The 95035-nt window shown below is 72.8% G+C and carries 84 protein-coding genes and 4 pseudogenes (1 of these 88 only partly in view); 32 read left to right on the top strand and 56 right to left on the bottom strand.

Features of this window, described 5'->3' with window-relative positions:
* Positions 1-154 precede the first annotated feature (154 nt).
* The 8 genes and pseudogenes from ACIBJE_RS23985 to ruvC form a co-directional block, all read right to left on the bottom strand.
* Positions 155-2437: pseudogene (locus ACIBJE_RS23985) on the bottom strand (RelA/SpoT family protein); the annotation flags it as partial.
* Between the two features lie 477 nt (positions 2438-2914).
* The gene (locus ACIBJE_RS23980; RefSeq protein ID WP_396751836.1) at positions 2915-3478 is read right to left on the bottom strand and encodes an adenine phosphoribosyltransferase; all 564 of its coding nucleotides are present in this window, start codon (positions 3476-3478) and stop codon (positions 2915-2917) included.
* 107 nt (positions 3479-3585) lie between these two features.
* Positions 3586-4773, bottom strand: a complete 1188-nt coding sequence (secF, locus tag ACIBJE_RS23975; protein WP_396751834.1) for a protein translocase subunit SecF — start codon at positions 4771-4773, stop codon at positions 3586-3588.
* A gap of 1 nt (position 4774) precedes the next feature.
* Complete coding sequence (secD, locus tag ACIBJE_RS23970) at positions 4775-6682, bottom strand: protein translocase subunit SecD (protein ID WP_396751831.1); 1908 nt, start codon at positions 6680-6682, stop codon at positions 4775-4777.
* 216 nt (positions 6683-6898) lie between these two features.
* On the bottom strand, positions 6899-7243 hold the full coding sequence (gene yajC / locus ACIBJE_RS23965; protein WP_396751829.1) for a preprotein translocase subunit YajC: 345 nt from the start codon (positions 7241-7243) through the stop codon (positions 6899-6901).
* A 136-nt stretch (positions 7244-7379) separates the two neighbouring features.
* On the bottom strand, positions 7380-8444 hold the full coding sequence (gene ruvB / locus ACIBJE_RS23960) for a Holliday junction branch migration DNA helicase RuvB (protein ID WP_396751827.1): 1065 nt from the start codon (positions 8442-8444) through the stop codon (positions 7380-7382).
* A gap of 70 nt (positions 8445-8514) precedes the next feature.
* Positions 8515-9117, bottom strand: coding sequence for a Holliday junction branch migration protein RuvA (ruvA, locus tag ACIBJE_RS23955; protein WP_396751826.1), 603 nt, complete (start codon positions 9115-9117; stop codon positions 8515-8517).
* The gene (ruvC, locus tag ACIBJE_RS23950) at positions 9114-9641 is read right to left on the bottom strand and encodes a crossover junction endodeoxyribonuclease RuvC (protein ID WP_396751824.1); all 528 of its coding nucleotides are present in this window, start codon (positions 9639-9641) and stop codon (positions 9114-9116) included. The genes ruvA and ruvC overlap by 4 nt, the downstream gene beginning before the upstream one ends.
* Positions 9642-9812: 171 nt before the next feature.
* Between ruvC and ACIBJE_RS23945 the strand changes: the two genes are divergently transcribed.
* Together ACIBJE_RS23945 and ACIBJE_RS23940 are read left to right on the top strand one after the other, a co-directional pair.
* Positions 9813-10595, top strand: a complete 783-nt coding sequence (locus tag ACIBJE_RS23945; RefSeq protein WP_396751822.1) for a 3-hydroxybutyrate dehydrogenase — start codon at positions 9813-9815, stop codon at positions 10593-10595.
* A 14-nt stretch (positions 10596-10609) separates the two neighbouring features.
* The gene (locus ACIBJE_RS23940) at positions 10610-12529 is read left to right on the top strand and encodes a helix-turn-helix domain-containing protein (RefSeq protein ID WP_396751819.1); all 1920 of its coding nucleotides are present in this window, start codon (positions 10610-10612) and stop codon (positions 12527-12529) included.
* A gap of 19 nt (positions 12530-12548) precedes the next feature.
* Here ACIBJE_RS23940 and ACIBJE_RS23935 read toward each other — a convergent pair whose 3' ends face one another.
* The 8 genes from ACIBJE_RS23935 to dnaE form a co-directional block, all read right to left on the bottom strand.
* Positions 12549-14231, bottom strand: a complete 1683-nt coding sequence (locus ACIBJE_RS23935) for an MFS transporter (RefSeq protein WP_396751817.1) — start codon at positions 14229-14231, stop codon at positions 12549-12551.
* A gap of 144 nt (positions 14232-14375) precedes the next feature.
* Positions 14376-15386 carry a branched-chain amino acid ABC transporter permease gene (locus ACIBJE_RS23930; protein WP_396751815.1) on the bottom strand — a complete coding sequence of 337 codons (1011 nt, stop codon included), beginning with the start codon at positions 15384-15386 and terminating at the stop codon, positions 14376-14378.
* Complete coding sequence (locus tag ACIBJE_RS23925; protein ID WP_396751813.1) at positions 15383-16264, bottom strand: branched-chain amino acid ABC transporter permease; 882 nt, start codon at positions 16262-16264, stop codon at positions 15383-15385. Before ACIBJE_RS23925 ends, ACIBJE_RS23930 begins: the two co-directional genes overlap by 4 nt.
* Positions 16265-16271: 7 nt before the next feature.
* On the bottom strand, positions 16272-17528 hold the full coding sequence (locus tag ACIBJE_RS23920) for an ABC transporter substrate-binding protein (protein WP_396751811.1): 1257 nt from the start codon (positions 17526-17528) through the stop codon (positions 16272-16274).
* Between the two features lie 33 nt (positions 17529-17561).
* Positions 17562-18254, bottom strand: coding sequence for an ABC transporter ATP-binding protein (locus ACIBJE_RS23915; protein WP_396751809.1), 693 nt, complete (start codon positions 18252-18254; stop codon positions 17562-17564).
* Positions 18241-19026: an ABC transporter ATP-binding protein gene (locus tag ACIBJE_RS23910; protein WP_396751807.1), complete on the bottom strand. Its 786-nt coding sequence runs from the start codon at positions 19024-19026 to the stop codon at positions 18241-18243. Before ACIBJE_RS23910 ends, ACIBJE_RS23915 begins: the two co-directional genes overlap by 14 nt.
* A gap of 223 nt (positions 19027-19249) precedes the next feature.
* On the bottom strand, positions 19250-20287 hold the full coding sequence (locus ACIBJE_RS23905; protein ID WP_396751806.1) for an aminotransferase class V-fold PLP-dependent enzyme: 1038 nt from the start codon (positions 20285-20287) through the stop codon (positions 19250-19252).
* A gap of 423 nt (positions 20288-20710) precedes the next feature.
* The gene (gene dnaE / locus ACIBJE_RS23900) at positions 20711-24241 is read right to left on the bottom strand and encodes a DNA polymerase III subunit alpha (RefSeq protein WP_396751804.1); all 3531 of its coding nucleotides are present in this window, start codon (positions 24239-24241) and stop codon (positions 20711-20713) included.
* Between the two features lie 219 nt (positions 24242-24460).
* On the opposite strand from dnaE, the gene ACIBJE_RS23895 reads away from it, so the two are divergent.
* Complete coding sequence (locus tag ACIBJE_RS23895; RefSeq protein ID WP_396751802.1) at positions 24461-25021, top strand: RNA polymerase sigma factor; 561 nt, start codon at positions 24461-24463, stop codon at positions 25019-25021.
* Positions 25018-25632, top strand: coding sequence for a hypothetical protein (locus tag ACIBJE_RS23890; RefSeq protein WP_396751800.1), 615 nt, complete (start codon positions 25018-25020; stop codon positions 25630-25632). The genes ACIBJE_RS23895 and ACIBJE_RS23890 overlap by 4 nt, the downstream gene beginning before the upstream one ends.
* A 4-nt stretch (positions 25633-25636) precedes the next feature.
* Here ACIBJE_RS23890 and ACIBJE_RS23885 read toward each other — a convergent pair whose 3' ends face one another.
* Positions 25637-27106, bottom strand: coding sequence for a serine/threonine-protein kinase (locus ACIBJE_RS23885; RefSeq protein WP_396751798.1), 1470 nt, complete (start codon positions 27104-27106; stop codon positions 25637-25639).
* A gap of 253 nt (positions 27107-27359) precedes the next feature.
* Between ACIBJE_RS23885 and ACIBJE_RS23880 the strand changes: the two genes are divergently transcribed.
* The 4 genes from ACIBJE_RS23880 (at position 27360) to ACIBJE_RS23865 (ending at position 30668) form a co-directional block, all read left to right on the top strand.
* Complete coding sequence (locus ACIBJE_RS23880) at positions 27360-27701, top strand: PadR family transcriptional regulator (RefSeq protein WP_396751796.1); 342 nt, start codon at positions 27360-27362, stop codon at positions 27699-27701.
* Positions 27698-28645 carry a permease prefix domain 1-containing protein gene (locus tag ACIBJE_RS23875; protein ID WP_396751794.1) on the top strand — a complete coding sequence of 316 codons (948 nt, stop codon included), beginning with the start codon at positions 27698-27700 and terminating at the stop codon, positions 28643-28645. The genes ACIBJE_RS23880 and ACIBJE_RS23875 overlap by 4 nt, the downstream gene beginning before the upstream one ends.
* 227 nt (positions 28646-28872) lie before the next feature.
* Positions 28873-29709, top strand: coding sequence for a nitroreductase/quinone reductase family protein (locus ACIBJE_RS23870; protein ID WP_396751792.1), 837 nt, complete (start codon positions 28873-28875; stop codon positions 29707-29709).
* A gap of 239 nt (positions 29710-29948) precedes the next feature.
* Entirely contained in the window at positions 29949-30668 is a 720-nt protein-coding gene (locus ACIBJE_RS23865) for a class I SAM-dependent methyltransferase (protein ID WP_396751790.1), read from the top strand.
* A gap of 34 nt (positions 30669-30702) precedes the next feature.
* Here the strand turns inward: ACIBJE_RS23865 and ACIBJE_RS23860 are convergent, their stop codons facing one another.
* Together ACIBJE_RS23860 and ACIBJE_RS23855 are read right to left on the bottom strand one after the other, a co-directional pair.
* Positions 30703-31269, bottom strand: coding sequence for a GNAT family N-acetyltransferase (locus tag ACIBJE_RS23860; protein ID WP_396751788.1), 567 nt, complete (start codon positions 31267-31269; stop codon positions 30703-30705).
* Positions 31270-31466: 197 nt separating this feature from the next.
* On the bottom strand, positions 31467-31661 hold the full coding sequence (locus ACIBJE_RS23855; RefSeq protein WP_396751786.1) for a helix-turn-helix transcriptional regulator: 195 nt from the start codon (positions 31659-31661) through the stop codon (positions 31467-31469).
* A gap of 407 nt (positions 31662-32068) precedes the next feature.
* On the opposite strand from ACIBJE_RS23855, the gene ACIBJE_RS23850 reads away from it, so the two are divergent.
* Positions 32069-32344, top strand: coding sequence for a hypothetical protein (locus ACIBJE_RS23850; RefSeq protein WP_396751784.1), 276 nt, complete (start codon positions 32069-32071; stop codon positions 32342-32344).
* Positions 32345-32873: 529 nt separating this feature from the next.
* Complete coding sequence (locus ACIBJE_RS23845; protein WP_396751858.1) at positions 32874-33002, top strand: hypothetical protein; 129 nt, start codon at positions 32874-32876, stop codon at positions 33000-33002.
* Positions 33003-33124: 122 nt separating this feature from the next.
* Here the strand turns inward: ACIBJE_RS23845 and ACIBJE_RS23840 are convergent, their stop codons facing one another.
* From ACIBJE_RS23840 to pgsA, 10 genes are all read right to left on the bottom strand, one after another.
* A complete protein-coding gene (locus tag ACIBJE_RS23840) occupies positions 33125-33421 on the bottom strand; it encodes a hypothetical protein (protein ID WP_145833289.1) in 297 nt (98 codons plus the stop codon).
* Entirely contained in the window at positions 33418-40272 is a 6855-nt protein-coding gene (locus tag ACIBJE_RS23835; RefSeq protein WP_396751782.1) for a polymorphic toxin-type HINT domain-containing protein, read from the bottom strand. The genes ACIBJE_RS23840 and ACIBJE_RS23835 overlap by 4 nt, the downstream gene beginning before the upstream one ends.
* 163 nt (positions 40273-40435) lie before the next feature.
* The gene (locus ACIBJE_RS23830) at positions 40436-40804 is read right to left on the bottom strand and encodes a LamG-like jellyroll fold domain-containing protein (RefSeq protein WP_396751780.1); all 369 of its coding nucleotides are present in this window, start codon (positions 40802-40804) and stop codon (positions 40436-40438) included.
* A 681-nt stretch (positions 40805-41485) separates the two neighbouring features.
* On the bottom strand, positions 41486-42235 hold the full coding sequence (locus ACIBJE_RS23825; RefSeq protein WP_088985015.1) for a YebC/PmpR family DNA-binding transcriptional regulator: 750 nt from the start codon (positions 42233-42235) through the stop codon (positions 41486-41488).
* A gap of 298 nt (positions 42236-42533) precedes the next feature.
* Complete coding sequence (pdxT, locus tag ACIBJE_RS23820; protein WP_396751778.1) at positions 42534-43139, bottom strand: pyridoxal 5'-phosphate synthase glutaminase subunit PdxT; 606 nt, start codon at positions 43137-43139, stop codon at positions 42534-42536.
* Between the two features lie 46 nt (positions 43140-43185).
* Positions 43186-44103: a pyridoxal 5'-phosphate synthase lyase subunit PdxS gene (gene pdxS, locus ACIBJE_RS23815; RefSeq protein WP_396751776.1), complete on the bottom strand. Its 918-nt coding sequence runs from the start codon at positions 44101-44103 to the stop codon at positions 43186-43188.
* Positions 44104-44252: 149 nt separating this feature from the next.
* Entirely contained in the window at positions 44253-44756 is a 504-nt protein-coding gene (locus ACIBJE_RS23810) for a hypothetical protein (RefSeq protein ID WP_396751774.1), read from the bottom strand.
* Between the two features lie 82 nt (positions 44757-44838).
* Positions 44839-45999 carry a glycosyltransferase family 4 protein gene (locus ACIBJE_RS23805; protein WP_396751772.1) on the bottom strand — a complete coding sequence of 387 codons (1161 nt, stop codon included), beginning with the start codon at positions 45997-45999 and terminating at the stop codon, positions 44839-44841.
* 103 nt (positions 46000-46102) lie between these two features.
* The gene (locus ACIBJE_RS23800; RefSeq protein WP_396751770.1) at positions 46103-47056 is read right to left on the bottom strand and encodes a phosphatidylinositol mannoside acyltransferase; all 954 of its coding nucleotides are present in this window, start codon (positions 47054-47056) and stop codon (positions 46103-46105) included.
* Positions 47057-47087: 31 nt separating this feature from the next.
* Complete coding sequence (gene pgsA / locus ACIBJE_RS23795; RefSeq protein ID WP_396751768.1) at positions 47088-47717, bottom strand: phosphatidylinositol phosphate synthase; 630 nt, start codon at positions 47715-47717, stop codon at positions 47088-47090.
* Between the two features lie 247 nt (positions 47718-47964).
* On the opposite strand from pgsA, the gene ACIBJE_RS23790 reads away from it, so the two are divergent.
* The gene (locus ACIBJE_RS23790) at positions 47965-50121 is read left to right on the top strand and encodes an elongation factor G-like protein EF-G2 (protein ID WP_396751766.1); all 2157 of its coding nucleotides are present in this window, start codon (positions 47965-47967) and stop codon (positions 50119-50121) included.
* Positions 50122-50155: 34 nt separating this feature from the next.
* Here the strand turns inward: ACIBJE_RS23790 and ACIBJE_RS23785 are convergent, their stop codons facing one another.
* Positions 50156-51214: an aldo/keto reductase gene (locus tag ACIBJE_RS23785; protein ID WP_396751763.1), complete on the bottom strand. Its 1059-nt coding sequence runs from the start codon at positions 51212-51214 to the stop codon at positions 50156-50158.
* Positions 51215-51333: 119 nt separating this feature from the next.
* A complete protein-coding gene (locus tag ACIBJE_RS23780) occupies positions 51334-51849 on the bottom strand; it encodes an HIT family protein (RefSeq protein ID WP_396751853.1) in 516 nt (171 codons plus the stop codon).
* Between the two features lie 241 nt (positions 51850-52090).
* Here ACIBJE_RS23780 and ACIBJE_RS23775 point away from each other — a divergent pair, with 241 nt between their 5' ends.
* Positions 52091-52843 (top strand): D-Ala-D-Ala carboxypeptidase family metallohydrolase, encoded by a 753-nt coding sequence (locus tag ACIBJE_RS23775; RefSeq protein ID WP_396751761.1) that lies wholly within the window; start codon positions 52091-52093, stop codon positions 52841-52843.
* 60 nt (positions 52844-52903) lie between these two features.
* Here the strand turns inward: ACIBJE_RS23775 and thrS are convergent, their stop codons facing one another.
* Both thrS and ACIBJE_RS23765 read right to left on the bottom strand, forming a co-directional pair.
* Positions 52904-54904 carry a threonine--tRNA ligase gene (gene thrS / locus ACIBJE_RS23770; RefSeq protein WP_396751758.1) on the bottom strand — a complete coding sequence of 667 codons (2001 nt, stop codon included), beginning with the start codon at positions 54902-54904 and terminating at the stop codon, positions 52904-52906.
* Positions 54905-55097: 193 nt separating this feature from the next.
* The gene (locus ACIBJE_RS23765) at positions 55098-56018 is read right to left on the bottom strand and encodes an ADP-ribosylglycohydrolase family protein (protein ID WP_396751756.1); all 921 of its coding nucleotides are present in this window, start codon (positions 56016-56018) and stop codon (positions 55098-55100) included.
* A gap of 73 nt (positions 56019-56091) precedes the next feature.
* Between ACIBJE_RS23765 and ACIBJE_RS23760 the strand changes: the two genes are divergently transcribed.
* Positions 56092-56781, top strand: coding sequence for a response regulator transcription factor (locus ACIBJE_RS23760; RefSeq protein ID WP_396751754.1), 690 nt, complete (start codon positions 56092-56094; stop codon positions 56779-56781).
* A gap of 20 nt (positions 56782-56801) precedes the next feature.
* Positions 56802-58205, top strand: a complete 1404-nt coding sequence (locus ACIBJE_RS23755) for an ATP-binding protein (protein WP_396751851.1) — start codon at positions 56802-56804, stop codon at positions 58203-58205.
* A 249-nt stretch (positions 58206-58454) separates the two neighbouring features.
* Here ACIBJE_RS23755 and ACIBJE_RS23750 read toward each other — a convergent pair whose 3' ends face one another.
* Together ACIBJE_RS23750 and ACIBJE_RS23745 are read right to left on the bottom strand one after the other, a co-directional pair.
* Positions 58455-59480 (bottom strand): adenosine deaminase, encoded by a 1026-nt coding sequence (locus ACIBJE_RS23750; RefSeq protein ID WP_396751753.1) that lies wholly within the window; start codon positions 59478-59480, stop codon positions 58455-58457.
* Positions 59477-60271, bottom strand: coding sequence for a trans-aconitate 2-methyltransferase (locus ACIBJE_RS23745; protein WP_396751751.1), 795 nt, complete (start codon positions 60269-60271; stop codon positions 59477-59479). Before ACIBJE_RS23745 ends, ACIBJE_RS23750 begins: the two co-directional genes overlap by 4 nt.
* Before the next feature lie 203 nt (positions 60272-60474).
* Here ACIBJE_RS23745 and ACIBJE_RS23740 point away from each other — a divergent pair, with 203 nt between their 5' ends.
* Complete coding sequence (locus ACIBJE_RS23740; RefSeq protein ID WP_396751749.1) at positions 60475-60672, top strand: hypothetical protein; 198 nt, start codon at positions 60475-60477, stop codon at positions 60670-60672.
* A 277-nt stretch (positions 60673-60949) separates the two neighbouring features.
* Here the strand turns inward: ACIBJE_RS23740 and ACIBJE_RS23735 are convergent, their stop codons facing one another.
* From ACIBJE_RS23735 to ACIBJE_RS23705, 7 genes and pseudogenes are all read right to left on the bottom strand, one after another.
* Positions 60950-61153 carry a cold-shock protein gene (locus ACIBJE_RS23735; protein ID WP_067306996.1) on the bottom strand — a complete coding sequence of 68 codons (204 nt, stop codon included), beginning with the start codon at positions 61151-61153 and terminating at the stop codon, positions 60950-60952.
* Positions 61154-61427: 274 nt separating this feature from the next.
* Positions 61428-61688 (bottom strand): DUF4235 domain-containing protein, encoded by a 261-nt coding sequence (locus ACIBJE_RS23730; protein WP_396751849.1) that lies wholly within the window; start codon positions 61686-61688, stop codon positions 61428-61430.
* Between the two features lie 221 nt (positions 61689-61909).
* Positions 61910-62125, bottom strand: a pseudogene (locus ACIBJE_RS23725) (DUF3618 domain-containing protein); the annotation flags it as partial.
* On the bottom strand, positions 62122-62556 hold the full coding sequence (locus ACIBJE_RS23720; RefSeq protein ID WP_396751747.1) for a phage holin family protein: 435 nt from the start codon (positions 62554-62556) through the stop codon (positions 62122-62124). The pseudogene ACIBJE_RS23725 and the gene ACIBJE_RS23720, both read right to left, overlap by 4 nt.
* 393 nt (positions 62557-62949) lie before the next feature.
* Positions 62950-64158: pseudogene (locus ACIBJE_RS23715) on the bottom strand (mechanosensitive ion channel family protein); the annotation flags it as partial.
* 82 nt (positions 64159-64240) lie between these two features.
* Entirely contained in the window at positions 64241-65062 is an 822-nt protein-coding gene (locus ACIBJE_RS23710) for a DUF1206 domain-containing protein (RefSeq protein WP_396751745.1), read from the bottom strand.
* Positions 65063-65144: 82 nt separating this feature from the next.
* On the bottom strand, positions 65145-65510 hold the full coding sequence (locus ACIBJE_RS23705) for a hypothetical protein (RefSeq protein WP_396751743.1): 366 nt from the start codon (positions 65508-65510) through the stop codon (positions 65145-65147).
* Between the two features lie 99 nt (positions 65511-65609).
* Here ACIBJE_RS23705 and ACIBJE_RS23700 point away from each other — a divergent pair, with 99 nt between their 5' ends.
* Together ACIBJE_RS23700 and ACIBJE_RS23695 are read left to right on the top strand one after the other, a co-directional pair.
* A complete protein-coding gene (locus ACIBJE_RS23700; protein ID WP_396751741.1) occupies positions 65610-66836 on the top strand; it encodes a cysteine desulfurase-like protein in 1227 nt (408 codons plus the stop codon).
* On the top strand, positions 66833-67129 hold the full coding sequence (locus ACIBJE_RS23695) for a GNAT family N-acetyltransferase (RefSeq protein ID WP_396751737.1): 297 nt from the start codon (positions 66833-66835) through the stop codon (positions 67127-67129). The genes ACIBJE_RS23700 and ACIBJE_RS23695 overlap by 4 nt, the downstream gene beginning before the upstream one ends.
* Before the next feature lie 138 nt (positions 67130-67267).
* On the opposite strand, the gene ACIBJE_RS23690 is transcribed toward ACIBJE_RS23695, so the two are convergent.
* Positions 67268-68755, bottom strand: coding sequence for a glycoside hydrolase family 3 protein (locus ACIBJE_RS23690; protein WP_396751734.1), 1488 nt, complete (start codon positions 68753-68755; stop codon positions 67268-67270).
* A gap of 172 nt (positions 68756-68927) precedes the next feature.
* On the opposite strand from ACIBJE_RS23690, the gene ACIBJE_RS23685 reads away from it, so the two are divergent.
* The 5 genes from ACIBJE_RS23685 to ACIBJE_RS23665 all read left to right on the top strand — a co-directional run bounded on the left by ACIBJE_RS23685 (position 68928) and on the right by ACIBJE_RS23665 (position 73779).
* The gene (locus ACIBJE_RS23685; RefSeq protein ID WP_396751856.1) at positions 68928-69053 is read left to right on the top strand and encodes a hypothetical protein; all 126 of its coding nucleotides are present in this window, start codon (positions 68928-68930) and stop codon (positions 69051-69053) included.
* Positions 69054-69217: 164 nt separating this feature from the next.
* Positions 69218-70168, top strand: coding sequence for a TIGR03557 family F420-dependent LLM class oxidoreductase (locus tag ACIBJE_RS23680; protein WP_396751732.1), 951 nt, complete (start codon positions 69218-69220; stop codon positions 70166-70168).
* 107 nt (positions 70169-70275) lie between these two features.
* The gene (locus ACIBJE_RS23675) at positions 70276-71913 is read left to right on the top strand and encodes a RecQ family ATP-dependent DNA helicase (protein WP_396751730.1); all 1638 of its coding nucleotides are present in this window, start codon (positions 70276-70278) and stop codon (positions 71911-71913) included.
* Positions 71914-71984: 71 nt separating this feature from the next.
* Entirely contained in the window at positions 71985-72488 is a 504-nt protein-coding gene (locus ACIBJE_RS23670) for a hypothetical protein (RefSeq protein ID WP_396751728.1), read from the top strand.
* Positions 72489-72735: 247 nt separating this feature from the next.
* Positions 72736-73779, top strand: coding sequence for a helix-turn-helix domain-containing protein (locus ACIBJE_RS23665; RefSeq protein WP_396751726.1), 1044 nt, complete (start codon positions 72736-72738; stop codon positions 73777-73779).
* Between the two features lie 200 nt (positions 73780-73979).
* Here ACIBJE_RS23665 and ACIBJE_RS23660 read toward each other — a convergent pair whose 3' ends face one another.
* From ACIBJE_RS23660 to ACIBJE_RS23625, 8 genes are read right to left on the bottom strand one after another with little or no spacing between them, the layout of a single operon-like run.
* Positions 73980-74963 carry a DNA topoisomerase IB gene (locus ACIBJE_RS23660; RefSeq protein ID WP_396751724.1) on the bottom strand — a complete coding sequence of 328 codons (984 nt, stop codon included), beginning with the start codon at positions 74961-74963 and terminating at the stop codon, positions 73980-73982.
* Positions 74944-75900 (bottom strand): glycosyltransferase family 9 protein, encoded by a 957-nt coding sequence (locus tag ACIBJE_RS23655; protein ID WP_396751723.1) that lies wholly within the window; start codon positions 75898-75900, stop codon positions 74944-74946. Before ACIBJE_RS23655 ends, ACIBJE_RS23660 begins: the two co-directional genes overlap by 20 nt.
* Complete coding sequence (locus ACIBJE_RS23650; RefSeq protein WP_396751721.1) at positions 75897-76598, bottom strand: SDR family oxidoreductase; 702 nt, start codon at positions 76596-76598, stop codon at positions 75897-75899. The genes ACIBJE_RS23655 and ACIBJE_RS23650 overlap by 4 nt, the downstream gene beginning before the upstream one ends.
* On the bottom strand, positions 76595-78127 hold the full coding sequence (locus ACIBJE_RS23645; protein ID WP_396751719.1) for a PfkB family carbohydrate kinase: 1533 nt from the start codon (positions 78125-78127) through the stop codon (positions 76595-76597). Before ACIBJE_RS23645 ends, ACIBJE_RS23650 begins: the two co-directional genes overlap by 4 nt.
* Entirely contained in the window at positions 78124-78825 is a 702-nt protein-coding gene (locus ACIBJE_RS23640; RefSeq protein WP_396751717.1) for an SIS domain-containing protein, read from the bottom strand. The genes ACIBJE_RS23645 and ACIBJE_RS23640 overlap by 4 nt, the downstream gene beginning before the upstream one ends.
* Entirely contained in the window at positions 78825-80042 is a 1218-nt protein-coding gene (locus tag ACIBJE_RS23635; RefSeq protein WP_396751715.1) for a glycosyltransferase, read from the bottom strand. Before ACIBJE_RS23635 ends, ACIBJE_RS23640 begins: the two co-directional genes overlap by 1 nt.
* Positions 80027-81001, bottom strand: a complete 975-nt coding sequence (locus ACIBJE_RS23630; protein WP_396751707.1) for a glycosyltransferase — start codon at positions 80999-81001, stop codon at positions 80027-80029. The genes ACIBJE_RS23635 and ACIBJE_RS23630 overlap by 16 nt, the downstream gene beginning before the upstream one ends.
* Positions 80998-82647 (bottom strand): HAD-IIIA family hydrolase, encoded by a 1650-nt coding sequence (locus ACIBJE_RS23625; RefSeq protein ID WP_396751705.1) that lies wholly within the window; start codon positions 82645-82647, stop codon positions 80998-81000. The genes ACIBJE_RS23630 and ACIBJE_RS23625 overlap by 4 nt, the downstream gene beginning before the upstream one ends.
* A gap of 243 nt (positions 82648-82890) precedes the next feature.
* Here ACIBJE_RS23625 and ACIBJE_RS23620 point away from each other — a divergent pair, with 243 nt between their 5' ends.
* From ACIBJE_RS23620 to ACIBJE_RS23610, 3 genes and pseudogenes are all read left to right on the top strand, one after another.
* Complete coding sequence (locus ACIBJE_RS23620; protein ID WP_396751703.1) at positions 82891-83319, top strand: SRPBCC family protein; 429 nt, start codon at positions 82891-82893, stop codon at positions 83317-83319.
* On the top strand, positions 83316-84317 hold the full coding sequence (locus tag ACIBJE_RS23615; protein ID WP_396751701.1) for an SDR family oxidoreductase: 1002 nt from the start codon (positions 83316-83318) through the stop codon (positions 84315-84317). The genes ACIBJE_RS23620 and ACIBJE_RS23615 overlap by 4 nt, the downstream gene beginning before the upstream one ends.
* Before the next feature lie 142 nt (positions 84318-84459).
* A pseudogene (locus tag ACIBJE_RS23610) lies at positions 84460-85218 on the top strand (polyprenol monophosphomannose synthase); the annotation flags it as partial.
* A 192-nt stretch (positions 85219-85410) separates the two neighbouring features.
* On the opposite strand, the gene ACIBJE_RS23605 reads toward ACIBJE_RS23610, so the two are convergent.
* Complete coding sequence (locus ACIBJE_RS23605) at positions 85411-87036, bottom strand: phytoene desaturase family protein (RefSeq protein ID WP_396751699.1); 1626 nt, start codon at positions 87034-87036, stop codon at positions 85411-85413.
* A gap of 83 nt (positions 87037-87119) precedes the next feature.
* Here ACIBJE_RS23605 and ACIBJE_RS23600 point away from each other — a divergent pair, with 83 nt between their 5' ends.
* Positions 87120-88553 carry an aldehyde dehydrogenase family protein gene (locus tag ACIBJE_RS23600; RefSeq protein ID WP_396751847.1) on the top strand — a complete coding sequence of 478 codons (1434 nt, stop codon included), beginning with the start codon at positions 87120-87122 and terminating at the stop codon, positions 88551-88553.
* A 29-nt stretch (positions 88554-88582) separates the two neighbouring features.
* Here the strand turns inward: ACIBJE_RS23600 and ACIBJE_RS23595 are convergent, their stop codons facing one another.
* Positions 88583-88984, bottom strand: coding sequence for a ChaB family protein (locus tag ACIBJE_RS23595; protein ID WP_145833315.1), 402 nt, complete (start codon positions 88982-88984; stop codon positions 88583-88585).
* Between the two features lie 197 nt (positions 88985-89181).
* On the opposite strand from ACIBJE_RS23595, the gene ACIBJE_RS23590 reads away from it, so the two are divergent.
* From ACIBJE_RS23590 to ACIBJE_RS23575, 4 genes are all read left to right on the top strand, one after another.
* Positions 89182-90168: a YihY/virulence factor BrkB family protein gene (locus ACIBJE_RS23590; RefSeq protein ID WP_396751696.1), complete on the top strand. Its 987-nt coding sequence runs from the start codon at positions 89182-89184 to the stop codon at positions 90166-90168.
* 88 nt (positions 90169-90256) lie between these two features.
* Positions 90257-90673 carry a DUF2795 domain-containing protein gene (locus tag ACIBJE_RS23585; protein WP_396751693.1) on the top strand — a complete coding sequence of 139 codons (417 nt, stop codon included), beginning with the start codon at positions 90257-90259 and terminating at the stop codon, positions 90671-90673.
* 52 nt (positions 90674-90725) lie between these two features.
* Complete coding sequence (locus ACIBJE_RS23580) at positions 90726-91187, top strand: SRPBCC family protein (RefSeq protein ID WP_396751691.1); 462 nt, start codon at positions 90726-90728, stop codon at positions 91185-91187.
* 202 nt (positions 91188-91389) lie between these two features.
* Complete coding sequence (locus ACIBJE_RS23575) at positions 91390-91653, top strand: hypothetical protein (protein WP_396751688.1); 264 nt, start codon at positions 91390-91392, stop codon at positions 91651-91653.
* A 181-nt stretch (positions 91654-91834) separates the two neighbouring features.
* Here the strand turns inward: ACIBJE_RS23575 and ACIBJE_RS23570 are convergent, their stop codons facing one another.
* Complete coding sequence (locus ACIBJE_RS23570) at positions 91835-93004, bottom strand: MFS transporter (RefSeq protein WP_396751686.1); 1170 nt, start codon at positions 93002-93004, stop codon at positions 91835-91837.
* Positions 93005-93161: 157 nt separating this feature from the next.
* On the opposite strand from ACIBJE_RS23570, the gene ACIBJE_RS23565 reads away from it, so the two are divergent.
* The gene (locus tag ACIBJE_RS23565; RefSeq protein WP_396751684.1) at positions 93162-93380 is read left to right on the top strand and encodes a hypothetical protein; all 219 of its coding nucleotides are present in this window, start codon (positions 93162-93164) and stop codon (positions 93378-93380) included.
* Between the two features lies 1 nt (position 93381).
* On the opposite strand, the gene ACIBJE_RS23560 is transcribed toward ACIBJE_RS23565, so the two are convergent.
* On the bottom strand, positions 93382-93831 hold the full coding sequence (locus tag ACIBJE_RS23560; RefSeq protein WP_396751681.1) for a hypothetical protein: 450 nt from the start codon (positions 93829-93831) through the stop codon (positions 93382-93384).
* Positions 93832-93983: 152 nt separating this feature from the next.
* Here ACIBJE_RS23560 and ACIBJE_RS23555 point away from each other — a divergent pair, with 152 nt between their 5' ends.
* A complete protein-coding gene (locus ACIBJE_RS23555) occupies positions 93984-94343 on the top strand; it encodes a DUF6401 family natural product biosynthesis protein (RefSeq protein WP_396751679.1) in 360 nt (119 codons plus the stop codon).
* Positions 94344-94446: 103 nt separating this feature from the next.
* Here ACIBJE_RS23555 and ACIBJE_RS23550 read toward each other — a convergent pair whose 3' ends face one another.
* Positions 94447-95035: the 3' portion of a hypothetical protein gene (locus tag ACIBJE_RS23550; protein ID WP_396751845.1), read on the bottom strand. It continues 260 nt past the right edge of the window; the window shows 589 of its 849 coding nt (coding positions 261-849); the start codon falls outside the window, past its right edge — the gene reads right to left on this strand; its stop codon occupies positions 94447-94449.

The following is a 95035-nucleotide window of genomic DNA, read 5'->3' as shown; positions in this document are numbered from 1 at the left end:
GCCCCGCCGGGGGGGGGTGGGCCTTCCCCCCGCGGGCCCCCCCCCCGGCCCGGGGTCGCCCCCCCCGGGCCCGCCCCCCGGGGGGGGGGGGGGCCGCCCCCCCCCCCGGCGGCCGGGCGCCGGGCCGAGGCGGCCGGGCGAGGACGATGTGGGGTCAGGCGCCCGAGGTGACCCGGTACGCGTCGAAGACGCCGTCGACCTTGCGGACGGCGGCCAGCAGGTGGCCGAGGTGCTTCGGGTCGGCCATCTCGAAGCTGAACCGGCTGACCGCCACCCGGTCCCGGGTGGTGGTGACGGTGGCGGAGAGGATGTTCACCCGCTCCTCGGAGAGCACCCGGGTCACGTCGGCGAGGAGTTTGTGCCGGTCGAGCGCCTCCACCTGGATGGCGACCAGGAACGTGGAGGCCGAGGTGAGCTTCCAGCTCACCTCCACCACGCGTTCCTCCTGCTCCTTGAGGTCCTCGGCGTTGGCGCAGTCGTCCCGGTGCACGCTCACGCCGCCGGAGCGGGTGACGAACCCGAAGACCGCGTCCGGTGGGACCGGGGTGCAGCAGCGGGCCAGTTTGATCCAGACGTCGCTGACGCCCCGGACCACCACGCCCGGGTCGTGGCTGGACGCGCGGCTGCGCGGCGGACGGGTCGCCACCGCCGTCTCGGCGATGTCCTCGACCGCGCCCTCCTCGCCGCCGTACGTGGCCATCAGCTTCTGCACCACGGACTGCGCGGAGACCTGACTGTCCCCCACCGCGGCGTAGAGCGAGGCCACGTCGGCCAGGTGCAGGTCCCGGGCGATGGTCATCAGCGCGTCCGAGGTGAGCATCCGCTGCAACGGCATGCCCTGCTTGCGCATCGCCTTGACGATCGAGTCCTTGCCGGCCTCGATCGCCTCCTCGCGCCGCTCTTTGTTGAAGTACTGCCGGATCTTCGTCCGCGCCCGGGGGCTCTTGACGAAGCCGAGCCAGTCCTGCGTCGGGCCGGCGGTGTCGGACTTCGAGGTGAAGATCTCGATCACGTCGCCGTTGGAGAGCGTCGATTCGAGGGGCACCAGCTTGCCGTTGACCCGCGCCCCGATGCACTTGTGCCCGACCACGGTGTGCACCGCGTACGCGAAGTCCACCGGCGTCGAGCCGGTCGGCAGCGGGATGACGTCCCCCTTCGGGGTGAAGACGTACACCTCCTGGCTGGACAGGTCGAAGCGCAGCGCGTCGAGGAACTCGCTCGGGTCGGCCGCCTCCCGCTGCCAGTCCAGCAGCTGACGCAGCCAGGTCATCTCGTCGATGTGCGCCGGCGGGCCGACGATCTGGGTGCCCTTGTGCTCCTTGTACTTCCAGTGCGCCGCGATGCCGAACTCGGCGGTGCGGTGCATGGCGTACGTGCGGATCTGCATCTCGACCGGCTTGCCGGTCGGCCCGATGACCGTCGTGTGCAACGACTGGTACATGTTGAACTTGGGCATCGCGATGTAGTCCTTGAACCGGCCCGGCACCGGCTGCCAGTTCGCGTGGATCACGCCCAGCGCGGCGTAGCAGTCCCGCACCGTGTCGACCAGGATCCGCACCCCGACCAGGTCGTAGATGTCGTTGAAGTCCCGGCCCCGCACGATCATCTTCTGGTAGATCGAGTACAGGTGCTTCGGCCGGCCGGTGGTCTCGGCCTTGATCTTCGCGACCTTGAGGTCGGCCTGCACCTTCTGGGTCACCTGGCGCAGCAGCGCCTCGCGCTGCGGCTGGTGCTCCCCGATCAGGCGGTTGATCTCCTCGAACCGCTTCGGGAAGAGCGTGCCGAAGGCCAGGTCCTCCAGCTCCCACTTGATGGTGTTCATACCCAACCGGTGGGCCAGCGGGGCCAGGATCTCCAGCGTCTCCTTGGCCTTCTGCTCCTGCTTGGGGCGGGGCAGGAAGGTGAGGGTACGCATGTTGTGCAGCCGGTCGGCGAGCTTGATGACCAGCACCCGGGGGTCCTTCGCCATGGCGACCACCATCTTGCGGATGGTCTCCGCCTTGGCGGCGTCGCCCAGCTTGACCTTGTCGAGCTTGGTGACCCCGTCGACCAGGAGCGCGACCTCGCCGCCGAAGTCGACCTTCATCTGGTCGAGGGTGTACTCGGTGTCCTCGATGGTGTCGTGCAGCAGCGCCGCCACCAGCGTGGTGGTGTCCATGCCGAGGTTGGCCAGGATGGTGGCGACCGCGAGCGGGTGGGTGATGTACGGGTCGCCGGACTTGCGGTACTGCCCGGAGTGCCAGCGGGCGGCCATGTCGAAGGCGCGCTGGAGCAGCCGGGCGTCGGCCTTGGGGTGGTTCTCCCGGTGGGTGGAGATCAGCGGCTCCAGCACCTCGCTGACCTGGGAGGTCTGCCAGGGCGCGTTGAACCGGGCCAGCCGGGCCCGGACCCGCCGGCCGGTGGGCGCGTTGGCCAGGGCGAACCCGCCGCCCGACGTGAGGTCGGACGGGTCGTCGGCCACCAGCGAACCCGCCAGGGGGGCCGTTCCGTCGCCGCCCAGCGGCACCGGCAGCCCGGCCCCGCCGGTGCCGGCCGGGGCACTGCCGTCGGGAAGCCGCGTCGGGCCGATCCCGGTCTGGTCGGTCGCCGAGCTGTCCGCGTCGCCTGTCGGATGCACCGTGCCCTCCACCGGAGGAACGACATCGTAGGACACCGGCCTCCTCACCCTTCGCCGGAAAGAGCCGACCGTAGCCGGTCGACCGGGTATGCCGCCGGCCGGGGCCGACGGTTCTGCTCTGCCCGCGCCACCGTCACCGGCCGGCGCTGCGGCCACCCGCCCGTCTCCGGGCGGGCGCCGTGCTGGTGCCACCGTCGGGTTACCCTCCGGTCAGCAAAGGGCAATGCTACCCGCCGGGGACCTGGTGTGCCGCTCCGCCGGACGGCCCGCGCCGGGTCCCGTCCGGCGGCCGTCGGATCAAACAGTCAGCAGGGCATGGACCGGACGCGGCGCCAGCCGCTGCCGGCCGCCGAGGAAGGCCAGTTCCATCAGGACGGTGAAGCCGGACACCGTGCCACCGGCCCGTTCCACCAGGTCGAGGGTGGCCCCGGCGGTGCCCCCGGTGGCGAGGACGTCGTCGACCACCAGAACGCGGTGTCCGGCGGTGAACGCGTCCTGGTGCACCTCCAGGGTCGCCTCGCCGTACTCCAGGGCGTACGAGGCCGCGTGGGTGGCCCGGGGCAGCTTCCCGGCCTTGCGCACCGGCACCACCCCGACACCGGTGGCGTACGCGATGGCGGCGGCGACCACGAACCCACGTGCCTCGATGCCGGCCACCACGTCGAAGGAGTCCCGCCCGTGGTGGGCCACGATCCCGTCGACGACCTCGCGGAAGACCGCACCGTCGGCGAAGAGCGGCATCAGGTCCTTGAACACGATCCCGGGCTTCGGGAAGTCCGGTACGTCGAGCACCCGACCGGCCACCAGTTCGGCGACGGCGGGACCGCTGTCCCCGCGTACCCCGGTGTGGGTCTGCGTCACGTTTGCCCCCTTCAACGACACGGCGTCCTTCAATGCTGCCCGCACAGCATGAAGGACGCCGTGACGTCACCAGTCGGCGGGTGGGGCGCTACGCCCCACCCGTCGGGTCAGCGGCGCTTGCCGCCGGGTCGGTTGCCCCCGCCGCCGGCGGGACGGCCGCCCCGCGCGCCGGTGGGCCGCTTGCCGGTCGGACGGGCGCCGACCTTCGGCGCCGCGCCGGCCAGCGCCGCGGCCTCCGGGTCGATCGGCTCGTCGCCGCCCTCGGTGGACTTCGGGGTCCCCTTCGGGGTGACCTCGCCCCGGGCGATCGCACCGCGCCGGGCCAGGATCCGCTTGTTGTGCGCCTGGATGCGGGGCTCCTGGTTCTTCAGCACCACCAGCAGCGGGGTGGCCACCAGGATCGAGGTCAGGAAGGCCACCGCCATACCGACGAAGAGCACCAGGCCGAGGTCCTTCAGGGTGCCCGCGCCGAGCAGGCCGGCACCGATGAAGAGCAGACCACCGACGGGCAGCAGCGCGACCACCGAGGTGTTCAGCGACCGCATCAGGCTCTGGTTGACCGCCAGGTTGGCGGCCTCGCCGTACGTCTGGTTGTTGTTGGCGGTGATCCCCCGGACGTTCTCCTGCACCTTGTCGAAGACGACCACGACGTCGTAGAGCGCGAAGCCGAGGATGGTGAGGAAGCCGATCACCGTCGAGGGGGTCACCTCGAAGCCGATCGCCGAGTAGATACCCGAGGTGAGCACCAGGTTGAGGAAGAGCGAGCCGACCGCGGCGGCGGCCATCCGCCACTCGAAGCGCAGGACCAGGTAGACCGTCACCAGCGCGACGAAGATGACCAGACCGAGGACGGCCCGCGAGGTCACCTGGCTGCCCCAGGCCGAGCTGACCCGGTTGGCGCTGATCTGGTCGGCGTTGAGCCCGAACTCCTCGGCCAGGGCGACCTTGACCGCCTCGGCTTCCTCGGCGCCCAGCTCCGAGGTGCGCATCTCGTAGAAGTTGCCGCTCGGACCACCGACCTCCTGTGCGGTGACCAGTTCGGCGCCACCGCCGGAGCTGGCGAGCACCTCCTCGGTGACCGTCTCGGCCCGCTCCAGGGTGCCGACGCTCGCCGGCACCTGGTAGGAGTTGCCGCCGCTGAACTCGATGCCGAGCTTGAAGCCGCTCACCAGGAAGCTGAGGATCGCGAGCAGGACGAGCGCTCCGGCCACGCCGAACCAGAGCTTGCGCCGACCGACGACGTCGAGACCGGCCTCGCCCCGGTACAGCCGGGTCGCCAGACCACTACGAGCCATCTCAGGCCTCCTTGACGCGCGGGTTGCGGGTGGTCGGCTGCTCGTCGCCCTTGGCCGGGAGCACCCGGCCCAGGCCACTGACCCGGGGCGACAGGAACGCCCGGGTCCGGGCGAACATCGTCATGATCGGGTGCCGGAAGAGGAAGACCACCACCAGGTCGAGAACCGTGGCCAGGCCCAGGGCGAAGGCGAAGCCCTTCACCGCGCCGACCGAGACGACGTAGAGCACCACGGCGGAGAGGATGGTGATCGCGTTCGCCGAGATGATCGTACGGCGGGCCCGGACCCAGGCGCGGGGTACGGCGCTGCGCGGACTGCGGCCCTCGCGGATCTCGTCCTTGAGCCGCTCGAAGTAGATGACGAACGAGTCCGCCGCCACGCCGAGCGAGACGATCATGCCGGCGATGCCGGCGAGGGTCAGGGTGAAGCCGATCTGCCGGCCCAGGAACACCAGCGCGCCGAAGACCAGCAGCGCCGACAGCACCAGGCTGAGGAAGATCACCGAGCCGAGCAGCCGGTAGTAGAAGAAGGCGTAGACGATGACCAGCAGCATGCCGATGCCGGCCGCGAGCAGACCCGCCCGCAGGTGGCTCTCGCCCAGGGTCGCGGAGACGTTCTGTGCCTCCTGCGGCTCGAAGGTCACCGGCAGGGCGCCGTAGCGGAGCTTGCTGGCCAGATCGCTGGCCGTGCTGTTGTTGAAGCTGCCGGTGATCTGCGAGTCACCGGTGAGCACACCCTGGATCTCTGGAGAGGAGATCACCCGGTTGTCGAGCACCACGGCGACCCGGCACTTGCCGTCCTGGCCGAGCGCGGTGGCGTCGCAGGCCTGGCCCGTGTTGTTGAAGGCCTCCCGGGTCAACGCGGTCCACTTCTCCTGCCCGGGGCCGGAGAAGTTGAGGCTGACCACCCACTGACCGGTCTGGTCGAGGGCCGGGTCGGCGTCCTCGACGTCGGTGCCCTCCACCTTGGCGATGTCCAGCAGGTACTTGGCGCCGGCCTCACAGGCCACCGCCTGCTGCTCCGGGTCGCTGATCGAGCCGGCCGGGCGGCCGTCGAGCTGCTCGCAGGTGATCGTCGGCACGTTGAACTGCACGGTCGCCGGGAGCACCGCGACCTCGCGCGGGGTGAGCGTGCCGAACGGCTTGAGCCGCTCGGCGAGCGCCGGGTCGGTGCTCACGTTGGCCGGGGCCTGGAGGCCGTTGGCGGCCTGCCACGCGGCGGCTCCGACCTTCTGCTCGACGGCCTTCCGCTGCTCCTCGACGCCCTGCGGCACCGGCGCGGCGCTGGCGCTCGGCGCGGCGGGGGCGCTGGCCGAGGCGCTCGGAGCCGGGCTGGCGCTGCCGGACGGGGCGGGTGCGCCACCGCCCTGCCCGCCGGTGCTCGGCGAGGCGGAGACCTGCGGCGCGGCGCTGCCCGACGGGGCGGGAGCGGCACTACCGGAGGGAGCCGGGGCAGGGCTGCCGGACGGGGCCGGGGTGGCCGGCGGCGGGGTGGCGGCGGCGCCGCTGCCGTCGGCGACCTTGAGCACCTTCCGGAACCGCAGCTCGGCCGCGGTGCCTACCTCGCTCAGGTCCCGGTTCTCACCGGGGAGCGAGATGACGATGTTCCGGTCGCCCTCGGTGACCACCTCGGCCTCGGCGACACCGAGCGCGTTGACCCGGTTGTCGATGATGGTGCGGGCCTCCTCGAGGCTCTCCGCGCTCGGCGGACCGCCGTCGACGCTGTTGGTCGCCTCCAGCGTGAGCCGGGTGCCGCCGACCAGGTCCAGCCCGAGCTTGGGCTCGAGCCGGTCCTTCCAGCCACCGCTGGCACCGCCCGCGAAGAACACCAAAAGATAGAGGACGACGAAGATGGCGCCGAGCACGGCGAGCTGCCGTCCCGGCCGCATCTGTCCCTGAGGTGGTGCCACGGCTGTCCTGTCTCCCTGCTGCGGTCGCGCCGCTGGTGGTCGGCGACGGGGGTCAGGCCGGTGATCCGGCCACACGTGTCGAGGGTGGACGTCGGCGCCGGCCCGGACGGGCACGACGTAGGCGGGGGGCCGTCGTCGCGTCCGTCCGGGTCGACACCGACGTCGACCTACTATCCACTTATTTCGATCCACGCGCTGCCCCGTGGGGCCCGCGGGTCACTCCTTGACGTCGGCGTCCTCGACGACCTGGTCGGTCGGCTCGCTCCGGTCGGCCTGGCTGACCACCCGGGCGATGGCCGGGCGGGCGTACCGGGTCTGGACACCCGGGGCGACCTCGAGCAGGACGGTGTCGTCGGCGACGCTGGTGACCGTGCCGTAGAGCCCGCCGATGGTGACCACCTCGTCACCAGGACCGAGGGCGGACTGCATCGCCTCGGCCTCCTTGCGGCGCTTCTGCTGGGGGCGGATCATCATGAAGTACATGACGCCGAAGAGCAGAGCGATCATCAGGATCGGCGTCAGACCGCCGGCTCCCCCACCGCCCTCTGCTGCGTAAAGCACGGTAAAGACCTTCCCATTGGCCACCGACCCGACGGGGGGCGCCGGAGCGGAGGCGTGTTCTCACGTCCTGTACAGACCGCGGCGAGTCTAATCCCTGCACCTGAGAACGCCGAACGCCGCACGGATCACGTTCACATCACGGCTGATCGGGCTCGACGGAGAAGAGATCGGGCACCGGAGGAGCACTGCCGCCAAATGTACCATTCGGTGGAGTTCGCCCCAGATGATGCCAGGCCGCCTCGGTCGCCACCCGGCCCCGGGGCGTCCGCGCCAGCAGGCCGGCCCGGACCAGGAACGGCTCGCAGACCTCCTCCACCGTGTCCGGCTGCTCGCCGACCGCCACGGCCAGGGTGGAGAGCCCGACCGGTCCGCCCCGGAACGAGTCGACCAGGGCGGTCAGCACCGCCCGGTCCAGCCGGTCCAGACCCAGCGCGTCCACGTCGTACACGGTCAGGGCGGCCCGGGCGGTCTCCAGGGTGACCACGCCGTCGGCCCGGACCTCGGCGAAGTCCCGCACCCGGCGCAGCAGCCGGTTGGCGATCCGGGGCGTGCCCCGGGAGCGCCCGGCGATCTCGGCCGCGCCGTCGTCCGTGATCGGCACCCCGAGGATGCGGGCCGAACGGTGCAGCAGAGTCTCCAGGTCGGCCGGGGAGTAGAAGTCGAGGTGCGCGACGAACCCGAAGCGGTCCCGCATCGGCCCGGTCAGCAGGCCGGACCGGGTGGTGGCGCCGACCAGGGTGAACGGCTCCACGTCGAGCGGGATGGCGGTCGCGCCGGGACCCTTGCCGACCACCACGTCGACCCGGAAGTCCTCCATGGCGCTGTAGAGCAGTTCCTCGGCCGGCCGGGCGATCCGGTGGATCTCGTCGATGAAGAGGACGTCGCCCTCGGCGAGGCTGGTCACGATCGCCGCCAGGTCCCCGGAACGCTCGATCGCCGGCCCGCTGGTCACCCGGATGCCCGAGCCCAACTCGGCGGCGACGATGTTGGCCAGGCTGGTCTTGCCCAGCCCGGGCGGCCCGGACAGCAGGATGTGGTCGGGCGGGGAGCCGCGCCGCATCGCCCCCTTGAGCAGCAGGTCGAGCTGGTCGCGGACGCGGTCCTGGGCGATGAACTCGTCGAGCCGCTTCGGCCGGACGCTCACCTCCAGGTCCCGCTCCGCGTCCTGCGCGTACGCCGAGACGAGGCCGCCGTCGGTCATGCCGTCTCCTCCCCGTGGCCCCGCCCGGGGATCACCGGCTCCGCCCCGGGCGTGCGGGCATCGACGCCGGTCACCTGGTCCGGCCCAGCAGTCGGATCGCCTGCTTGAGCAGGACCGGCACGGGCGGGGTCGGACCATCCACGGTCTCCGCCACGGCGGCCACCGCCTGGTCGGCCTGGCCCGCCGTCCAGCCCAGCCCGACCAGTGCCTGGCGGACCTGCTCGGGCCAGGCGCCACTGGTCACCCCGGCCGCGCCGTCGGGCCCGACGGCCACCGGGCCGATCCGGTCCCGCAGCTCCAGCACCAGGCGCTCGGCGCCCTTCTTGCCGATGCCCGGCACCCGGGTCAGCGCGGCGGTGTCGCCGTTGGCGATGGCCTTGCGCACCGCGTCCGGCGTGTGCACGGCCAGCACCGCCTGGGCCAGCCGGGGACCGACCCCACTGGCGGTCTGGAGCAGCTCGAACAACGCCTTGGCGTCGTCGTCGGCGAAGCCGTAGAGAGTCAGCGAGTCCTCCCGGACCACCAGGCTGGTGGCGAGCCGGGTCTCCTGGCCGACCCGCAGCTCGGCGAGGGTGCCGGGGGCGCACTGCACGGCCAGGCCGACCCCGCCGACCTCCACCACCGCGTGGTCGGGGCCGGTCGCGATCACCGTGCCGCGCACGCTGGCGATCATCGTGCTCCTCCTCGTCGTACCCGGTCGGCGGCGGCGGCCAGCTTCGAGCGGGTGCCGCCGCGCCAGATGTGGCAGATGGCCAGGGCGAGCGCATCGGCGGCGTCGGCCGGCTTCGGCGGCTCGGCCAGCCGCAGCAGGCGGGTCACCATGGCGGTCATCTGGGCCTTGTCCGCCGTTCCGGACCCGGTGATCGCGGCCTTCACCTCGCTCGGGGTGTACGTCTGCACGGGCAGGCCGGCCCGCGCGCCGGCGAGCACCGCGATCCCGCTGGCCTGGGCGGTGCCCATCACCGTGCGCACGTTGTGCTGGCTGAACACCCGTTCCACGGCGACGCTTCCCGGCCGGTGCTCGGCGACCAGCTCGGTCAGCGCCCGGTCGAGCAGCAGCAGCCGGCGCGGCAGCTCGTCGTCCGGGTCGGTCCGGACGACGTGGTACGCCACCAGCGTGCAGGGCCGCCCCGGCACGCCCTCGACCACGCCGACCCCGCACCGGGTCAGACCCGGGTCGACGCCCAGCACCCGCACGCCGCCTCCTCCCCGACCCACCGGCAGTACGTGTGTTCGACACCCTACTGCTCTGCTCCGACGCCCACCGCCGGGGACACGCCGGACACCTCCGGGGCCACATAGTCCGACATCGGAGTATGTGCGGGCCACCCATGTGCCGTCGGGCACATAGCTCGTAACTTCTGCGCCATGACGGCTGAACCCGTGGCATTCCCCCACGTAGTCCAGGTCGACCTCACCGGTCGTACCGCGCTGGTTACCGGTGGTGGTAGTGGTATCGGCCGGGCATGCGCGGTGCGGCTGGCCGCGGCCGGTGCGGCGGTTCAGGTGGTGGACCGCAACGTCGAGGCGGCCAAGGCGGTCGCCGCCGAGACGGGCGGCCGGGCCGAGTGCGTCGACCTGGCCGACCCGGAGGCGGTGGCCCGGCTGGACGCCGAGGTCGACATCGTGGTCAACAACGCCGGCCTCCAGTACGTGGCGCCGGTGGCCGAGTTCCCGGTCGAACGCTTCTCCCACCTGCACCGGGTGATGGTGGAGGCGCCGTTCGTGATCGTGCGCCGGGCCCTGCCGCACATGTACGCCCGGGGCTGGGGGCGGATCGTCAACATCTCCTCGGTGCACGGGCTGCGCGCCTCGCCGTACAAGTCGGCGTACGTCTCGGCCAAGCACGCCCTGGAGGGGTTGTCCAAGGTCGTCGCGCTGGAGGGAGCCTCGCACGGGGTCACCGCCAACTGCGTCAACCCGGCGTACGTGCGCACGCCCCTGGTGGAGAACCAGATCGCCGAGCAGGCGGCCCAGCACGGCATCGGCGAGGACGAGGTGATCGACAAGATCATGCTGGCCCGGGCGGCGATCAAGCGACTGATCGAGCCGGAGGAGGTCGCCGAACTGGTCGCCTACCTCTGCTCCCCACCGGCGTCGTTCATCACCGGATCTTCGATCGCCCTCGACGGGGGCTGGACGGCGAACTAGGGGTGACCAGCACAATGGCGCTCATGTCGTCGCCGATCGAGTTCCTGGAACTACTGGCCCGGGAGGCCGCGGCCGTCGAGTTCGAGGGACCGTTGGTCGCCGCGCGCTCGGCCGGTCTGTCCGCCGACAAGATCGCCGAGCTGGAGCAGGCGAAGGTGGTGGCGCTGCGGGTCCGCGCGCTGCTGGAACGCCGCCGCCGCCGCGAGACCGAGCTCTCCGGGCTCTACGACACCGCCAGCGACCTGGCCGGGCTGCGCGACTCCGACGACGTGCTACGGGCCATCGTGCACCGGGCCCGGACGCTGCTCGGCGCGGACGTCGCCTACATGACCCTCAACGACGACGACCGGGGCGACACGTACATGCGGGTCACCGACGGGTCGGTCTCCGCCCGGTTCCAGCGGCTGCGGCTGCCGATCGGCGCCGGGCTCGGCGGGCTGGTGGCCCAGTCCGGCACCCCCTACGTCACCGCCAACTACTCCGAGGACGAACGCTTCCACCACACCGGCGAGATCGACGCCGGGGTCCGCGAGGAGGGCCTGGTGGCGATCCTCGGCGTGCCGCTGCGCCTCGGGTCGACCTCGATCGGGGTGCTCTACGCGGCGAACCGTTCCGCCCGGCCGTTCGCCCGGGAGGAGGTCGCGCTGCTGGTCTCGCTCGCCGCGCACGCCGCGGTGGCCATCGACACCGCCCGGCTGCTCGCCGAGACCCGGGCGGCGTTGGCCGAGCTGTCGGCGGCGAACACCACCATCCGGGCGCACAGCGCCTCGGTGGAGCGGGCGGCGGCGGCGCACGACCGGATGACCGCGCTGGTGCTGCGCGGCGGTGGGGTGGAGGACGTCACGGCGGCGGTCACCGACGTGCTCGGCGGGGCGCTGCTGGCGATGGACGCCGAGGGGCGGCTGCTGGCCCGGGTCGGTGAGATCGACGAACCGGACCGCGCGGACGTGGTGGAGGCGGTGGCCGCGTCGCGTACCGAGGGCCGCAGTGTGCGGCGGGGCCGACTCTGGTACGCGGCGGTGGTCGCCGGGGCGGAGAATCTCGGTGCGCTGGTGCTGCGACCGGAAGACGAGCTGGTCGACGCCGACCAGCGCATCCTCGAACGGGCCGCCCTGGTCACCGCGCTGCTGCTGCTGTTCAGCCGGACCGTCGCCGAGGCGGAGGGCCGGGTCCGGGGCGAGCTGCTCGACGACCTGATCGCCCGACCGCTGGCCGACGCCGAGGCGCTGCGCAGTCGGGGCCGGCGACTCGGCGTCGACCTGGACGCCCCGCACGTGCTGGTGGCGGTCGGCGACGACGTGATCTCGTCCACCGGGTCGGCGCGGCAGCGGGTGGTCTCCTGGGCCACCACGTACGCCTCCACCCGCGGCGGGCTCGCCGCCGCGCGCGACGGCCGGGTGGTGCTGATGCTGCCCGGCCAGGACGCCGGTGCCGCGGCCCGGGCGGTGGCCCGGGACCTGTCCCGGGTGACCGGCCGGCCGGTCACCGCCGGGGCCAGCGGACCGGCACGCGGGCCGGCGTCGCTGGCCGCGACGTTCCGCGAGGCGGACCGCTGCCTGACCGCCCTCGGTGCGCTGGGCCGGACCGGCCAGGGGGCGAGCACCGCCGAGCTGGGATTCGTCGGGCTGCTCCTCGGCGCGGTCGGTGACCAGGGCGACCGGGACGTGGCCCGGTTCCTCACCGACACCGTCGGCCCGGTGGTCGACTACGACGCGCGGCGGGGCACCGCGCTGGTGAAGACGCTGGAGGCCTACTTCGGGGTCGGCGGCAGTCTGGCCCGCGCGGCGGAGCAGCTGCACGTGCACGTCAACACGGTCACCCAGCGGCTGGAACGGGTCGGGCAGCTGCTCGGCGCGGAGTGGCAGAAGCCGGACCGGGCCCTGGAGGTGCAACTGGCGCTGCGCCTGCACCGGCTGCGCGACCCGGACCGCTGAGGCCGGCCCACCAACGGGTTCAGACCGGCTCTCCGTTCTCCGTCACCGTGGCACGCGCCGCCTCGGCAGGCCCGGTCGCGCCGCTTCCCGTCACCGCGGCGCGTCCGGCCCCGGCCGGCTCGGCAGGCCCGGTCATGACCGGTTCGACCCGGACGGTCCCGGCCGGGTCGGGGTGTCCCGGGCCGGGGGCGGCGGGTCGGCCGGGCATCCAGCGCAGCACCGCCAGCAGCCCGAGACCGGCCACGGCGGCGGCGAGCAGCGCCACCACGTGCAGGGCGGCGACGAAGGCGCGGTCCGCCGTGGCCAGCAGGGCGACGGCGTCGGTCCCGAGCCGGGGCGCGACGCCGTACGCGCCGGCGAGGGAGCCCTCGGCCGTCTCCCGGACCCCGTCGGGCAGCGCCGTGGTGGCCGGCGCGACCCGGGCCCGGTAGACCGCGGCGAGCACCGCGCCGAGCACCGAGACCCCGAGGGCCGCGCCCACCTGCCGTACCGTGTTGCTGACCGCCGAGCCGACGCCGGCCTTCTCCCGGGGTAGCGCGGCCAGGACCGACTCGGTGGCCGGGGCGGTGATGTGCGCCATCCCGGCACCCTGGACCCCGAGCAGTACGGCGATCACCCAGGTCGGGGTGGCCGCGTCGACCAGGGCCCAGCCCGCCAGCGCGATCCCGACCAGGCCCAGCCCGCCGCCGCAGACCACCCGGGTGCCGTAGCGGCGGACCAGGGTGGCGCTGCGCGGGGCGAGGACGAGCTGCGCCAGGGCCAGCGGCAGGAAGAGCAGGCCGGTGTGCAGGGGTGAGTGGCCCCGGACCAGTTGCAGGTGGAACGCGCTGACGAACATCACCCCGGCACCGGCGAAGAAGACCAGGCCGACCAGGGCCACCGGGACGGCGAACCGGGGCACCCGGAAGAGCCGGACGTCCAGCGCGGGGTGGTCGGTGCGCCGCTCGTGCCAGCCGAAGACGGCCAGCACGGCCAGTCCGGTGAGCACCGCCACCCAGACCACCGGCCGGTCGAAGCCGTGCTCGCCACCGTCGATCACCCCCCAGGTGAGGGTGACCAGGCCGACCACGGAGAGCGCCACGCCCGGCAGGTCGATCCGCCCGGGGCGGGGATCACGCGACTCGGGCACCAGCAGTGCCCCGGCGACCATCCCGGCGAGCGCCACCGGCACGTTGACCAGGAAGACCGACCCCCACCAGAAGTGCGTCAGCAGGACCCCGCCGAGGACCGGTCCGACCGCCACGGCGAGCCCGACCGAGGCGGACCAGTACCCGATGGCGCGGGGCCGTTCCCGGGGGTCGAAGACGCTGGCGATGACCGACAGGGTCGCCGGCATGATCGCCGCACCGCCGAGTCCCATGACCGCCCGGGCCAGGACCAGGTGCACCGGGTCCCGGGCGTACGCCGACAGCAGTGAGCCCAGCCCGAAGACGGCGAGGCCGGCCAGCAGGAACCGCCGCCGGCCGTAGCGGTCGCCGAGCACGCCGAGGCTGAACAGCAGCCCGGCGAAGACCAGGGTGTACGAGTTGATCGCCCATTCCAGCTCGGCCTGGCTCGCCCCCAGGCCGTGCACCGGGTCGGCCAGGGTGCGCAGGGCGACGTTGAGGATGGTGGTGTCCATGACCACCAGGAGCAGGCTGACCACGGTCACCCCGAGGATCGGCCAGCGCCTCGGGTGTCCGGTGTTCGCGTACGCCGCCACGGCACGCCCTCCCCCTGCGATCCTGCCGGGGGCGGCGCGGTCGGATCCCGCGTCCAGCCTAGGGCGACCAGCCGTCGACAGGGAACCGCCCCGGGCCAGGTTTTTCCTGGTCAGGGGCGGTTCTCCGAACGGATCGGGACACGCTTACTCGCGGTGTCCGGGACGCCAGCGGGCCACCAGCGCCGCCACGCTGCCCCAGATGCCCCGCCGGAACAGCAGCACGATCAGGACGAAGATGCCGCCGGTGACCAGGCCGATCGCCTCGAAGCCGGAGAAGGACAGCCAGTCCTCCAGCCGCACCAGGATGGCCGCGCCGAGCACCCCGCCCCAGAGGGTGCCGATCCCGCCCAGCACCACGACGATCACCGCCTTGCCGGAGGTGGTCCAGTGCAGGGTGTCCAGGGAGACGAACCGGTGCCCGACGGCGAACAGGCCGCCGCCCAGTCCGGCGATGAAACCGGAGAGGACGAACGCGGTCAGCTTGTACCGGCGGACCGGGTAGCCGAGCGCCCGGGCGCGGGCCGGGTTGTCCCGGATGCCGACCAGCACCCGGCCGAACGGCGAGTGCACGATCCGCCAGGCGGCGGCGAGGCCGAGCAGCGCGATCGGCAGCGCGGTGTAGTAGAAGTAGTAGTCGTCGGTGAGATCCAGCCCGAACAGCTCCCGGGGCACCCCCTGGAGGCCGTTCTCGCCCCGGGTGACCGAGCGCCACTCGTTGGCGATGTAGTAGACCATCTGCGCGAACGCCAGGGTGACCATGGCGAAGTAGATCCCGGTGCGGCTCACCGCCAGGTAGCCGATGGGCACCGCGAGCACCGCCGCCGCGAGCGCGCCGAGCAGCACCGCCGCCGGGAACGGCAGACCGGCGTTGATGGCGACCAGCCCGGTGACGTACGCCGAGGTGCCCCAGAACGCGGCGTGCCCGAAGGACATCAGCCCGGTGTAGCCGAGCAGCAGGTCCACCGAGACGGCGAAGAGCGCCCAGCAGAGGATGTCCACCGCGACCGGCGGGTAGAGGACGTTGGGCAGCAGGAACGCCACGACCAACCCCGCAGCCAGCAGCGCGTACCGCAGCCAGCGCGGCGAACGGGCGACGGCGGCCAGCGCGGAGGGTGTGCGCTTCGCGCCGGGTTCGGTGTTCACCACCGTGGTCATGCCGGGGCCTCCTCTCGGCCGAACAGACCGGACGGACGCCAGAGCAGCACCACGGCCATCACGATGAACACGATCGTCTGGGAGAGGATCGGCCAGTCCGACAGGTACGCCTCGCCCCACGCCTGGACCAGCCCGATGCCGAAGCCGGCGGCGACCGACCCGAAGATCGAGCCGAGACCGCCGATCACCACCACCGCGAAGACCACGATGATCAGGTCGGCACCCATCAGCGGGTTGACCGCCCGCATCGGCGCGGCCAGCACCCCGGCCAGGCCAGCCAGCGCGATCCCGAAGCCGAAGACCGGCGTGATCCACCGTCCGACGTCGATGCCGAACGCGCGGGTCAGCTCGGGACGCTCGGTGGCCGCCCGGACCACCATGCCGATCCGGGTGTGGCCGAGCAGCCACCAGACGGCCACGCAGACCGCGATCGCGAAGCCGAGGATGAAGACCCGGTAGGCGGGGAAGTCGAACAGTCCGAAGTCGACCGATCCGGACAGCTCGGCCGGGGTGGCGTACGGGCTGGACTGCACGCCGTACCGGAGCTTGACCAGGTCCTGCAGGATCAGCGTCAGCCCGAAGGTGAACAGGAAGTTGTAGAGCGGGTCGAGCCGGGTCAGCCGGTGGATGAAGGCCCGTTCCAGGGCCATGCCGAGCAGGCCCAGCCCGATCGGCATCATCACCAGCGCCGCCCAGAACGGCACCCCGGCCTCGCTGAGCAGCACGTACGCCCCGAACGCGCCGAGCATGTAGAACGCGCCGTGGGCGAAGTTGACCACCCGCAGCATGCCGAAGATGACCGCGAGCCCGAGGGCGAGCAGGGCGTAGAACGCCCCGCTCACCAGCCCGTTGAAGGTGTTCTGGAGGAAGCCGGTCACGGCGTCGTCACATCCGGCAGTCCGGGGACGGGGCGCCGAACGCCTCCGCCGCCGGAATGGTCTTGAGGATCTTCACGTAGTCCCACTCCTCGGTAACCTCGGCAGCCGGCTTGACCTGGGCGAGGTAGGCGTCGTGCACGACCCGGTGGTCCTCGGCACGGATCTTGCCGTTACGGAGGAACACGTCGTCGATTGTCTTGCCCTCCAGGGCCTCGACGATGGTGTCCGCGTCGTCGGTCCCGGCGGCCTGCACCGCCTCCAGGTACTGCGTGGCGGCCGAGTAGTTGGCCGCGTGGGCGAAGGTGGGCCGGGTGCCGGTCTCCGCCTTGAACCGGTCGGCGAACTCCCGGTTGCGCTGGTCGAAGTTCCAGTACCAGGCGTCGGTGTAGGTGGTGCCGGCGAGCGCGTCCGGGGTGAGCGAGTGGATGTCGGTGAGGAACATCAGCCCCACCGCCAGGCCGACGCCCTTCTCCCGGAGCTTGAACTCGTTGTACTGCTTGACCACGTTGACCAGCTCGGCGCCGGCCTGCATGGTGCCGAGGACGTCCGGCTTCGGGTTCAGCGTCGGGGCCTTGAGCAGGTACGTCGAGTAGTCACCGCTGGTGTTCGGGAACGGCGCCGCGTCCTTGCCCAGCACCTTGCCGCCGGCCGCGGTGATCGCGTTGGAGAAGCTGCGCTCCATGTCCTGGCCGAACTGGTAGTTCGGGTAGAGCACGTACCAGTTCTTCGCGCCCTGCTCGGTGGTGTTGCGCCCGGTGCCGTTGGCGAGCATGTACGTGTCGTACGCATAGTGGAAGGTGTACTTGTTGCACTTCGCGCCGGTGAGCGTGGTGGTGGCCGCCCCGATGTTGAAGTAGAGCTTCTTCTTCTCCTTCGCCACGTCGGCCACCTTCTCCGCCGCCGACGAGGTGGGCACGTCGAGGATCAGGTCCACGCCCTTGCGGTCGTACATCTCGTTCGCCTTGGTGTTGGCGATGTCCGGCTTGTTCTGGTGGTCGGCGGTCTCGACGGTGATGTCCTTCGTCACCGCGTCGTCGCCGTACTTCTTCTTGAAGTCGGCGATCGCCATCTCGACGGCCTTCACCGAGTTCTTTCCGGACAGTTCGAGGTAGACGCCGGACTGGTCGTTGAGCACGCCGAGCACGATCCCGTCACCACTGATTTTCCCGTCGCCGGAGGACTGTGGCCCTCCCCCGCCGCAGCCGGCCACCAGCAGCGCGGCCGCCGACCCGGCGGCCACCAACATGGTCCTGCGCATGGTCATCCCTCCATCCGCGCGTGACGGCGCGGGTCGTCGTCAGATGCCGAGGTACGACAGCAGCTCGCGTTCCCGCGAGCGCACCTCGGAGTTGTCCATCGCCTCCACGACACGTCCCTCGGCCAGCAGGTAGTGCCGGTCGGCGACGCCGGTGGCGAAGTGCAGGTTCTGCTCGACCAGCAGCACGGTCACGCCGTGCTCCTTGGCCTGCCGCAGGATGTCGCCGACCTGCCCCACCAGCAGGGGCGACAGTCCCTCGGTCGGCTCGTCGCAGAGCAGCAGCCGGGCGCCCATCCGCAGCACCCGGGCCAGGGCGAGCATCTGCTGCTCACCGCCGGAGAGCTGGGTGGCCGCCGAGTCGCGGCGGGCGTACAGGGCGGGGAACGCCTCGTAGACCCGCTCCAGCGGCCACGGGTCGGGGCCCACCGTCGGCGGCAGCGTCAGGTTCTCGGTGACGCTGAGCGTGGCGTACGCGCCCCGGTCGTCGGGGACCCAGCCCAGGCCCAGCCGGGCCCGACGGTGGGCCGGCAACCGGCTGACGTCCCGGCCGTCCAGGGTGATCGTGCCGCTGCGGCCCGGGTGCAGCCCCATCACGCAGCGCAACAGGGTGGACTTGCCGGCCCCGTTGCGTCCGACCAGGGTGACCACCTCGCCCGCAGCGACGGTGAGGCTCACCCCGCGCAGCACCCGGGCCTCGCCGTACCAGGCGGAGAGGTCGTCAACGCGCAGCATCGGTCGCTCCGTCGGTGGCTCCATGGGCGGCTCCCAGATAGGCGGTGATCACGCGTTCGTCGGCCCGGACCTGCTCGTAGGGGCCCTCGACGAGGACCTTGCCGGCCTGGAGCACGGTGACGGTGTCCGCCAGCCGGCCCACGACGCTCATGTTGTGCTCGACCATCACCACGGTCCGGCCGGCGCGGACCCGGGCGATCAGTTCGACCGTGCGGTCGACGTCTTCGAGGCCCATCCCGGCGGTCGGCTCGTCGAGTAGCAGCACCCGGGGGTCGAGGGCGAGGGCGATGGCCAGTTCCAGGGCCCGTTTGCGGCCGTACGCCAGGGCGTCGGCGGGAGTCTCGGCCAGGTCGGCGAGCCCGACCTCGGCGAGCAGTTCGTCGGCCCGGGCGGTGTAGCGGCCCATCAGGCGCGCCGAACGCCAGAACCGCCAGCCCAGGCCGCTCGGGCTCTGCAACGCCAGCGCCACGTGTTCGCGGGCGGAGAGCTGCGGGAAGAGGCTGGTGATCTGGAAGGACCGGGCCACGCCGAGTCGGGCGACCCGTTCCGGGGGCAGGCCGCCGATCTCCCGCCCGTCGAGCAGGATCCGCCCGCCACTGGGCCGCAGGAACCCGGTGAGCAGGTTGAACAGGGTGGTCTTGCCGGCCCCGTTCGGTCCGACCAGGGCGTGCACGGTTCCCTCGACCACGTCGAGGTCCACCCGGTCCACGGCCCGGAAACCCCGGAAGTCCCGGGTCAGCCCCCGCGCCGACAGCAGTCCCTGCCCGACCATCGCCACACCCTCCGCAGGTCGACGGCGACGAACGGCTCGGTGACAGCGGTCACAGGATCGTCGCGTGCAGGAAACCTACGGCGCGCCAGCAAGGTCGAACTATGTCGATGTCACATACATTCCGGCATGACCACCCGGGCCCGCCCACCATGCGGGAACGGGCCCGGACCGTCGTCGCACCGGTGACCGAGCACGTCGACATGTGGTGGCGCCACTGGTGTCATCAGCCGGTAAGCGCATTCAGCGCGAGGTCCACGTCCTCCTCGGTGGTGTAGAGATGGAAGGACGCCCGGACCCGCCCGGCCCGGACGGCGGCCCGCACGCCGGCCCGCTCCAGCTTCTCCTGCGCCCCCGGAACGTCGACGGTGACGATCGCGCTCTTTCCCGACGGCTGCCCCAGGCCGGCGAGGAACCGGTTGGCCAGGGCCACGTCGTGGTCCCGGATCGCGGGCACCCCGATCTCGGCAAGGAGTTCCAGTGCCGGGGCCGCCCCGACATAGCAGAACCAGGCCGGGGAGATGTCGAACCGCCGGGCGTCCTCGGCCAGGCGCAGCGGCGGCCCGTAGTAGGAGCCGTCCGGCTCCCCGCCCGCGAACCAGCCGGCGGCGTCCGGTCGCATTCGGTCCCGCAACCCCGGTGCCAGGTAGCCGAGGGCCACGCCGCGCGGCGCGGTCAGCCACTTGTACGCCCCGACCACCACGGCGTCGGCCCGACGGGCGTCGAAGGGCAGCCAGCCACAGCCCTGGGTGGCGTCGACCGACACCAGCGCACCGTGCGCGTGGGCGGCGGCCACGATGTCGTCGTACGGGGCGATCCGGCCGTCGGCGGACTGCACCAGGCTGAACGCGACCAGGTCGGTGCCGTCGTCGATGGCGTCGACCAGCTTCTCCAACGGCACCGTCCGCACCTCGACGCCCCGTTCGGCCTGCACCAGCCAGGGGAAGAGGTTGCTGATGAACTCGACCTCCGGCACCACCACCCGCGCACCTGGGGGCAACGCCGCAGCGACCGGGGCCAGCAGCTGGGACACGGTGCTCCCGATCGCCACGTCCCCGACCGGTACGTCCACCAGCCGGGCGAACGCCGCCCGCGACCGTTCGGCCGCCGCATTCCACAACCCCACGGCGTTGTGTCCGACCCGCCACTGGGCCAGCGACTCCTGAAGGGCCGTCCAGGTCGGTTCGGCCGGCAGCCCGTAGGTGGCGGTGTTCAGCCAACCGGGCTCCGGTTGCCACAGCTTCCGCGCCTCGTCCAGATCCATGCGTCCGACGCTAGCCGCGCGGGCAGGGCACGGTCACAACCAATTACCGTTCCCTGGCTCCGGTACGCACGCTCGGCGCGGGCACCGCCGGTGTGGCCTGTCCGGTGTCGGGGTGCCGGAGGTGTACGCCGGCCCACCCGTCGGCCGCACCCGCGCACCCGCGCGCCCACGGGACGGTGCTGCCGTTGCAGCGGGCCGAATCCTTGGCGATCCACGCACCCGCACGCCTACCGGACGGTGTGGGTATCCGGAGACTGTAGAGCTGCCCGCACAGACGGGGCGCGGACGGCGGGCCCCGGCGCGGCGGACAGCGGACGGCAGCGGCGCGGCGGACGGCGGGGGTCCGGGGGCGGTAGCACGGAAGGGGCAGCTCGACAGCGTCCCGACCATCACCACCCCGCGGACGGCGCGGGCCGGGCGGGGTCAGCTCACGTTCGCCGGGCCGAGCACGCTCTTCAGGTCCCCCATCAGCGCCGTGGTCGGGGCCACCCGGAACAACCCCAGCCGCCACGTCTCGACCTTGCCGCCCCGGTGCAGTTTGACGTGCACCTCGGTGTCCCCGGGGTGCAGCACCAGGGTCTCCTTGAGCCGGTCCGCCAGCGGCGGCGTGAAGCGGTGCGCCGGGATGGTCAGGCTGACCGGTTTGCTCCCCGGGTTGCTGGTGACGTCCGGGAGCTGCATGTCCATCGCCATGATCCGGGGCGTGTCGTCCCGGCGGTCGACCCGGCCCTTGACCACCACGATCGCGTCCTCGGCGATGTACTGGCCGATCACCTCGTAGGTGTTGGGGAAGAACAGCGTCTCCACCCCACCGGCCAGGTCCTCCAGGGTGGCCGACGCCCAGGCCCGTCCCTGCTTGGTCACCCGGCGCTGCACCCCGGAGAGGATGCCGGCGAGGGTGACCACCGCGCCGTCGGGCACCGAGCCCTCCTCGGAGAGCGCGGCGATGGTGCAGTCCGCCGCCGCGCCGAGGACGTGTTCCAGTCCGAACAGCGGGTGGTCCGAGACGTAGAGGCCGAGCATCTCCCGCTCGAAGGCGAGCTTGTCCCGCTTGTCCCACTCGCTCTCGCCGATCACCGGCATCACGGTCGTGCTGGTGGTCTCGGCGTCCCCGAACCCGGCACCGAAGAGGTCGTACTGGCCGACCGCCTCCTTGCGCTTGACGTCGGCGTACGCGTCGATCGCCTCGGCGTGCACGGCGAGCAGGCCCTTGCGGGGGTGGCCCAGCGCGTCGAACGCCCCGGCCTTGATCAGGGATTCGATGGTCTTCTTGTTGCAGACCACCGCGTCGACCTTCGACAGGAAGTCGTAGAAGTCCGCGTACTCGCCCTTCTCCTCCCGGCACCGCATGATCGAGGCGACCACGTTCGCGCCGACGTTGCGCACCGCGCCGAGACCGAAGCGGATCTCCTTGCCGACCGGGGTGAACGGCCCGGCGGAGGTGTTCACGTCCGGCGGCAGCACCTGGATGCGCATCCGACGGCACTCGGAGAGGTAGAGCGCCATCTTGTCCTTGTCGTCACCGACGGAAGTCAGCAGCGCGGCCATGTACTCGGCCGGATAGTGCGCCTTGAGGTACGCCGTCCAGTAGGAGACCAGCCCGTACGCGGCGGAGTGGGCCTTGTTGAACGCGTAGCCGGCGAACGGGACCAGCACGTCCCACACCGCCTGGATCGCCTCGTCGGAGTAGCCGCGCTCGCGGCAGCCGTCCCGGAACGGGATGAACTCCTTGTCGAGGATCTCCTTCTTCTTCTTGCCCATCGCCCGGCGGAGCAGGTCGGCCTGGCCGAGGCTGTAGCCGGCGAGGATCTGCGCGGCGCGCTGCACCTGCTCCTGGTAGACGATCAGGCCGTAGGTCGGGGCGAGGATCTCCCGCAGCGGCTCCTCCAACTGCGGGTGGATCGGGGTGATCTCCTGGAGGCCGTTCTTGCGCAGCGCGTAGTTGGTGTGCGAGTCGACGCCCATCGGACCGGGCCGGTAGAGCGCCAGGACGGCGGAGATGTCCTCGAAGTTGTCCGGCTTCATCAGCCGCAGTAGCGACCGCATCGGCCCGCCGTCGAGCTGGAACACGCCCAGGGTGTCGCCCCGGGCCAGCAGCTCGTAGGCAGGCTTGTCGTCCAGCGACAGGCCCAGCAGGTCGAGGTCCTTGCCGTGGTTGAACTTGATGTTCTTGACCGCGTCGTCGATGATCGTCAGGTTGCGCAGGCCGAGGAAGTCCATCTTCAACAGCCCGAGCGACTCGCACGTCGGGTAGTCGAACTGGGTGATGATCACCCCGTCGGAGTCCCGGCGCATCAGCGGGATGTGTTCGATGATCGGCTCGGCCGACATGATCACGCCGGCGGCGTGCACGCCGGTCTGCCGGATCAGCCCCTCGATGCCCTTGGCGGTGTCGATCACCTTGCGGACGTCCGGGTCCGACTCGTACAGGCCCCGGATCTCGCCGGCCTCGGCGTACCGGGGGTGCTTCGGGTCGAAGATGCCGCCGAGCGGGATGTCCTTGCCCATCACCGCCGGGGGCATCGCCTTGGTGATCCGGTCCCCCACCGCGTACGGGTAGCCGAGCACCCGGGCCGAGTCCTTGATCGCGGCCTTCGCCTTGATCGTGCCGAAGGTGGCGATCTGGGCGACCTTGTCCTCGCCCCACTTGTCGGTGACGTACTTGATCACCTCACCGCGCCGACGCTCGTCGAAGTCGATGTCGACATCCGGCATGGAGACCCGCTCGGGGTTCAGGAACCGCTCGAAAATCAGGCCGTGCGGGATCGGATCCAGGTCGGTGATGCCGAGCGCGTACGCGACCAGCGAGCCGGCCGCCGAGCCCCGGCCCGGCCCGACCGCGATGCCCTGGTTCTTCGCCCACTGGATGAAGTCGGCGACCACGAGGAAGTACGACGGGAAGCCCATCTGGATGATGACGCCCAGCTCGTACTCGGCCTGGACGACGTGCCCCTCGGGGATCCCACCGGGGAAACGGCGGGCCAGCCCCTTGAAGGTCTCCTTGCGGAACCAGGACTCCTCGGTTTCCCCGTCCGGCACCGGGAAACGCGGCATCAGGTTGTGGAACTCGAACATGCCGGCCGGGTCGACCCGCTCGGCGACCAGCAGGGTGTTGCGGCAGCCCTCCAGCCACACGTCCGAGCCGTCGACCGCGCGCATCTCCTCGGCGGACTTGATGAAGTAGCCGCTGCCGCCGAACTTGAACCGGTTCGGGTCGGCGATGTTGCTGCCGGTCTGGACGCAGAGCAGCACATCGTGCGACTCGGCCTGCGCCTCGTGCGTGTAGTGGGAGTCGTTGGTGACCACCGGCGGGATGGCGAGCTTCTTGCCGATCTCCAGCAGGCCGTCGCGGACCCGCTTCTCGATGTCGAGGCCGTGGTCCATCAGCTCCAGGAAGTAGTTCTCCCGGCCGAAGATCTCCTGGTACTTCGCCGCCGCCTCCAGGGCCTGGGCGTCGTGGCCGAGACGCAGCCGGGTCTGCACCTCACCCGACGGGCAGCCGGTGGTGGCCATCAGGCCCTCGGCGTGCGCGGCGATCAGCTCGGTGTCCATCCGGGGCCACTTGACGAAGAACCCCTCGGTGTACGCCTTCGAGGTGAGCGTGAAGAGGTTGTGCAGGCCGGTCTTGTTGCGCGCCCAGATGGTCTTGTGGGTGTAGCCACCGCTACCGGAGACGTCGTCGCTCTTCTGCTCCGGGCGCCCCCACTTGACCCGGGACTTGTGGAAGCGCGACTCCGGCGCCACGTACGCCTCGATGCCGAGCACCGGCGTGATCCCGGCGGCCATGGCCTGCTTGTAGAAGTCGTGCGCGCCGTGCATGTTGCCGTGGTCGGTCATCGCCACCGCCGGCATGCCCAGTCGGCTCGCCTCGGCGAAGAGGTCCTTGAGCCGGGCCGCACCGTCGAGCATCGAGTACTCCGTGTGCACGTGCAGATGCGCGAACGAGTCGGCCATGCAGAGCGCCCCCCGGGTCTGATCTTTGGCAGTCGGCCTAGCCTAGCCTCGCCCCGGATCCTGGCTCTCGACCGCCACGCACCCGCCGCCCGGTGCCGCTGATCGTCGCCAACCGGCTGTTGCGGGCGGGGTGACAGTCGGTTGCCGGACTCGGCCGGGAACCCCGGGCGGCGCCCGTCGTAGCCTTGCCGAACCACACCCGGCGACCATTGGACGAGGATGCCCCTCCCGGACGGTGTCGAGGACCTGGCCGCAGCGGCGTCGCGGGGCGATCCTGCGGCGCTGGACCCGCTGCTGGCCGCGGTACGCCCGGAGGTGCTGCGCCTCTGTGCCCGGCTGCTGCCGCACCGGGAGGACGCCGAGGAGGCGTGCCAGGACGCGCTGCTCGCCCTGGCCCGGGGCATCACCCGGTTCGAGGGCCGGTCGTCCTTCCACACCTGGCTGCACCGGCTGACCGCCAACCGGGCCCGCTCGACCTACCGGGCGCTGCGCCGCCGGTGGCTGGTGGAGGCCGGCGGCGTGCCGCTGCCGGAGCCCCCCGACCCGCGCCGGACGAGCGTGGTCGCCGGCACCCGGCTCGACCTGCTCGACGCGCTCGACGCGGTCCGTCCCGAACTCGCCGAGGCGGTGACCCTGCGGGACGTCCTCGGGCTGGGTTACCGGGAGATCGCCGGCCTGCTCGACCTGCCCGAGGGAACCGTCAAGTCGCGGGTCCACGAGGCCCGTCGGCAACTGCGGCTGCGCCTGTCCGACCAGCCCTCGGCCACCGAGGGGCGGTGACCGTGGGGACCGGCCGGGAGCGCGGCGACCCGGCCGACCACCACCGGCTCCGGCGGCGGGGCGGCGCGGGCGTACTCGTCCCGGCCACGGTGGCCGCCGTGGTCCTGACCGGGGCGGTCGCGGCGTGCGGTGGTGGGGGTGACGTGCCCGTCTCGCCGCTGCCCGTCCAGCCCCCGTCCGTGGCGGCGACCCCCACCCCGGCCCCACCGGTGACGTCCCCGACGTCCGCCTTCCCGCCGCCGACGGCGAGCAGGCCGGTCGTCGCCCCCACGTCCCGACGCCCCGCGCCGGTGACACCCACGACCGCGCGGACGCCACCCGCGACGCCGTCGCCGAGCGGGTTGCCCGGCACCTGCCACGGCGCGGTGCGGTACGACCTGGTGCTGGCCGAGACCGAGTTGGCGCTGATCACCTCGCTCTGCTTCGCCACCGGCGGGGTGCTGCGGATCATCGGGATCGGCCCCGGCGAGGTGACCGTGGACCGGGAGGACCTGGTCTCCCGCAGCTACGAGGCCGGGGTGGTGGACGTCCGGTTCGTCCGTCCGGGCACCGTGGTCGTGCGGATCCCCCAGGGCGGTACGACGCACCCGATCACGGTGGTGGTGCGGTAGCCGCCTACCGCAGCTGCACCCCGGCGAGCAACTGGTCGACGAAGGCGACGTCGCCACCCGGTGGGGGCACGACCTGCACGTAGATCAGGCCGATGCGGCCGGGGCCGAGCCCGGCGGCCTCGACGACGACGGGCCTGCCCCGGTCGCACGTGAACCGGGCCACCACCCAGTCCACGCCCGCCTGGCGGGTGTGTCGCACGGGCGCGGCGGCGCAGGCCGCGTGCGGGCGTTCGGCGACGAAGCCGGCGGGGGTGGTCCGCGCGGCGGTGCTGGCGGACAGGCCGACGAAGGCCCCCGGCACGGTCGGGTCGTGCGCCCACCGGTGCGGGTCGGGTGACACCACCAGGGCGGGTTCGAGCCTGCCGTCGGCACCGTACTGGCCGGCCCAGGCGGTGCCGACGGCCCGCCATCCGGAGGGCAGCGTGACCGTGATCGGTCCGCTCGTGGCGGTGCCGGAGTCCCGGCTGGCGGCGGTGTCCCCGGCCAGGGCTCCGACGGCGACGAGCACCGCCACGCCCACCGCCGTGGCCCCGAACCGCCGCCGGCCGGCCGGCCGCGCCCCGGATGGTCCGGTGCGGGCCGGGGTACCGCCCGAGCCGGACGTCGAGGTGGATGCGGCTGGCCCGTCGCCGGAGGCCGGTTCACACCAGCCGGACCCCGGCCCGGGGGCGGACCGGCACGCGGACCCGGCGGCGTGTCGCAGGGCCGCGCGGAAGGCTTCGGCATCGGGGTGGCGGTCGGCCGGCCGTGGCGCGGTGGCCCGGAGCAGCACGTCCGCCACCTGCGGCGGGACGCCCTCCCGGAACCGGACCGCCCCGGCCGGCTGCGGTCGGTCTCCCCCCGTGCGCCACGCCGCGCCGAGCAGCCGGACGCCGAGCCGGCCCAGCCCGTAGACGTCGGCGCGGGTGTCGACGACCGCGAGCGGATCGTCCTGTTCCGGTGCCATGTAGCCGGGGGTGCCGGCCCGGGCGGTGAGGCCGGAGGCGGCGGCGAGCGCCTTGGCCAGTCCGAGATCGGCGACCAGCACCCGCTCGCCGTCCGGGTGGGACCGGAAGAGGATGTTCCCGGGGGTCAGGTCCCGATGCACCACGCCGTGCCGGTGCAGCACGGCGACGCCGGCGGCGATCTCGGCCAGCAGGTCCAGGGCGACCGGCACGGGCAGCGGACCGGCCGTCAGCCGGTCACGCAGGCTGCCGCCGTCGGCCAGGGCCATCACCGAGTACGGCCGCCCGTCGTCCAGTTCCCCGACCGCGTGGATCCGCACCAGCCGCTCGTCGTCGAGCCGGCGCAGCAGGCGGGCCTCGTCGAGGAACCGTTCCCGGACCCGCAGGTCGTGGTACCAGTTCTCGGCCAGCACCTTGATCGCCACCGGGTCGTCGAGCACCGGGTCGTGGCCCAGCCAGACCGTCGCGAACGAGCCCGCGCCGAGCAGCCGCTCGATCCGGTACGGCCCGATCCGTTCCGGACTGGTCACCGCACCACCCCCGCCGCCGGTTCCGCCCACCACCGGTGCCGTCCGTCGTCGCTGCGGCCCGGCGGTTCGACAGTAGACGGACCGGCGGGTCGTCGGCAGCACCCGGCAGCGGCTCCGCGCGGCCGACGCGCAGGGATTGGACGAGGCGCACGGGACGCCCCGCCCACATCGTTGCGTCGGAGCACACTGATCGTGATCGGCACGACGATGTAGCGGTGGACAATAGTGTGTGGCACACAGTATCGTGTGACGCATGGTCAGCGATGAGATCCTGCGAACGCACCTCCAGGAGTTGCGGCGGGGCACCGTGGTGGTGGCGAGCCTGGTCGCCCTGCGCCGCCCCGACTACGGCTACGCGCTGCTGCAACGCCTCTCCGCCCACGGCTTCCCGGTCGACGCCAACACGCTTTATCCGCTGCTGCGGCGGCTGGAGGAGCAGGGGCTGCTGACCAGCGAGTGGAACACCGAGGAGAGCCGACCACGCAAGTTCTACCGGACCAGCGAGGAGGGCGAGTCGGTGCTCAGCCGTCTCCTGGACGACCTCTCCACCGTGCAGACCTCCCTGACCGGACTGATCGAAGGAGCCGACCGATGACGTCCCTGACCGACCGGTACCTCGCCGCCACCCTGCGCTCGGTGCCGGTCGCGCGGCGCGAGGAGATCGCCACCGAGCTGCGTGCCTCGATCGACGACATGGTCGAGGCACGGACGGCGGGCGGGCAGGACACCGCCGCCGCCGAACGGGAGGTGCTCACCGAACTGGGCGACCCGGCACAGCTCGCCGCCCGCTACGCCGACCGCCGGTTGCACCTCATCGGCCCGACGTACTACCTGGCCTGGGAGCGGCTGCTGAAGCGACTGCTCAGTTTCCTGCCGGCCACGGTCGGGGTGATCGTGGGCGCGCTCACGGCCGTCAACGGCAACGCCGGCGGCGCGATCGGCGAGGGCGTCGTCGCCGCCCTCATGGTCGCGCTCCACCTCTGCTTCTGGGTCACCCTGGTCTTCGCGGTGCTGGAGCGCCTCAACGTCCCCCTGGACCTGCCCGAGTGGACCGTCGACCGGCTGCCGGAGGAGCGCGTCGACCGGCAGATCCCGCTGACCGACACCGGCGCGGCGATCGGCTGGCTCGTGCTCGTCATCGCGTACCTGCCGTGGCAGCACTACCGGTCCTACGTCCCCGACGGCGAGGGCGGCGACGTCCCGGTCCTCGACCCGGCGCTGTGGAGCTTCTGGCTGCCGTTCCTGATCGCCGTGCTGATCACCAACATCGGTTTCGAGATCGTGAAGTACCGGGTCGGACGCTGGACCTGGCCGCTGGTCGCGGTGAACGTGGTACTCAATCTGGCGTTCGCGGTGCCGGTGGTCTGGCTTCTGCTGACCGACCGGCTGATCAATCCCGAGCTGGTGCAACGGTTCGCCTGGTTCCGCGAGGGCGACAACCTGGACACCGTCACCGCCGTCGTGATCGCCGGCACGGTGCTGGTCATGCTCTGGGACATCGTCGACAGCATCGTCAAGGCGTACCGCAGCCGCGCCTGACCCACCCGGGACCGGCCCGGCACGCCCCGTGGCGTGCCGGGCCGGTCGCGTACCCGAGCCGTTTCCGCCGCACCGGTGGTGGTCTAGAGTCACCAGGGTGACTGCCGGGTCGGCCTTGGGCCATGAACGCGTGAGGTTCCCGGCCCTGGCGTGACCGCCGGGTCGGCGAGAGGGCCACCTCTCCCCGTCTTCTTCGTCTTCTCCATCACGACAAGAAGGAACGGGAATTGCCGAACCACTTCAACGACGCCATCATCGACGAGTTCCGGGCCAACAACGGACGGGTCGGCGGCATGTTCGAGGACAGTCGACTCCTGCTGCTCACCACCACCGGGGCGCGGACCGGGCAGCCGCACACCACCCCGCTGGGCTACCTGCCCGACACCGGCGACCGGCTCCTGGTCGTCGCCTCGGCCGGCGGGTCACCCCGGCACCCGGCCTGGTACCACAACATCCGGGCCAACCCGCTCGTCACCGTCGAGAGCGGCGTCTTCACCTACCAGGCCGAGGCGACCGTCCTCACCGGCAACGAGCGGGACCGGATCTTCGCCCGGATCGTCGAGGTCGCCCCCGGGTACGCCGACTACCAGGCGCGGACGACCCGGATCATCCCGGTGGTCGCCCTGACCGAGGTGGTCGCCGGCCCACCGAACGCCTCCTCGTTCGGCGAGGGGCTCCGGCTCGTCCACGACGCGTTCCGGCAGGAGCTCGCCGCGATCCGCCGCGAGGTCGCCGAGTCGGGACCGGGCCTCGGCGCCCAACTGCGGATCAACTGCCTGACCCTCTGCCAGGGGCTGGAGTACCACCACCGGATGGAGGACAACGGGATCTTCCCGGCCCTGGCCGGGCAGCCCGGCACCGGCGACGTCCTGGACCGGCTCCGGGTCGAACACGAACGGATCGCCGCTCTCCTCGCCGAACTCCAGCGGATCATCGCCGACCCCGCCGCCGACACGGCGCGGCTGCGCGCCGAGGTCGACCGGCTCACCGGTGAGCTGGAGGCACACCTGACGTACGAGGAGGAGCACCTCATCCCGCTCCTGGACCGCCCCGGACCGGGCTGACCGACGCCGTGCTCCCGGAGTCCGGCCGACCTCCGGTCGGACTCCGGAGCGTGACCGCGCCACTGCCGATGGGGATCGACGGACCCGGCGCCACCGCCCGACCGGTGCACATTTCCTGGCCGGGCGGACTGGCCGAACACTCTGGACAGTGCCCGGACGCCGCCCAGATCATGAAGCAAACCGGTCTGGTGGCGTGCGGGGCATCCACCGACTCCCTCACGCTCCAGAGCAGGTGAACCGTGCTGAGCATCTCCGATCTACGCACCGACTGGAAGATCTTCCGACAGACGATGCGGGACTCCACCCTCAAGGAAGCCCTGGTCGACAGCGCCGAGTACATCCGGATCCGCCGCCACGAGCGGCGGGAACGCTTCGACGAGCGGTTCGGCACCGAGACCAACGGCATCGTCGGCCTGGCCGACATCGACAGCATCGGGACGCACCAGGAGGAGGCCTCCCACTACCTGCCCACCCGCAAGCAGGAGTTCGACCGGATGATGGCGACGGTCGGCGAGATCGACCACGGGGAGCACGTCTTCGTCGACCTCGGCTGCGGCAAGGGACGGGTCGTGCTGCTCGCGGCGGAGAAGCCGTACAAGAAGGTGGTCGGGGTGGACTTCTCCCCCACCTTCATCAGTCAGGCCAAGGAGAACGTCGAGCGCTACACCGGCCCGGTCGCGACCCACGAGATCGAACTGCTCGCCATCGACGCGGTGGACTTCGTCGTCCCCCCGGAGAACCTGGTCGTCTACCTGTTCTCGCCGTTCGGGCCGCCCGTCTTCGACACCGTCATGCGGAACCTGGTCGCCGCGACGAAGAAGCGGAAGCAGAAGATCACCATCGTGTACTACTCCCCCGACTACGACGACGTGGTCCGGGAGGCCGGCTTCACGCTCGTCGCCCAGGGCAAGGGCGACCACTGGCCGTGGAGCATCTACTCCGTCGGCGAGTCGGCCTGACCCGCCCCTCGCGCCCGGCCGCCGGTCGGCAACGTCACGACGGCCGGTGGAACTCCCACTCGCGGGCGAGCATCGCGTAGACCACCTCGTCGGACCACTCGCCCTTGACGAACTCGTTCTCCCGCATGTGCGCCTCGCGTCGCATGCCCAGCCGTTCCAGGACCCGGGCCGAGGCGGTGTTGCGGGCGTCCAGCCGACCGACGATCCGGTGCAGGCCGAGCAGGTCGAAGCCCATCTCCATCATCATCCGGGCCGCCTCGGTGGCGTAGCCCCGCCCACCGTGGTCGGGGTGGAAGACGTACCCGACCTCGCCCTGCCGGTGCTCGACGCTGACCCAGAACAGCAGCACGTCCCCGACCAGCTGGCCGGTCTCCCGGACCACCACGGCCAGGTTGAGCACGTCGCCGGAGTTCCGCAGGGCGGTACGCCGGCACTTGCGCGCCAGCGCCTCCCGGGTCGCCTGCTCGTCGTGCGGCTCCCAGTAGAGGTAGCGGGCGACGTCCGCGCGGGACTGGTAGGCGTGCAGCGCCGCGAAGTCGCCCTCGGTAAACGGGCGCAGGTCGAGCCGCTCGGTGCGGATCGGGTAGTCGGGAATCAGCACCCCGGCAGGGTACGCCCCGCGCCGCCGGGCCGGGCCACCGCTACTCCGCCCCGTCCCGAAGGCGCGAACTGTCCACCAACCAGCCGGGTGCTTCCGCGACGATCTCGACCGCGCGCGAGTGATCCACCGACCCGACAGGTCGACGCAGCGCCCGGAACGGATGGTTCATCGGATATCGCGAAGCGAGCAATCCGCCGTCAGTCGAGTGGCGGGCGATGCTCCGCGACCCAGCGCTCCACATCCTCCGCGAGCCACACGTTGCCCATCTCCAGCTTCGCCACGGGTTCCGGGAAGTCACGTCGCTGGGTCACCTGGTACACGCGCTGACGAGAGATGCCACCGAGCATGGTCCGGATCTCCGCCGAACCCACCAGCCGCAGCTTCCTACCCATGACGCTGACGCTAGGCACACGCCGACTAGGCCTGCGCCAGCTTGATACAGGACTAGTCGGCACACGCTCTAGTCGTCTAGCCTAGATGTGTGACTAGTCCGGACGGCGGATGAGGTGAGGCGTGAGAATCATCCGGTGGCTTCGGCGACGCCTGAAGCGACCCACGCCGCTGCTCGACCAGACGGGGCCAGCGACGATCTACGGCAGCCGCACGGGCCGACAGGGGACCAGTTCGTGACCCAACCTCGGGAAATTCCGATCCTGGTCCAAGCCGCCTGGTACTGCCTGGACTACCACCGCCGGGGCCGCTGCTCGAAGTGCACCTCCACCGGCTTCTGCCCGATGCAGGAAGCAGCCCGCAACCGCATCAGGGAGTGGCGCAGGTTCCGGCACGTCTGGGGATGGCCGTGAGCACTCTCAGGGCCGGTGACCTTCTCCATGTCTCCGCAGCGGCCAGCGTCCAGTTCCACAAGCCGATCGCCTTTCGTCTCATCCGCGTCCTGGTAGACCGGCCGACGTTCGATCGGTGGGTGTGGCTCGACGGCTACCAACTCGACGCCAAGGGAGACGCGGTGGCTCGCAGGGAGGTCTTTGTCCAGGCGGCCGAGCTGATTCGCCTGAACAACGGACCACCAACACAGCGGGTACCGGTCAAGCGCCTTGCCAGACGGGAGTGCACATAGCTCCTCTGCCAAGCCAGATATCCTGAGCCGCTGACATCAGCCCTGACCGCATGACGGCAACCTTTGTAACGGTCACCGGTGTTCCGTTAATCAAAATGCCCAAGGGTTCATCGACTACCAGGCAGCCATCGGGCCAAGTGACAGCAAAGCTCCATTTTTCCTGAAATAGCGAGACTAAGCGCATGAGGAAGTGGCAGTGGAGGCCCAGCCTCACCGCCATTCAAGCGGTAAGACCCACCGCCATCCAACGCTCCACATCCTCCGCAAGCCACACCTTACCCATCTCCAGCTTCGCCATGTGTTCAGGGAAGCCCCGGTTCAAGCAGGAGCCCCGCCAGGACGCACCTGGCGGGGCTTCACTTCACTGTCATTAATTCATCGCGGCCACGGTTCTAAACCCGCATTTGAGTGCAGGCAAACTAGAGGGCGATCGGCACAAACCGCCAACTCCAGAGCATCCTCGAAGGTGAGACCCATTTCCCAAATCCATCCGAGCCACGCGGACACCAACAGTGAACTCATCGACGAAGTGATCAAGTACCAGGCCGACCGAGGCAACTTCGCCGAACAGTCCGAACATCTCCAACGTCCCAGCAGCGACGAGCAGGCCCCGCCGCCCGCCAAGCGCTCCCGCAGCAGCCGCAACCGCGCGAAGTAGTGAGCCAGCCGGACCACGGTCCTGGACCAAGATCCGACTGGCGCAAAACTGCTATACAGGATCAAGTGCGGCCCGGCGCGTGGCCGGATCTGGATCAACGGCCAGGCGTCAGCGGAAACCCGCTACTCCAGTTCGATCCGGACCCCGAACGAGCCCTCCTCGAACCAGCCGCAGTAGTCGTCGAAGTCCAGGTGCGACCCGGCTGGCGCACTGGGCTGCGCGAGGGTGAGCAGGTGACGGGCGAGCGAGGTGAGCCCGGCCGCGTTGCCCGAGATGAGGATCGTCTTCGCCGTCGTCTCGAGCACCTCTATCCGCAGCACAGTGTCGTCGTCCCAGTCGCTGATCAAACCACGCCGGGGGTCGTACGGGATGACTCCGACGACGACGGGTTCCTTCGGCGGCTCGTCGGGGTCGTTCACGGCTGACATACCTGACACGGGTGCCACCCTTTCTCCTCCGGTAGATAGACGTGATGGTTGCTCACGGGCCTACCACTGCGGCGCCCAGGGCCGATCGGGTTCCGGTACGTCTCGAAGTTGATGTGCGGGTTCTGAGTGGGGTGCCGGGTGTCGCGGTCGGTCATGCGGACCTGGCGCAGGCCATCGGCGCTGAGGAGACGCCCGTCGCCCATGTCTTGATAACCAAGTCCGAGGAACTTTACCGCGGTGTCCAGCGCATCGTCGGTGGCCATCTGCACGTCGCCGAGGTTCTCCACCCCTCCGGGGACGCCCGGCTTGTCCGCCCCCGGCGTGCAGTTGTGCACCAGAACCGGGGTGTTGCCGGCGAGCACATAGTACGTGTGAACGTTGGCGACGGTGAGGTCGCGCATGGTCTCGACGCCGAGGAAGTTGCGCACCTTGGCGACCGTTACCTGCTCACCCGTCGAGGTCTTCAGCCACTCGGTCGCACGGAGTTCACCCGCGTCGACCCACTGCTCACGGCTCTCGCTCCAGAACGGGTGGTGCTGGGTCGTCTCCAGCGTGACGAACTCGCCGTCCTCGTTCCGCACCACCAGATCGGTCAGTTCCCGGTCCCGGTTGATGTGCAGCTCGGTGACGACCTCGGCACTGGTCCGACCGGTTTCCGGATCGTGCGCCAGGACCCGGTCGCCCTCGTCCACCTCGTCGATCCGTCTGGTGCCGCCGTCGGCCAGCAGCACCCGGGTGTCCGGTGCGAAGCTGTGCCGACACGACGGACCGCCCGACTTGGCCTTCGTGGTGGTCGGCCCGGAACCGCCCGTCGGTTTACGCGGCGGCGCGGGCGGCTTCGGACTGGTCGGCGCGACGTACGGGGCACCGGCCCGTTGCGCGGCCCGCTCGGCGGCGTCGTCCGCAGCCCGCCTCGACGCCGAGTTCAACGCGGAATCGGCAGCACCCTTGGCGCTCCTGCCCAGCATCGACTGGACCCGCTCGGCGATGTAGTCGGCGGCCTTCTTGCAGATCGGACCGACACAGAGCGGCACGTAGGCGGCGAGTGCCCCGAAGATCGCCGCAGGGTCACCGCTCTCGACAGCGCTGTAGAGATCGGCGGTGTCGGAGATGAACAGGGCCGGCCGGCAGACGATCATGAGGGTGCAGAGCGACTCGTGGACGATCTGCTCGGTCGGACTGGGCGGCGGCCCCCATTTGATCTTCGGGCTCCGGTAGGTGCCCTTGTCGGCCTTGTCCTGACAGTCGTAACCTCCCCGGCAGTTGCCCGCCTGGCCGAGTCCGAAGTGCGGGTCGGGCTGGTTGAGGAAGTCGGTGTAGATCAGACCGTCCGGGTCGCTGTAGGTCGTCGGGTTGTTCCCGGCGTAGCTGTACCCGTGGATCTGCTGGGGATCGCCGACGTCGATCAGCGGGTCCACCGAGACGAACCGACCGGTCGTCGGGTCGTACTCGCGGGCACCGAGGTGGGTCAGCCCGGTTGGATCCTGGTAGCCACCGACGAACCCACGCTGGTTGGGCCAGGTGGGTTGGCTGCCCCGGGGACCGCCGTACGGCGTGTGCCGCCGCTGGGTCACCGTCTGGTTGGCGTCCGCGCTGACCGTGATCTCGCCGGTGCCGTGGTGGTCACCGGCCAGCCAGGTCAGTCCCGTGATGGTCCGCTGGGCGATGACCTCGCCGTTGAACCGGTAGTAACGGGTCGCGTTGGCCTGGGTGCTCCCGTTCGGCAGGCGGAGTTCCGTGTCCCCCAGGTGCAGGGTGGTGCCGGTGGGGTCACGGGAGATCAGCCGGTTGCCTCCGACGTCGTAGAGGTACGAGTTCGTACCGGCTGTGTCCGTCAGCGTGGCCAGGTGCCCCTCGGGGTCCCAGGTGAGGGTCTGCTGTCCCTGGGGTCCCGGGCGACTGGTGGTGTTGCCCGCGCTGTCGTACGCGTAGCTGCCGGTCGTGGTGCCGGTGTTGTCGGTCCGGCTGTACCCGAGCAGGCTGTGCGGTTGGTTCGCGCCGGCCGCCGGGTAGGTGTAGGTCGTGGTGACGTCCCCGGTCGGGGTGGCGTGGTCGGTCTGGGCCAGCCGGTTCCCGACCCGTCCCTTCGGGTCGGTCGCGGTGCCGAAGTCCCAGCTCTGCCAGTACGGCGCCTGGCCACCGAGCCCCGCCACCGTCGGGTCCTGGTCGCAGTCGGCGGAGGCCGGGGTCCACGCCTCGGTCAGCCGGCGCTGGTGGTCGTAGGTGAAACACTGGGTGTCCCGCTGCGACCCGTCGACCAGCGGGTTGTCGTCGATCTTCGTGACGTTCCCGGCGTGGTCGTAGTCGAACGTCGCGTTGGCGAGGTACGACGGAGCCACCGAACGGATCACGGCACGCCGGGCCACCCGGCCGGTCGTCTCGTCGTAGTACTGCCCGGTCTGGAGCGACTTCGCCCCGGTCAGGGCAGTCGCGCGGGTGATGGTGTTCGGCTCGTAGAGCTGGCTGTAACCCGCGTTGACGACGTAGTGGGTGCCGCCGCCGTGGTTGGTCGCCAGCAGTTTCGGCAACGCGTACGTCTGGTCGTACTCGGTGGTGACGGTCTCGGTGGCGAGCCCACCTGCCGCCGGGAACACCTGGGTCCGCAGCGATCCGTCGGCGTTGTAGCCGGCCCGGAAGGTGTAGGTGCCGGCAAGGGCACCCTCTGCCGCCGGGACGACGACCCTGCTCTGGGTGGGCCGGTACATCGCGTCGACCGTGATGGTCTCCGTGCGGTACTCGTCCGTCCCCACCCAGCGGGAGGCCGACTTGGTGATTCCCTTCACCGGGGAGTCGTACGTCCAGGAGGTACGTAGGTCCCCGGTGACGCTGCCGTCGCGCACACTCGTCGGTCGGCCCAGGTCGTCGTAGGTGAACGCCCGGGTGAGGCCCCGCGAGTCGGTGACCGTCTCCACGTCACCGAGGGTGTTGTAGGTGAACTCGGTCTCGCCCTTGTCCGGGTCGTCGACCCGGATCTGCCGGCCCCGGATGTCGTACTCGTAGCTCCAGGTGTTCCCGCTGGCGTCGGCCACGCCGGCCAGTCGTCCGGTCGGGTGGTACGAGTAGGTCGTCTGGTCGTACCCACCGGTCGGGGTGTTGCCGTGGTGCTGCCAAAGCTTGGTGGTGTTGCCCCGCGCGTCGGTCCAGACCGTGCTGGCCGCCGCCCCGTTCGGCGGGGTCAGCTTGTTGTGGTCGCCGTGGTAGGAGGTGACGCTCCGCCACTTCTCCACGGCATTGCCGAACAGGATCTCGTTCGTCGGCCGTCCGGCCGCGTCGAAGACGGTCCGGACCTGCCGGGCCACGTCCTGGTCAACCCCGAAGTACGGTGTGGTGCCGGCCGTGCCGCTCTGGAAGTAGGGACCGTTGGTCTTCCAGACCCGGCCTGCCGAGTCGTAGTGCGTCTCGGTCAGCACCCGGCCACCGCCGTAGGCGGGGGCCTGCGTCTGCCGGGCCCGCCCCAGCGAGTCGATGATCTGGTACGACGTGTCGTACGTCGCCCGGGGATTGAGGCTCCGCGTGGTGATCGACGACGGCCCGCTCTTCGACACGGTGTACGAGAGACCGGTCGAGGGGTCGTTGGGGTAGCTGGTCCGGGGCCGGTTCGACAGCCAGACGCCGATGGTCCGGCCCAGCGCGTCGTACCCGGTCTCGGTGACCCGGAGGTTGGCGTCGGTCCGCTTGACCGGTTCACCCCAGGCCGGGTCGATGTCGACCACCTCGGTCCAGCCGAGCGGGTTGGTGGTGGTCACCCGGGTGACCGGGCCGCCGGTGGCCGGGGTGTAGGTGGATTTGGTCATCTCCCCGGCGACGTCGGTGACCTCGTCGGTCCGGCCGTAGGCGTCGTAGGTGGCGGTGCTGACGGTCTGGTAGAGCCGGCTGCCGCCGTTGTAGTCGCTGATCTCCTCGACGGCGGTCACCTGCCCCTTCGTCGGGGCGGTGCCGTAGGCCGCACCGTCGAACCGGAACCGGGTGTCGGCCGTGACCTGCGCGGCGGAGGTGGGGGCGGTGGCACACTGACCGGCCCAGCCGTGGGTCCGTCGCACCGGGGTCAGGAGCCAGTTCTGTCCGCTGGTGTTCCGCGCGTACTCGGTGGCGGTGCACAGGTCGTCGGAGACGGCCGGGTTGTCGTCACCGCGGTCGTCCACCGTGGTCGGCATGCCGTAGCTGTCGAAGGTGGTCGTCGAGGTCGTCCGCCGCCACCCGCCGCCGTCGAGGGCGACCCGGGTGCGGGTGGTGGCCGGCCGGACGTACCGGGACTCGACCGTCGGGACGCCACTGCGGCTGGCGGTCGCCGCCGACCGCCAGGGGTCGGTGACGGTGGCCGCGAGGACGGTGCTGCCGAGCCAGGTGATCTGCTCGCGCGGCATACCCGCGTAGTGGTCGTGGTCGGTGACCGCGCCGCCCTCCAGGCCGGTGACCGTGACGCTGCGGGTGCCCCCGCCGCTGAGCCGGTCGCCGTGCATGCCCCGGAAGTAGAGCGTCTCGGTCTTGGTCTGTGCGGCGCCTTCGCCGACCCGGGTCACCACGGTGGGATAGCCGCGCCACTGGGACCAGCTCTTGCGCTTCGCCGGCACGATAGCGTCGTCGTCGTAGCGCCACAGTGGCAGGTTCGACGGGTTCTGGTACTCGTACGTGGTGACCACCGGTTCGCCGCCGCCCTGGTGGTCGTACTGCTTGACCTCCCGTACGACGTACTTGTGGAACCAGTCCTGGATCGGGTCCTCCTGGCCCTGCGGTGTCCAGTACACCGGGAAGCAGCGCATCCGGTTGTTGTCGACGCTGGCCGGCATCGTCTGGCTACGGACGCACTCCCGGGGGGAGTAGGTCACGAACGTCTCGCCACCGGTTTCGTTGACGATCTTGTTGAGCCGCCACCAGTTCATCGCCTTCGAGTGGTCGGAGCCGGCCGCGTCCACCCGGTTGTTCATCTGGATGCCGTCGAGGGTGACCTCGGGCAGCGTGACCGTGGTGCCGTTCAGACCTCGCTGGGTGATGCCGGCCAGCCAGAGTCCGGCCCGGGTTCCGTCGCCCGGGTCGGGGAAGGTGTGCCGCAGGGTCCACGAGTCGACGTTCTGGTACGCGGAGGTGGCCGCCTTCCACACCTTCGTGGTGACCGTGGTGAGGCGCTTGGACGTCCAGAAGGTCGGCGACCCGGTGAAGCACTGGGTGGTGCTGGCGGTGCACTCCTGTTCCCACGGGGTGTCCGGCCAGGTCGTCTCGTCTTTCGTGGCGCAGTTGCTCAGGCAGCGGTCGGAGACGCCGAACTCCACCCGGCCGGGGGTGTTCTTCACGTACGGGGCGGTGGGGGCGTACTCCGAGCCGCCACGGTTGTCGCTGCCGTAGTCGATCCGCAGCAGGTGACCGCCCCGGTCGTACTGGACCGGGCTGGTCAGGGCGTGGTTGCGGGCGTAGCGGTTGGTCTCCTTCGCCCACCACAGGGACATGCTGTTGCCGTGGACGTCCACGACGTAGTCCAGGTTCCACCGCCACGCCTGGGTGCAGAACGAGTGGGCGAAACTACCGTTCTCGCACGGCTCGTTCGCGTGGTTTCCGGCGACCGGCACGGTGAGCACGGAGTTGGTGGTCGGGCGGTCGGTGGCCCAGCCGGGCAGCCGGTTCCGCCCGAAGAAGTACTGGGTGCCGTCGGCGGTGGTGACCTTCCAGTACTCGTTGTCGTTGTCGCCATTGGCGAACGAACTGTCGGTCAGCAGCTCGACGCGGGAGGCGTCCTCCCGACGCGGATGCCACCTGCCGTTGGCGTCCCGGAGCAGCTCGACGGAGCTGCCGCCGATCGAGAGCACCGCGTTGTAGCCGTCCCAGCACAGGTCACCGGTCTCGGTGCTGTTGCTGCCGCCGGTCATGTCGTCGGCGCAGGGGGTGTAGCGGCGCTCGACGAAGCCGGGCGAGAAGTCGAAACCCTCACCGATCCAGGACGGCTGGTTGTTGCTGGCGGCGTTGCGCCCGTCCACCGACTGCGAGGAGTAGCCGAGGGAGACGGACGGGGCCGGGCCGCCGACCGCAGGTGGCGTGCGCATCGGGTACGACCAGTTGAAGCCGCCGGTGGCACCCCCGTGGCTCCAGGTGGACGAGGAGGCCAGTCCGCTCTCGGCGAACGTCCCGGACCCACCGGAGGGGCCGGCGAGCACGGCGACGTACGTACCGACCGTCCCGATGCGGGCGTTCGCGGTCACCGTCGACCTACGGACGTCGTTGTCGGTCGGTAGCTCGGTCACCGTGCATCGGCTCGGGGCCTGCGTGACCACGGCGCAGTCGGTCAGGGCGACCAGCCGGAGCCGGGAGGACCAGTCCGCGCCGTACGCGGTACGGAAGGCCGCGTAGTCGACGCGGACCCGGAAATCGGCAGCGGTCGCGGCCCGGTCCGCCCGGGCGAGCCGCAGCAGCAGTCCGGGCACCCCGGCGGCCTCCGCGGTGGACCGGGGGAGCACCTCGACGGCGACGGTGGCGTTGGTGGTCACCGCGCCGCCACGTCGGCCGGTCGTCGGGGCCGGGCCCACCGAGACGGGCGTTCCGGTTGCCCGGGTCAGTGGTGGTTCCGTCACCCCGGCGACGTCGACGGCGGGGGTCTGTGCCGACACCGTCACCTCGGCGACGTGTGCCGTGGGCCAGGCGGGTGCTGGCCGGCGCACCTTCGCGGCGGCCTCGGTACGGCTCGGTCCCGGCCGAGTGGCCTTCACCTCGTGCCCGTCCACGGAGTCGTGCCGCTGCGCGGTCAGCCGCTCCGCCTGCGGGGCCGCCTGCGCGCCAACCGGCACCTGGCCGGCGAGGGTGCCGGCGAGCACCGCCACCAGGCCGGCGGCGACAACTCCTCTGGTGCCGCCGCGCATCGGTCCGGGGCGCCGGAGCCGTCTTCCGGATCTGTGGATCCTCATCATTACCTTTCCCAGGGGTGGGTAGCCGCCGGGCCGGAATGGCACGACGGTGGACGGGAACGCTCCGGTGCCGGCCGGTCGGGCCGGCACCGGAGCGACTGGTGGGGACAGTGGTCGGTCAGATCTCCCCGTAGAGGCCGGCGATGTCGTAGTCCGACATCGCACCGGCCCACGTGCGGACCCGGTCGACGGTGGCGCCCAGGTGGTTGCCCGCCTTGGCACGTCCGATGTGGAACACGGAGTTGCCGTGCCAGGCGACCACGTTGGCGCGGGTGGCCTCGAGCACTCCGTTGACGTACAGCTTGAGCTGCCGGGTCTGCGCGTCGTAGACCGCGACCAGGTGCGTCCACTGGTGCAGCGGTGCCAGCGACGTCGTGTACGCCGGTTGCCAGGTCACCCCGTTCGAGTCGGCGGCCGGCATGGTGACCACCCACTTGCCGCTCGTGCCGTCGAGCATGAGGTAGAAGGCCGACCAGACGACGCCCACGGTCGGGCGCGCCGTGTCCCGAAGGACTTGCGCATCAAGAATCTCCTCGTGAACCCCACACCCGATCGCCGGGCAGGAAAAAGGAATGCAAGGGATTGACGCGTCAGCGCCGCGATGTGACCTGTCGAGTCAGCGGCGAGGGCGTATCGCGGAATCGACGCGGATTCCAAAGGGGCCGGTGATTCCGAGGAGAGTGCGTATCAATCGCTCCCCCAGAATGGGGAGCAGGTTCCGGTCAGCACCGACCGGTCCCGTACGGGCCGCCAGCCCCTTGGCGGCCCATCTCGTTCTCCGTGCCCTGCCAGGCACGACCTGTTCCAAGCGACGCCCCACGCGTCCTCCCCCGTCTGCGAGCGGCTTGAACGTAGGGATGACCTGTATATATGTCAATGGGCTCAAGATCGACCACCGAGAGTGACCATTGCGCGGTCGATCTACCAGGGAATTCCCGGGAAGCCGTCACGGCGGGTCATTCCCCGCTCGACCAGCACGGACCCATCGTGCGGCATCGGGCCAGCTGGATCTGCCCGCCGGCCCGACCGGGACCGGCCCGTGGTGGGCGAAGGTCCTGCCGCGCGTCCGCTCGGAGAAACCACCGTGTGAACGAAAAAACGGCGGCGGCACCGTAATTCGGTGCCGCCGCCGCCGAGCAGGAAAGGAGCCGTCGACGATTGACGGGAATCAGCCGACGGCCGCCATGATCTCGTCGGAGACGTCGAAGTTGGCGTAGACGTTCTGCACGTCGTCGCAGTCCTCGAGGACGTCGATCAGCTTGAAGACCTTGCGCGCGCCCTCCTCGTCCAGCGGGACGTTCACGCTGGGGATCAGGGAGGACTCGGCGGACTCGTACTCGATGCCGGCGTCCTGGAGGGCGGTGCGCACGGCGATCAGGTCGCCCGGCTCGGAGACCACCTCGAACGCCTCGTCCAGGTCGTTGACCTCCTCGGCCCCGGCGTCGAGGACGGCGAGCATCACGTCGTCCTCGGTGGTGCCGGCCTTCGGCACGATCACCACGCCCTTGCGGGAGAACATGTACGACACGGAGCCGGCGTCGGCGAAGGAACCGCCGTTGCGGGTCAGCGCGGTCCGCACCTCGGTCGCCGCGCGGTTGCGGTTGTCGGTCAGACACTCGATCAGCAGCGCGACGCCGTTGGGGCCGTACCCCTCGTACATGATCGTCTGGTAGTCGGCGCCACCGGCCTCCAGGCCGGAGCCGCGCTTGACCGCGCGGTCGATGTTGTCGTTGGGTACGGAGTTCTTCTTGGCCTTCTGAATCGCGTCGAAGAGGGTCGGGTTACCGGCCGGGTCGCCGCCACCGGTCCGCGCTGCCACCTCGACGTTCTTGATCAGCTTGGCGAACATCTTGCCGCGCTTGGCGTCGATGACGGCTTTCTTGTGCTTGGTGGTCGCCCACTTTGAGTGGCCGGACATCTCGTACCTCCGTCTGTTGACCCACGCCTGCGTCGACTGCCCGCGCCTGCTCCACGACACCTCGACGCCGGCGGCGGGGGCGGCCGGTCGGCTCCGCGGGGAGGGCTACGGCGGGCGGTGGCCCTGCCGAACCGCGGCAATCCTACCGAGGTTCCCCAGGTCGGTGTCACACCACCACCACGGGCCGGGGCGGGCGACCCGGAAACGGCGATGTCGCGGTGCCCCCTTGGCGGGACACCGCGACATCGCCGAAACGGCGGCCGGACCTGGCCGGTGGTGCGGACCGGCCGGGCGCCGGTCAGCCGGCGGCGCGGACCAGGTCGACGAAGTACGCGTGCAGCCGCAGGTCGCCGGTCAGCTCCGGGTGGAACGAGGTGGCCAGCAGGTTGCCCTGCCGGACCGCGACGATCCGCCCGGCGGCCGGTCCCTCGGTGACCGTGCCGAGCACCTCGACGCCGTCGCCGACCCGCTCGACCCAGGGGGCGCGGATGAAGACCGCGTGGAACGGGTCGCCCTCGACGCCGGTCAGGGTCACCGGTGCCTCGAACGAGTCGACCTGCCGACCGAAGGCGTTGCGCCGGACGGTCATCTCGATCGCCTCGAAGCCGCGCTGGTCGGGGCGGCCGTCGAGCACCTCCCGGGCCAACATGATCATGCCGGCGCAGGAGCCGTAGACCGGCATGCCGGCGGCGATCCGCTTGTCGATCGGTTCGCGCATCTCGAAGATGTCGGCGAGCTTGCTGATCGTGGTGGACTCCCCGCCGGGGATCACCAGCCCGTCGACCGCGTCGAGTTCCTCCGGGCGGCGGACCGGGCGGGCGTCCGCGCCGCAGCCGGCGAGGGCGTGCACGTGCTCGCGGACGTCACCCTGGAGCGCGAGCACCCCGATGGTGGGTACGGTCACTTGGTCACCGTCCTTCCCGTGGTCCCGGTCGCATGACTCGGCGCGTTCACCAGCCCCGCTCGGCCAGGCGGTGCGGCTGCGGGATCTCGTCGACGTTGATGCCGACCATCGCCTCGCCCAGGCCCCGGGAGACCTTGGCCAGCACGTCCGGGTCGTCGTGGAAGGTGGTGGCCTTGACGATCGCGGCGGCCCGCTGCGCCGGGTTGCCCGACTTGAAGATGCCGGAGCCGACGAAGACGCCCTCGGCGCCGAGCTGCATCATCATCGCGGCGTCGGCCGGGGTGGCGATGCCACCGGCGGTGAAGAGCACCACGGGCAGCTTGCCGGTCTCGGCGATCTCCTTGACCAGCTCGTACGGGGCCTGGAGCTCCTTGGCCGCGACGAACAGCTCGTCGGTCGGCAACCCCTGGAGCCGGCGGATCTCCTGGCGGATCTTGCGCATGTGGGTGGTGGCGTTGGAGACGTCACCGGTGCCGGCCTCGCCCTTGGAGCGGATCATGGCCGCGCCCTCGGTGATCCGGCGCAGCGCCTCGCCGAGGTTGGTCGCGCCGCAGACGAAGGGGACGGTGAACGCCCACTTGTCGATGTGGTTGGCGTAGTCGGCCGGGGTGAGCACCTCGGACTCGTCGACGTAGTCGACGCCGAGGGACTGGAGGATCTGCGCCTCGACGAAGTGCCCGATCCGGGCCTTGGCCATGACCGGGATGGAGACGGCGTTGATGATGCCGTCGATCATGTCGGGGTCGCTCATCCGGGAGACCCCGCCCTGGGCTCGGATGTCGGCCGGAACCCGCTCCAGGGCCATCACGGCGACCGCACCGGCGTCCTCGGCGATCTTGGCCTGCTCGGCGTTGACCACGTCCATGATCACGCCGCCCTTGAGCATCTCGGCCATACCGCGCTTGACGCGCGCGGTGCCGACGACGGGCGTGGCGGTGGCGGGCTGGGTGGTGGATTCGGACACGGGTGATCGCTCCTCGGCGTGTCGGGGGGGTGCTGGGTCACGGAAATGCTACGTGCGGTCCAACACCCGTCCGACAGCCAATCACGCCCCGGGTGGCCTGCTCTGTGACGACCGTCACCGGGAATCCCATCCCCGGTGACGCGGTCGGCTCAGCCGGCCGGGACGTCCGCCGGCAGGGCCAGGGTGGGCTCGTCCACGTCGAAGTAGCGCGGACGGTCGTGGCGGCGGGCCATCCGCAGCAGGCGCACCAACACCCGCCGACGGGCCGTGAGCGCGTCGCGGACCAGGTCGGTGTGGACCTGCCGGGCCAGCGCCAGACGCCGGCTCGCCGCGATCACCGCCTCGCAGGCCGGGTCCGCCGGGTCGAGCCGCACCGCACGCAACTGCCGGGTGAGGTCGTTCTCGGCGGCCTCCCGCTCCTCGGGGCCGGCGTCGAGGGCGATCCGCGCGGCGGCGTAGAGCTCCACGCCGTAGCGCTGCTCGGCCAGGACCGCCGCGGCCGCCGCCCGGCGCAGCAGGTGGGCGTCGAGGGCCCGGGCGGCCGACTCGGCGCGCAGGTGCAGCCGCTCGACCCGGGCGGCCGTCCAGATCAGGTACGCCGACACCAGCACGACGGACGCGACCGCGCCCACCACCCACCACATGCCCGGCATCGTAGTGCTGCTCCCGTTCCCGTCCGCCCGGGTGCGAAGGTCGCCGTCCCGCCGGCCACCGCCGCACCACCGTCACCGTCGCTCAGCCCAGCCCCACCCACTCCTGGTCGATCACCCGCCCGTCGGTGGCCTCGATCGCCGCCGCGTACACCTCCAGGACCCGGCGGGCGACCACCGGCCAGTCGAAGGTGGTCACCACCTGGTCGCCGCAGGCGGTCAGCTCCGCCCGCCGCGCCGGGTCGTCGAGCAGGCCGGTCAGCGCGTCCCGCAGCGCTCCCGCGTCCCCGGTGGGAAAAAGGTGCCCGGCCCGTCCGCCGTCGAGCACCCGACGGAACGCGTCCAGGTCACTGGCGACCACCGTGGTCCCGGCGGCCAGCGCCTCGGTGAGGATCATGCCGAACGACTCGCCACCGGTGTTCGGCGCGACGTAGAGGTGGACGCTGCGCAGCATGCGCGGTTTGTCCGCCTCGGAGACCAGGCCGAGGAAGGTGACCCGGTCCCGCAGGTGGGACGGGAACCGGGCGTAGAGGTCGTCGGCCTCGCCCGGACCGGCGACCAGCAGCCGCAGGCCGGGACGGTGCGGGGCCAGCTCGACGAAGGCGTCCCGCAGCACCGGGAAGCCCTTGCGTGGCTCGGTGAACCGGCCGAGGAAGCCGACCGTGCCCCCGCTGCCCGGCCCGCACTCCCCCGGCCAACCGGGCAGCGGCTCCGCGCCGGTGAACCGGGCGACGGTCACCCCGTTGGGGATCTCCACCGCGCCGCCGCCCATGTGCTCGACCTGCACCTTCCGGGCGAGCGCGCTGACCGCGATCCGGGCGGTGATCCGTTCCAGCACGATCTGGAGCACGCCCTGCGCGGCGGCGAGCGCCCGCGAGCGGGTCATCGCGGTGTGGAAGGTCGCCACCACCGGTCCCCGGGCGGAGAGCACGGCCAGCAGCGACAGGCTCAGCGTCAGCGGCTCGTGCACGTGCAGGACGTCGAAGTCGCCCCGGGTGATCCAGCGGCGGACCCGGGCGGTGGAGACCGGCCCGAAGGCGATCCGGGCCACCGACCCGTTGTACGGCAGGGGCAGCGCCCGACCGGCCGGCACGACGTACGGCGGCAGCGGCGAGTCCTCGTCGGCGGGCGCGAGCACGCTCACCTCGTGCCCGAGGCCGATCAGCGCCTCCGCGAGGTCGACGACGTGGTTCTGCACGCCCCCGGGTACGTCGAAGGAGTACGGGCAGACGATGCCGATACGCACAGCTGAAGCCTTTCGTTCACTGCCGCGGGGCTCCGCTCCGCTGCTCCTCGCACTCCGGCTCGCTCACCTGCCGCCTCGCTCCTCACGTCCTCGCGGCGTACCGTCAGACCGGCCCGGAGGCCGCCGGGGGCCGGCTCTCCCGCCGGGGCCTGGGCGACGGGTTCCCCGGGCCGTCCTGGTCCAGCCACATCCGCTGCAACATGTGCCAGTCTTCCGGATGCCGGGCGATGCCCGCCGCCAGACCGTCGGCAATCCGCTGGGTCAGCAGCCGGGCCCGCTGGTCGAGCGGGCCGGCGTCCGGGTCGGGCAGCTCCAGCGGCCCCTCGATGGACGCGCACGGCGCGTCCGGTTCGTACCACATCGTGGCGACGTAGAGGGGTGCGCCGGTGCGCAGGGCGAGCAGGGCCGGGCCGGCCGGCATCCGGGTCCGCCCGCCGAAGAAGGTGACCTCCACGCCCCGGGCGGAGAGGTCCCGGTCGGCCAGCAGCGGCACCACGTGCCCGGCGCCCAGCCGCTCGACCAGGATCTCGAAGGGGGGACGCTCGCCACCGTGGGTGGGCAGGATCTCCATGCCGAGGCCCCGCCGGAAGGCGAGGAAACGCTCGTAGACCGCCTCGGGGCGGAGCCGCTCGGCGACCGTGGTGATCGGCCAGCCCTGGGCGGCGACCCAGGCCCCGGCGGCGTCCCAGTTGCCGGCGTGCGGCAGCGCCACCACCGCGCCACGACCGGCCGCCACGTCGGCGGCGAGCAGGTCGTGACCGTGGGTCAGCCGGAACCCGGCGAGGAGCTGCTCGTGACTGCGCGAGGGCAGCCGGAACGCCTCCAGCCAGTACCGGGCGTAGGAGCGCAGCCCCCGGCGGACCAGTTCGTCCAGCTCCGCCTCGGGCAGGTCGGGACCGACCACCCGGCGCAGGTTCGCGGCGAGTCGGGCCGTACCCGCGCCGCCGGCCCGGTGGGCCCGGTCCGCACCGGCGCGGAAGATCGTGGCGGCGACCGGCCCGGGCAGCGCACGCACCAGCCGCCAGCCGGCGACGTAGCCCAGTTCGGCGAGGTTCACGCCGGTCCTCCCCCGTCGCCGGTCGGGCCGGTCACCCCGGCACGCCCGCCTGGGCCCGCTGGGCCTGCCGGTACACGTGGATCATCCGCTGGCCGACGGTGAAGATCGACACGGCGGCGAGCAGCCAGAGTGCCACGACCAGGGCCCGGTCGATCCCGAGCCCGGTGAGCAGTCCGCCGATGCCGACGATGAGCAGCCGCTCGGTCCGCTCGGCGATGCCCACGTTGCAGGTCATGCCGAGCCCCTCGGCCCGGGCCTTGACGTAGGAGACCAGGCCCCCGGCGGCCAGGCAGACCAGCGCCGCGGCCACCCCGCCCCGGTCACCCTGGGTGGCCAGGTAGTAGGCCACCGCGCCGAAGACCGCGCTGTCGGCGACCCGGTCCATGCTGGAGTCGAGGAACGCTCCGAACTTCGTCGAGCCGCCGCTCATCCGGGCCATCGTGCCGTCGAGCAGGTCGGTCAGCGCGAAGACGGTGACGATGAGGGCACCGGCGACCAGGTGCCCGCGCGCACCGAAGCCGAGCGCGCCGACGAGCACCCCGACGGTGCCCGCGACGGTGACCGTGTTGGGGGTGACGCCCGCGCGGAGCAGGGCACGTGCGACGGGCTCCACGACACGGGTCATCCCCGCTCGGGCCGACACTTGGAAGATCTTCGCCATGGCGGTCCCACGATAACGGTCCGCCGGTACGGGCGGTACGGCCGGTCGTGCCGACCCGCCGACGGGGTTGTGTCGGATCGGTAACGGGTGTGAGATCGGGGCAGGGGACGTGAGCCAGCTCACCCACCCGCCCGTCACGTTCCCGGTACGCAGCAGTCCACCGGAGGATATCGCCGCGCACGCCCGGGCCGCTTCCCCCGTCACGCGGCGGTCGCCACCACACCACCGGCTGAGGGAGGTGCGCCCCATGGCGCAGAGGAGTCACGACAAGGGTTCCACCGGCGGCGTACCGGTGGCGGACGAGCCGCGCCGGGTCCGCAACGTGGTGCTGGTGGGCCACTCCGGGTCCGGCAAGACGACCCTGGTCGAGGGGCTGCTCGCAGCCGCCGGCGCGATCACGCGGCCCGGCACGGTCGGCGACGGCACCACGGTCTGCGACCACGACCCCGCCGCGGTACGCCAGCAGCGCTCGGTGAGCCTGGCCTGCGCGCCGTTGTGGCACAACGACGTCAAGGTCAACCTCCTGGACACCCCCGGATACGCCGACTTCGTCGGTGAGCTGCGTGCCGGGTTGCGCGCCGCCGACGCGGCCCTGTTCGTGGTCTCCGCCGTCGACGGCATGGACGCGGCCACCGCCGCGCTCTGGGAGGAGTGCGCCGCCGTCGACATGCCCCGGGCGGTGGCCGTCTCCCGGCTGGACCACCCGCGCGCCGACTTCGACGAGGCGGTGGCGCTGTGCCAGCGGGTCTTCGGCGACAACGTGCTCCCGCTGTACCTGCCGATGCTGGGCGACGACGGGATCTCGGTGGTCGGCCTGATGGGGTTGATCACCCGTCGGGTCTTCGACTACACCGCCGGACTGCCGGCCGCCATCCGGCAGCCCGACCCGGAGCACCTGCCGGCCATCGTCGAGGCCCGCGACGAGCTGATCGAGGGGGTCATCGCCGAGAGCGAGGACGAAACCCTGATGGACCGTTACCTCGACGGCGAGGAGATCGGCACCGACATCCTCGTCGAGGACCTGGAGAAGGCCGTCGCCCGGGGCCATTTCCACCCGGTGGTGCCGGTCTGCGCGCAGACCGGGGTAGGGCTGGACGTACTGCTGGAGGTGCTGACCGCGGCGTTCCCGTCGCCCCCGGAGCACACCCTGCCGGCGGTGACCGGGGTGGACGGCTCGCCGCGCCCGCCACTGACCTGCGACCCGGACGGACCGCTGGTCGCCGAGGTGGTCCGGACCACCGTCGACCGGCACGTCGGACGGATCAGCCTGGTCCGGGTCTTCTCCGGCACCCTGCGGCCGGAGCAGACCATCCACGTGTCCGGGCACGGCCTGGCCGACCGGGGGCACCCGGACCACGACGCCGACGAACGGGTCGGGCACGTCTACAGCCCGCTCGGCGCGACGCTGCGCGAGGTGCCGTACTGCGTTGCCGGTGACCTCTGCGCGATCACCAAGTCGGGCAGCGCGGAGACCGGTGACACCGTCTCCGCCAAGGACGACCCGCTGCTGGTCGCCCCGTGGGAGATGCCCGAGCCGCTGCTGCCGGTGGCGGTCGTGGCGCGCAGCCGGGCCGACGAGGACGCGCTGGCCCGGAACCTGGCCCGACTGGTCGCCGGGGATCCCACCCTGCGGCTGGAGCGCAATCCGGAGACCCACCAACTGGTGCTCTGGTGCATGGGTGAGGCGCACGCCGACGTCGTGCTGGACCGGCTGCGCGCCGGCGGCGTGGACATCTCGACCGAGCCGGTGCGGGTGCCGCTGCGGGAGACGTTCGGCGCCGCCGCCACCGGCCACGGCCGGCACGTCAAGCAGTCCGGCGGGCACGGCCAGTACGCCGTCTGCGACATCGAGGTGGAGCCGCTGCCCCGGGGCACGGGGTTCGAGTTCGTCGACCGGGTGGTCGGCGGCGCGGTGCCGCACACCTACGTCCCCTCCGTGGAGAAGGGCGTCCGGGCCCAGATGGAGCGGGGTCTGGTCGCCGGGAACCCGGTGGTCGACCTGCGGGTGACGCTGGTGGACGGCAAGGCCCACAGCGTCGACTCCTCCGACGCGGCGTTCCAGACCGCCGGGGCGCTCGCCCTGCGCGACGCCGCCGGCCGGGGTGGGACGGTGCTGCTGGAGCCGGTGGACGAGGTCGTGATCCGCATCCCGGACCGGTACGTCGGCGCGGTGCTGGGCGACCTCTCCGGCCGGCGCGGCCGGGTGCTCGGCACCGAGCCGGACGACTCCGGCGTGGAACGCACGCTGGTCCGCGCCGAGGTGCCCGCCACCGAGTTGCTGCGGTACGCGGTGGAGCTGCGCGCGACGACCTCCGGCACCGGTACGTTCCGCCGGTCCTTCGCCCGCTACGAGCAGCTCCCCGCCCACCTGGCCGACGAGGTCCGCTCGACGCACGCCCCCTGACCCCGACGCCGGCGGCGTGCGGCGGCGGAAGGGGTCAGGGGCGCACCCCGGGGAGCGTGGGAGCCGGCCAGTAGGGGCGGTCGGCGTCCCGGAGGGCGGCGGTGCGCAGGGCGGCGAGCTGCCGTTCCACCTCGGCGAACTGGTCCAGTGGCAGCGGCCCCCGGTGCAGCGCGCCGGCGTTCTCCTCCACCTGGGCCACGGTCCGGCAGCCGGGAATGGGGACGGTCCGGTCGCTGCGGGCCCAGATCCAGCCCAGCGCGCCCTGGGCGAGGGTCCGCCCGTCGGCGGTGAGGGCGGCCCGGACCGTGGCCACCCGGCGCAGCCACTCCGGGGCGGGACGTCCGCCCCGGAACCAGTCGAGCCAGCCGGAGGTGACGCCCCGGACGTCGTCGGGCGGCAGCGTCGAGCCGGTGGTGTACTTGCCGGTGAGCAGGCCCATGCCGAGCGGTCCCCGGCAGATCGCGGCCAGGTCGTACTTGTCGCAGACGGCGAGCATGGCCGGGGCGTCGCGCAGCACCGACAGGTTGTGCTGGACGGCGGTGTGGTGCGCGCCCGTCCGGGCGTAGGCGGCGGCCCGGTCGGGGTGGTCGGTGCTCCACCCGTACGCCCGGACGAGCCCCTCGGCGACCAGGTCCTCCAGCGTGCCGACCAGCGCCTCGGCGCGCGGGACCGGCAGGTCGGCCAGGTGCAGCTGGTAGAGGTCGATCCGGTCGGTGCCGAGCCGGCGCAGCGAGTCGACCACCGCCCGGCGCAGGTATGCCGGTGAGGCGTCCCGCCCGGTGGCCTGCCGGGTGGCCTCGTCGAAGGTCCAGCCCCACTTGGTGGCGACGAGCGCCTCGTCCCGCCGCCCGGCCAGTGCCCGGCCGAGGATCCGCTCGCCGTGTCCGGCGCCGTACGTGTCGGCGGTGTCGAAGAGGGTGATCCCGAGGTCGAGGGCGCGGCGGACCGCCCGGACGGACTCGGTGTCGTCGACCGGCCCCCACCCCAGTGGCCGGCTCCCGTCGGCCCAGGGACCGCCGATCGCCCAGCACCCCATGCCGAGAGCGCTGACCTCGATGCCACTGCGGCCCAGTCGCCGCGTCGTCACTGCCACCGGTCGATCCTGTCACCCGGACGCGAGGGCGCGCGGTAGGCCGTCACACCCCGCAGACAGGACACATGCGATAGAACGGACGGTTGGTCAGGCCGACGGCCGGGTCCTGGCGAGCAGGTTCAGGCCGACGGCCAGGCCTTGGCGAGCAGGTCACGGGTGTCGGTGAGCAACTGCGGCAGGACCTTCGTCTGCCCGATCACCGGCATGAAGTTGGCGTCCCCACCCCAGCGGGGCACCACGTGCTGGTGCAGGTGCGCGGCGATGCCGGCCCCGGCCACCCCGCCCTGGTTCATGCCGAGGTTGAAGCCGTGGGCGTTGCTGACCTGGCGTACCACCCGCATCGCGGTCTGCGTGAAGGCGGCCAGTTCGGCGGTCTCGGCCAGGTCGAGGTCGGTGTAGTCGGCGACGTGCCGGTACGGGCAGACCAGCAGGTGCCCCGGGTTGTACGGGTAGAGGTTGAGCACCGCGAAGACGTGCTCGCCCCGGGCCACCACCAGGCTCCCCTCCGGACCCAGCCCGGGGGCCCGGCAGAACGGGCAGCCGGCGGGCTTCTCGTATCCGCCGTCGGGCCGGTCCCCGCCGGTGATGTAGGTCATCCGGTGCGGGGTCCAGAGCCGCTCCAGGCCGTCGGCCATGCCGCTGTCCGTGTGCCGTTCCGCCCCTGTCACGCCTCCGATCCTACGTTCCCGGCCGGGCGCTCCCGGGTGGCCCGGTGGCGCCCGCCGGGAGCGGGGCGCACCAACGACATATGACCATCTATGCCCCCATCATCCCCCAGAGCCAGATTAAGAATGTGTGAAGAATATTGACGCCTCGGCCGCAGTCAATGAAACTTCCATCCCGGTCTATTGTGATGATCGTCGATGGGAGTGTGTCGTGAACCGACGTACCACCGTTCTCCGCCGCCTGGGGCGCGCCCTGACGGCCTGCGCGCTCGCCGCCGTCGCCAGCCTGGTCGGCGTGACCGTGACGAGCAGCGCGGCGCAGGCCGACGGCTGCTACACCTGGGGTCGCACGCTCTCCTCCGGCATGTCCGGTGAGGACGTCCGCCAGCTCCAGATCCGGCTCTCCGGCTACCCGGGCTACGGCGCGGTGCTCGCCCTCGACGGTGCCTTCGGCCCGGCCACCCGGTCCGCGCTCATCCGCTTCCAGCAGGCGTACGGCCTGGCCGCCGACGGCTACGCCGGCCCGGCCACGCAGGCCAAGCTCTACGAGCTCCAGGACGACGACTGCACTCCGGTCAACTTCACCTACGCCGAGTGGAACCGGTGCAACAGCAACTGGTCCGGCGGGGCCGTCTCGGCCAGCAGCGCCAAATTCAACGCGCTGGTCTCGATGTGGAAGCTCCAGGCCATGCGGCGGGCGATGGGCAGCGCGCCGATCAACATCAGCAGCGGCTTCCGTAGCTACTCCTGCAACAGCGCGGTCGGCGGGGCGTCCAACAGCCGGCACCTCTACGGCGACGGCGTGGACCTGGTCGGCGTCCACTCGTTCTGCGCCTTCTCCCAGCAGGCCCGCAACCACGGCTTCACCAACATCCTCGGCCCGGGCTACCCCGGCCACAACGACCACGTCCACCTGGGCAACACCCCGAGCCGCTCCTGGTCGGCCCCGAGCTGCGGAATCTGATCCCCCCACCCGTACGCCGAGGCCCCCGCCGCTGGCGGGGGCCTCGTGTGCGTTCGGAGGTCAGGCGGCCGACGGGCCGGCGTTGACGCGGGAGCGGACCACCTCGGCCACGTGCGCCACCGCCTCGTCGACCGGCACCCCGTTGCGCTGCGACCCGTCCCGGTAGCGGAACGAGACGGTGCCGGCGGCCACGTCGTCGTCCCCGGCGATCACCATGAACGGGACCTTCTGCTGCTGGGCGGTCCGGATCTTCTTCTGCATCCGGTCGTCGCCCGCGTCGACCTGGGCGCGGATCCCCTGCCCGCGCAGCGTGTCGACGAACTGGCGCAGGTAGTCGGTGTGCTCCTCCCGGATCGGGATGCCGACCACCTGTACCGGGGCCAGCCAGGCCGGGAACGCGCCCGCGTAGTGCTCGGTGAGCACCCCGAAGAACCGCTCGATCGACCCGAACAGTGCCCGGTGGATCATGACCGGCCGCTGCCGCGTGCCGTCCGCGGCCTGGTACTCCAGCCCGAACCGCTCGGGCAGGTTGAAGTCGACCTGGATGGTGGACATCTGCCAGGTCCGGCCGATGGCGTCCTTGGCCTGCACCGAGATCTTCGGGCCGTAGAAGGCCGCGCCGCCCGGGTCGGGGACCAGGTTGAGGCCGGACTCCTCGGCCGCCGAGCGCAGCGCCTCGGTGGCCCGCTCCCAGTTCTCGTCGGTGCCGACCGACTTCTCCGGGTTACGGGTGGAGAGTTCCAGGTAGAAGTCGTCCAGACCGTAGTCGCGCAGCAGTTCGAGCACGAAGGCCAGCAGCGACTTCAGCTCGCCGGCCATCTGCTCCTCGGTGCAGAAGATGTGCGCGTCGTCCTGGGTCATCCCGCGCACCCGGGTCAGGCCGTGCACCACACCGGACTTCTCGTACCGGTAGACCGTGCCGAACTCGAACATCCGCAGCGGCAGCTCACGGTAGGACCGCCCCCGGGACCGGAAGATCAGGTCGTGCATCGGGCAGTTCATCGGCTTGAGGTAGTAGTTCGCGCCCTCCACCTCCATGGGCGGGAACATTCCGTCGGCGTACCAGTCCAGGTGCCCGGAGACCTCGTACAGGTTGCCCTTGGTGATGTGCGGGGTGTTGACGAACGCGTAGCCGGCCTGCTCGTGCTTGATCCGCGAGTAGTTCTCCATCTCCCGACGGATGATCCCGCCCTTGGGGTGGAAGACCGCCAGCCCCGACCCCAGCTCGTCGGGAAAGCTGAACAGGTCCAGGTCCACCCCGAGCTTGCGGTGGTCGCGCCGGGCGGCCTCCTCAAGCAGCTTCAGGTACGCCTTCAGCTCGTCCCGGGTCGGCCAGGCGGTGCCGTACACCCGCTGGAGCTGCGGGTTCTTCTCGCTGCCCCGCCAGTACGCGGCGGCCGAACGCATCAGCTTGAACGCCCCGATCAACCGGGTGTTCGGCAGGTGCGGGCCCCGGCACAGGTCCGACCAGCAGACCTTCTCCTCGTTGGCGGCGAGGTTGTCGTAGATGGTCAGCTCGCCGCCGCCGACCTCCATCACCTCGGAGGAGTCCAGCCCCTCGCCCTTGACGTCGATCAACTCGAGCTTGTACGGCTCGTCGGCCAGCTCCGCCTTCGCCTCGTCGAGGCTGTTGAAGCGCCGCCGCCGGAACCGCTGCCCGGACTTGACGATCTCCTGCATCCGCTTCTCGAGCTTCGCCAGGTCGTCGGGCTGGAACGGCTTGTCGACGTCGAAGTCGTAGTAGAAGCCGTTCTCGATCGGCGGGCCGATGCCGAGCTTCGCCTCCGGGAAAACGTCCTGCACGGCCTGGGCGAGCACGTGCGCGGTCGAGTGGCGCAGCACGTCCAGCCCGTCCGGGGAGTCCAGGCTCACCGGCTCGACCTCGGTGTCCTCGGCCGGCTTCCAGTCCAGGTCGCGCAGCTGGCCCTGCGGGTCACGGACCACCACGATCGCCTTGGGGCCGGTCGCGGGCAGCCCGGCCGCCGCCACCGCGTCGGCCGCCGTCGTCCCGGCGGCGACGACGACGGGGTCGGCCACTGCGGGGGTACGGGGTGCGGACACGATGGCTCCTCCAGAACGTCACGGAAAAGGCCGAGGTACGGCCCTGCGCCGATGCTATCGGTCCCCCCGCCTCGCACCGCCGCCGGGAAAGGAGGGGACCCCTGTTACCGCTTCTTGCCGAGGAAGGGTCCCCTGCAACCACCCCGGCGCAGCGGGTGACGACCGCAGGTGGGGCGGCGACCGGGCGGTGGCGTCAGGTGAGCCAGGCCGGCAGCGGCTCGCGGGCGGCCAACCAGTCGGTGGGCACCCCACCGGGCACACCGGCCCCGGTGTACGCGGCGACGACGCCCCCGACGATCGCCGCCGTGGTGTCCACGTCGCCGCCGGCCTCGACGCACGCGCGGATCGCCGCCGGATAGTCGGCCAGGTGCCGGGCGGCCACCCAGAGGGTGAACGGCACGGTGTCCTGGGCGGTGACCCGGGAGCCGTTGCCGAGCGTGTCGACCGCCTCGGCCAGCGACCGGTTCCGCAGGTCGGCCGCCCGGCGGACGCCCCGGTGCACCTCGCCGGCCGGGTCGAGGGCCCCGGCGACGCCGGCGAGCAGCCGGGCGGGGTCCGGCCGCTGCCCGTCGAGGCGGCCCCGGGCGGCCAGCGCGGCGGCGACGGCGACCGCCACCGCGCCGGCGACCCCCTCGGGGTGGGCGTGGGTTACCTCGGCGGACGCCCGGGCCTGTGCGGCGGCCCGGGCGGTGGAGTCGGCGAAGTACGCGCCCAGCGGGGCGACCCGCATCGCCGCCCCGTTGCCGCAGGAGCCCTGCCCGTCGAACGCGGCGGCGGCGGCCATCGGCCACGGAGTGCCGGTACGGATCAGCCGCAGGATGCTCACCGCGCCGGGCCCGTACCCCCGGTACGGCTCGGCGCGCTCGGCGAAGGCCAGAGCCAGGGCGTCCCGGTCGATCTGCCCGGCGGTGGCCAGGGCACGCAGCACGGAGCAGGCCATCTCGGTGTCGTCGGTCCACGACCAGGGTGCGGCGGGGAGCCGACCTGCGGCCAGATCCGTCGGGGTGTTGCCGGGTACGAAGTACTGGGAGCCGAGCGCGTCGCCGACCGAGAGCCCCGCGAGGCTGTCCCGGGCGAGCGCGAGTCGGGTATCGGTGAAGATCGTGAAGGACATCGCTGAACCAGCTTGCCCGGCCTGCCGGTATGCCGCAACGCGACCCGCTTGCCAGGGGAAGTACCGTCTTGGCGTGGCCACCGTGCTCCTGGTCGAAGATGACCATGTCGTTCGCGGCGCGATGCTGCGTTCCCTGTCCGACCGGGGGCACGCCGTGCACGCGGTCGGCACGGCGTTGGAGGCGCTGCGCCGGGTCGCCGCCGAGACCCCGGACCTGGTCGTACTCGACCTGGGTCTGCCCGACCTCGACGGCTCCGACGCGCTGCGGATGCTGCGCGGGATCACCGACGTCCCGATCATCATCGCCACCGCCCGCGACGACGAGCAGTCGGTGGTCCGGCTGCTGCGCGCCGGCGCGGACGACTACATGGTCAAGCCATTCACCGGCGCGCACCTGGACGCCCGGATCACCACGGTCCTGCGCCGGGCCGGGCGGGCCAGCCGCAGCATCCAGCCGGTCGTGCACACCGTCGGCGGGCTCCGGGTGGACGTGGGTGAGCGCAGCGCGCACCTCGACGGGGAGCCGCTGGCGCTCACCCGCAAGGAGTTCGACCTGCTGGCGTATCTGGCGGCGCGTCCCGGGCGGGTAGTGTCCCGCCGGGAACTCCTGGAGGAAGTATGGCGTCAGCCGTCGGTCGGCGAGGACCAGACCATCGACGTTCATCTGTACTGGCTGCGCCGAAAGATGGGCGAGTCCGCGGCGAAGCCGCGCTACCTGCGCACCGTGCGGGGGGTGGGCTTCCGGCTGGTGGCACCGGACTGAGGGTGGCGCTGGCGTCCCTGGTGGCCGGGATGGGCACCCTGGTGGCGCTGGCGTTCCTGATCCCGCTCGGCACGACGATGCAGGACCGGGCCCGGGAGGAGGCGCTGGCCGACGCCGCGCGCCGCGCCGCCCTGGTCACCGGCACCCTCGCGGTCAGCACCAGAGCCGAGGACGTCGCCCGCGCCGTGGAGGCGACCGGGGGCGACCCGGCCACCCGGCCCGTCGTCCACGGGCTCGGCGGCGACCCCGGCGGCCGGGCCGACCAGGCGGACGTGGCCCGGGCCGGTCTGGACCGGCACTCGCTCGTCGTCGACGTGCCCGGCGGGCTGGTCCGGCTGGACCCGGTGGTCCTCGGCGACCAGGTCGCGGTGGTGGAGGTCTTCGTGCCGGCGTCGGCGACCGAGGGCGGCGGCACCCGCACCTGGCTGCTGCTCGGCGGGGTGGCCGTGGCCCTGGTGGGCGCCATGGTCGTCGTGGTCGACCGGTTCGCCGCCCGCGCCACCGACGCGGCCCGCAGCCTGGTCCGGGCCGCCGGCGCGATCGGCGAGGGCGAGCTGGCGGTCCGGATCGAGCCGAGCGGTCCGCGCGAGCTGGCCGAGGCCGGGTACGCCTTCAACCGGATGGCCGACCGGCTGGTCTCCACCCGTACCGACGAGCGGGAACTGGTCGCCGACCTGTCGCACCGCCTGCGCACCCCGCTGACCGTGCTGCGGCTGGACGCCGAGGCGCTGGACTCCGACGACACCAGCGTCGGCACGTTCAGCGAGGACGAGCTGGACCGGCGGCGGAGCATCCGGCGGATCCGGCAGGCGATCGTCACCCTCGAGGGTGAGGTGGACGTCCTGATCAAGACCACCCGCAAGGCGGTAGCCCAGGAACCCGGCCCGGCGATGTGCGATGTCAGCGAGGTGGTCCGGGACCGGATGGTGTTCTGGTCGGCGCTGGCCGGGGACCAGAACCGGCCGCACCGGGTGACCGGGGCACAGGTACGCATCCCGGCGCCGGTGCCCCGGGCGGAACTGGCCGCCGCGCTCGACGCGGTGATCGGCAACGTCTTCCGCTACACCCCGCAGGGCACCGCGTTCGAGGTGGCGCTCTCCCGCCGGGACGGCTACGTGGCACTGCGCATCGACGACGCCGGCCCGGGGATCGCCGATCCCGACCGGGCGCTGCGCCGAGGGGCCAGCGACCAGGGCTCCACCGGTCTCGGGCTGGACATCGCCCGGCGGGTCGCCTTGCAGGCCAGCGGGTCGGTGAGCATCGACCGTGCCCGGTTGGGTGGGGCCAGCGTGGTGATGCTGCTGGCCGACCCGGAGGCGACGCCCCGGCCGGTCAACCGGTTCGGACTGGTCGGCCGGATGGCCCGCGAACGGGAGCCCGGTGGGCGTCGTCGCTGGCCCCGCCCCCGCCCTTCGGACGACTGAGATCCCGGCGGTCCGGCGGTTCCGGGGAGGATTCGCTTTCGGCCGGCTCAGGTCTTCCTTAGATCCGGCTTAATGATCGACCACCCCGGCGCACCGGCTGGCAGGCTCGGGGACGCGAACCCATCAGTTCCATCGTTCCACCGGTCTACGCCCCGGGAATCATTCCCACCGGCCGGTGGAGCCCACGCGCGGCGGGGGCGCGGTCCCCCACACCAACCCCCGTCGCGCGTACCCTCCCGGACCGCCGGCTCAGCCGGCCGCCGCCGCGAGGTAGGCGTCGATCTCGGCGGTGAGCCGCCGCTTCTCCGGATCGGGCAGGAAGGCCGCAGTCACCGCGTCGCGGGCCAGCCCGGCCACCCCCGCCGCGTCCAGCCCGAGCAGCCGGGCCGCCACGGCGTACTCGTCGTTGAGGGTGGTGCCGAACATCGGCGGGTCGTCGGAGTTGATGGTGACCAGCACCCCGGCCTCGACGAGGCGCCCGAGCGGGTGCGCGTCGAGGCTCGCCACGGCCCGGGTCCGCAGGTTGGAGGTGGGGCAGACCTCCAACGCGATGCGCCGCTGCGCGAGGTGGGCGAGGAGTTCCGGGTCCTGCGCGGCGGAGATGCCGTGCCCGATCCGCTCCGCGCCCAGGTCCCGGAGCGCGTCCCAGACGGTCTGCGGGCCGGTGGTCTCCCCCGCGTGCGGGGCGGAGCGCAGCCCGGCGGCCCGCGCCTGGTCGAAGTACGGCTTGAACTGCGGACGGGGCACGCCGATCTCCGGACCGCCCAGACCGAACGAGATCAGCCCGTCCGGACGCTGGTCGAGGGCGATGCGCAGGGTCTCCTCGGCCGCCGGCAGCCCGGCCTCGCCCGGGATGTCAAAGCACCAGCGCAGCTCGATGCCGAAGTCCGCCTCGGCCCGTTTGCGGGCGTCCTCGATCGCCTCGCAGAAGGCCGGCGCCGGGATGCCCCGGCGCACGTGCGAGTACGGCGTGATGGTCAGCTCCGCGTAGCGGACCTGCTGGCGGGCCAGTTCCCGGGCCACCTCGTGGGTGAGGATCCAGACGTCGGTGTCGTCCCGGACCAGGTCGACCACGCTGAGGTAGACCTCGATGAAGTGGGCGAAGTCGCGGAACTCGAAGTAGGCGGCCAGCGCCTCCGGGTCGGCCGGCACCGGGCTGCGCCCCTCGTGCCGGGCGGCCAGCTCGGCGACGATCCGGGGCGAGGCGGAGCCGACGTGGTGCACGTGCAGCTCCACCTTGGGCAGTCCGGCGATGAACGAGGACAGGTCGGTCACAGTTTCTCCTCTGCGCGGGCGGGGGTACGGGCCACGAAGAAGACGCGGCGGAACGGGAAGTACACCTGACCGTGCCGGACCGGGTACTGCTCGGCAAGCCGGTTGCCCAGCGCCACGCGGAACCGGTCCCAGGTGGCGTCGTTGAGAGCTGCCCGGATCGGGCGCAGGGCCGTCCCCTCCAGCCAGGTGAACACGGGATGGTCGGCGTCCGCCGAGGCCGGCAGGAGGTGCACGTAGGTGGTCTCCCAGGCGTCCACCGCGCACCCGGCGTCGGTCATCAGCTCGGCGTACGCCACGGCGTCCCGCACCGGGGCCTCGCGCAGCAGCGGAAGGAGTTCGGCCCGCCACGGCCCCTGGTCGGCCACCGCCCACAGGGTGCGGTGCGAGGGGGCATCGTAGTTGGCGGGCACCTGCACCGCCAGCGAGGCACCGGGCGGCAGCTCCCGCGCCCACCGGGTGAGCAGCCGCTGGTGGCCGGGCACCCACTGGAGCACCGCGCTGGCGAGCAGCACGTCGACGTCCGGGCCGGGGCGCCAGTCGTGCAGGTCGCCGACGGTGAAGGTGACCGGCGTGTCCTGCCGCCCGGCCTGGTCGATCATCGTCGGGGACGAGTCGATGCCGAGGATCCGGCTCTCCGGCCACCGGTCCGCCAGGGTCGCGGTGAGGTGCCCGGGGCCGCACCCCAGATCGACCACGGCCCGGGGACGCCGCACCGGGACGCGGGCCATCAGGTCATGGAAGGGGCGGGACCGCTCGTCGGTGTAACGCAGGTAGCTGGTCGGATCCCACACGGCAAACCTCCAAACCGTACGTGTGTCCTGCTGGATCGTGCGACCCCGCGCGCCTTCCGGCGACCGGATCACTAGGCTCAGCCGGATGAGGCAGCGTACCTTCGACCGGCCGGGCCGCCGGGCGGGCGGTGGTGAGCCCGGCCCCCGCCGACGGGCACGCAGGAGGTGGCACGACAGCCGTGCCACGGCAGGGAGGGGAGACGGTGAAGGGGTGGCTTCCACTCACGCTCGGCCTGTTGGCCGTCGTGGTCGGTACGGTCTGGACGGTGCAGGGGCTGGGCTACGTCAGCGGCAGCGTGATGACCGACCAGCGGATCTGGGCGGTGCTCGGCCCGCTGCTCGTGCTGGGCGGGGCCGCGGGGCTCTGGCTCGGGATGCGCGCCCGACGCCCGCGTCCCTGAGCACCGGCTGACCGACGGCCGGAGGCACCGTCCGAATCGGTGGGGCGGCGAGTCGGGTGCGTGTCCGACCAGGACGGAGTGCGTGCTGTGGCGCGACGGGTGGCGCTGGTTCCGCAGGAACGGTCGGAGCCCGACCGGCCGGATGGCCCCGGCGCTCCTCCCGCCCGTCGGCGGCAGATGCGGAAAGCCCCGCGTCCGGGCCGGACACGGGGCTTCACGGGGGCGGACCCAACGGCGCGGGTCAGCCGGCTGGCCGGCGGGGGCCGGCCGGTGCTGCTCAGAGGGGACGGACCTGCTCCGCCTGCGGGCCCTTCTGGCCCTGGGCGATCTCGAACTCCACCCGCTGGTTCTCCTCCAGCGAACGGTAGCCGCTGGACTGGATGGCCGAGAAGTGGACGAACACGTCAGCACCCCCGCCGTCGACGGTGATGAAGCCGAAGCCCTTGTCTGCGTTGAACCACTTCACGGTTCCCTGCGCCATGTGAATCTCCTTCTAAAACTGGCGGCCGAGCACGCCGTGCGGCCGGTTGGCCGTTTTCGAGCAGCGGCGCCTGAGACGGCCCCCTGGCAGGAGACTTCGCTCAACCCACGCCATCTCTCAACAGCGGGGAACAGCAAACCACGTACGCAAAAACTCTGCCACAGCCTACCTGACGAAATTCTCCTACATGTGACCCGAAGGGTGCCGGGAACCGGGCCGGGTGGACATGCCACGGCCCCCGTCCGGACGTCGGACGGGGGCCGGGGAGCGCCGCTCAGTCCGGCCATTGGCCGGTCAGCCGACGGACGCCGACCGCGCCACCGCGGTCGACCGCCGCCCGCACCGCCGAGAAGATCGCACCCTGGAGGGCGGCGGCGGCCAGGATCTCGCCCCAGCCACGATCCTCGTCGGTGGCACTGGGCGCCTCGCCGTCCCCCGCGGTCATCTTCCACACCTGCCGGAACAGCACACCGGCGACCGCACCGGCGGCCAGACCGAGGAGCACACCCACCGGCTTGTACGCGGCCCTGTTGATACCCCTGCTCACCTGCGCCTCCCCCGGACGATCAACAACACCACCACGGTCGCCAGCGCGCCGGCCGCGACCACCGCCCACGGCACCGGGTCGCGGCGCACCATCGTGCCCGTCCCCTGCGCCTGGACACGCGCCGTCCCGGCCGTCTGCGCGGCCTGTCCGCGTACCTTGGCCATGGTCAGGGCCGCCTGGCTGCGGACCTGACCCGCCTGGTCCCGCACCCGTTCCTTCGCCTGCCCGGCCTGCTCGCGCACCCGTTCCTTCGCCTGCCCGGCCTGCTCGCGCACCCGCTCCCGGGCCTGTTCGGCCGACTCGCGCAACCGCGCCTTGACGTCGACCTTGGCGGCGAGCGCCTCCACCGTCTCACCCAGTTCGATCCGGGTCCGTCGGATCTCCTCGCGGAGGGCCTCCGGGTCCCCGCTTCCGTTGCCCGTCATGACCGCCCCCTGTCCCGGACCGCGGCGGTGACCGTGTCGACGTCCGCGCGGACGCTGCGGACCGCCGCCGCCGGCACCGGCGGGACCGCCTGGCTGACCTGCTTCTTGCCGACCAGGGCGAGGATCCCCGCGACCGCGAAGAGCACCACGGCCACGATCAGGGCGGCCACCCACGCCGGCAGCGCCTGCGCCAGCAGCAGGACGACGGCGGTGAGCAGTGCGCCGAGCCCGTACATGGCGAGCACCCCGCCGCCGCCGAAGAGGCCGACCCCGATGCCGGCGTGCTTGCCCTTCTCGGTCAACTCCGCGCGGGCCAGCGCCAGCTCGTCCCGGACGAGTCGGGACACCTGCTCCGTGGCGCGCTGCACCAGCTCGGCGGTGGACGGCTCGTTGCGGGCCCGGGACGTACCGGGGTTCGCGACTTCAGCCATGCTGTCCTCCTTTCTTCATCACCGCGCTGTATGCCCTGAGTCGCCAGGGATCAATCCTGCGCGGGGCGACCAGTCGAACCGGACCGCGCCGAGCGGCACGTCCCCACAAACCACCCGCTCAAACCCAAAAGCGGAGCAGACCGGCGGACGGCGGGGTCGGACGCAGGAGTGCCCGACAGGTGCAACGCCGCGCGGGCGGCGAGGTGACGTCCGGTCCGGCGCACCGGTGGGATGGGACGGGGAGTCGCCCCGGGATCAGCGGTGGTTGTCGGCCGGCTCGGCGGCCCGCCCGGCGTCCACCTGCCCGTGACCGTCGACCTGCCCGTGACCGTCGACCCGCCCGTGACCGTCGGCCGGCCGGCGACGGGAGGGGTCCGGCTCGTCCCCGTTGCGGCGGTGGCCGTCGTCCGGCTCGTCCGGGCCGACGAAGGCCTCGCTGCGGGCGTCACCGTCGTCGCTGCCGCCGAAGAGGCGGGCGTCGTCCGGGGGGTTGCCGTCCGGGGGGTTGCCGTCCGGGCGGCGACGGACCGGACGGCGCGGCTGCACCCACTGCCAGGGCAGGTCGCTGGTGGCGTCGCCCAGCTCGGTGCGCGTCCGGGGCATGGCGGTGGGGCGCTGCTCGCGTACCCAGCCGACCAGGTGCTCGCGGACCAGGCACCGCAGATCGAACAGGTTGCCGGCGTTGGCGGCGCTGACCAGGGCCCGGATACGGACGTTCCCGCCGGTGGCGTCGGTGACCTGGAGCACGCAGACCCGGCCGTCCCAGAGTTCGGTGCTCTCGACCAGGCGGCGCAACTCCTCGCGCATGGCCTGCACCGGCACCGCCCAGTCGAGGTCGAACTCGGCGGTGCCGAGCACGGCGGCCTGGGTCCGGGTCCAGTTCTGGAACGGCTTGCTGGTGAAGTACGAGGTGGGCAGGATCAGCCGCCGGTCGTCCCAGATCTGGACCACCACGTAGCTGAGGGTCAGCTCCTCGATCCGGCCCCACTCCCCCTCGACGACGACCACGTCGTCGAGGCGCACCGCGTCGCTGAAGGCCAGTTGCAGGCCGGCGAAGACGTTGCCGAGCAGGCTCTGCGCGGCCAGGGCGGCGACCACGCCGACCACACCGGCGCTGGTCAGTACGCCGGCGCCGATGCCCCGGACGCTGGGGAAGGTCATCAGCATCACGCCGACGGTGAGCACCACGATCACCGCGATGGTGAGCCGGCGCAGCATCACCACCTGGGTACGCACCCGGCGGGCGTGCCGGTTGTCCGGCACGTCGATCCGGAACCGGGCCAGCGCGACGTCCTCGGTGACCACGAGCAGCGCGGCCACCAGCCAGGCGGTGCTGGCGATCACGCAGAGCACCAGCAGGTGCAGCACCACCTGCCGCCACTGGTCGCCGACCGCGTAGCCGGTGCTGAACCGGATGCCGAACTGGACGGCCAGCACCGTGGTGGCGACCTTCAACGGCCGGTGCGCGTGGTCGGCCAGCTCCCCCATCAGCAGCGAGTTCCGACCGAGCCGGCGGACCAGCCGATGGGTCACCTCGACCGCCAGAAGGGCGATCGCCGCCGCGGCGAGCACGGCGACGACCGTCCCGAGGTAGCTCTGCACTGCTTCTCTCCCTCATGCCGAGCGGGGGGTGGTCAGCTGGCAAAGGCACCATGCTGCCCGCCGAACGACGAATCGACCAGGTTCAGACCTTGCGGTAGCGGGACTGGAGGAAGCAGTACGCGCCGAAGGCGGCGATGCCGAGCGCGACGAGGGTGAGCAGGATCGTGCCGTAGGACTGCTCGCGCAGGGTCCGCAGGGCCGCGTCCAGGCCGCGGGCCTTCTCCGGGTCGTAGTTGACCGCAGCGACGACGACCAGGATGCCGGCGATAGCGTACGCGACGCCCTTGGCGGCGTAACCGGCCATGCCGAGGCGACGCGCCAGCTTCCGGGTGCGGGCGTCCATCTCGCCGGTCTTCAGGTGCTTCTCGAAGCGCTTGGTGGCGCCGTAGACGACCAGGCCGACGCCGATCGCGGCGAGCCCGAGCCCGGCCAGACCGACCAGCCAGCGACCGCCGGAGGAGGTCATCAGCTCGCCGGTGAGCGCCTCCTGCTTGTCGGCGCTGTTGGAGCCGGCGTCGGAGAAGACCTTCCAGGCGGTCCAGGCGAAGTAGAGGTAGACGACGGTGCGGCCGGCGGAGGCGATCCGCTCGGCGACCCGCTCCCCGCCGCGCTCGGCGCGGTGCCCGGCGGCGGCTTCGAGCCCCTGCCAGATCGCCATGGCGAGCAGGCCGACCGCGATCGCGACGACGAGGAACTTGCCCATCGGCTGGGCGGCGAGGGTACGCAGGGCCCCGGACTGGTCACCGTCGTCGGACGACTGACCGAAGGCGATCTGCAACGCCAACCAGGCGAAGAGGAGGTGGACGATCCCGTAGCCGATGAAGCCGACCCGGGCGAGGGTCTCCAGCCAGCGGCTGTTCGCGGTGCGGGAGGCGGTGGTCTGGGCGCTGTGGGTGAGAGACATGGCGGCAGATTCACCGATCCCCATGGTCCTCAAACGTCGGCCACCGCCGCCCGCCCCGGTCGGTCGTCGGGACCGAACCCGGTCAGTTGCCCGGGTTGCGCGCCACGCGGATCGTGACGTTGGCGTCGGTGACACTGTCCACCGACACCGTGAAGCCCCCGACCTCGGTGGCCTGCTGCCCGGTGGTCAGGGTGAGCTGCTCGCCGGCGACCTCGACGGTGACCTGGTCGTCCTGGGCGCCGATCAGCTTGGCCTCGATGCCGAGGATGTTGGCGCTGGCGTCGACGCCCCGGTCGAAGGTGACGGTGCAGGCGTCCAGTCCACAGTCGGTGGAGGCGTTCTCCGAGCTGCACCCGGCGAGCACGGCGACACCCAGCACGAGGCCGGCGACCAGACCGGCGGCACGGCGGGCGGGAGTGAGGGCGGTGGTGGCGCGTCGGTTCGTCACGGGTGCAAGAGTACGCAACGCGATCCACCCCAGCATCACGACGATCTTGCCGGGGCGGGCGGAAACAGGGGTGCCAGAGGTCGCGCTAGGGTGCCCCGCATGTCATTCGACGTCACCCGGGTCCGGGCCGCCTACCCGGCGCTGACCGAGGGTCACCTGCACTTCGACGGTGCCGCGGGCACCCAGCCGGCGGCCGGGGTCGTCGAGGCGGTCGCCGGGGCGATGCGCCACGCGGTGGGCAACCGCAGCACCGCGTTCGCCCCCGGCCGCCGGTCGCTGGAGATCGTGGCGGAAGCCCGCGCGGCCGTGGCCGACCTGCTCGGTGTCGCGACCGAGGGTGTGCTGCTCGGGCCGAGCGCGACCGCCCTGACGTACACGCTGGCCCGGACGCTCGGCGACACCTGGCGGCCCGGCGACGAGGTGGTGGTGTCCCGGCTGGACCACGACGCGAACGTCCGGCCCTGGGTGCAGGCGGCCGAACGGGCCGGGGCGACCGTGCGGTGGGCGGAGTTCGACCCGGCCACCGGGGAACTGCCCACCGGCCAGTACGCCGACCTGGTCCGTGAGCGGACCCGTCTGGTCGCGGTGACCGCCGCCAGCAACGCCGTCGGCACCATGCCGGACGTCGCCGCGATCGCCCGGCTGGCGCACACGGTCGGGGCGCTGGTCTGCGTGGACGGGGTGCACGCCGTGCCGCACGGGCCGGCCGACGTGCCCGCCCTCGGCGCGGACTTCTTCGTCACCAGCGCCTACAAGTGGTCCGGTCCGCACCTGGCCGCGCTGGTCGCCGATCCGGACCGCTGGGAGCGGCTGCGGCCGGAGAAGCTGCGGCCCTCGTCCGACGCGGTGCCGGACCGCTTCGAGTACGGCACACCGAGTTTCCCCCTGCTGGCCGGACTGACCGCCGCGGTGGAGCACCTGGCCGGGCTGGACCCGATCGTCCGGGGCGACCGGCGGACCCGGGTCCGGGCCGGACTGGCCGCCGCGCGGGCACACGAGCAGGTGGTCTTCGACCGGCTGCTGGCCGGGCTGGCGACGCTGCCCGGGGTGACCGTGCTGCCGGCCCCGGCCGGGCGTTGCCCGACGGTCTCGTTCCGGCTGGCCGGGCTGACCCCGGCGGCGACCGCCACGGCGCTCGGGGCGGCCGGGATCTGCCTCTCCCACGGCGACTACTACGCCTACGAGTACTTCCAGGCGCTCGGGCTGCGGGAGCGCGGCGGAGCGGTCCGGGCCAGCGTCTACCACTACAACACGGTCGAGGAGGTGGACCGGTTGCTGGCCGAACTGGACCGGCTGGCCTCCGGCGGAGGGAGAATGGCCGGGTGAGCTACCTCGTCGAGGACGACCCGGCCCGCCGCCGCTTCGAGATCCTGGTCGACGACGCGCTGGCCGGGTTCACCGCGTACCGGCCGCGCGGCGCGGACGTGCTGGTCTTCACGCACACCGAGGTGGACCCGGCGTTCCAGGGAAAGGGCGTCGGTGGGGCGCTGATCCGGGGCACGCTGGACGAGGTACGCCGACGCGGTGCGCGGGTGGTCCCCCGCTGCCCGTTCATGGCCGCCTTCATCGACCACCATCAGGAGTACACCGACCTCGTCACCTCGGCCGACGAGCCGTAGGAGGCCGGGGCGCGACGAGACGCTTCAGCGGTCCGAGCGCCACGGAGCCAGCATCGGAACCGTCAAGGGCCGGCCGGTTGCGCGACCGGTCCCACTGAACTGGCCGACGCCTGACCCACCGGCTTCGGCACGATCACCTCAGGGCCGTACGCGGGCGAGCAGCTCGGCGGCGGCCCGCGCCCCGGCCATGCTCGCGCCGTGCGTGGCGACGTGCACCCGCCCGGTGACCAGCACGGGCAGGCCCAGTTCGACGACCACCGCGTCCGGGCGGACGGCCAGGGCCCGTTCCACCGCGGTCCGCATCCACCCGTGCCGGTGCAGGTCCCGGACGACCAGCACGAGGGGACGGTCGGGCGGGCCGGCGGCCGGGGCGGCGGGGACGTCCGCCTCGGCGTACCGGACGGTGGTGGTGCCGGGAAGCAGCTCGGCCAGGGGCGCGCCGATCCCCCACGGGGTCTCCGCGCCGATGGCGATGTTGCGGGGCGGCGCGAACTCCACCACGTGCGCCGGGGTGGTCAGCGGCACCAGCGACCCGCCGTCGGCGGTGGTGACCCGGACCGCCCGGCGCGCGGCGGCCAACCCGACGCCGTCCGGCCCGGCGTACCGGAGGCGGTCGGCGCGGGCGGTGGTGGTCCAGGCGGCGAGTTGGCCGACCCGCTTGGCCGCCTCGGCGAGCCGTTCCTCGGGGAGTTCCCCGTCCACCACGGCGGCCACGATGCCGTCGCGCAGCCGGCGGACGGTCTCCTCGTCGGCGCTTTCGCCGCCGACGCAGATCGCGTCCGCCCCGGCGGCGAGGGCCCGGACCGCCGCACCGGTGAAGCCGTAGGTGTCGGCGACCGCGCGCATCTCGATCGCGTCGGTCACCACGACACCGTGGAAGCCCAGCTCGTCGCGGAGCAGGTCGGTCAGGACGCGTCGGCTCAGGGTGGCCGGCAGGGCGGGGTCGAGGGCCGGGACCAGCAGGTGCCCGGTCATCACCGCCTGCACCCCGGCGGCGATCGCCGCCCGGAACGGCACCAGCTCGCCGGTGTCGAGGCGGGCCCGGTCGGCGGTGATCCGGGGCAGGTCGTGGTGCGAGTCGACCCGGGTGTCGCCGTGTCCCGGGAAGTGCTTGGCGCAGGCCGCGACCCCGCCGGCCTGGAGGCCACGCACCCAGGCGGCGGTGTGCCGGGCGACCAGCGCGGGATCGGCGCCGAACGCGCGCACCCCGATCACCGGGTTGTCCGGGTTGGAGTTGACGTCGGCGTCCGGCGCGTAGTTCAGGGTGATGCCGGCGGCGGCCAGTTCCGCGCCGAGGTCCCGGGCCACCTCCTCGGTGAGCGCCGGATCGTCGACCGCGCCGAGGGCGAGGTTGCCCGGGCGGGAGCTGCCCGGCCCGGACTCGATCCGGGTCACGTCGCCGCCCTCCTCGTCGATGGCGACGATCACGTCCGGCCGTTCCGCGCGCAACGCGGCGGTGAGCGCGGCGACCTGGGCCGGGTCGACGACGTTGCGGGCGAACAGGACCACCGAGCCGAGCCCCTCGCCGAGCCACCGACAGATCCACGGGGGCGGGGTGGTGCCGACGAAGCCGGGTTGCAGGACGGCAGCGGCCAGGCTCGCCAGGTTCCCCATCGGTGCGCTCATGCGGTCCCCGTACCCCCTCGGTGTCCCGGCGGCGGTCTCCCCCGCCGCCTGCGGTGCTGCCATGGTCACACCGGCCCGACTAATAGTCAATAAACCTTTCTATTACTGAGAGTGGCGGACCGGTCGACCCGCGCCGTGGCACCGACGTGCGCGGTCGTGCGACAGTGCGGGGGTGCATCCCTCGCTGATCATCGCCGCCGACGAGGTCGACTGGTACGACATCCCCGGAGTCCGCCTGCTCGGACTGGTCGTCGGCGGCCTGCTCCTGATCGCCGCGATCCGCGCCATGTTCCGCTGACCCGACCGCGCCGGTTCGCGCCCGTTCCGGGCCGGCGTGACACGGGCCGGGCGGGCGGGACACCGACGGTGCCCGCCGGGCCCGGTGTGACGCGTCACCGCCGGGGTACCGCAGAGGTTGTCCGGCCGGAGGGTCCGGCGCCCCGGACGCGGCGAGGGGGAGACATGCGGATCGGCTACTTCCTGTCCAGCGAGGAGTTCACCCCGGCCGAACTCGTGGAGCAGGCGCGCGGCGCCGAGCGGGCCGGCTTCGAGGCACTGTGGATCTCCGACCACTACCACCCCTGGGTGGACGCCCAGGGCCAGAGCCCGTTCGTCTGGTCGATGATCGGCGCGCTCAGCCAGGTCTGCCGGCTCCCGGTGACCACCGCGGTGACCTGTCCGACCGTCCGGATCCACCCGGCGGTGCTGGCTCAGGCCGCAGCGACCAGCGCGGTCCTGCACTCCGGGCGGTTCGTGCTCGGCGTCGGCTCCGGCGAGGCCCTCAACGAGCACATCCTCGGCGACCCGTGGCCGGGCGCGGACGTCCGGTTGGAGATGCTCGAGGAGGCTGTCGGGGTGATGCGCGAACTCTGGGCCGGCGGCTTCGTCAACCACCGGGGCCGGCATTACACCGTCGAGCACGCCCGGATCTACACGCTGCCGGAGGAGCCGCCGAAGATCTACGTGTCCGGCTTCGGCCCGAAGGCCGTCGACCTGGCCGCCCGGATCGGCGACGGCTATGTCAACACCTCTCCCGACGCCGACCTGGTCCGCCGGTTCCGCGACGGCGGGGGCGGCGACAAGCCGTGCCAGGCCGGCTTCAAGGCCGCGTACGCCGACAGCGTCGACGAGGGCGCGCGGATCGCGTACGAGCGCTGGCCGAACGCCGGGGTGCCGGGCGAGCTGTCCCAGGTGCTCCCCTCGCCGCGCCACTTCGAGCAGGCCGCCCAGATGGTGGGCCCGGACACGGTGCGGGAGGCGTTCGTCTGCGGTCGGGACGCCGACGCGCACCTGGCCAGGATCGACCAGTACGCCGAGGCCGGCTTCGACGAGATCTACGTGGCCAACACCGGCCCGCACTGGCAGGGGCTGTTCGACCTGTACCAGCGCGAGGTCCTGCCCCGGCTCAGGTGACCCGGACCGACCCCACGGCGCCCGCCGCCACCGGCGGAAACGCCCGCACCGGCCAACCGGGAAGGTACGGTTTCGCCCCCGGCCGGTCCGGGTACCACCGGCCACCGATGACACGATCCCGCGACACCACCGCCCTGCGCCGCGCCGCGCGTGACCTGTTCGGCTGGGACGAGCTGCGGCCCAACCAGCTCGCCGCGATGCGGGCGGTGATGCAGCGGCGCGACGCGCTGGTGGTCCTGCCCACCGGCGCCGGCAAGTCCGCCGTCTACCAGATCCCCGCGAGCCTGATCCCCGGCTGCACGGTGGTGATCTCCCCACTGCTCGCCCTCCAGCAGGACCAGATCGCCGCCCTGCACGAGCGACGCCGGCCGGAGCTGCGGGCGGTGCGGGTCAGCTCCGCCGAGACCCCCGCCCAGCAGGCCGAGGCGCTCGCCGAGGTCCGTGCCGGGCGGGCGGAGTTCCTCTTCATCACCCCCGAGCAGCTCGCCGACCCGACCCGGCTGGCCGAGGTCCGCGCGCTGGAGCCGGCGCTGGTGGCGATCGACGAGGCGCACTGCATCTCCGCCTGGGGACACGACTTCCGACCGGACTACCTTGCCCTCGGGCACCTGATCGACGGCCTCGGTCGGCCGCCGGTGGTGGCGCTGACCGCGACCGCGTCGCCGCCGGTCCGCGACGACATCGTCGCCCGGCTGCACCTGCGCGACCCGGAACTGGTGCTGTCCGGGCTGGACCGGCCGAACCTCTTCCTGGAGGTCGCGCACTGCCCCACCGAGGACTACCGCTGGCGGCGGCTGGTCACGCTGCTACGCGAGGACGGGCGGCCGGGGATCCTCTACACCCCGACGCGACGGTCGGCGGAGGAACTGGCCGGACGGCTCACCGACGCCGGCTTCCCGGCGCAGTACTACCACGGCGGCATGCCGGCCGGGGCCCGGGACGAGCTGCACCGGGCCTTCCTCGCCGACCAGGTGCCGATCATGGTGGCGACCTCGGCGTTCGGCATGGGCATCGACAAACCGAACATCGCCTGGGTGGTGCACATGGCCCTGCCCGACTCGCCGGACAGCTACTTCCAGGAGATCGGCCGGGCCGGGCGGGACGGCCAGCCGGCCCGCGTGCTGCTGCTCTGGCAGGCCGAGGACGTCGGCCTGCAACGCTACTTCACCGGCCGCCTGCCGGACGAGCGGCAACTGCACGAACTGGCCGCGCTGCTGCGCGCCAAGCCGGTCAACCGCCGGCAACTGCGGGAGCTGACCGGGCTCGGCCCCCGCAAGCTCGGCCAGTACCTCTCCCTGCTGGAGCAGGTCGGCGCCGTCGCACCCCGGGGCCGGCAGCGCGTCGGTGCCCCCCGTTACGCCCCGGCGCCCCTGGACGCCGCGCGGGCCGCGCTGGTCGAGGCGGAACAACAGCAGACCGTCACCCGGTCCCGGACCGACATGATGCGGGCCTTCGCCGAGACCACCGGCTGCCGGGGGCAGGCGCTGCTGGCGTACTTCGGGGAGCAGATGACCGAGCTCTGCGGACACTGCGACAACTGCCACGCCGGCACCAGCGTCGCCACCGTCGAGCAGGCCGGGGAACCCCCGTTCCCGGTGCACAGCCAGGTCCGCCACCCGGAGTGGGGAGCCGGCATGGTGCTCGGGTACGAAGAGGACCGGATGACGGTTCTCTTCGACGACGTCGGGTACAAGACGCTGTCCGTACCCGTGGTGAGCGGGCAGGCGTTGCTGACCCTCGTCTAGCCTGTTCCCGGCCCCGCCGCCCGCGCGGCGCAGGGTCGTCGAGGTGAGTGCACAGCGAGAGGGGCGTTGCCGTGATCGAACAGCCGGCGTACACCGGGTTCGGGTTCTCCGACGAGGAATGGGGGCTACTGGTCGGCCTGCCCCAGTCGGTCCTGACCGCGGCGAGCGCGGCGGAGTCCGACGGCACCCGGCGCACCCGGGCGGAGAGCGCCGCCGGGCTGGAGACCATCGCGTCCGGCCGGGAGTCGGCGAGTCCGCTGGTCGCCGCCGTGGCCGGGGAGATCGTCTCCCGGGTCGGCGACCCGGAGGCCGGTGAGGAACTGCCGGTGCTCGCGCCGTCCGACCCGCAGGCCATGATCGACGACGTGCTCGCCCGGGCCGGGCAGGCCGCCGTGCTGCTCGCCGCCCGGGTGGACGAGGGGCAGGCGGGGGCGTACCGGCACTGGCTGGTGGAGATCGCCGACCAGGTCGTGACAGCGGCCTCGACGGGCGGGATCCTCGGCCTCGGCGGGGACGTGGTCAGCGACTCCGAGCGCCGGTTCCGGGACCGTCTGGCGCAGGTGCTCAACGACTGACCCGTGGCCCGGCCGTCCCGACCCGCCGTCGGGACGGCCACCCGGGTTCGTCGGCCGACCACCACCGGGACGCCGTCGCCGCGCGGGCTGGCCGGTGTACCGGCAGCTCACCGGCACCGATTCCGTCGACCCGACACCGGGCGGCCGCACCTCCACGCGACAGCCCGGTGACCCTGCGCACACCGCACGTCCCGGCTGTCGGTGTCCTCGTCGACAATGGGGACACCGGTGGTCCGGAAGGGGGACGATGCTGCCGACGGAAACCGTGGACACCGCGTGCCTGCCGCCCGCCGACCGGTGGCCGTACTGGTTGGAGGTCACCGGCCGGGCTGCCGCGCCGATCATGATGAGCAGCGAGCACGCCGCCGACTTCCGGGGCAGCGCCCGCCTGGTCGACCTCGGCGGCGTCTCGCTGACCCGGTTCCGGTACCAATCCCTGGCCGGGCGGCGCACCCCGAAGCTCATCCGACAGGCCGACCCCGGCATCTACCAGCTCGCCCTGACCGTCGCCGGATCCAGCGGGATCAGCGCCCGCCGCCGACACACCGCCGTGGGACGCGACGCGTTCACCCTCCTCGACTACGGCCGACCGTACGAGATCGTCCACACCGCGGACGGTGCCTGCCCGGAGGCGGGCGCGCTGACCGTGGTGATCCCCAAGGCGATGCTGCCGATTCCCGCGGCGAAGCTGGACCGCATCACCGCCAGCCGGCTCAGCGGATCGGAGGGGATGGGGGCGCTCGTCGCCCAGCACCTCGACCGGCTCGTCCGGCACCCGGAGCAGTTCACCGCCGCCGAGGCTCCCCGACTGGCCGGCATCACCGTCGACCTGGTCGCGGCGATGCTGGCCGGGCATCTCGACGCCGAGGACACGCTGCCGGTCGACGTGCGGCAGCAGGCGATGCTCACCCGGGTGCTCGCCTTCATCGACCGTCACCTCGGCGACGCCACACTCACCCCGCAGGCCGTCGCCGACGCCCACCACATCTCCGTCCGGACCCTGCACCGGCTCTTCGCCGACGAGCCGGAGACCGTCGCGCAGCTGATCCGTCGCCGCCGGCTGGAGCGCTGCCGGCGGGACCTGGCCGACCCGCGCCTGCGCGGCCGGGCCGTCCAGGCGGTCGGCTGGCGGTGGGGCTTCACCGACAAGGCCCACTTCAGCCGAGCGTTCCGGACGGCGTACGGGATGAGTCCCCAGTCGTACCGGGAGGCCGAGGCGTTGGCACGGACGGTCAACCCGGTGTCACCGGGAGACAACAACCCACCGGCATACTGGCCACTGACCGGCTGACCGCCGGTCCGGTGACCGGCTGCTCGGGAAGTGTCGCGCGGGCAACGGGGGTTGCGGCAGCGTCGTGCCGGCCACTCGACAGTGCGCGACGTGGGCTCGAACCGCGGCGGCTCTCTCCGGCATCCGGTCCCCCGTCATCCGGCACCCGACGCCGGGCCTACCTCCGGCTCCGCCGCCGCTTCCGGGCGGGGTGGGGCCGGTCAGGCTTCCTCGAGCAGGGCCAGCACCGCCCGCTCGGCCTCCGGTCGGGCGGTGTCCGGGCCCACCGGGGCGACCACACCGTCGTGGTAGAGGTCCACCACGCGGGGGTCCACGTAGGAGGCCCGGGCCACCGTGGCGGTGTTGCCGAGCAGGTCGGCGACGTCGCGCATGACCGCGACGACGGCCCGCCGCCGGGCCGTGGTCGAGCGCTGGACACCCGTCGCGGCCAGGTCGACCGCGGCCAGCACGGTGGCGTGCCAGGTCCGGAAGTCCTTGGCGGTCATCTCCCCGCCACTGGCTTCGCGCAGGTAGTCGTTGACCTCGTCGCTGCGCACGTCCCGCCAGGTGGCGCCGTCCCAGTAGCCGAAGAGGCGGTCCGCCGCGCGCCGACGCCGACGCAGGTTGCGCAACACCTGGCACAGTTCCGGGTCGTCGATCCGGCGCACCTGGTCGATGCCGCCCTTGGCGGGGAAGGAGAGGACCACGCAGTCGCCCCGGGACCGGGTGTGCTCGGGGCGCAGGGTGGCCACGCCGAAGGTCGGGTCGTCGCCGGCCGCGTACTGGTCGCTGCCCACCCGGAACATGCCCATGTCCAGCAACCGGGTCACCGTCGCCAGGACGCGGTCGCGGCGCAGTCCCCGGCCGGCCAGGTCCCGCCCGACCCGCTCGCGCAGCGTCGGCAGCCGGCGGGCCACCTCCAGCACGTGGTCGAACTTCGCCTCGTCGCGCCTGCGCCGCCATTCGGGGTGGTAGAGGTACTGCTTGCGGCCGGCCGCGTCGATCCCGGTGGCCTGGATGTGCCCGGTCGGGTGCGGGGAGATCCACACGTCCCGCCAGGCCGGAGGGATGACCAACTCCCGCAGCCGGGTCAACTGCTCGGGGTCGCGCACGGTCGCGCCGGCCGGGTCGACGAAGCGCCAACCCCGGCCCGCCCGTCGGCGTCCGTACCCCGGTCGACCCGGATCACTGCGCCGCAACCGCACCGTCGTCCCGCACTGCCCGTTCCGCCTCGTCCACCTCGGCCAGCACCTGGTCGACGGGGAGCGCCGCCATCGTCGGGTGGACACCTACCCCGTTCCACTCCGCGCAATCCCCCGGCCCGGCCCAGAGCACGCGGTGCCGGGGACGGTCCGGGGGCGGCCCCCAGCGGGACGGCGGGACCGGGCCGAACAACACCACCGAGGGGATGCCGTAACCGGTGGCCAGGTGGGCGACGCCGGTGTCGCCGCTGACCACCAGCCGGGCGTGGGCGACCAGGGCGGCCAGGTCGGTCAGGTCGGTCCGGCCGGCCAGCACCGCCGTGGACGGCAACCCGGCCCGGCGCGCCACCTGCTCGGCGACCCCGAGTTCGGTGGCCGAGCCGGTCACCACCACCCGGTGCCCGTGCCGGGTCAGGTGCCGGGCGAGGGCGGCGAACCGCGCGGGCGACCAGCGTTTCGCCGGGACCTTCGTGCCCGGGTGCAGCACGGTCACGCCGACCGGCACCCGGTCCGGTGCGGGTCGGGCCAGAGCCAGGTCGCCCGGGTCGGTCGACAGGCCGTACCAGTCGAGCAGCCGGCACCAACGGCCTACCTCGTGCTCCGCGTCGTCCCACCCCGGGCCGTCGGGATGACCGGCCGGCGGGCAGCGGAACCCGAGCAGCCGACCACAGCCGGTGGCGCGCAGCAGCTCGTGCGACCGTGGCCCCCGCCCGTGCAGGTTGACCGCGATCTCGGGGGACGGCCCCGACCAGTCCAACGGGTCCAGCCCGGTCACCGGCAGCACCCGGTCGACGCCGCCGACCAGGTCGACCAGGGGGGCCAGCCAGGGCGGGGCGGCCAGCACCAGTTCCCGGTCCGGATGTCCGGCGCGCAGGGCGCGCAGCGCGGGCACGGCGGTGGCGAGGTCGCCGACGCCGAGTGCGCGCAGCACCAGGATCACGGGTACGAGGACTCCTCCTGCGCGCAGACGACCAGTTCCCGCACCGCGCAGCCGGCCGGCTGGGAGAGCGCGAACAGCACGGCGGCGGCGGTGTCGGCCGGCTCGTTGAGCGCGGCGTCCGGCCCCGGCCGGTACTGGTCGTCCCGGTCGTCGAAGAACGGGGTGCGCATGCCACCGGGAATCAACAGGGTGACCCCGACCTGCCCGGCGAGTTCCGCGGCGAGTGCGCGGGTGAAGCCGACCACGCCGAACTTCGCCGCGCAGTACGCGGTGGCGTCGCTGACCGCCTTGACGCCGAGGGTCGAGGCGACGGTGACCACGGTGCCCCGCGAACTGAGCAGGTAGGGCAGGGCGGCGCGGACCACCGCGGCGGTGGCGAGCAGGTCGACGGCGACGATCCGGTCCCAGGTCTCCCCGGGTACGTCCGCCAGCCTGCCGGGTACGTCGATCCCGGCGGCGGTGACCACCGCGTCCAGGCCGCCGGAGCGTTCGGCGAGTTCCCGGGTGGCGGCCTCGGCGGCCCGGGTGTCGGCCAGGTCGCACTCGATCCAGGGCACGCCGTCGCCGGGCGGTTTCCGGTCCAGCACCACGGGCCGGGCGCCGGCCCGGGCGACGGCGGTGACGACGGCGGCACCGAGGCCGCTCGCCCCGCCGGTGATCAGGACGGTCGACCCGTGGGTGAGGGAACCGCTGCTCATCGCGCTCCTTTCGTGGGCTGACGCTCGGCGGTGCCCGGGTGCCGCGACGGCTCCGATCCGTCGCGCCGGCCGGGGCCGTCGGGGCCGACCGACGCGGCGGGCCGGAGCCGGTCGATGCCGGCCGCGCGGGCCGTGGCGATCAGGTCGGTGGTCGAGCGTCCCGGCAGGTACGGCACGACCACCGTGTGCCCGCCCCAGCGGCGCAGCAGCTCCGCCTCGGGCAGCACCGGTTCGTCCCCGGCACCGGTGGCGTAATCGCCGCCCTTGACCCAGACGTCCGGACGGAGCCAGGACAGCACCGAGTGCGGCGTCGGCTCGTCGAAGATCATCACTGCGTCGACGCAGTTCAGCGCGGCCAGCAGCCGGCCTCGGTCGCCCTGCGACACCACCGGTCGGTCCGGTCCCTTCAGGTCGGTGACGCTGGTGTCGGAGTTCAGGCAGACCACCAGGCAGTCGCCGAGCCGCCGGGCGGCCTCGAGGGTGGCGACGTGCCCGGCGTGCAGCAGGTCGAAGCAACCGCCGGTGGCGACCACCGTGCCGCCGGCCGCCCGGGTCGCGGCGACCACCGCGCCGGCCGCCGCCACGCCGATCCGTTCCCCGCCGGTGCGGAACGCCGTCGGAGCGGGGTCGCCGGCCGGTACGGGCGGCATCCCGGCCACTCCCCCGGCGGCGACGTACGCCGACGCCTCGGCGACCGCCAGCTGCACCGCCTCGGAGACCAGCGCGCCCCGGGCGAGGGCGACGCTGGCGGTCGCCGCGAACCGGTCCCCGGCCCCGCAGGGGTCCCCGTCCGCGCTGCCGGGGGCGGCCACCACCAGCGGGGTCGCGTCGGCGTGACAGAGCAGTGCCCCGTCGGCGCCGAGGGTCACCGCGACCGCCCCGGCCCGCCACCGCTGCCGCAGTCCCTGCGCGCCCCGGGCGGCGGTGGCCAGGCGGGACGGCCCCGGCGGGGACTCGGCCAACTCGCGGACCTCCGCCTCGTTCGGCGTGGCCAGGTGCACCCCGGGCACGGCCGCCGGGCCGCGCGGGTGCGGGTCCCAGACCACCGGCGCGGCGGTGGCGGCCAGCGCGGCGCGCAGCGCCGGTTGTCGGGCCACGCCCCGACCGTAGTCGCTGACCAGCACGGCGGACGCCCCGGCGATCAGACGCAGCACCGCCTCGTCGGGCTCCCCGGGGGTGCCCGGCGGGCCGCCCCGGTCGTGCCGGAGCAGCACCCGTCCGCGCGCCCGCAGCCGGATCTTCTCCGGGGTCGCACCGACCAGCGGCAGCGCGTACACCTGCACTCCGGCGGCGGTCAGCAGGCAGCTGAGCCGGGCCCCGGCGACGTCGTCGGCCAGGGCCGTGACGAGGGCGACCTCGGCGCCCTGCGCGGCGGCGAAGAGCGCCGCGAGCCCCGCGCCGCCGGGTCGTTCGACGTGCGCGGTCTCGTCCAGGACGGGCCCCGGGGAGTCCGGGCAGAGCCGGTTCACCACCCCCTCCACGTCCCGGTCGAGCAGGACGTCACCGACCACCACCACCGGACCCGTCACGCCGTCCCCCCTCGCGACCCGACCCCCGGTGCGGTGCCGTCGTCGAGCACGACCTCCACCCCGGTGCGCGGAGCGGCGCGGCTGGCCGCAACCGGTTGCGGCTCCCCGCCGGTGACCGCCCCCAGCGGCAGGGGCAGCGCCCGGTCGACGTGCTCGCAGAGCACGTGCACCGAGACCAGGTGCAGTTCCTGCACGATCTGGCTGTCCGGGGCGGCGACGGCCAGCGCGTCGTGGCAGGCGTCGACGAGGGGGTTGGGCGCCGGTCCGGTCATCGCCCAGCAGCGCAGCCCGGCCTGGCGTCCGGCGCGGGCGGCGGCCAGCAGGTTGCCGCTGGTGCCGCTGGTGGAGAGCAGCAGGAGAATGTCGTCGGGTCGGCCGTGGGCACGGACCTGGCGGGCGAAGACCTCATCGAAGCCGTAGTCGTTGCCGATCGCGGTGAGCGCGCTGGTCTCGGCGTGCAGGGCGATGGCGGAGAGCGGCTGCCGGTCGTGGCGCAGCTTGCCGACGAGTTCGGCGGTAAGGTGCTGGGCCTCGGCGGCGCTGCCCCCGTTGCCGGCGACCAGCAGCCGCCCGCCGGTGGTCAGGGTCCGGGCCAGGGCGTCTCCCCAGTCGGCGAGCCGGGCCGCCGAGCTGCGGTACTCCCGCAGCGCCACGGCCAGGTCGGCCAGATGCGCCTCCAGCACCGTGGGGGCCCGCATCAGGCGACCACCCGGGTCGGCCGGCGGGCCGCCGTCACCGCCGCGTAGACCTCGGCGAGGTGCGCGGCGGTGCGGGACCAGGAGTACCGGTGCCGGGCCCGGTCCAGGGCGGCGGTGGCGTACGCGAAGCGCCGTTCCCGGTCGGCCAGGAGCCGGCGGACCGCCGTGCCGAGCGCTTCCGGATCCCGGGGCGGCACCAGGTCTCCGGTGACCCCGTCGACCACGGTGTCGACGATCCCGCCGACGGCGGTACCGACCACGGGCACCCCGCAGGCCATGCCCTCCAAGGGCGTGAGGCCGAACGGTTCGTACCAGGGGGCGGCGACGAGGACGTCGGCGGAGCGGTACCAGTGGCTCATCTCCTCGCGGGGAACCGCGCCGACGAGACGGACCCGGTCGCCCAACCCGTACGCCGCGGCGAGCGCCCCCAGCCGGCGGGCGTGCGGGTCGTCGTCGATCGCCCCGGCCGGCGGGCCGCCCACCACCACGCACTCGGCGTCCGGTACGTCCCGCATCGCCCGGATCACCTCGTGGAAGCCCTTCCGCTCCACCAACCGGCCCACGGTCAGCACCCGGGCCAGACCGTCGGCCCGCTCGGCGACCGGCCCGACCGGGCTGAAGGTGCGCAGGTTGACCCCGGAGGGGACGACCGTCATCCGGGACCGGGGCACCCCCATCGCGACCAGCTCGCGGACCTCGTCGCGGCTCTGCGCGACGACCCGGTCCACGGCCACGCCCAGGACCCGCTCGTAGTCCACCCGCCCGGCCGGGCTGGTGTCCTGCGCCCCCTGGTGGCGTCGTTTCACCGTGCCGAGCGCGTGGTAGGTCTGCACCACCGGCACCCCGGTCCGCCGGCCGGCGCTCAGCGCGGCCAGGCCGCTCATCCAGAAGTGCGCGTGCGCCACCTCGGGTGTCCACTCCCCGGCACTCCACCGCTGCGCCAGCCAGTCGGCGAACGGCTCCATGTAGGGCAGCAGGGTGTCCTTGCCGACCGGCTCGGGCGGGCCGGCGGGCACGTGCACCACGTCGTAGCCGTCCTCGGTCCGTACGGACACCGGCAGCGCGACGGAGTCCCGGCGGGTGTAGACGCGCACGTCGTGACCGGCGGCGGCGAGCGCGGCGGCCAACTCCGCGACGTGGGTGTTCTGCCCACCGGCGTCCTCGCCGCCGAGCACGGCGAGCGGACTGGCGTGCTCCGAGATCATCGCGATGCGCATGCTTCCTCCTCCAGCAACCGGTCCCAGTCGGCGAGGAATCGCTCCAGGCCGTACCGGGCCCCGGCCGCCGCGCGGGCCTCGGCGCCCACCCGGCGGGCGGTCGCGGGGTCGGCCACGAACCGGTGGGCGGCCTCCAGCAGGGTGTCGATCCGGGTGGAGAGCACGCCCGCGTCGGGCGGTACGGCCACCACCGCCTCGGTGGTGGCCAGGGCGACCACCGGCATGCCGATCGCCATCGCCTCGATCAGACTCAGTCCGAGCGAGGTCCACCGGCACAGGTGCAGGTACGCCCGCCGCCGCGCCAGCTCGACGTGCATCCGGTCCTGCGGCACGTCGTCGTGGGCGGTCACCCGCTCCGGCGGCAGGCCCAGCCGGTCGGCCAGCCCGGCCACCCCCATGCCGAAGACGTCCAGCGGGGCGACCTCGGCGAACCGGGGCAGCAGGTCGGTGCCGGTGACCCGCCAGCGCCGGACCGGCTCGTTGATCACCACGGCGAGCCGGTCCAGCTCGCCGGTGTACGCCGCGCGCGGCGGCACGACACCGTGCTCGACGACGGCGGTACGGGTGCCGCCGGTGTCCCAGAACAGCTCGTTGAACCCGGTGACGTGGGCGATCAGCAGGTCGTCGCGGTCGGCCATCGGGTGGCGGGTGTGCGGCACGTCGCCCTTGGGGGTGTTGTGCTCGACGTAGACGGCGGGGACGTCCCGGCCGACCCGACGGCCCAGCCACTCGCAGGCCAGGTCGTACTCCTCGGGCCGCTGGAGCACGACCACGTCCACCTCGGCCCGGCGCAGCGCGGCCGGCTCCACCTCGACCGCGCTGTCCGGCCAGGGGTAGGTGCGGGCCCGACCCAACCCGTACGGGCCCCGGTCCGGGGTGACCGGCACCAGGTAGCGGTGCTTGCCGTGCACGAAGGAGGTGGTCCAGGAGCCGTGCACGTGCCAGAGCAGGACGTTCACCGGCCACCTCCCCCGGAGCCGACGCCGAGCAGGCGTACCGCGTCGACCACCTCGGCCGGGTCGACCCCGGAAAGGCAGGGGTGGCCGGGCACCGGGCACTGCGCGGCACGACTGTCCCGGCAGGGTGCGGCGGCGTCCCCGAGCCGGACGGTGGGCACCCGGTACGGCCCCCACTGCCCGAACGGCACGGTCGGCGCGAACAGGCTCACCACCGGTACGCCGAGCGCGGCGGCGAGGTGCGCGGGGCCGGTGTTGCCGACCACCACGGCACCGGCGGCGGCGATGACGGCGGCGAGGCCGACCAGGCTGGTCCGCCCGCCGAGATCCACCCCGCCGGCGTCGGCCACCCGGGCGGTCAGCCCGGTCTGGTCCGGCCCGCCGGTGACCACCACGCGGTGGCCGGCGGCGGTCAGCGCGGCGACCACGTCGGCGTGCACCCGGGCCGGACAGGCCCGGGCCGGCACCGAGGCACCGGGGTGCACCACCACGTAGCCGGGCGGTCCGGGCGGTGGTGGCAGCGCCTCCGGACGCAGCCGCAGGACCGGTTCGTCCCCCGGCGGCAGGGCGAAGCCGGCCGCGGCGGCCAGGGACAGGGCCCGTTCCGGCTCCGGGACCCCCGCCGGCACCCGGTGGCGGACGTCCAGCAGCGAACCCGGATAGTCGTCGCTGACCGCGCTGATCCGCCGCACCCCGGCCATCCGCAGCAGCAGCGCCAGCGGCAGCGGCGACTGGTGGAACGAGGTGAAGACCACCGCCTCGTCCACGCCCACCCCGGCGAGCCGGGCCAGCAGCGTGTCCATCCCCGCCCGGTCGACCGGATCGGGCGCCGGGTCGATCCAGGGCAGGGGCCACTCGACGACGTCGTCCACGCCGGGCAGCAGGTCGGCGGCGGCCCGCCCCCGGGGCCCGCAGAGCAGCACCACCCGACGCGCGCCCGCCGCGACCGCCCGGATCGCCGGACCGGTGACCAGCACGTCACCGACCGAGTCGGTCCGGGCCACCAGCACCGTGCCGGCACGCCGGGGCGCGGCGGGCACCACCGCGGCCCGCCGGCGCAGGATCTCCGTCACCGCGGCCGGCAGGTCGCGGGCCACCGTCGGCGCGGCGGCCACCTCCTCCGCCCGGGTGACCGGGGTCGGCACCAGCACCCCGGTCGCCCCGGCGGCCAGGGCGGCGGTCATGTCGCGGCCGATGTCCCCCACCACCACGCACCGCCCCGGGGACGTGCCCAGCCGCCGGGCCGCCGCCCGGACGAGACCCGGCGCGGGCTTCCGGCAGCCGCAGCCGTCGCCGTCGTCGTGCGGGCACACCTGCCAGGTGTCGAACGGACCGAGCAGCTCCTCCACCCGGGCGTGCACCCGGCGCATGTCCGCCTCGGTGAACAGGCCACGGGCCAGCCCCGACTGGTTGGTCACCACGCCCAGCCGCAGGCCGGCGGAGCGCAGCCGGTCCAGTGCGGTCCGCGCGCCCGGCACCGGGCGGACCTTGTCCGGGTCGCCGTTGTACGGCACGTCCTCGACCAGGGTGCCGTCCCGGTCGAACAGGACGGCGTCGTACAGCGCCGGGGCAGGCCCGTCGAGCACCGGCCCAGCAACCGGGCATCCCCCGGTTGACCTGCGCTGATACCGCTCGTGGCCGCCTCGCACGGCGGGCGGGTTCCCGACCGCCGGGGGCGTAAACCTCGCACGGGGGCGTACGCGTCGTCCGCGGCGCGGCCGTCCCGTCGTGCCGCGTCGGTGCTCCCGGCGCGGCTGCGCACCGCCCGATCTCCGGTCGCCGTCCGGGCCTTACCCGGCGGCCCGGAGAAGCTAACCGGCGGCCCGGAGCAGCCAGCCGGTTAACGCCCGTCCGGGTCGGGGTATGGGAACCCAGTGGCGATTGTGGAGAAAGTGATCGGGGCACCCCCGCAGCAGGTCTTCGACGTGCTCGCCGACGGATGGACGTACAGCGACTGGGTGGTCGGCACGGCCCACGTACGGGACGTCGAGGACGGCTGGCCGGCGGTCGGCACCCGGCTGCACCACCGGGCCGGGCCCTGGCCGGTCTCGCTCACCGACGCCTCCACGGTGCTCGCGTGTGAACCGCCGCACCGGCTCGTCATCCGCGCCGGGCTCTGGCCCGCCGGCGAGGCGATCGTGGTCTTCACCCTCCAACCGGTCGGGTCGGACTCCACCCGCGTCCGGCTCGGCGAGGACTTCGCCGCCGGCCCGTTGCGCTGGGTCCGCAACAAGCTGAACGACCTCGTGCTCAAGCAGCGCAACAAGGAGACGCTCAACCGGCTGGCGGACATCGCCACCCGGCAGAAGGGTGACCAGTGACCCAGACCGTGGTGATCACCGGGGCCAGCGCCGGGGTCGGGCGGGCGGTGGCCCACCGGTACGCGACGCGGGGCGCCCGACTCGCGCTGATCGCCCGGGGCGCGGCCGGCCTGGCCGCCGCCGCCCGGGACTGCCGGGAGCGGGGCGCGGCGGAGGTGGTCACCCACCAGCTCGACGTCGCCGACGCCGGGGCGGTGCAGCGGGCCGCCGACGAGGTGACGCACCGGTGGGGTGCGTTGGACGTGTGGATCAACAACGCCATGGTGTCGGTCTTCGCACCGGCCTGGGAGATCCCGGCGGACGAGTACCGCCGGGTCACCGAGGTCAACTATCTCGGTACGGTGCACGGCACCCTGGCCGCGCTGCGGCACATGCGCGCGTACCGCCGGGGTGCCGTCGTCCAGGTCGGCTCGGCGCTGGCCTACCGGGGCATCCCGTTGCAGTCGGCGTACTGCGCCAGCAAGCACGCGGTCCAGGGCTTCAACGACTCGCTCCGGGCCGAGCTGCTGCACGACTGCCCGGGGGTGAAGCTGTCGATGGTGCAGCTCCCGGCGGTGAACACCCCGCAGTTCTCCTGGGTGCGGACCCGACTGCCCCGGCACCCGCAGCCGGTGCCGCCGATCTTCACGCCGGAGGTGGCCGCGCGGGCGATCGTCTGGGCCGCCGACCGGGGGCCGCGCGAACTGAACGTGGGCGGCCCGACCTGGCGGGCGCGGCTGGGCAACACCCTCTTCCCGGGCCTACTCGACCGCAAGCTCGCCCGGGACGGTTACGACAGCCAGCAGACCGACGCACCGGTCGACCCGGCGACGTGGCGGGACAACCTCGACCGGCCGGGGGACGCGGACCGCGACCGGGGCGCCGAGGGGGTCTTCACCGACCGGGCGCGGGACAGCTCGGCGGCGCTCTGGGTCGGCACGCACAAGCCGGCGGTCACCGCCGCCGTGCTCGGCGCGGTCGCGCTCGCCCTGGGTGGGCTGGCCCGCCGGCAGCGCTGAACCGCTGGTGACGGCTGGAGCCGTGACGCTCCCGGCCGCCCGGAGAAAGTGCCCGAAGGCCCATCGGGGAGCCCCGACAGCGGGGCGCGGCCGGATGGCTACCCTTTCAGGGACAACTGCCGGCAAACTGAGGATGCTCGTCATGATCGAACCCGTACAGTTACCCTCGCCGTGGCGGGACGCGCGCCTGACGGTCGTGGTGCCGACCTACAACGAGGCGGGGAACCTCCCGGCGCTGGTGGAGAGGCTTCTCGCCCTTCCGCTGCCCGGGCTGCGGGTGCTCGTCGCCGACGACAACTCCCCCGACGGCACCGGCGAGGTCGCCGACAAGCTCGCCATCGAACACCCCGGCCGGATCGAGGTCGTGCACCGCGCGGGCAAGGAGGGGCTCGGCCGGGCGTACGTGGACGGCATGTCCCGGGCGCTGGACGGCGGCGCCGAGTACGTGGCCCAGATGGACGCCGACCTGTCGCACCCGCCGGAGGCGCTGCCGGGCATGCTCGGCTCACTGCTCTCCACCGGGGCCGGCGTGGTGATCGGATCCCGTTACGTTCCCGGCGGCGAGCTGGACGAGGCGTGGCCGCTCTACCGTCGCGCGCTGAGCGGGTGGGCCAATCTCTACGTGCACACCCTGCTGCGGGTCCGGATCCGTGACCTGACCGCCGGTTTCAAGATCTGGCGGGCGGACGCGCTGCGCGACATCGGCCTGGACCGGGTGCAGTCCAACGGCTACAGCTTCCAGGTCGAGATGCACTACCTGGCGACGAAGCTCGGGCACACCATCCTGGAGGTGCCGATCCGCTTCGAGGAGCGGCGGGACGGCGTGTCGAAGATGACCACCGCCACCAAGATCGAAAGCGCGCTGATGCCGTTCAAGCTGCGCAGCCGGCACCGCGACATCGGCGGCGCGACCCCCCGGCAGCTGGAGGCGGCGCCGGTCGAGGTGGTGGCACCGCGTACACCGGAACCGGCCAGCGCCGACCGGGTGGCCCCAACGGCGGTCGAGACGGCCGACACCGACGGCGAACCGAGGACAGCCCCCGAGACGGCCGACGCCGACGGCGAACCCCAGGCGACCCCCCGGTAGGGGACCTCAGCGGTACACGGCGCGGTGCGCCGCGCCGACGACCCGCGCGTATAGGCCACCGGTCACCGCCCGGTCACGGACCAGCGCGGCCCGCGCCGCGTTCGCGCCGGGAGCGCCGTGCACGCCACCCCCCGGGTTCGCCGACGCGCTCGCCAGGTAGAGCCGGTCGATCGGGGTGTCCGGGCGGCCGAGCCCGGGCACCGGGCGGAGGAAGAGCTGCTGGTAGGCGGCGGCCGTTCCGCCGCCCACCGCACCGCCGACCAGACTCGGGTTGCGTTCCTCCAGGTCCGCCGGGCCGGCCACGTACCGGCCCCGGACCCGGGCGCGGAAGCCGGGCGCGTGCCGTTCCAGCACCGCCTCCATCCGCTCCACGTGCCCGGCCACGTCCTCGGCCCGCCAGTCGCGCCGGAACGGCAGGTGGGTGTACGCCCACACCGACTCCGTGCCGGCCGGGGAACGGCTCGGGTCGGCGGTGGTCATCTGCCCCGCCAACAGGAACGGGTCCTCCGGGACCTCGCCGCAGGCCAACGTCGCCGCGTACCGGGTCAGGCCGTTGAGGTCGGTGGCGAGATGCACCGTCCCGGCCCCGGCCACCTCCGGGTTGGTCCACGGCACCGGGCCGTCCAGCGCCCAGTCCACCTTGACGGTGGAGCCGTCCCAGCGGAAGTGGGCCAGGTCCTCGACGAGCCGGGGCGGTAGCCGGGCCGCGCCGACGAGGTCGAGGTAGAGCGCGGGCGCGGGCACGTCGGCGAGCACCGCCCGCCGGGCCCGCCAGGTCCGGCCACCGACCGTCCGGACACCCATCGCCCGGCCCCGGGCGACCAGCACCCGGTCGACCTGCGCGTCGTAGCTGATCCGGCCGCCCCGGGCGCGCAGTCGGGACACCAGCGCGTCGGTGATCCGTTGCGCTCCGCCGACCGGCACCGGCCAGCCGACCTCCTGGCCGAGCATGGCCAGCAGCCAGCCGTAGATGCCGGACCCGGCGTCCTCGGGGGACAGATCGGTGTGCAGGGCACAGCTGGCGAGCAAGGCCGGGGCGCCCTCGCCGTCGAAGAGTTCCGCGCCGAGCTGGCGGACCGGCAGGACCAGCCGCCGGGCCAGGCGCAGGACGCCGGCCGTGCGCAGCCGGGCGAGCAGCTCCAGCCCGTTGCGCACCGGCGGGAACGGGGTGAACAGGGCGGCCAGCAACGGCTGGGAGATCCTCCGCCAGTCCTCGTACGACTCCCGCCAGCGTTCCCCGTCGCCGGGGGCGAACGCCTCCATCGACGTCGCGGTGCGCTCCGGGTCGCGGTTGAGCACCGCCGCCCGCCCGTCGGGCAGCAGGTGCGCCAGCACGTCCGGCGCGTGCCGCCAGGCCAGGCCGTGCTCGTCCAGGGCGAGCCGGCGCAGCACCGGGGAGGCGTACCCGAGGGGGTAGAACGAGCTGTAGAGGTCGCTGAGGTAGCCGGGGGCGGTGACCTCGGCGGAGCGGACCGCGCCGCCGGGCGCACCGGTCGCCTCCAGCACCAGGACGTCCCATCCGGCGTCGGCGAGCAGATTCGCGGCGACCAGTCCGTTGTGGCCGGCACCGACGACGACGGCGTCCGCGTTCTCCGCACCGGGCTCGGTCTGGGCGTGGTTGATGGACCGCATGGGGAACATCATCCGGTTCCGCTACCCCCCGATGGTCGAGCGAAACGCGTTTGCCCGGCCCGGCCCCGGGCATGCAGCGCGCCATGTGGCGGGTGGAACAACTCATCGGCGGGGTGTGGGGCGCGGGCGGCGCGGGGGGTGAGTTCGTCGTGACCGACCCGGCGGACGGCACCGACGTCAGCACCGTGCCGATGGCCACCGAAGACGAGGCGGCCAAGGCGGTCGGCGCGGCCCGGGGCGTGGCGGCGACGTGGGCGGCGACCGACCCGGCGGAGCGGGCGGCGGCCCTGCGCCGGGCGGCCGACGCCGTCGAGGCGGTCGCCGAGGACCTGGCGCAGGCGACCACGGCGGAGATGGGCAAACCGCTGCTCGACGCCCGGGGCGGCGTGGCGGCGGGGATCGGCACCCTGCGCCAGTACGCCGAACTGGCACCGGTCCGCGGCGGCCGGACCCTGCACGGCGGACGGGACGCGGTCGACTTCATGGCCCCCGAACCGCGGGGCGTGGTCGCGGTGATCACCCCGTGGAACGACCCGGTGGCGGTGGCCTGCGGACTACTCGGCGCGGCCCTGGTCACCGGCAACGTGGTGGTGTTCAAGCCGAGCGAGCGCACCCCGGCCACCGGCTGGCTGCTGGCCCGGGCACTCGACGGTGAGCTGCCCCCCGGGGTGCTGTCCCTGCTGACCGGGGACGCGCGGGTCGGCGCGGCGCTGGCCGGGCAGGAGGTCGACGTGGTGGCGCACGTGGGCTCCTCCACGGCCGGCCGGGCGATCGCCGCCGCCTGCGCCCGCACCGGTGCCAAGGCGCTGCTGGAGAACGGGGGCAGCGACCCGCTGATCGTCGACGCGGGCGTCGACCCGGCCTGGGCCGCCGGGCAGGCGGCGATGGGCGCGTTCGCCAACGCCGGGCAGATCTGCGTGGCGGTGGAACGGATCTACGTGCACCGGGAGGTGGCCGGCGACTTCGTTCCGGCACTGGTCGACCTGGCTCGGGCGATGCGGATCGGACCGGGGCAGGACGGGGAGACCGAGATCGGTCCGCTGGTGGACCGGCGGCACCGGGACCACGTGCACGGACAGGTGCTGGCGGCGGTGGCCGAGGGCGCGGTGGTCCGGACCGGTGGGGCGGTGCCGGCCGGTCCGGGGGCCTTCTACCCGCCGACCGTGGTCACCGACTGCACCGACCGGATGGCGCTGGTGCGCGAGGAGACCTTCGGCCCGGTCGCGCCGGTGCTGGTGGTGGACTCGTTCGCCGAGGCCCTGGGCCGCGCGGCGTGCTCGCCGTACGGGCTGGCCGCCACCGTGCTCACCCGGTCGATGGGCCACGCGCAGCGGGCGTGGCGCGAGCTGCCGGTTGGCACGGTCAAGGTCAACGCGGTGTTCGGCGGCGCGCCGGGCGGCGCCGCCCAACCGCGTCGCGGCAGCGGCCACGGCTTCGGGTACGGCCCGGAACTGCTCGACGAGTTCACCACCACGAAGGTGGTGCACCTGAGCGCCCCGGGTGGCGGGCACTGGTGAGCGGTGCCCACCCTCCGGGGGGGCGGGGCTCAGTCCCCGCGCGCCTTACGGGTCCGCCGGTCGTTGGCCTTCTGAATGGCGTCGACCAGTTCCGGCTTGGTCATCCGGGACCGGCCCCGGACGTCCAGCTTGCGGGCGACCTGCATCAGATGGTCCTTGGTGGCGTTCGCGTCCACCCCGCCGGCGGTCGGTGCCCGCCGGGCCGGTCCGCCTCCCGCGGCCTGCCGGTCGCTGGGCCCCTTGCGACCCTTCGACTCCCAGTGGTCGCCGACCTTCTCGAACTCGTGCTTGAGCGCGGCGAAGGCGGTGCGGTGGGCCCGCTCCCCCTCGCCGTACGTCTCCACGGCTGAATCGTGCGTCTTCGCCCAGGTCCGTTGCGCCTTCTCAGGAGAGCGCCGGACGGTGCTGGGCAGTACCTCACGCCCTGGCATGTCGTCCTCCTCCGCGTCGGTTGCTTCCCGGGTTGACCGTTCCCTGTCCCGGCAGCGGCAAACGGCACGTCCGGGTTTGTCGAACTTCCCGCCCGGGTACCGCCGGGTTCCGACCCGGCGTGACCGGAGCGCGCCGACCGCGTGGCGGGGTGGCGCGCCGGACGGCCGGGGTGCGGCGGCGACGGCAGGGAGCGGTCATGGCAGCGACGACGACGGAGCCGACCGCACCGGCCGGTGGAGGGCCAGACCTGCGGGTTCCCCCCGGATTACGGCAGTTGAGCTGGCCCACCTGGCGCGGCGTCCTGGTCCGCAGCGGGCGGAACTTCGTCAAGGACAACTGCGCGGACTGGGCGGCGGCGCTGACCTACTACGGCGTGCTCGCCCTCTTCCCCTCGATCGTGGTGGTGGTGGCCCTGGTCGGGCTGGTCTCCGAGGGCGACCGGACCGTGGACACCCTGATCGGCCTGGCCCGCGACGTGGGCGCCGGGTCGGTGGTGGCCAACGAGGGCGTGGTCGGGGTGGTCGAGGGGGTGGTCGACCAGCGGGCCGGGGTGAAGGCGCTGCTCAGCTTCGGTCTGCTCGGCGCGCTCTGGTCGGCCTCGGGCTTCATCGGCGCGTTCACCCGTGCCTCCAACGCGATCTACGGCGTCGAGGAGGGCCGGCCGTTCTACCGGCTGCGTCCGATGCAGATCGGCCTGGCCGCGCTCTCCCTGGTGCTGATGGCGGTGGTGGCGACCGGACTGATCGTCAGCGGTCCAGTGGCCGAGGCGGTCGGCAACCTGCTCGATCTGGGCGACGCGCCGCGCACCGCGTGGAGCGTGGCGAAGTGGCCGGTGCTCGCCATGGTCCTGATGGTGCTGCTGTCGCTGCTGTTCTGGATCGCCCCGAACGTGCGGCAGCCCCGGTTCCGCTGGCTCACCGTGGGTGGCGCGGTCGCCCTGCTGGCCTGGACGCTCGTCTCCTTCGGCTTCGGCCTGTACGTGGCCAACTTCGGCTCGTACGACGTCACGTACGGCAGCCTCGGCGCGGTCATCGCGTTCCTGGTGTGGCTGTACCTGTCGAACTGCGCGTTGATGTTCGGAGTGCAGATCAACGCCGAACTCCAACGGGGTCGGATGATGCAGGCCGGCGTCCCCGCACCCGAGGAGCCGGTCCTCACCCCGAAACGCGCCGCCGAGTCGTGACGGGCCACGAGTCGGCGGCCACCCGTGTGTCGCCGCGGGTGCGGGGCGGAGCGGTTTATCCCGGTCCCGCCCGGGTAGCGCAGTAAGCATGGAACGAGGCAGCAGCAAGCACGGACCCCGGCTCGACGAGCAGATGAGCCAGGAGGTCAGTGGCCTGGTGCAGGGGCCGGGGGCCGCCGGCTCCCGGGTCGACGAGTTCCGCGAGCCGGAGCCGGCCGGCGAGGACCAGCCGGGCACCACCACGGCACCAGCGGGCGAGTTGCGCACCGGCGCCCCACAGGGGATGAGTTCCACGGACGTGGAGCAGCGCAGCCGGCTCGGCCGGTTCATCGGCCTGTCGGCGCTGCCCGGCGACCGCGAGACGTTGCTCGGCAGCGCGCGGGAGAACGAAGCGCCGGACGACGTGATCGCCGCCCTGGAACGGCTTCCCGCCGGCACCCGGTACCGGACGGTCTCCGAGGTGTGGGCGGCACTGGGCCACAAGAACGAGACACAGCGCTGGTGAAAGGTGGGTCACCCCCGACCCGTACCGACTGGTAGATGAGGAGGATGCCCTGATGAGTGGCGTTATGGAGCACGTGGACGTGGACGTCCCGATCCGGACCGCGTACGACCAGTGGACCCAGTTCGAGGACTTCCCCCAGTTCATGGAGGGTGTGCAGGAGGTCCGGCAGCTCTCCGACACGATGACCCACTGGACCGTGGAGATCGCCGGGGTCAAGCGGGAGTTCGACGCGCAGATCACCGAGCAGCTCCCCGACGAGCGGGTCGCCTGGAACTCCACCGGCGGGACGGACCACGCCGGGGTGGTGACCTTCCACCGCCTCGACGAGGGGCACACCCGGGTCACCCTCCAGTTGGAGTTCGAGCCGCACGGAATGATCGAGAAGGCCGGCGACAAGCTCGGCATCGTCGACCGCCGGGCCAAGGGCGACCTGGAGCGGTTCAAGACGTTCATCGAGCGACGCGGTCAGGAGACCGGTGCGTGGCGGGGCAAGGTCGACCGTCCCCAGCCCTGACCCGTACGCGTTCCGAGACCCGTACGCGTTCCGACGGCCGCCGGACCACCCGGCGGCCGTCCGCGTGCCCGCCCCCTCCTCCGCCTCCCCCCGTCGGCCGACACCGCTTCCTGCCCGAGCCACCGTCGACGTCATGATCGACGGCGGGACCGGCGGGTGGAGGGGGCGGTTTGCCGCGATGGGCCGGGGGTACGGCGATGTCATGACCGACAACGACGGCGCCGTGTGGCGTGACGAGCAGCGGCTCCCGCTCAGCGAGCTGGACAAGGCGGTGGCGACCTCCCCCGTCGACGGACAGGCCGACGACGTGACCGGCAACGACGCGGGCTACGAGTCCGCGTTCGGCCACGGGCCGATCCCGGCGGACGGGCACACCGCCGCCGAGGGCGACCACGGGCGGGAGGCGACCGACGGGCAGCGGGCGTACCGGCCCTCGACAACCGGCCGGACCGGCCCCGACGTCTGATCCCCTCCCCTGCCGAGGGCGTGTGCTGAGGTGGTTGCAGGGGTCCCCTGCTACCGCATTTCGAGGAGGAGGGGTCCCCTGCAACCACCCCGGGCGCGCGGCCTACGGGCGCGCGGCCTACGGGCGCGCGGCCTACGGGCGACGGCGGGGCGACAGGTGACAGGCTGCGGGCTGCGGGCGTTCAGGCGGGTCGGCGGCGGGTGGCGGCGAGTTGCAGGGCGATCAGGGCGACGGCGAGCACCACGAGCGCCGGTCCGAGCGCCTCGACCGAGGTCCGGCCGAGCAGCACCCCGATGGCGGTGGGCCCGAGCGCACCGCAGAGGCCCGCGACGGCGATCTGCACCCCGATCGCCCGGTCGGCGTGCGCCCCGCCGACCCGGTCGGCGGTGGTCAGGGTGAGCAGCGGGAACACCGGGGCGGCGGCGAAGCCGATCACCGCGAGACCGGTCACCGCCAGCCAGGCCGGGCCGGGGAGCGCCACCAGGACGGCTCCGACGGCGAGGCCGACCAGGCTCCCCCACAGCACCCGGCCGCTGCCGAACCGTTCGGCGATCACACCCTGGACGACCCGGCCGACGAAGAGGCTGATCCAGTACCCCGAGACGCAGATCCCGGCCGCTGCCGCGCCGAGTCCCCGCCCCTCGGTGAGCAGCAGGAAGGCCCAGAGCCCGGCGCCGATCTCGATGGCGGCGTAGACGCCGAAGCCGAGCGCGCCCAGCCACACCGCCGGCAGTCGCAGGGTCTGCCCGACCGGCACCCTCGCCGGTGGCGTGGGCCGTCCGGCCACCGCGCCCCGGTCCCGCCAGGCCCGGACGGTCAGCGCGAACGCCACGGCCAGGGCGAGCTGACCAGCGGCGACGAGACCGTATCCCCAGCGCCAGGAGAGACCGGCGCCGATCGCTCCGGTCATGATCAGCGGGCCGAGGGCCACCCCGAGACCGAAAAAGGCGTGCAGCCAGTTCATGTGCCGGGGGCCGAACGCCCCGGCGGCGTACGCGTTGAGTCCGGAGTCGACCGCCCCGGAGCCGAGGCCGAGCACCAGCGCGCAGCACACCACCACGGCCAGGCCGGGCGCGAGGGCGTATCCGGTGAGCGCCAGGCTGGCCAGCAGGGTGCTCCCGGCCAGCAGCCGGCCGACGCCGAGCCGGGCGATGCCGAACCCGGCGAGGAGGCTGGAGGTCAGGTAACCGGCGGTGCCGGCGGTGAGCGCCACGCCGACCGCCTCGGTCGGCACCCCGAAGTCCGACCGCATCGCGGGCCAGCCGACCCCGAGCAGTCCGTCCGGCAGGCCGAGGCTGACGAAGGCGAGGTAGGCGAGCAGCAGCAGCGAGGCCCGGGGGGAGGTCGGCACGACCGGCCATCCTGCCCCATCCGATCGACGTTGGCAGTGGCAAATACCACGCCGATTCCGGGAAGCAGCAGCGACGTGGCCGGAGATCCGGACAGGTCATCCAGAATCGGCCGAACGGAGGAAGGGCAATCCGGGCATCACGCGCAAGACTGTCGGGATGCAACAGGGCAGTAGCTTCCTCACCGATCGTCAGCGCCGCCTGGCATGGCTCGGCTTCCTACTCGCCGCGCTGCAGGCGCCGGTCTCCGCCTGGCTCGTCACCGACGGCTCGTGGCTGTTCAGCCTCTGCGTCGCGATGATGGTCGCGACCGTGATCATCGCGGACGACGCCGGACGACGCCGGCCGGCCGACGCACACGGCGCCGAGCGGGGCTGACTCAGCCCGTCTCGTCCGGGCGGGCCTCGTGTCCCGGGCGACCCCGGGTCCGCCGGCGCTCCTTCATCTCCGCCTCGTACAGGTGCCGCCGGCCCTGCGCCAGTTCGTCGCGGGCCTGCCGGTCCAGATCCCGGAAGAGGGCGTAGTACCCGTCGTCGAAGTCCTCGACGATCTGGAACGTCCACCGGCCGGCGATGACGTTGCGGCCCAGCAGTTCCTCGGTGATCCGGTCGGCGATCCCGTCGTGTCCGGCGGCCCGGAACCGCTCGACGGCGTCGTCGAGCATCAGGTCGGCGTGGCCGATCAGCTGGTGCAGGGAGTAGAGGTGTCCCCGCGCCCGCTCGACGGTCTCCAACGCCTCGCTGAGCTTGCCGAGCGCGGCGACCGTCCCGTCGTCCACCCCGGTGGGGCGACGGTGCCGCTCGTCCGGTCCGTCCGGGTGTGATGCCATCGGTGCCTCCGCTCGCCGTTCCGGTATGTCCGGGTAGTGCCCGGACGTGGGGCAGGTCACGCATGTGCGGGCGGATTCCACCCGGTGGCCGAGCCGGCTCCCACCGTCCGGACGAGGTCGGCGCGGTCCCGGCCGGATTACTCTCGTTTCCCATGTACGCGCAGTTCAGTGGGGGTTTGGCCGCCGACACGGCGGTGGGCGTGGCGCGGGCCTCCATCGCCGCCCTGACCGTGTCGATCGGCACCGCCGGGCTGGCCGCCGCCGTCCGACGGCCCGACCTCCTCGCCCAGGTCGACCAGCACGCCGCCGCCGTCCGGGACAGCCTGGAGGGCGACCGCCGGCCGCTCACCCTGGCCGCCCTGGCCGGGTACGCCGAAGGCGTCCGCGCGGCGGCTGCGGATCACGGTTGGACCCCACCCGGCGGGCCGGTCGACTGGACGTCCCCGGACTGGGTGCTGACCCGGCTGCTGGCGGTCTGCGCGCTGGCCCGGCCGATCTCCAGGCCCGCCTGACCGACCGGGCAGACCCACCCCGCACGTCGGGCCGCCCCGGGGCACATGTGCGGGGAGGACGCCCGCGCCGGACGTCCTCCCCTGGTCGTGCCGCACCGTCTGCTCACTCGGCGCGGCGGATCTGCTGGGTCTCCTCGCCCATGGCCCCGGAGCCGTAGGGAGCCGCCCCGCTCGCCCCTGCCGGCATCCGCGGCGCACCCCCGCGGTCGGCCATCTGCCGCTCGGTGTCGCTGCGTCCGGCCGCCTGGGCCTGTCGCTGCATCTGAATCGCCCGCGACTCCTCCGCGGCCCGGTCCAGCCAGCGGTCCCAGCGGGCCTGCATCGGCTTCACCAGCCCACCGCCGACACCGATGATCAGGATGCCGGCCACGGTGGCGAGCACCGCGATCAACACGGGCGTGGTCACGGTGGTGGCGATACCGACCTGGTTGAGCGCGGCGATGACACCGAGCGCGAGGATGAAGATCGCCGTCAGGTCGGCAAGGATCTTGCCGTACGAGAGTCCGCCGAGCGCCCCGGTGACGAGGTCCTTGACGGCCTTGGCGATCGCTGCGGCCACCACCACGATGATGATCGCGACGAAGGCCCGGGGCAGCCACGCCACCACACCCGAGATCAGGTCGCTGATCGCGTTCGGCCCCCACACCCCGAACGCGAACTGCAGGGTGAACAGCAGCACGGCGTAGTACGCC

This window comes from Micromonospora sp. NPDC050187 (assembly GCF_044459745.1).
Lineage (GTDB): Bacteria > Actinomycetota > Actinomycetes > Mycobacteriales > Micromonosporaceae > Micromonospora.
Note: the sequence above shows the minus strand (reverse complement) of the source record. Positions and strands in the feature narration are given on the sequence as shown.

Coding starts and splice junctions, on each gene's coding strand:
- ACIBJE_RS23790 (WP_396751766.1), top strand. CDS start 47,965: ATGGCGCAGAGGAGTCACGACAAGGGTTCCACCGGCGGCGTACCGGTG.
- ACIBJE_RS23910 (WP_396751807.1), bottom strand. CDS start 19,026: ATGGTCGGGCAGGGACTGCTGTCGGCGCGGGGGCTGACCCGGGACTTC.
- ACIBJE_RS23690 (WP_396751734.1), bottom strand. CDS start 68,755: ATGAGCGCACCGATGGGGAACCTGGCGAGCCTGGCCGCTGCCGTCCTG.
- ACIBJE_RS23835 (WP_396751782.1), bottom strand. CDS start 40,272: ATGCGCGGCGGCACCAGAGGAGTTGTCGCCGCCGGCCTGGTGGCGGTG.
- ruvA (WP_396751826.1), bottom strand. CDS start 9,117: ATGATCGCCAGCGTGCGCGGCACGGTGATCGCGACCGGCCCCGACCAC.
- ACIBJE_RS23640 (WP_396751717.1), bottom strand. CDS start 78,825: ATGCGGGCCCCCACGGTGCTGGAGGCGCATCTGGCCGACCTGGCCGTG.
- ACIBJE_RS23930 (WP_396751815.1), bottom strand. CDS start 15,386: ATGACCACGGTGGTGAACACCGAACCCGGCGCGAAGCGCACACCCTCC.
- ACIBJE_RS23575 (WP_396751688.1), top strand. CDS start 91,390: ATGACCGACAACGACGGCGCCGTGTGGCGTGACGAGCAGCGGCTCCCG.
- ACIBJE_RS23665 (WP_396751726.1), top strand. CDS start 72,736: ATGCTGCCGACGGAAACCGTGGACACCGCGTGCCTGCCGCCCGCCGAC.
- ACIBJE_RS23895 (WP_396751802.1), top strand. CDS start 24,461: ATGCCCCTCCCGGACGGTGTCGAGGACCTGGCCGCAGCGGCGTCGCGG.
- ACIBJE_RS23920 (WP_396751811.1), bottom strand. CDS start 17,528: ATGACCATGCGCAGGACCATGTTGGTGGCCGCCGGGTCGGCGGCCGCG.
- ACIBJE_RS23915 (WP_396751809.1), bottom strand. CDS start 18,254: ATGCTGCGCGTTGACGACCTCTCCGCCTGGTACGGCGAGGCCCGGGTG.
- ACIBJE_RS23880 (WP_396751796.1), top strand. CDS start 27,360: ATGGTCAGCGATGAGATCCTGCGAACGCACCTCCAGGAGTTGCGGCGG.
- ACIBJE_RS23555 (WP_396751679.1), top strand. CDS start 93,984: ATGTACGCGCAGTTCAGTGGGGGTTTGGCCGCCGACACGGCGGTGGGC.
- secF (WP_396751834.1), bottom strand. CDS start 4,773: ATGGCTCGTAGTGGTCTGGCGACCCGGCTGTACCGGGGCGAGGCCGGT.
- ACIBJE_RS23855 (WP_396751786.1), bottom strand. CDS start 31,661: ATGGGTAGGAAGCTGCGGCTGGTGGGTTCGGCGGAGATCCGGACCATG.
- ACIBJE_RS23825 (WP_088985015.1), bottom strand. CDS start 42,235: ATGTCCGGCCACTCAAAGTGGGCGACCACCAAGCACAAGAAAGCCGTC.
- ACIBJE_RS23590 (WP_396751696.1), top strand. CDS start 89,182: ATGGCAGCGACGACGACGGAGCCGACCGCACCGGCCGGTGGAGGGCCA.
- ACIBJE_RS23680 (WP_396751732.1), top strand. CDS start 69,218: ATGCGGATCGGCTACTTCCTGTCCAGCGAGGAGTTCACCCCGGCCGAA.
- ruvB (WP_396751827.1), bottom strand. CDS start 8,444: ATGACCGACGGCGGCCTCGTCTCGGCGTACGCGCAGGACGCGGAGCGG.
- ACIBJE_RS23675 (WP_396751730.1), top strand. CDS start 70,276: ATGACACGATCCCGCGACACCACCGCCCTGCGCCGCGCCGCGCGTGAC.
- ACIBJE_RS23700 (WP_396751741.1), top strand. CDS start 65,610: ATGTCATTCGACGTCACCCGGGTCCGGGCCGCCTACCCGGCGCTGACC.
- ACIBJE_RS23810 (WP_396751774.1), bottom strand. CDS start 44,756: ATGCCGGGCATGTGGTGGGTGGTGGGCGCGGTCGCGTCCGTCGTGCTG.
- ACIBJE_RS23595 (WP_145833315.1), bottom strand. CDS start 88,984: ATGCCAGGGCGTGAGGTACTGCCCAGCACCGTCCGGCGCTCTCCTGAG.
- ACIBJE_RS23905 (WP_396751806.1), bottom strand. CDS start 20,287: ATGGATCTGGACGAGGCGCGGAAGCTGTGGCAACCGGAGCCCGGTTGG.
- ACIBJE_RS23780 (WP_396751853.1), bottom strand. CDS start 51,849: ATGGCCGACGGCCTGGAGCGGCTCTGGACCCCGCACCGGATGACCTAC.
- pgsA (WP_396751768.1), bottom strand. CDS start 47,717: ATGGCGAAGATCTTCCAAGTGTCGGCCCGAGCGGGGATGACCCGTGTC.
- ACIBJE_RS23650 (WP_396751721.1), bottom strand. CDS start 76,598: ATGAGCAGCGGTTCCCTCACCCACGGGTCGACCGTCCTGATCACCGGC.
- ACIBJE_RS23565 (WP_396751684.1), top strand. CDS start 93,162: ATGCAACAGGGCAGTAGCTTCCTCACCGATCGTCAGCGCCGCCTGGCA.
- ACIBJE_RS23580 (WP_396751691.1), top strand. CDS start 90,726: ATGAGTGGCGTTATGGAGCACGTGGACGTGGACGTCCCGATCCGGACC.
- ACIBJE_RS23940 (WP_396751819.1), top strand. CDS start 10,610: ATGGCGCTCATGTCGTCGCCGATCGAGTTCCTGGAACTACTGGCCCGG.
- ACIBJE_RS23635 (WP_396751715.1), bottom strand. CDS start 80,042: ATGCGCATCGCGATGATCTCGGAGCACGCCAGTCCGCTCGCCGTGCTC.
- ACIBJE_RS23720 (WP_396751747.1), bottom strand. CDS start 62,556: ATGGCTGAAGTCGCGAACCCCGGTACGTCCCGGGCCCGCAACGAGCCG.
- ACIBJE_RS23735 (WP_067306996.1), bottom strand. CDS start 61,153: ATGGCGCAGGGAACCGTGAAGTGGTTCAACGCAGACAAGGGCTTCGGC.
- ACIBJE_RS23710 (WP_396751745.1), bottom strand. CDS start 65,062: ATGTCTCTCACCCACAGCGCCCAGACCACCGCCTCCCGCACCGCGAAC.
- ACIBJE_RS23875 (WP_396751794.1), top strand. CDS start 27,698: ATGACGTCCCTGACCGACCGGTACCTCGCCGCCACCCTGCGCTCGGTG.
- ACIBJE_RS23585 (WP_396751693.1), top strand. CDS start 90,257: ATGGAACGAGGCAGCAGCAAGCACGGACCCCGGCTCGACGAGCAGATG.
- dnaE (WP_396751804.1), bottom strand. CDS start 24,241: ATGGCCGACTCGTTCGCGCATCTGCACGTGCACACGGAGTACTCGATG.
- ACIBJE_RS23945 (WP_396751822.1), top strand. CDS start 9,813: ATGACGGCTGAACCCGTGGCATTCCCCCACGTAGTCCAGGTCGACCTC.
- ACIBJE_RS23605 (WP_396751699.1), bottom strand. CDS start 87,036: ATGCGGTCCATCAACCACGCCCAGACCGAGCCCGGTGCGGAGAACGCG.
- ACIBJE_RS23765 (WP_396751756.1), bottom strand. CDS start 56,018: ATGTCCTTCACGATCTTCACCGATACCCGACTCGCGCTCGCCCGGGAC.
- ACIBJE_RS23600 (WP_396751847.1), top strand. CDS start 87,120: ATGTGGCGGGTGGAACAACTCATCGGCGGGGTGTGGGGCGCGGGCGGC.
- ACIBJE_RS23560 (WP_396751681.1), bottom strand. CDS start 93,831: ATGGCATCACACCCGGACGGACCGGACGAGCGGCACCGTCGCCCCACC.